The sequence below is a fragment of the Microbacterium lacus genome (assembly GCF_002812805.1).
GTDB lineage: Bacteria > Actinomycetota > Actinomycetes > Actinomycetales > Microbacteriaceae > Microbacterium > Microbacterium lacus_A.
This window is the reverse complement of record NZ_NMUM01000005.1, coordinates 280,733-396,075: the sequence shown is the minus strand read 5'-3', so window position 1 is coordinate 396,075 and position 115,343 is coordinate 280,733. Positions and strand designations below refer to the sequence as shown.

The following is a 115,343-nucleotide window of genomic DNA, read 5'->3' as shown; positions in this document are numbered from 1 at the left end:
GGGCTTACCAGCGGCCGAGGGCCGCGCTCGCGACCGCCAGCGCGGCGGGGCCCGCAGTCGACGTGCGCAGCACCGTGTCGCCGAGACGCACCAGCACGGCACCGGCCTGGACGAGCGCGTCGAGCTCGTCCGGGGCGATCCCGCCCTCCGGACCCACGACCAGCACGATGTCGCGCTCGACGCCGCGCTCATCCATGGGATTCAGCAACTGCCCGGTGAGCGTCGCCTCGGCGGTCGGTTCGAGAACCAGTACGGACGCTGAAGCCGCAAGAGCTCCGAGCTGCTTCGTCGTGACCGGGGCCGAAACATCCGGAATCCAGGCGCGATGCGCCTGCTTGGCCGCTTCGCGCGTGATCGCCTCCCACCGCGCAACGCCCTTATCGACCTTCGGGCCGGACCACCGCGAAACACTGCGCGACGCCTGCCACGGCACGATTCCGTCGACGCCCAGCTCGGTCGCGGCCTGCACGGCAAGCTCATCACGGTCGCCCTTCGCGAGCGCCTGCACGAGCACGAGCCGCGGTGTCGGCTGTGGCTCGACCCGGTGCGCCGTGACGCGAACGGCCACCTCTTTCGGCGTGACCTCTTCGCAGACGCCCTCGAGCCAGACGCCCCGGCCATCGCCGACCGTCACGGGCTCACCCGAACGCACCCGGCGAACGACCGCCGCGTGATGGGCCTCGGCGCCGGTCAGGACGAGCAGCCCTCCGACCGCAGCATCCGTCGCCTCAGCAGCGACGAAGTGCAGAGCCATCAACCGTTCCGGAAGCGGTCGCGGAGCTTCGAGAAGATGCCCTGCTGGAAGTGCGCGAGCTTGGGTGCGGGTGCCTTGGTGCGCTTACGGAGCTCTTCGATGAGGGCCCGCTCCTTCGCGTCGAGGCGCGTCGGGGTGAGCACCTGCACACCGACCCGCAGGTCGCCGCGCTGGGATCCGCGAAGCGCGGTGATGCCGCGACCCTTGATCGTCAGGACGTCACCGGCCTGGATGCCCGGGCGGATCTCAAGCTCGACGGGACCATCCAGCGCCTCGATCGTGGTCGTGGTGCCGAGCACGGCGTCGGGCATCGAGACCTCGAGGGTTGCGAGCAGATCGTCGCCCTCGCGGCTGTATACCTCGTGGTGCGCCACCGTGACCTCGATGTACAGGTCGCCGTGGGGACCACCGGCGGGTCCGACCTCGCCCGAGCCGGGCAGTTGCAGACGCAGACCGGTTTCGACACCCGAGGGGATGTCGAGCGAAACGGTCCGGCGCGAGCGCACGCGCCCCTGACCCTGACATGTCGCGCAGGGGTAGGGAATCGTCGTGCCGTAGCCCTGGCAGGTCTGGCACGGCTGGCTGGTGACGACGTTTCCGAGCAGGCTCCGGACGGTCCGCTGTACGTGGCCGGACCCTCCGCAGATGTCGCACGTGACGGGCTGAGATCCGGGCTGGCAGCACGAGCCCTGGCAGGTCTCGCAGATGACGGCGGTGTCGACCTCGAGGTCACGATGAACGCCGAACACGACGTCCGACAGCTCGAGGGTGACGCGCACCAAGGCATCCTGACCACGCTCACGGCGCGACCGGGGACGCTGTCCACGCCCGCCGCCCTGGCCTCCGAAGAACGTCTCGAAGATGTCGCCGAAGCCGCCGAAGCCCTGACCGCCGCCGCCGAACGGCGAGTCGCCGCCACGGTCGTACTTGCTGCGCTCCTCGCTGTTACTCAGCACGTCGTACGCGTGCGTGACGAGCTTGAAGCGCTCGGCGGCATCCGCTCCCGAGTTCACGTCGGGGTGGAGCTCGCGCGCGAGTCGGCGATACGCCTTCTTGATGTCGTCGGTGCTCGCGTCCCGGGGAACGCCCAGCACCTCGTAGTGGTCTGCCATGTTGCCTTTCACAGATGTCCGCCGGCTGCAGCCTGCGGGTCGCGTCCGTCAGCGGGACGTCTCGTCTTCGTCGAGCAAGCGCGAGAGGTAACGCGCGACGGCTCGGGCGGCCGCCAGGTTGCTCGGGTAATCCATGCGGGTCGGTCCCATGACGCCCACGCGGGCCATGGTTCCGGATGTCTCGTAGTCGCTCGTGACGATGGATGCCTCGGCGAGGCCCCAGGGTTCGTTCTCGCGTCCGATGCTCGCCGCGAGTCCCTGACTGTCGGCCACCATCTCGCTCATCAGGCGGATGAGGGTGACCTGCTCTTCGATCGCCTCGAGCAGCGGATAGATGCTGCCGCGGAAGTCGGTCTCACGACGGGCGAGGTTCGCGGCTCCGGCCATCACGAGGCGGTCCTGGCGGAACTCCTCGAGCTCCTCAGACAGCACGTGCGCGACCTGGACGAGCGCCGTGTCGACGACCGGCGCGGCGGGGTCGGCGGCGATCCGCAGAGCATCCACACGCTCGGAAGCCACTCCCACGGCGAGTCCCGTGAGGAGGGCGGCGAGTCGACCGCGCAGCACCGGGAGGTCTTCGTCGTCCAGCGGCACCGTAAGCGGCGCGATCCGCTGCGAGACGCGACCGGTGTCGGTGACCAGGATGACGAGCAGGCGCTGCGGAGCGAGCGAAACGAGTTCGACGTGCGTGACGTGCGCGTTCGCGAACGACGGGTACTGCACGACGGCGACCTGACCGGTCAGCTGCGACAGGACGCGGACCGTGCGGGCGAGTACATCGTCGAGGTCGCCCGTGCCCCCGAGAAAACTCGAGATGGCGCTCCGCTGAGCGGGCGAGAGGGGCCGCACTTCGGCCAGGTGATCGACGAAAACCCGGTAGCCCTTGTCGGTCGGGACACGACCCGACGACGTGTGCGGGGCGACGATGAGTTCTTCGTCTTCGAGCAGCGCCATATCGTTGCGGATCGTCGCCGCCGACACTCCGAAAGCGTGGCGCTCGACGATCGATCGGCTGCCGACCGGTTCGTGGGTGGAGACGTAGTCCTGGACGATCGCCCGGAGGACCCGCAGGCCTCGTTCGCTGACCATGATCCCCCTTCCGCTGGCACTCGAGAAGTCTGAGTGCCAATTCTAACGCGTCGTGGCGGCTGGGCGGTGATCCGGCGCGCTCGGTGGCATCTGTCTGCACCGTCCGCACGACGCCAGGACCGACACTCCGGGCCGGGGATGGCTGTATCGGCGTGTCGTCTGCCCGGTCGTGCGGACGGTACGCGGCGGGCGCTACGGCAGCAGTGCTCGCACGACGGCATCGGCGAGCAGCCGGCCGCGCAGGGTCAGCACGATCCGACCGCGCAGGGCATCGGATGCCTCGACCAGGCCGTCCGCGATGAGCCCCGCGACCGCGACCCGTGACGCCGAGGGCACCCGGTCGAGCGCGAGCCCCTCACGAATGCGCGACTCGAGCAGCACACGTTCGAGGGTGGATGCCGAAGCATCCGGTCTCTCGCGTCCCGCCGCCGGCGAATCCCCCGCCGCGAGCCGCTGCGCATACGCCGCCGGATGCTTGACGTTCCACCAGCGCAGCCCACCCACGTGGCTGTGGGCACCGGGACCGAAGCCCCACCAGTCTTGGCTCCGCCAGTAGTTGAGGTTGTGCTGCGACCGGTTCGCGGGGGTGCGCGCCCAGTTGCTGACCTCGTACCAGTCGTACCCCGCGGCGTCGAGCCGCGCATCGGCGGCCTCGTACATGTCGGCCTGCAGGTCGTCGTCGGGGGCGATGAGCTCACCGCGACGGATGCGTCGGTGCAGCGGCGTGCCCTCCTCAACGATCAGCGCATAGGCCGAGACATGGTCGGGGTCCTGCGCGAGCGCCGACTCGAGCGACTGGATCCAGTCATCGAGCGACTCCCCCGGTGCCCCGTAAATCAGGTCCAGGCTCACGGCGAGCCCCGCGTCGCGCGCGGTCGCGACGGCGGTCGCGACATTCTCGGGATTGTGGGTGCGATCGAGCGCCGCGAGCACGTGCGGCACGCTGGACTGCATCCCGATCGACAGGCGCGTCACCCCGGCCGCCGCGAGCGTGTCGGCCACGTCCACGGTCATCGTGTCGGGATTTGCCTCGACGGTGATCTCCACCCCGGGCATCAGGCCAAAGGAATCGCGAACATCGCCGAGCATCCGCGCGAGGTCACCCGCGGGCAGCAGCGTCGGTGTACCCCCGCCGATAAAGACCGTGGAGGCCGGACGAAGAGCCCCGACATCCGTCAGCACGCGGCGTGCGAGCGTGATCTCGCCCGACAGCGTCTCGGCGTACGAGTCCTGCCGGACTCCGCGCAACTCGGTGGCCGTGTAGGTGTTGAAGTCGCAGTATCCGCATCGCACGCGGCAGAACGGCACGTGCAGATACACGCCGAAATCCGCGGTGGGGTCGATGGCGAGATCCCGCGGCAGCGCGCCGTCGGCGGGTGCGGGGTCGCCGACGGGAAGAGGGCCGGCCACGTCAGGACGGGGTCGTGTAGAGCGGCGAAATCGCCTGCAGGTATCGCGTGAACAGCAGCCGGCGGCGGCGGCGCACCAGGCCCTTCAGCATGCGGTAGGTCGTCGCGGCCGGAGCATCGAACGCCCGCACGGTGAACCAGACCTCGTCATTGGGAAGCCAATCGACCATGAAGGACTCTTCACCGCGCACGACCGAGCCACTGACAGTGCCGAGCGCGAACCCGACCCGTCGCGTCTCTTCGACCACGAAGATCACGCGCAGTTCGGCATCCGCGCGAAGACCACCAACTCGACCTCGCACGTGCACGTTGGTGCCTGCGCCGACGAACGGGGTGCCGTCGACGTCGAAGCGCTGATCGGCCTCGGTGCGTGAGGGAGCGAGCGCGTTGCCCTCTTCGTCGAAGCTCACGCCGGAATACATGGGACCGGATGCGGGGCGCACATCAGAGAGGCGAAGACCCGCGCCGCGCACGGCACCCCACGACAGCAGCGACTCGCTCGCCGCCTGGAAGCGGGCCTCACCCGAACCGATCCGCAGCGTCTCTTCTGCCGGAATGCTCCGCTCGGGCGGAAAGTGCATGAGGTCGGCGGCCTGAGTAGCCCCGACCGCCGCGTAGTTCACCGTGTCGTCCTTGAACGTCCCGCGCCGCATCATTCGACCCTACTTGGCCTTCGTCTCGGTATCCCCTGAGAGGGCCGCGATGAACGCCTCCTGCGGAACCTCGACGCGACCGACCATCTTCATGCGCTTCTTGCCCTCTTTCTGCTTCTCGAGCAGCTTGCGCTTACGGCTGATGTCGCCGCCGTAGCACTTGGCGAGAACGTCCTTGCGCATGGCGCGGATCGACTCGCGGGCGATGATGCGGGCGCCGATCGCGGCCTGGATGGGCACCTCGAACTGCTGGCGCGGAATGAGCTTCTTCAGGCGTTCGGTCATGAGAACGCCGTACGCGTAGGCCTTGTCGCGGTGCACGATCGCGCTGAACGCATCGACCGCCTCGCCCTGCAGCAGGATGTCGACCTTGACCAGGTCGGCCTCTTGATCGCCGCTCGGCTCGTAGTCGAGCGAGGCGTAGCCGGCCGTTTTGGACTTGAGGTGGTCGAAGAAGTCGAAGACGATCTCGCCGAGCGGAATCGTGTAACGGATCTCGACCCGGTCCTCGCCGAGGTACTCCATGCCGAGGAGCGTTCCGCGACGCTGTTGGCAGAGTTCCATGATCGTTCCGACGTAGTCCTTGGGTGCGAGGATCGCGGCCTTGACCATCGGCTCGGTGACGCTCGAAATCTTGGTGCCCGAGGGGAACTCGCTCGGGTTCGTGACGGTGAAGGTCTTCTTGTCGTCCGTCATGACCTCGTAGGTCACCGACGGCGCCGTCGAGATCAGGTCGAGCCCGAACTCGCGCTCGAGACGCTCGGTCACGATCTCGAGGTGCAACAGACCGAGGAAGCCGCAGCGAAACCCGAAGCCGAGGGCGACGGATGTCTCGGGTTCGTAGTTGAGCGAAGCATCCGACAGCTTGAGCTTGTCGAGTGCCTCACGCAGCACCGGGTAGTCGCTGCCGTCGATCGGGTAGAGCCCCGAAAAAACCATGGGCTTGGGGTCGGTGTAGCCCGGCAGCGCCTCTTTCGAGGGCTTGGCCGCGTTCGTGACGGTGTCGCCGACCTTGGATTGACGCACGTCCTTCACGCCCGTGATCAGGTACCCGACCTCGCCGACGCCGAGCCCCTTGGTCGGGGTCGGTTCGGGCGACGAGACGCCGATCTCGAGGAGTTCATGGATGGCCCGGGTCGACATCATCTGGATGCGCTCGCGCGGAGACAGGTGGCCGTCGATCACACGGACGTACGTGATGACGCCTCGGTACGAGTCGTAGACGGAGTCGAAGATCATGGCCCGGGACGGGGCATCCGGGTCGCCCTTCGGCGCGGGGATCTGCGCCACGACCTGATCGAGCAGCTCCTCGACACCCATGCCGGTCTTACCGCTGACGCGCAGGACGTCCTCGGGCTTGCCGCCGATCAGGCTCGCGAGCTCTTTCGCGTACTTCTCGGGGTCGGCCGCGGGCAGGTCGATCTTGTTCAGCACCGGGATGATCGTCAGGTCGTTCTCGAGTGCCAGGTAGAGGTTCGCGAGGGTCTGCGCCTCGATGCCCTGTGCCGCGTCGACGAGCAGAATCGCGCCCTCGCACGCGGCGAGGGAACGGCTGACCTCATACGTGAAGTCGACGTGGCCCGGGGTGTCGATCATGTTCAGCGCGAAGGTCTCGCCCGTGTCAGGGGCAGACCACGGCATGCGCACGGCTTGGCTCTTGATCGTGATGCCACGCTCACGCTCGATGTCCATGCGGTCGAGGTACTGGGCCCGCATGTCGCGGTCCGAGACGACGCCGGTGATCTGCAGCATCCGGTCGGCCAACGTCGACTTGCCATGGTCGATGTGGGCGATGATGCAGAAGTTTCGGATGTTCTCGGGCGGCGTTGCGGCGGGCTCGAGAGGCTTCAGGGCGCGGGGAGACATGTCCGGTCGATTCTACGGGGCCCGGTACACGCAGCTGAGAACCCACTCGCTGCCGCCTGACGGCGCATCGTAACCCGGGCCTCTCGAAACACGCCAGGGAATCATTTGTAAACAAACGATGAGAGTTTGTTCACCACATCGATGCTTGCGCGATCGCTGTGTTGCAACGAATGCTCAATGGTGCGGCTGGTTCCCCCGCGATCTCCCCAGGATCGTGACCGAGCCGCATGGAGACGACACGTGACGAGTAATCGGCGACCCCAGCCGCCTCATCTGCAGGCACAGCAATCCCCCATCGCATCCGCACCCAGCCCGCACCGGTCGCACGGTCGCCGAGTCGCCGCGATCATCGCGGTCTCCGCGACGGCGCTCGCGGGTATCGGCGCGGCTCCCCTCGCGGCCTCGGCCGCGGTGAGCCCCGACGCCGCGATCGTGATCAGCGAGGTCTACGGCGGGGGTGGCAACAGCGGCGCCGCACTGACCCACGACTTTGTGGAGCTCTACAACGCCAGCGAAGCCCCGGTCAGCATCGACGGCTGGAGCGTGCAGTACGCGTCCTCAACCGGAAGCACCTGGAACGGTCGCACGAACCTCAGTGGAACGATCGCGCCGGGTAGCTACTACCTGATCCAGCAGGCGACGAACAACGCCACCGTCGGAGCACCGCTGCCGACACCCGACCTCAGCGGCACAACCAACCTGAGCGGATCGACCGGCAAGGTCGCCCTTGTCTCGTCGACCACCGCGCTCACCGGCGCGACGGGCAATGCAGCCGGCGCACCGAGCGTGGTCGACTTCGTCGGTTGGGGATCCGCCAGCGACTTCGCCGGTGCGGGGGCAGCTCCGGCGACGACAAGCGCGACGAGCGTCTCGCGCGACTCTGTGAACACCAACACGGCGAACAACGCCGCGGACTTCACGGCTGGCGCCCCGACCCCCACGGCCTCTTCGGCCGGCGAGCCGGAGGAGCCGCCCGTGGATCCCGAAGAGCCGATCGACCCCGAAGAACCGGAAGAGCCTGTCGAACCCACGGTCGTCGCGATCGACGCCATCCAGGGCACCGGTGACGCCTCACCCCTCGCCGGCCAGACCGTCACGACCGAGGGCGTCGTCACGGCGCACTACCCCACGGGCGGCTTCAACGGCTACGTCATCCAGACCGCGGGGACCGGGGGCGCTCTCGACCTCGCGACCCACACTGCCTCTGACGCCGTCTTCGTATACGCACCCGGCGCCGTCGGCGAGGTCGCTCTCGGCCAGACCGTCCGCGTCACGGGCGTCGTGAGCGAATTCAACGGACTCACCGAGTTGACGGTCGCGCCCGGCGCGGCCACCGTCCTCGAGGCGGGAATCGCCCCGGTGCCGGCAACTGTGGGCTGGCCGACGACCGACCCGGAGCGCGAAGTGCTCGAGTCGATGCTCGTGCAGCCGCAGGGCGATTTCACGGTGTCGAACACCTACAGCACCAACCAGTACGGCGAGGTCGGCCTCGCCGCCGGCACCACGCCGCTCCAGCAGCCGACGGATGTCGCAGCCCCGGGTTCACCCGAAGCTACAGCGGTCACCGCCGACAACGCCGCGCGCGCCGTGACACTCGATGACGGAACCTCGATCAACTTCCTGAGCACCGCGAACGCGGGCCTGACCCCCGCGTGGGTCTCGCTCGTCGAGCCGCTCGTGGTCGGAGCATCCGCCACCTTCTCGGCACCCGTGGTGGTCGACTACCGCAACAACGCGTGGAAGCTGAACCCCACCGCCCCCATGACGGCGGATGGCTCGGGCACCGATGGCGTGCAGTTCTCGAACCCGCGCACGGCGGCCCCCGAGGCCGTGGGTGGCGACGTGTCGGTCGCATCCTTCAACGTCCTCAACTACTTCACGACCCTCGGTGACGAGAACGCGAGCTGCGAGGCCTACTCGACCGCAGACGGCGAGCCCGTCACGGTGCGCCAGGGCTGCGATCAGCGCGGCGCCTGGGACGACGCGGACTTCGAGCGTCAGGAGTCGAAGATCGTCGACGCGATTGAAGCATTGGATGCCTCGGTCGTCGGTCTGATGGAGATCGAGAACTCCGCCGCCCTCGGCGAGACCGTCGATGAGGCGACCGCGACGCTCGTCGCTGCGCTCAATGAGGCCGCCGGGACCGAGAAGTGGGCGTTCGTTCCCTCCTCAGAGGAGCTGCCCGCCGCTTCCGGACAGGATGTCATCACCAACGCGATCATCTACCAGCCGGCACTCGTCGAGCGGGTCGGCGAGTCGCGCGCACTCGGCGACCAGAGCGAGAGCGGCGAGGCGTTCCAGAACGCACGCGAGCCGATCGGTCAGATCTTCGAGCCCGCGGATGGTGGTGCCGAATTCCTCTTCGTGGTCAACCACTTCAAGTCGAAGGGTTCGGCCGGACCCTGGCCGGGCGACGCCGACACCGGCGACGGACAGGGCTCATCGAACGAGTCACGCGTCCGCCAGGCCACGGCGCTGCGCGACTGGGTCGCCGAGATCCAGGGCGACACCGACGCGGTGCTGCTGGCGGGGGACTTCAACTCGTACAGCCAGGAAGACCCGCTGCAGGTGCTCTACGACGCGGGCTACGCCAACGCCGAGGACGCGCTCGAGATCGACTCGTCGAGCTACTCGTTCTCGGGGCTGTCGGGTTCGCTCGATCACATCCTGATGAACGACGCGGCGCTTGACCGTGCCACGGGCGGCGACATCTGGAACATCAACTCGGGTGAATCCGTCGCGCTGGAGTACAGCCGCTACGGCTACCACGGCACTCCGTTCTCAGAGGATGGGTTCTACGAGGAGGGCCCGTACCGGTCGTCCGACCACGACCCGGTGATCGTCGGCCTGACCGCCGAAGAAGCGCCGGTGGAGTTGACGCTTCTCGGCATCAACGACTTCCACGGTCGCATCGACGGAAACACGGTGAACTTCGCCGGAACCATCGAGCAGCTGCGGGATGCTGCATCCGGGCCCACCCTGTTCCTCTCGGCGGGCGACAACATCGGGGCATCGCTGTTCGCCTCGGCCGTCGCGCAGGACCAGCCGACCATCGACGTGCTGAACGCCCTCGAGCTCGAGACATCCGCCGTCGGAAACCACGAGTTCGACCGCGGGTTCGATGACCTTGCGGGCCGCGTGACGACCGAGTCGGACTTCTCGTACCTCGGAGCGAACGTCTACGAGGCAGGCACCGAGACCCCGGCGCTGGACGCATACGCACTGATCGAGGTCGACGGTCTGACCGTCGGCATCATCGGCGCGGTCACGGAAGAGACGCCGGCATTGGTCTCGCCCGCGGGCATCACCGAGCTGTCATTCGGTGACCCCGTCGAAGCCGTCAACCGCGTCGCTGCCGCACTCTCGGACGGCGACGAGGCGAACGGCGAGGCCGACGTGCTCGTGGCGATGTACCACGAGGGCGCGGGCGCCGGGACACCGGATGGCGCGACCCTCGACGAGGAGATCGCCGGTGGCGGTGCCTTCGCGGCCATCGTGGAAGACACGGCGGCCGAGGTGGACGCGATCTTCACCGGACACACGCACAAGGAGTACGCGTGGTCGGCGACGATCCCCGGCACCGACCAGACGCGCCCGATCGTCCAGACGGGTTCGTACGGCGCCAAGATCGGCAAGATCACGCTGACGCTCGACCCCGAAACGGGTGACGTGCTGGATCACACCGAAGAGAACGTCGCACGCACGACGACGCCGGCTGCCGAGCTGATTGCGGCGTACCCCCGGGTCTCCGCGGTGAACGACATCGTCACGCAGGCGCTTGCCAACGCGGCCGAGATCGGCAACACGGCGGTCGCCGAGGTATCCGGCGACATCACGACGGCGTACGTCGGCGGCTCGTTCGTCAACGGCGTGTGGACCGGCGGCACGCGGGATGACCGTGCGTCCGAGTCGGCGCTCGGCAACCTCGTCGCCGGGTCGATCCTCGACTCGCTGTCGGCGCTGCCGAACGGTGCACAGATCGGTGTGACGAACCCGGGCGGTCTTCGCGCCGACCTGTTCGACACGCAGGCCGAGTTCGGCGCAAGCGCGGTGGCCGGGATTCCGGATGGCACGATCTCGTTCTCGCAGGCGAACGCGGTCCAGCCGTTCAACAACACCCTGGCCCTCGTCACCCTCACCGGTGCGCAGTTCACGACGCTTCTCGAACAGCAGTGGCAGCGGGATGCGAGCGGCAACGTGCCGAGCCGTCCCTACCTGCAGCTGGGTCTGTCGGACAACGTGACGTACACGTTCGACTCGACGCTGCCCGAGGGCTCGCGCATCACCTCCGTGACGATCGACGGCGCGCCGCTCGATCCCGCGGCGGAGTACCGGATCGGTACGGCGTCGTTCCTGGCGACGGGTGGCGACAACTTCCGGATCTTCACCGAAGGAACGGACTACGTCGACACCGGTCTGCTCGACTACGAGGCGTGGATCGACTTCCTCGCCGAGGGCTCGCCGGTCGCGCCGTCGTACGCCAAGCAGGGTGTCGCCGTGCAGGGTGCTCCGGAGTCGGCTGAGGCAGGCGCCGAGGTCTCGTTCGCGGTGTCGGGGCTCAACATGACGAGCCGCGGCACGCCCGAGACGACGTCGCTCGACGTCTCGCTCGGTGGCCAGGTGCTGACGACGGTGCCGGTGACCGCGGGTGCGGCCACGGTCACCGTCACGATTCCCGCGGGGACGGCGGCCGGGTCATCCGCTCTCGTGCTGACGGCCGCCACGGGAACGACGGTCACGGTGCCGCTCACGATCGAGCAGCCGGTGCCGCTCGTGACGAGCAAGGCGACGCTGGTCGCCCTGCCCCCGGTGCAGATCAACGGCCTGCTGCACGCGACCCTCATCGCGTACGTGTCGATGTCTGAGGGGCGCGCCGCCGGCACGGTCGTGTTCCGCGAGGGCTCAAAGGTTGTTGCCGAGGTCAAGGTCAGCCGCCTGGGTATCGCGTCGAAGACGCTCCCCCGCCTGAGCCGCGGGACGCACCAGTACACCGCTGAGTTCGTCCCCGCGGACACCGGCGCCGTCGAAGGTTCGACGAGCAAGAAGGCGAGCGTGCGGGTGCTCTTCTAGGCCCGAGCCGCTCGTTCCTGAACGGCCCTCGCACACACGGGTGCGGGGGCCGTTCCGCGTTCTCTGCGCCCGCGCCCCGTGCCCCGACCCTCGAGATCGCTGGTTGTGCCCGAGGCCGCCGGATAGCAACGGTGAATAACCGGCCGACTCGGCGACAACCGGCATTCTCGGCGAGCGACGGGGTTCGCGAAGTTAGGCTGGAGGCATGACGGTGCAGGTGGTCTTCGTCCACGGGATCCGCACCTCGGCCACCATGTGGCGAGCACAGGTTGCGCACCTCGAGGCGCGCGGTATCGGCGCTCACGCCCTCGACCTGCCCGCGCACGGCACGCGCATGGGCGAGACGTTCGACATCGACGAAGCCTTCGCAACCATCGACCGCACGGTGCGTCGTGCTGCCCAGGACGGTCCCGTGCTGCTCGTCGGGCACTCCATGGGCGGGCTGCTCTGCACCGAGTACGTGGGCGGGCCCGAGCATCCGCCCGTCGCCGCTTTCATCGGAGCCGGATGCACCGCCCTGCCCCGCACCGCGGGACTATCGGCGTACCGGGCACTCGCCGGGAGCTTCAACCGTCTGCCCGACCGGGGAATGTGGCTGACGAACAAGGTGCTCGACCGCACCCTGCCCGCGGACACACGCCTGGATTTCGGTGCCGGCGGCTACGCCCTCGACGCACAGGACGCCACCCTGCGCTCGCTCTCGGTCCTGGATCTGCTGACGGCGCTCCGGCGCATCGACGTGCCGGTGTGGTTCATCAACGGGCAGTACGACCAGATGCGACTCAATGAGCGCCTCTTCCTACGGCTGAAGCCCGAGGCCGAGTTGGTCGTCGTACCGAGGACGAGCCACCTGGTCACCGCGATGCGTCCCCGCGTCTTCAATGCACTGCTCGATGTAGCCATCGCCACGATCGAGGCGGGCGGCGACGCACCAGCGGCACGCAGGGTTGGCACCCGTTGACCTGCTAGACTCTTTGATTGGCTTGCGTGTGGGTATCCCACCCTCACGATCGCTGCCTGGCAGCCCTCTTCTGCCGGCCGGCAAACACATCCAAACTCTCCTCGAACGAAAGACTCGACACAGTGGCAAACATCAAGTCGCAGATCAAGCGCAACAAGACCAACATCAAGGCGAACGAGCGCAACAAGGCGGTCAAGACGCAGCTCAAGAACGCCATCCGTCGCACCCGCGAGGCCGCTTCGGCCGGCGACAAGGCCGCTGCCGAGGCAGCCCTCGTCAACGCGACGAAGAAGCTCGACAAGGCCGTCAGCAAGGGCGTCATCCACCAGAACCAGGCCGCGAACCGCAAGTCGGCTATCGCCAAGCAGGTTGCTGCGCTCTGATCTGAACGCATTCACGAAGGCCCGTCCCCCAGGGGGCGGGCCTTCGTCGTTGGCGGGCCTCCGCTCCCTGAGCTTGTCGAAGGGAGCAGCCAGGCGAACGGAGGGCACAGCTGGTCACTTCGACAAGCTCAGTGACCGATCCGGACCAGCGTGCGGTCAGCGGCGGGGCGCGGGACCGCCGGGGAACGGCGTGCGGGTCGCCACAACCGTCAGCAGTCGTTCGAGCGCGAACACCGGGTCGCGCGAGGCACCCTTGACCTCGGCATCCGCGCGGGCCGCCGCCTGGATCGCCATCCCGAGCTGGTCGTCGCTCCACCCGACCAGGTCGCGCCGGGCCCGATCGACCTGCCAGTCCTTCATCCCGAGGCGCGCCGCCAGCTGAGCGGATGACTCGCGCGTTCCGGCGACCCGCGCCATCGACCGCAGCTTCGACGCGAGCGCGGCGACCATCGGCACGGGGTCGGCGCCCGAGGCGAGCGCGTGACGCAGCGCGACGAGTGCCTCACCGTAGCGTCCGGCGATCGCGGTGTCGGCGACGGCGAACGCGGATGTCTCGACCCGGCCGCCGTAGTAACGCTGCACGATCTCGGGTGTGATGTCGCCATCCACGTCAGCGATGAGCTGCTGGCAGGCGGCCGCGAGCTCGGTGAGGTCGTCGGCAAAGGCCGATGTGAGCGCCCGGAGAGCGGGCGGCGCGATCCGGCGCTGCGCGGCCTGGAACTCGCCCGCGGCGAAGTCGTAGCGGTCGGAGTCACGCTTGACCGCCGCACACGCGATCTCGACTCCCCCGCCCTGCCCACTGCGGATCGCGTCGAGCAGTTTCTTGCCGCGGACGCTCGCGCCGGTGTGGCGGAGCACGACGGTGGCGCCCTCCTGCGGCTGAGCGAGGTATGAGATCGCCTCGGCGAGGAACTCGTCGGTGCACTTCTCGACACCGCCGACCCGTACGAGCCGCGGCTCGCCGAACAGCGACGGCGAGGTGACGCCGAGCAGGGTCCCGGGAGCGTAGGCATCGGCGCGAACGTCCGAGACTTCGAGAGAAGGATCCTCGGCGCGGAGGTAGTCGCGCAGGCCCGCGATCGCTCGCTCGGCGCACACCTCTTCGGGTCCCGAAACGAGAACGATCGGCGCCGGCTCGGGGCGACGCCACGACAGCTGCGGGATGCGGCTTGCTGCCGGCTTCGCCGGGGTTCGAGCCGATCGTGTCGCCATCCCCCCAGCCTACTGACGGCGACCGACAGCAACGGTCGTGGCGAGAACAACGCTGTGCCAAACGAGGGAACAGCACGTCGGCTCACCCGCCTTCCTCGCGCCAGACCTCGAGCCCCTCATCCACGCGCCGGACCAGACCCAAACCGTCGACATCCGTCCGCACGATCGTCGTTCCCGTACTGGTGAGCAGATCCAGGATCTCGGCGCGCGGATGCCCATAGTCATTGTCCGCGCCGACCCCGATGAGGGCGAGGGATGCGTCGACGACCCGGTAGAGATCCGGGTCCTGATCTGCGCTGCCGTGATGCGCGACCTTCACGACGTCAAACGTTCCGCGCACCCGACCCGTAGCCCGGAGAGCACGCTGAGCAGTTGCCGAAATGTCCCCGAGATACAGGCCGCGCGGCATCCCGTCGTCCCCGCGCGCGACGTCGAGCACGAGGCTCAGGTCATTTCCCGGCTCGAACGGCGACCGCCCGGAGCTCGGCCAGAGGATCTGCCAGCGCGCCGACCCGAGCGTGCCCGACATTCCCGCGATGCCCGCCACAGCCCGAGCCCCAGCGCTGACGAGGTCCCGGATCATCCGCTCGTCCGCCGCTTCACCCGGCGGTCCGTGGATCACCGTGCCGACGCGCCCGCGCACCGCATCGACCGCTCCGACGTGGTCCAGGTCGAAGTGCGTCAGAACCAGCAGATCGATGTGCGCTACCCCCACTCGGGCCAGGCAGTCCTCGAGCAACGCCACGTCGGCACCCGTGTCGATCAACGCGACCTGACCACCCGACCGCAAGAGCACGGCGTCACCCTGCCCGATGTCGCACTGGGCGATGCTCCACTCCGCGGGCACCGTCAGCGGCGCAAGCGGTCGATCGAGCAGCACTCCCCCGACGGCAACACCGGATGCCGCAACCACGACGAACGCGATGCCCACCCGCGCGCGTCGGGCCAGCGCTGTGCGCGGGCGGACCACGAGCGCGAACACCACTGCCGCGCTGGCGATGGCGAGTGCGACCGCCCCCACCACACCACCGGGCCACGGCAGATCCGCTCCCGGGAACTCGGCGAGCACCGCCGCAACGCCCGCGATCCAGGATGCCGGAACCCACGCGATCCACGTCAGAAGATCCGCAACCGGCGACAAGAAGCCGAACAGGCACGCCGCGAGTCCGACGAGCGTCGCAACGGGCGCGGCCGGCCCCGCGAGCAGGTTCGCAACGACGCCGTATGCCGGAATCCTCGGATCGATCAGCACGAGCAGAGGCCCGCACGCCAACTGCGCGGCGGCCGGAACCGACAGAGCAATCGCGAGGGGTACGGGCAGGACGCGTGCGAAAGCCGCGGCGAGGGGACGGCTCAGCACGAGCAGTCCCGCCGTCGCCGCAGCCGAGAGCGCGAAGCCGAGCGAGTGCGACAACCACGGATCGCTGATGAGCAGAACCCCGACGGCCAGGGCGAGCACAGCGAGCCCCGCACCCGCCCGGTCCGCTGCGAGGGCGAGCAGCGCGATCGTTGTCATCGCGGCCGCCCGCAACACGCTCGGCTCGGGTGTCACGAGCAGGACGAAGCATCCGAGCGCTGCCAACGACAGCCATATCCGGCCCATCCGGGGCAGCCTGAGAAGACCCGCGACGGCGAAAGTCAACGCAACCACGACAGCGCAGTTCGCTCCCGAGACCGCCGTCAGGTGGCTAAGCGAACTCGTGCGCATCTGCTCGCTGAGCTCATCCGAAACGGCGGAGGTGTCACCGACCGCGAGACCCGGAACGAGCCCGCCGCCCGCCCCGGGCAACGCCGAGGCTCGGTCGACAAAACCCGAACGCAAGTCTGCGGTCACGGCAAGCACGCCCGTCGGTGCCGCGTCGACCTCGAGGACGGTCGCGAAGACGATGAGCACGGCCCGATCGCCCGCATCCGTCTGACGAGCCGAGCCTCGCACGGTCACGGTGCTCCCGAGATCCAGCGCATCCCGCGTCTGCATGTCGGCCAGCACACCGGCGTCGGCCCAGATCGTCAGAGGGACGGATGCCGCAAGCTGCCGTCCGCCAGCCCGTACGACTCGCGTGTCGACCTCGAAGCGCACCGCACCCGCTGTGGCCGGCTCGATCTTGGTGCTCACGGTCGCTTCGACAAGGATGGCGCGACCGCCATCCCCCACGAAGGCGGCCACCTCCGCCCGTACTCCGTCGGCGATCGCGACGTGAGCCGCGACGCATCCGGAGAGAACGATCGAGAGGGACGCGATCAGCAACGCCCAGGACGGGCGGCGCACAATCCCGACCAGGACGAGCGCGAGCAGGGCGCCCGCACCGAGTGCCGCCCATGCGGCTGCGGAAGGAAACACAACCACAACGAGCGCAGCAACCCACGCGGCAACCGCCGGGACGGCGAGCAGGGGCTGACTGCGGGATCTGCGCCCGGCCACGTTCACAGCACGACGAGCGGCCGGAGGGACTCGAGCATCTTCTCGCCGATGCCCGGAACCGACAGCAGGTCATCGACCGCCGAGAACCGACCGTTGCTCGTCCGCCAGTCGATGATCCGCTGCGCGATCGCCGGACCCACCCGGGGCAGGGTGTCGAGTTCGGCAACGGTGGCCGTGTTGAGGTTCACGCGCGCGTCGGCGGTCGTGCCGCCGCCGGCGGAGGCCGCGGGTGGCGCCTGGCCCACCACCGGCACGACGATCTGCTCGCCATCGGAAAGGGGCCGCGCCAGGTTCACTCCGGCCTCGTCGGCGTCCTCCGCGAATCCGCCCGCCGCGGCGACGGCGTCGACTAGGCGCGCGCCACCCTCAAGCCGATACAGTCCGGGACGAGCTACGGCGCCCGACACATGAACGTAGAGGACACCCGCCGAAACGTCCTCGCCCGCGACACCCGAGGCCTCCTCGAGTGGCACCACCTCGGGTGAGCTCGTCCCCGACTGCACGATCCCGACCACCACCGTGATGCCCAGCGCAACGAGCAGAACGACGACGACGGCACCCACCATGGCCCGGGCGCGTGGCGAGGCACGCGCGTACGCGTCACCGGGCCCGTCCGGGGAACTGTCGTCGGCGGCCGAGTTCGGAGGGTTGTCGCGCGCCACTCCGTCACGCTACGGATGCCTCGGCCCCCGCCATCCGCTCGCCGCCCACATCGGTGGCACGTCACGCGCCACCCTACGATGGGGAGGACGAGCACCCGCTCACGCTCGTGTCCCACTTTTCGTGCTTCGTGTCCCACTTTCGCTCGCTCTGATCGCCGCTTACCGACAAAAAGTGGGACACATCCCAAGGGCATGTCCCACTTTTCGGCAGCGGTAGCGGTAGCAGCGGGAGCGGCGGCAGCTACACGGGGCGGCAGCTATACGGGGCGGGTCGCGATCGAGACGACCTTCGGCGCACGGACGATGACCTTGACGATCTCGCGGTCGCCGATCGAACGGATGACCTTCTCGTCGGCGCGGGCGAGCTTCTCGAGCTCTTCGGCGCCGATCCGCGCGGGCACCTCGAGGGTGCCGCGCACCTTGCCGTCGACCTGCACGACCGCGGTCACGTTCTCTTCGACGAGCAGCATCGGGTCCGCCTGACGCCACGGCACGAGGCCGACGAAGGGCTCGTAGCCGAGCATCTCCCACATCTCTTCGGCCGTGTGCGGCGCAAAAAGGTCGAGGATCATCGCGATGACCTCGGCGGCCTCGCGCACGGCCGGGTCGGTGGGACCGGCACCCGTGTCGATGACCTTGCGAGTCGCATTGACGAGCTCCATCAGGCGCGCGATGACGACGTTGAACTTCGTCTGTTCGACAAGTCCGGGCGCATCGGCCAGCAGGCGGTGCGTCACGCGACGCAGGGCGCTGTCGCCCTCGGCCCAGATGACGCTCGGGTCGCTGTCCACGTCGTTCGCGACACGCCAGGCACGGGCGAGGAACTTCTGCGCACCGCCGGTCGAGACATCCTCCCACTCGATGTCGTCCTCGACGGGTCCGGCGAACGCGATCGCGACGCGCACGGCGTCGGCGCCCGGGGACTCCATGCTCGCGGCGAATTCGACCAGGTTGCCCTTGCTCTTCGACATCTTCGTGCCGCCGAGCGTGACCATGCCCTGGTTGATGAGCGACGAGAACGGCTCGGTGAAGTCCACGAGGCCCATGTCGAACAGCACCTTGGTGATGAAGCGCGCGTACAGAAGGTGCAGAATCGCGTGCTCGACGCCGCCGATGTACGAATCGACCGGCGCCCAACGCTGAGCCTCGCGCGGGGCGAACGCCTTCTCGTCATTTCCGGGCGACAGGAACCGCAGGAAGTACCACGAGCTGTCGACGAACGTGTCCATCGTGTCGGGGTCGCGTCGAGCGGATGCCCCGGTGGCGGGGTCGACCGTGTTGACCCAGTTCTCGGCGGCACCGAGCGGCGAAGCGCCCTTGGGCGTGAGGTCCAGCCCCTGCACGTCGGGCAACCGGATCGGCAGCTGGTCTTCGGGGACGGGCACGATCGAGCCGTCGTCCATGTGCAGCATCGGGATCGGCGTTCCCCAGAATCGCTGGCGCGAGATCAGCCAGTCGCGCAGGCGATACGACTTCGCCGCGCGTCCCTTGCCGGATGCCTCGAGCTGCTCGATGCTTCGCGTGATCGCCGTCCGCTTCGACAGGCCGTCGAGGGGGCCGGAGTTGATCATCCGTCCCTCGCCCGTCAGGGCGACGCCGGTGCGCGCGGGGTCGATGTCGTCGAGACCGGATGCGTCGGCACCGGGATCGATCGGCACCCCCTCGTCGTCGAGCTCGATCACCGGGATCGCACCCGTGATCGGGGCCGTCGTGTCGACGACAACCGTGATGGGCAGGTCGAACGCGCGGGCGAAGTCGAGGTCGCGCTGGTCGTGTGCCGGGACGGCCATGACGGCACCGTGACCGTAGTCGGCCAGGACGTAGTCTGCGGCCCAGATCGGCAGGCGGGCGCCGTTTACGGGGTTGATGGCGTAGCGGCCGAGGAACACGCCCGTCTTCGGGCGGTCCGTGCTCTGACGCTCGATGTCGGTTGCGCGGCGCACACCGTCGAGGTACGTCGTGAAGCGCTCACGAATCTCGGGCTCGGCGTCGGCGACGAGCTGCTGGGCCAGGTCGGAGTCGGGCGCGACGACGAAGAACGTCGCGCCGTAGAGAGTGTCGGGGCGCGTCGAGAACACCGTCACGGTGTCGGGGTGCCCCTCGATCTCGAAGTCGATATCGGCACCGATCGAGCGGCCGATCCAGTTCCGCTGCATCTGGATGACCTTCTGCGGCCAGAATCCCTCGAGCTGGTTCAGGTCATCGAGCAGGCGGTCTGCGTAGTCGGTGATCTTGAAGAACCACTGCGTGAGCTTCTTCTTCTCGACCATCGCGCCGCTGCGATCGGACGTGCCATCCGGCAGTACCTGCTCGTTCGCGAGCACGGTCTGATCCACGGGGTCCCAGTTGACCAGCGCATCCTTTCGGTAAGCCAGCCCGCGCTCATAGAGCTTCAGGAACAGCCACTGGTTCCAGCGGTAGTAGTCGTCGTCGCTCGTGTGGAGCACGCGGCTCCAGTCGTACGACGTGCCGAACGCGCGCAGGCTCGTCTTCTGCTGGCCGATGTTCGCGTAGGTCCACTCGCGCGGGTCGACGCCGCGCTGAATCGCCGCGTTCTCGGCGGGCAGACCGAACGAGTCCCAGCCGATGGGGTTGAGCACGTTGTAGCCGCGGTGGCGCCAGAAACGGGCCACCGTGTCGACGTAGGCGTAGTTCTCGGCGTGGCCCATGTGCATGTCGCCCGACGGGTACGGGAACATGCCGAGCACGTACTTGCGCGGCCGCGTGTCGGCATCGCCGCCGGCCCGGAACGGGTCTTTCGCCTCCCACGCAGCCTGCCACTTCGCCTGGATCGCGGCGGCGTCGTAATGCGCGCCATCGGCGGGAGCGTTGTCGGTGGGAACGGTCTGGGACACAGAAAACCAATCGAGCGGGGGGTTCGGGATGCGCGCAGGCGCTCTTTCCAGGTTACCGGACCCGTCTGCGCCGCTCGCCGGGCGGTGGATGAGCGCGCTCGCCCTACCAACCGGCGGGCAGAGTGGCGCCCAGCGCGGCGAGCGGTGCGCGCGCCTTGATGCCCACCTCGCGGACTTCCTCGACGGGCACGGACGACCAGGTGATGCCGCCGCCCGCCCCGACGACGGCGTGGCCGTCACGCATGACGATCGAGCGGATGACCATGGCGAGATCGAGAGTGCCATCGAGGCCGATCCACCCGAAGCATCCGGCGTAGATCCCCCGCTCCCCCACCTCGAGCTTCTGCAGGATCGTCATGGCCGAGAGCTTCGGCGCCCCCGTCATCGAGCCGGCAGGGAAGGCGCGATCGAGGAGCTCACCCACCGTGCTGCCCGGTCGCAGTTGCCCCGAAACCGTGCTGACGAGCTGATGCACGTGCGGGTAACTCTCCACCGCAAGCAACGCGTCGACCCGCACCGTACCCACCTCGCACACTCGTGACAGGTCGTTGCGCATCAGATCGACGATCATGACGTTCTCGGCACGCTCCTTCTCGCTCGCGAGCAGGTCGCGGGCCAGGGCGGCATCCGTCTCCGGGTCGGCGCCCCGCGGCCGGGTGCCCTTGATCGGCCGCGTGCGTACGATCCCGTCGCGGACGCCGAGGAACTCCTCGGGGCTCGCGCTCAGCAGGCTGACTCCACCGATGCGGACGAACCCGCCGTGATGTGCGGGGCTCGACGCGCGCAGCCGGGCGTAGACGGCGACGGGAGAGTCGGATGTCTCGACCTCGAACCGCGTCGTCAGGCACAGCTGATACGCATCACCCGCGCGGATCGCGTCATGGCACTGCGCGATCAATACCTCGTACTCGTCGGGGGTGTGTCGCGAGGTGGCAGTCCTCGGTGAGGGGGACTCCGGCGCGGACTCTGGCACGGTGGGCGCGGGCGGCGCGGGCAGGGGCATCGCGCTCGCGGCTGCTCCGATCCCCTCCGCCCACGACGCAAGCTCCCGGGCGGAGGCAACGGCCCACGCCCGGCGGCTGGCGTGATCGAAGGCGAACCAGGCGCGGGCGCGCATCCACGCATCCTGATCGACTCCGCCCCGGTGCGCGTCGTCCGAGGTCTTCCGGGCCGGAGCACCGGCGCGCTCGGCCGCCGTGTCGTACGCGAACCAGCCGACCCAACCGCCCCGGAACGGGCCCGCGGGCCACTCGCGGTCTGCGGTCTCGGCGTCGCCGAAGGCCCCGGCCAGGCGAACATCTCGCACCTCGTCGGCGGTCGCGGGCACGCCGTGACCGACGAAGCTCCACCCCGAGTCCGCGTCGGTGCCGGCGTCCAACCAGAAGACGTTCGGATGCGCCGATTCCAGCGTTGCGAAAACCACGGCTGGCTCGATCCAGTCGGTGAGCGACTCGACGTCGAGATCCTGGGGCACGCACCCAGGGTACGGGGACCTGGGCGTCGTAGGCTCGACGCGTGAACGAGTTCCTCTCGTGGCTGCTGGACGCGGTCCAGAGCGTCGACCCGGTGTTGCGCACATTGCTGGCGGGCGTCGCGATCATGCTCGAGACGAGCATCCTGATCGGCCTGATCGTTCCCGGCGACACCATCGTGATCGTCGCTGCGACTGCGGTGTCGTCGCCGCTCGAGGGCGTCTTGCTCGGGATCGCCGTCGTCGTTGGGGCGCTCATCGGCGAGAGCATCGGGTTCTGGATCGGTCGATGGCTGGGCCCACGCATCCGCGCCTCTCGTCTCGGCGCGCGCATCGGTGCGAAGAACTGGGAACGGTCGGAGCGCTACCTGCGCCGCCGGGGTGGGCCCGCGATCTTCCTGTCGCGTTTCCTCCCCGTACTGCACTCGCTCGTACCGTTGACGGTCGGCATGACCGCCTACCCCTTTCGGCGCTTCCTCGCGTGGACAGCGCCCGCCTGCATCCTCTGGGCAACGCTCTACGTCTCCGTCGCCGCGGCCGCCGCCGGCACGTATCGCGAGCTCGCTGACACGGTGCACTTCGCCGGGTACATCTTCGTGGGCGTGATCGTGTTGTTCATCGTGCTCGTGTTCGTTGGCAAGAAGGTCATCGAACGTATCGAACGCCGTCACCTTCACGACGAGGATGCTCCGGAGGGCATGAAAGACTGAGGGCGATGCCCACTACGACGCAGGCCCCCGCTTTTCCCGCCAAGATCCTCTGGCTGGCAAGACTCGAGCACCGATTCCACGCCTGGCGAGAGAAGCGCGCCCGTCGGCGCGGGTTGAGCGCCAGCATCGTCCCCTTCCCGGGCTACGGCGGCGAGGGTTGGGTGCGCGTCGTCGGACGGGTCTTGATCGTTCGCCCGCCCCGCGATACGAAGTCGGGCGAGATCAGCAGCCTGCGCGGCTGGCGCAGCTTCGTCAGCATCCCCGTCGGCTACTCCGAGGTGAAGATCACGGTCGCCGGGCGCACCCACACGGTGGTGTCTGACCGCGGCGGCGTGGTCGACACGGTCATCCAGGCCGAGCTCGAGTCCGGATGGCAGACCCTCGAACTGTCCGTCGAGAACAGCGACCCCGTCGAGGCGCGGGTGTTCATCGTCGGCTCGGACGTGAAGTTCGGTGTGGTCTCGGATGTCGATGACACCGTCATGGTCACGGCGCTGCCCCGTCCGCTCATCGCCGCCTGGAACTCGTTTGTCGTCGACGAGCACGCTCGCCTGCCCGTGCCCGGTATGGCGGTGCTGCTCGAGCGCCTGGTACGCAGCCATCCCGGCGCCCCGATGATCTACCTGTCGACCGGCGCATGGAACATCGCCCCGACGCTCACCCGCTTCCTCTCCCGCCACCTCTTCCCGCCCGGCGGAATTCTGCTGACCGACTGGGGCCCAACCCATGACCGGTGGTTCCGGAGCGGCCGTGAGCACAAGCTCGACAACCTGCGTCGGCTCGCGACGGAGTTTCCGCAGGTCCAGTGGCTGCTGATCGGCGACGACGGTCAGCACGACGAGTCGATCTACACCGAGTTCGCGAAGGACCACCCGGGGCAGGTCTCGGCGGTCGCTATCCGTCGCCTTTCCACGACCGAGGCCGTGCTGGCCGGTGGACGTCAGACGGTCGACGATCACTCGGATGCTCAGGCCCCGTGGGTCACGGCGTCCGACGGCGCGGGCATCCTGGACAAGTTGGAGCGCGCGGGCCTCGTCTGAGCCGCGCCATCGCCATGTCGGCGCCCGCGCGTAGGGTTTGAGGTATGTGCGGACGCTTCGTGGTGACCAGACCCCCGGCCGATCTGACGGCCCTGCTCGATGTCGACACGGTGGCCGAAGACCTGCCCGCGCCCTCGTTCAACATCGCGCCCACCGACCGGGCGGTTATCGTCCTCGACTCGGCAAAGACTGACCCCCCGACCCGACGCCTCGAGGCTGCGCGCTGGGGCCTCGTGCCGAGTTGGGCGAAGGATGTCTCGATCGGGTCGCGCGCGTTCAACGCGCGTTCCGAGGAGATCGAGGACAAGCCGATGTTCCGTGGTGCGCTTGAGAAGCGCCGCGCGATCGTGCCGACCTCCGGCTACTACGAGTGGAAGGTGACGGACGACGGCAAAGAGCCGCACTATATCCACCCGGCGGACGATTCTCCCCTCCTCATGGCGGGGCTCTACGAGTGGTGGAAGAACCCCGCCGCTGCGGACGACGACCCGGCGCGCTGGGTGCTCAGCTTCACGATCCTGACGCGCGATTCGATCGGCAACCTCGGCTCGATCCACGACCGCATGCCACTGTTCGTCGACATGGACCACGCCGAGGCCTGGCTCGATACCGACACCGACAACATCGGCGACGTCCTCGACGCCGCGATCGACGCCGCACCCTCCGTCGCCGCGACGCTCGACAATCACGTCGTGGGGCGCGCCGTGGGCAACGTCCGCAACAACGGGCCCGAACTCATCGAGCCGCTCGCGTCGTAGATCGCCTCTCGGTCGTTGAGCGAGCGTAGCGAGTCGAAACGCCCTCCCCGCTCTCGATCGAGCTGTCACAGACTGCTGCATATTGTGCCCAGATCGAGCGTTTCGTGACAGTTCGGCGAATACCGCCGGCCGTTGAGCGAGCGCAGCGAGACGAAACGCACGCACGCAGGCGTGGTCAATTTCTCATGTTCTTCTCATCTGCGAAGGCCTGATCCGGGAGCTTTTCGGGGGTTCAATGTCGGTGGTTGGTCGGATGATGAAGTCATGACCGAATCCGCACTGACCGCCCGCCTTCGGGCTGATGCGCGGATGAACGTGGTGCTGCCGAAGCTGATCGAGATCCGTGCGGCGAAAGCCCGGTTGGATGCCGAGGAAGCCCGTGCGCTGGCGGAGGCGCAGGCGATCGCGGCGGACTGGACCGAAGAAGCCGACAACAGTCGCGTCGGCTCAGACGCCGGGTTCCCGTATCGATCGATCGCGGCCGAGATCGGCGCCGCGCTGCGGGTCAGCGACCGCACGGTGCAACGTCAGATGGGTGAAGCCGCAACCCTCGTGAACGACTACGTCGGGACGCTGGAAGCGTTGGATGCCGGGGTCATCTCCGCGGCGCACGTCCGGGCGATCGTGACGGCCGGGGCCATCATCGAGACCCCGGAAATGCGGGCAGAGTTCGAACAGGACGTGCTGCAGATCGCGGCGGCGGAGTCCGCGACCCGGCTCACACCGTTGGCGAAGCGGCGCGCGGAGTGGTACGCGGACACCACGTTCGAACAGCGGCACCGCCGCGCCGTGGAAGACCGGGCCGTGTGGGTGACCGATGTCGAGGACGGCATGGCAGAACTGAGGGCTCTGCTGCCGGCCGTTGTTGCGCATGGTGTGCACGATCGGCTCAGCGAAATGGCACGTTCTGTCATCGACGCCCGCGAGGGTGAAGCCAAAACCGAAACCGAAACCGACGACATTCGCACGACGGACCAGATCCGTGCCGACATCCTCGGCGACCTGCTCCTCACGGCCGCCCCGACCGCCCACGATGGCGGACCCACCGACCTCGGAGCCATCCGCGCCACCGTGCAGATCACCGTCCCCGTCATGTCGCTGATCGAGAAGCGGATCACCGACCCCTACGAGACCGCGTTCCTCGTCGGACACTCCCCCATCGACCCGCAAACGGCATGCATGCTCACCGAGGGGGCGGCCGGGTGGGACCGGATCCTGACGCATCCGATCTCCGGTCAGGTCCTCGCCGTCGACAGGTACCGGCCCAGTGAACAGCAACGCAGGCACCTCACCGTCAGGGATCAGCACTGCCGGTTCCCCGGCTGCCGCATGCCCGCCAAACGCTGCGACGTTGACCACACCCTCGACCACGCCCACGGCGGGGTGACCTGCGAATACAACCTCGCACTGCTCTGCGAGAGACATCACATGCTCAAACACCACACCGCCTGGACCGTCCGACAACTCCCCGGCGGCATCCTCGAATGGACCAGCCCCACCGGCCGGATCTATATCGACACACCCATCAGCACCATCGAATTCGCCCCCGACCCCGAACACGAAATACCCGAACCATGGGCACCCGACACAATCACGCGAGTGCCCGAAGAGCTCGACCCCGACGACATCGAATACGACAACCTCGAATTCGACCCCCTCGAACTCATCCCCTTCTGACCGCACCCGCGAACAACTCCCGCCCGTTGAGCGAGCGCAGCGAGCCGAAACGCACGCACGCATGCACCCACGCACCCACGTTTCGACTCGTCGCTACGCTCCTCGCTCAACGAACGAGACCCCGCGCGTTGGACCAGCGCGTCAGCAGACACTGCAGGGCAGGGCGCCCGCTATCGCCGAGCTCAGGCGCAGCGCGACTACGCGGGTCGCGGCCTCGTCCAAACGCTCGGCAGACAGCGCCCCCGATGCGACCGCACCCGCGATCCCGTCGATCACCGCATTTGCCCGATCCACCGACGAGTACGCGACACCCAAAACCATGTCGTTTCCGGCGACGAGAGCCGCGACCGCATTCGCGACCGGGTCCTGATACGCGGCGACTCCGGATGCCTCGAGCATCGCCATGTCGTCCGTGATCGCGACGCCGGTGAACCCCAGCTCGTCACGCAGAATGTCGTGCCAGGCAACCGACAGCGAAGCCGGGGCAGCATCCACCGAGGTGTATGCGAGATGCCCGAACATCACCAGCTGCGCCCCGGCGTCGATGCCCGCCTGAAACGGCAGCGCCTCACCGGCGCGCCACGCCTCAATTGACATGTCGGTCGACGGAATCGTGCGGTGCGAGTCGCCGGGAGCCGCGCCGTGACCCGGAAAGTGTTTGAGCGTCGAATCGACGAACGACGCCTCACCCGACACGGCCGCCGCGACGCGGAGTGTGGCGGCGGAGGCATCCGTCCCCAACGAGCGGCGATAGATGAACGAGCCGGGATCGTCGGTGTAGTCCGCGACAATTCCGAAATTGACGTCGATACCGGCGCGTTCGACGAGCGCCCCGCGCCCCGAGAAAGCCGTGGCCGTCGCCTCGGGCGGCGCCGATTTCAGCGTCAGCGACGACGGAAAGTCGTCCCACTTCAAACGCCGAACGTCTCCCCCCTCCTGGTCGACGGCCAACAGGGCGGGCAGCGTCGGATCGAGCGTGGCGGACTGGGCGAGCGCACGGAGCGCCGACTCGGAACCCGAGACGTTCGCGCCCATCACGATGAAGCCGCCCGCGCCCGTCTGCTCCATGTAGGCGCGCACCGCTTCGGGATCGGTCGAGGGCAGATGGCCCATCACGAGTGCGCCCGCCTTCTGGCGTGGGCTCATTCCCGCGACGATGGCGGACGCACGCTCGGCCAGCGCCGCATCGTCGCCCGCAACAACTCGAACCGAGGCGGACGAATCCGTGGCGGTCGGCGCCGCGGACGGTGAATCGGAGGCCACCGCGGCGGAGGATGGCACCGGTGAGGCAGAGGCGGACGCGGATGCGGAGGCCCTCGCAGTCACCTTCGGTGAGGTGGCGCCCACGGCAGCCGCGGACGGAGCGACGCACAGCAGCGCGACAGCCGCCACCACAGCGGTGAGAGTTCCGCGCCGGTGCATCACCCGTCCAGCTTAGGCGTGGTGATTCGGCGCCACGCAGTGCTGTTGTATGGTGCATACATCTCCACCGATTCGGAGCACCATGGCCGTTTCACCCCCGCCGCCCGCAGGTTGGTACCCCGACCCGTCCGACGCCCGTCAGCGACGCTGGTGGGACGGACTCTCCTGGTCGAACCAGACGTCGCCCGTACCGTCGGCGCCCGGGGCACAACCGCGAGCACTGCTCCACGCCGAGTCCCCGACTCCCCCGACACAGACAAGCATCCCGCCGTACGCGACGCCGCAGTACGCGCTCGTCCCGACCGGATCGGGCCCGTCCGCACAGGCGACGACGCCCACACCGGCGTCCCCCGCATCCGTCTATCGCCCCCTCGTTCCCGGCACCGGGGGTCAGCTGGGTTCGGGATACACCCCACCACCGGTCGGGGTCTGGCGCTCCCCCGCAGACACCCGGCCGCTCGTACGCGGCATGGGTGACGCGATCCGCGTCGTCTTCTCTCGTTACGCGACGTTCGATGGCCGCGCCACGCGCGCCGAGTTCTGGTACTTCACGCTCTTCTCCACGCTCGTCACCGTCGGACTCGTGTTTCTGAGCATCGTGCCGATCTTGGGCTACCTCGCAGGCCTCGGGTTCTTCGTCTGGGGCCTCGGCATCCTCATCCCGACCGTCGCGCTCTCGGTGCGGCGCCTGCGCGACGCCGGTTTGCACTGGGCCTGGATCCTCTTGTCCTTCGTGCCCTTCGGCGGCGTCGCGCTCATCGTGCTGTGGTGCCAGCCTTCGAAGTACCCCTGATCAAACCGCGACGCCCGACGAGCCGCCGAACAATCCGCCCAGCCGACCTCAGGTCCGCTCGGTATCCCGAGGCAGCGCCAACGCGATCTGCTCGGGCAACGTGAGCGGCGCCTTCGTGACGATGTCGTGCACGAACGCGAGCTTGTGACGCACGGGGCCGACCAGTTCGAAGGGGTACAGGTCCGCCGAACCCATGGAGCGGTTGATGCGGTTGAACGCCTGACTCATCCAGTCCCAGTCCGTCAGCAGGCGCTGGATCGGCTCGTCCCGATAGCTTTCCAACGGTTCGACGTCGGTGTCGCGGTTCGTCACACCAGCGTCCAGATGGATGCCGATCGCGGCGGCCGTCTGGAGCGTGCCGGTGATGTGGAGATAGTGGGCGAACGTCTCGGCGAAGTCCTCCCACGGATGCATCGTGGCGTACTCCGAGATGAACGACGCGCTCCACCCCTCGGGCGCTCCACGCGAATAGTGGCGAGCGATCGCGTCCTGGTAACTGGCGCGCTCATCGCCGAACAGCGCCCGGCATCGATCCCAGGCCGCGTCATCCGGCAATAGGACGTTCTGGAAGTAGTGGCCGACCTCGTGCCGCAGGTGACCGAGCATCGTCCGGTAGGGCTCACCGAGCCGCACGCGCAGAGCCTCGCGCCGATCGTCGAGGCTCTCGGCCAGGTCGATCGTGATGATGCCGTTGGCGTGTCCGATCACGACCCGCTCGCCGGACGACAGGCTCGACACGAGATCGAACCCGAGCCCGCCCTTTTTCACATCCCAGGGCACGATCGGCAGCCCGAGCTCACCGAGCTGCAGAATCAAGCGGCGCTTGGCTTCCTCGGTTTTGCCGAGCTTTTCGAGGGCGATGGTGTCGTTGCTGTCCGGCTGGCGGCGCGTGAGGCGGCATGCGAAGCACTTGCCGGCTGCGGCATCCTCACGCACCAACCAGTTGCAGCCCCATCCGCGATTCGAGCAGGTGTACCAGGTCACGCCCTCGATGACGGCGTGACCCTGACGTGCGCCGTAGAAGGCACGGTCGAGAAGATTGAAACCGAGCTCGCCCTCGCAGTTGGGGCACGTCAGCGTGCCCAGGAAGACGAAGTGGCGACAGTGCGGACAACGCGGGGCAGAGCTCACGTGTTCACCGTAGTGCCCCCGCCGCGCCTCGGAGGGCCACGATCGGGAACGCCGCGATCAGGGTGCGTATCGAACAATCCCGCCAGGGATCTGTCCGTCGAAGATCTTCGACAGGGTCACCAGGCTGAACCCGCGATCGAGCAGGCCGTCCAACACCTGAGGCATGACGCGGCCGGTCGCACCCTGAATGTCGTGCATCAACATGATCGAGCCGACGCGGGGGGCGCTCACGGAATACGACAGCAGGTCGGCATCGGAGCGCCCGGCCCAGTCGCGCGTGTCGACGCTCCACAGGATCGCCGGCATTCCCGCTACGCCCAGCACTCGATCGCTCAGCGCACCGTAGGGCGGACGGAACGTCGAAACGGCCTGACCCGAAAGCGAGCGCAGCAGGTCGCCCGTGGACTGCAGCTCAGCGGCGATTTGTCCGTCCGGCAGTTTCGTCAGATCCGGATGATTCCAGGTGTGGTTGCCAATCTCGTGCCCCTCGGCCGAAACCCGCCGCACGGTGTCGGGTCTATTCTGGGCGTTGCGACCGAGCATGAAGAACGTCGCCGACGAGTGCCGATCACGGAGGGCGTCGAGGATGCCGTCTGTCAGCCCGCTCGGCCCGTCATCCAAGGTGAGGGCCATACACGGGACGAGATCGCACGGCGTTCGATCGAACGCGGCACCCGCCGTCCCGGGGCCGGCGAACGGACCCTGCGCATCCGCGATCAGGCGTCCGAAATCCGTGAGGGCCGGATCGTAGGATTCCCGCGGCAGCGACACCCAGACCGGATGCGCCGCGTCAGGCGTCTGCCAACCCGCAAGCCCCTCGAGTTCGGGCGCTGTGAAGCCCACCGGCAACGGCACGACGAGTTCGCCACCCACGAAAGAGGCATCCTGCAGCGCATTCCCGAGCGAAGCGCGTTGCTCGTCCGACGGCGGACCGACCGCGATCAGGCTCAGTCCCCCGGCGGCGCGACGAGCGATCGAAACCACGTCTTCCCACAGCACATCGGTCTCACCGATCAGCGCCGCACCGTCGCCCACGGCGCCGGTCGCGACATCCGTGTAGAGCGTCGTGATCTGGTCCATCTCGACAGCCGTGGCGGAGCCGCGCACGACTCGGAGGCGTTCGCCGAACGTAGATCCCGCGGCGTGCACGATCTCGCACACCACCACCGTGTGCGAGTCGGTCGCGGTCCCCAGCAAGTCGGCCGCCGGGAGCGCCGTGACGCCGGCGACACACCCGCGCTCACCGAGCGCAGCCTCGACGCCGAACACCTGCGGCTCGTACACGACCCCGACCGCCGCGGACTGCTCGCCGATAGCGGCCCGCACCGTCGCCTCGATCTTCTCGTTCAGCGGCTGCGCGCCGGGCAGGTACGCCCAACGCGCCTCGACACGCACCGCATCGTTGCGGATCCGCTGCGACGCGAGCGCGATGCCCGCGGGGTCCACCGGTGGCGGCGGCGCCGTCAGCATCCTTCCGACGACCGGCCACTGAACGGGCGTCCACGACGGATCAGTGTCGGGTGCACAGGCCGACAGACCGACGACTCCCGCGGCGACGAGCACCGTCGCGAGAACCTTCCGGCGGATCACCCGGTCACCCCGATCTGACTCACGTCGATCTCGGCGAGGAGTTCGGCGAGTTCGGCGTCGTACCCCTGACGCGGACCCGACACGAAAGTCAGCAGGGCGTCGCCCGACACGACGACGCCGACGATGAGTTCGCCGTCCGCGGTGTTGGCGTGCAGCAGTTCTTGGCCCGCGACCGTTCGCTCGCGGCTGAGGGCATCGAGCGGTCGCGGGGCGATGTCCCCGAGGGTCACGACGGGGTCACCCGCATCGCGGACGGCCAGATCGACCTGCATCCGACCGTCAGGGCTCGTGAGTGTCACCCGGGACTCATCGGCGAACGTGGGCCGCATCGCCCACCCGGCAGGCACGGGCACGGATGCCTCGACACGCTCCCCACGAATCGTGGTCGTCATGTCTTCTTCCGCGACGAGCGTCGTGGCCGCGACCCAGATCGGGGGCAGCAGAGCGACGACGGCCACGCCCAGCATCGCCGTGACGACCGCCGTCAACACAACGACGCCGAGCGCGCGTTGTACGGAGCCTGTCGCCACGTCGAAATCTTCTCGAACCGCCGCGCGGTTGCTCGGTAAGCGCGCCGGACAAACGTTGCGAGTTCGAGTCTCGTGGCGAGCCGCCGCGCCTCCCCGATTCCCGCCATTGTCCGACCTAGAATCCGGATCGGGGAGCATCGACCGGCGAAATCCGGTGGATCAGGGGCAAGAAGAGGTCACGAGGAGGGGAATCGTGTTCCAGCAGACGAAGGACAGGCGCCCAGCGCAGACGTCCCCGTCCACTCGCCCGGACGACCGCGAACCCCGGCGTGAACGGGCCGGCGCACGGCGTCGTCGACTTGTCGCGCTGCTCACGAGTGTCGCCGTCGTGTGCACACTCGCGGCGTTCGGGATCGGGGTTACGGCTCAGACGCGGGCGGAAGCACGTCTGGTCGAGCTCGATGAGCGCATCACCCTGCTGCAGTTGCGCCTCCAGGATCACCTCGAACAGGTCGACGAACTCACCGCTCGCGCAGCCGAACGGCGGGCGCAGAACGACGACGCGCGGGCCGCACTGGGTTCGACGGAGGGGTTTCTCGAGTGAGGGCCTCGTCCTGGACGCTGATCGTGGTGTCGGGCATCGCGGTCTTCACGATCACGCTCGGAACGATCAAAGTCGCCGAGCTGAATGCCGTGGCCGACGTCCGCGAGTCACGGATGCTCGCTCTCGAAACGCAGATCACGGATGCCGAGGCATCATTGACTGCGCTGCGCACAACGATCGACGAAGAGAACACCGAAGCATCCGCTCTGTCCGAAGCGGCGGCCGCGCGGGTCACCTTCGTCGAGGCGATCGCTGCCCTCCGGACCGCCCTCGACACGGCCGCGAACAAGGTGGATGTGGACTCGCAACGCCAGGCCGCCCTGGACGCGCAGGCCACCGTGACGGCGGCGCCCGCCGACGCCGGGACTTATGCCGAACCGACCGCAGCCGTCCAGCGCGCGACGAGCGAGGTCGACGCGAAGGTCAAGGCCTACGAGGCTGAGTTACGCCGGAAGGCCGCCGAGGCAGCAGCGCGGTCATACTCCGCTCCCGTGACTCGCGGAACGAGTTCGTCGCCCTCGACAGGGGGTGGCAGCGCCGGATGGTTCGCCGAGATGCGCGCGATCCTGAACAACGTCGGCGGCGGAGGCTATGCGCTCGTCGAATACGACGGCAATTGCGGCGGGGTGACGGCTCCCGCGTGTGCGAGCAGCAACGGGACGATCATGGTGTCGTCCGCGGTCGCCAACTGGCCCTACGTGACGAAGGTCTGGGGCATGACGCACGAACTCGCGCATCAGTATCAGTTCCGCGTGTGGAAGCAGATGACCGCGTCGCCCTCGTACCAAACCTTGTTCAACAAGAACCCCGAGCTGCTCGCCAACTGCATGGCCGCCACTCGCGGCGCAACGCAGGCATCGGGTGGATGCGGACCCGCACAGCTCGGCTGGGCGGCGGGTATCTGGCAGGGAATCGTCGCCGGCTGACCCCGGGTTAGTCGCAGCCGACAAGGTGGCGGTCGCGAGGATCAGGCGAAGGAATCACGCAATAGCCGTGCCCAGCGATTCCGCGGCAGCTCTGGACGGAGCGCCGCCAGACCCGTCGCGTACTTGCTGACCGAGGTCGGGCGGTGCCCCAGCCGCCAGAGCAGTCGGTCGACATCCGATGCCGCGGACCCGGATTTGGTCTCGACGATCGCGAGGTGAGGCAGTCGAAGGGCGCGGCCGTCGGCCTCGATCCATTCGAGGTCGGTGTCGACCGTCGCCCGGGCGACCGCATCGGCGGCAAGTAGCGTCGCGCGGCGATACCGCGTGGCGAGGATCGGGCCGAGCTCCGTGACCCGGCCGGGTTCCACACCCACGGCCGCGAGGGCCGACGCGACATCCGTCCGCGCACCTCTGGTCAACAGATCGGCGGCCGAGGGCGGGTACTCGGTGCGCTCCTTGACCGTCGCGCCGCGCGCGCCCCGGGTCTTGATCTCGAGAAACGCGGTCCCGACATCGGTGTACCGGCGCGTCCGGACCTTGAACCGACGCCGCCGCGGATGCGCGGCCATCCGAAAGCTCAGCAGATCGGGGGTGTCGAAGTAGACCGAGTGATAGCCGAAGCGCCGCTCGCCATCGATCTCGAGAACACGTGTCTGCTCGTTCAGGTGCCCGAGCACGGCCGGCAGTTCTGCCCGCGGCACGACGTACTTGCGATCCACGCGGGTCATGAGGGAGGCCTCGGCCACCAGATCATCCAGTCCGATCGCCTCGAAACGGGCCAGGGCGTCGGCGCCGGGCATCAGCGCACCGCCAGGGACTCTGCGGCCGGCGCGTCGGCGAACGTCCGCCCTGGGGAACGTCGCGGTGCCCTGCGGACGGCGTCGCGACGAAACCGCACATCGACGGTGGTCGTGTCGTTCACGAGGTCGAGTCGCTGCACGGTCAGCGATGTCACGGTGCATTCCAAACGCTGCTCGAGCTCGGCGCGCAGCGCATCTTCGTCGGTGATGGCGCGGTCGACGTCGACGATCTGATGCCTGCTTCGAGCGAACAAGGCCGGGTGGTCCGCACCCCACATCACGACGAGGATCAGCACGACGAGGGTCCCGGCGAACCACGGAGTGCTCTGCGGCAGACCACAGATCAGCCCGATCGCCAGGGCCGCGAAATAGTAAGCGACCTCGCGCTGCGAGATCTCGGACGAGCGCAGGCGGATGATCGACAGCACGCCGAACAGTCCGAGCCCGAGACCCAGGGCCACCTCGGCTGTGCCGAGCACGGAGGCGACGGCCAGCACACCGACGTTGACGCCGAGGAACGCGACGACGAGGTCGCGGCGGCGGTGCCGGCGATAGTAGATGCCGAGGCTCAAGAGGAGCGCGGCGATGAGGTCGATGCCGATGAGGACGATCGTCGAGGTGGTCATGAGGTTCTCCCTGCCAGGTGTGGGTCTTCTTCCATCCGAACAATGGGTGCTATGCGTTTGTTATGCGGCGCCTCTGCTCCGTTGTTGTCTTCGTCGTCGGGTGCTGCCTTCTCGCCGGAGCGAGCACGACCCGCCGCGAAGACGAATGTTCGCTGTGCCTGGTAGGCGGTCACGAAGAGGATCCCCTCGGTGATGACCTTGGCGAGGAGAAGCGGCAGACCTGCGTCAGTCAGGAAGGACATCCACACAACGTTCGACGCCAGCAGAGCTGTCGCGAGCAGCCCATAGCGGACCCCTTGGCGCCAGAGGGCGCGTCGTCCGCTCTGGGCACGGAAGACGACCCTGCGGTTCATCGCGAAGTTCACCGTCGCGCTCAGTAGCCGCGCGGCGATCACGGACGGGATCAGCAGCCCCGTGATCGAGACGAACACCACGAGCGCGACGGTGTCGAGCAGGAACGCCAGGAAAGAGGACCCGGCGAACCACACGAGCGGGACGAAGACTCGCAGCGAGTCGACCACGGGACGGAAGTGACTCGTCGGATTGTGCGGTTCGTAGACGGTCGCGATCGATAGCTCGCGGACACGCCATCCGGCCTCGTGCAGCCGGAGAAGGACGTTCTGCTCGTACTCGAACCTCTCCCCCACCTGATCGAGGATCCACGGCAACATGGCATCCGGGATGCCCCTCAGTCCGGTCTGCGTGTCGCTCAACGACCAGCCGGCACCGAGACGAAAGAGCACACGCGATGCCGCATTGCCCAGACGGCTGCGCAGGGGTACCGGGCCGGTGAAGCCGCGGCATCCGAGCACCATCGTGCGATCGTCGCCCGCGGTGACCGCGTCGGCGACACGCAGAATGTCATCGACCCGGTGCTGGCCGTCGGCGTCCGCCGTGACGATCGGTCCCGATGCCCCGATGTTCAGCAGATGACGGAACACGCTCTTCAGGGCCACGCCCTTCCCTCGGTTGCGGGGATGCGACAGGACCACACCGCCCGCGGCTCGAACGGCATCGAAGATAGGCGCATAGCGCGGCCCGCTGCCGTCGTCGACGACGAACAGCTCGAGACACGGACGCTCGAGGAGCAGCCCTTGCACGACGCGGACGAGAGCGTGGCCTGGTTCATAGGCGGGGATGACCACGATCATGTCGTCACTCGGTCCCGTCGGAGCCGGCCACGTACAGGATGTCGCTGGTGCCGCGCTCGCCACCGTTGGATGGCTGATTGAGGACCTCGCCGTTGAAGTACATCGTCGATGAGCCCCCACCGTCGAGGTTGTACGCGGTCGTCGCGCCGAGCGAGAGCATGATGTCGGCGAGCTCTGTCAGCGTGACGCCACGGCTGTAACCCGCGTCGCGTCCGTCAACGACGACGAACACGAGGTGGTTGTCATCGATGACGCCGACCGCCGTGCGGGGCTGCTCTCCTTGAATGGAGTGATTGCCGAAGTTCGTGTCGATCTCGACGTCTTCGATGCCCTCGATGACCGCCCCGTCGGACACGATCGCCGGACCGAAGCTCAGGGTGTTCCAGGCGCCGTCGGCGAGGAGCTCATCGGCCGTGGTCGTGGTCTCGTCGTACACCGAAATGGTGCCGTCCGTGTAGAACACGAGGCCCTCTCGGGCAGGCTCGTCACGGTAGACGACGCCATTGCGGATCACGATGCCCGTGTTACGGAACCCGTAGTAGTCACCGTTGATCGCGAAGACCGCGTCATTGTCTTCCGCGATCCCGCTGGTCGTTTCGGTGATGTTCTCCCCGAACTGGTTGTTGGCGAACGCGGATCGCAGGTCGGTCGCGTCGCCGAGCACCACATCCGCGACGTAGTACGTCACCGTGTCGTCGCCGGTGCCCGTGACGACCGTCGAGATCGTCACGCTCGTCTCGCCGTCGCTGTACGCCGTGTCCGTGAGTGTGACCGTTCCGGCATCCGTCGTGTCGGTCTCGGTCGCGTCCGTCGAGGTCTGGGCCGCCTCGTATGCCGATACGTCGGAGATCTCGACATGCGCGATCAAGAATCGATCGGCGGCCCAGGCCGCGCCGCCACCGAGGACGAGCACGACCGCCAAGGCCGACGAGATGATGATGGTCCGCGTCTTCCGGCTGAGTCGCCGGCGGCGGTTTTCGGATCGTGAAGGTTTCATGAGCCCAGAAGTATCCGGGGACTCTTGGCCAGCTCTATTCGCTCCCTATGCGTCGATGATGTACGGCGCCCTGATACCGGGACCCATAACTCGTTCATCACCTTCGCTGACGGAAGCCACATCAACAGCCGCTGTCATATCTGCATGGACGCCACCTCTCGCCTGCCCCGCCGCACCGCACTGATCGCCGCGGCCGTCGTGCTCTCCGGAAGTCTCGCGCTCGCCTCATGCAGCGCCGCGACGACAACCTCGTCTTCGACGACGACCTCGTCGACGTCAACGGAAGCCTCGGTGGACACCGATGTGTCGACAGCTGCCCTCTGGGATGCCTCGAGCCTCCACGACGTGTCGCTCGAGGTCGACGAAACGACGATCAGCGACGCCATCCAGGAGTATCTCGACACGGGAGAGAAGGTCTGGATCGAAGCGTCCGTCACGATCGATGGAGTCACCTACGAAAGCGTGGGTCTGAAGCTGAAAGGCAACTCAACCCTTCGGGGTGTTTCGACCGACGCCGATCCGGCGACGCTCCCGTGGATCATCCGTCTTGACAAATTCGTCGACGGGCAGACGCTCAACGGAGAGACCGACATCGTGATCCGCGGCAATGTGTCGGCGTCCTCACTCAACGAGGCCGTCGCGTTGACGCTGCTGGATGAGACCGGACTCGCGACCGAGAACGCCACGGCCACGCGCTTCACCGTCAACGGCGGTACCGCGCAGCTGCGCCTGGCGGTGCAGAAACCGTCGGACGGCTGGCTCGAGCAGGAGTACGGAACCACGTCGGGCGGGCTGTACAAGGCCGAGACCGGCGGCGACTACAGCTACCGCGGCGAAGACCCCGACGCCTACACGGATGTCTTCGACCAGGAGGCGGGCGAGAGCGACCTGACACCGCTCATCGACTTCCTGCAATTCATCAACGAGGCCGACGACGCGACATTCGCGGCCGAGCTGTCACAGCATCTCGATGTCGAAGCGTTCGCGACATACCTGGCCTTCCAAGAGCTCGTCGACAACTACGACGACATCGATGGCCCGGGCAACAACTCGTACCTGTACTACGACGCCGACACGGGCCTGATGAGCGTCGTGACCTGGGACCTCAACCTGACCTTCGGTGTGCGCAATTCGGGCTTCAGGGGCGGGGGTGATCAGGGCGCAGACCGCCCTGTTGCCCAGGGCGCGCGCGGTGCCGCCGGCGGCGGCGGCGCTGGTGGCGGTGCTGGCGGTGCTGGCGGCAACATCCTGTCGGAGCGGTTCCTCGAGAACGAGACCTTCGCGGCGCTCGTCGAAGACGCCAAGACCGAACTCACCGAGACGCTTGTCGACTCCGGGAAGGCGACGGCGGTCTTGGATGTCTGGACGGCGCTGCTGCAGTCCGAGGCATCCGACCTGATTTCGGAAGAGACGCTCACCGAGGAGGCCGACGCGATCCGCACGTACTTCGAGTGACCCGCGGGTTCTCTAGGGCGCGAGCCACACCGTCGAAGCCGGAGCGACGACGTCGGGCGTCGCGTTCGGATCGCTCGCGAGCACAACCGACAACCCCGCGGCATCGAGCACGTACGGCTCGTCTCCGAAGTTCGTCACGACCTGCCAGCCGTTCGGCCGGGCGAAGCGCAGCACATCGGCGCGCCCGGTCTCGATCCAGTCGAGGCTCTCGCTCGCCTGAATGTCCGTGCGCACGGCAAGAGCACGACGGTAGAGGGTGAGGGTCGACTCGCGGTCATCGATCTGGCGATCGACCGCATATTCCCCCATCCATTCCGGCTGTGGCAGGTGTGCTTCGCCCGACCCGAATCCGAAGGACGGACCGCATGCCTCCCACGGCAGTGGCACGCGGCATCCGTCCCGTCCGAGGTCGAACCCGGGGCTGCGGAAGAACGTCGGGTCCTGGCGCTGACCGTCCTCGATCTCGGCGACCTCGTGCAGACCGAGTTCTTCGCCCTGATACAGGTAGGCCGAGCCGGGCAACCCCAGCACGAACAGCGTCGCCGCGCGAGCGCGTCGTTCGCCGCGTTCGCGGTCGAGTTCGGGCTCTCGCCCGCCCGAAAGGAGCCATTCCTGCCCGTGCTTGCGGCTCGGGCGCCCGTCGGCACCCCGCTCGGCATCCGGCAGTCCGTATCGGGTCGCGTGGCGAACGACGTCGTGATTCGACAGCACCCAGGTGCTCGACGATCCCGAAGCCCCGGCCAGCTCGAGGTTCGCGGTCACGATCTCGCGAAACTGCGACGCATCGAAGTCAGCCTCGAGCAGGTCGAAGTTGAAAGCCTGGCCCAGGCTCTCCGAACGGGCATACAGCGGAACCCTCACCCGATCGACCCACGCCTCGGCGACAGCGGTTCGCGGGGGGTCATACGAGTCGAAGACCGTGCGCCATTCGGCGTATACCTCGTGCACGTCGTCCCGGTCGATCGTGGGGTGCTGTCCGTCCCGAGGCATCGCGTCCAGTTCGGCCTGAGACGGCAGCACCTCGGCGAGGTCCTTCGTGAGCATGTGGGCAACATCGATCCGGAATCCATCGACCCCGCGATCGGACCAAAACCGCAGTGTCTGCACGAAGTCGGCGCGCACCTCCGGGTTCGACCAGTTGAGGTCCGGCTGCTCGACCGCGAAGTGATGCAGGTACCACTGACCGTCGGGCACACGCTCCCAGGCCGGCCCCCCGAAGGCTGAAACCCAGTCGCTCGGGGGAAGCGAGCCATCCGGTCCCGTCCCCTCGCGGAAGATGTAGCGCTCTCGCGCGGGCGAACCGGGCTCGGCGAGCAGCGCCTCCTGGAACCACTCGTGCAGGTCGGACGTGTGGTTCGGCACGATGTCCACGACGACGCGAATGCCCCGTGCGTGCAGCGTGGCCACCATCTCGTCGAAGTCGGCGAGGGTGCCGAGCTTCGGATCGACGTCCCGATAGTCCGCGACGTCGTACCCACCGTCTGCCAGCGCCGACGGATAGAACGGGCTCAGCCACACGGCATCCACCCCGAGTTCGTCGAGATAGTCGGCGCGGGATGTGATTCCCGCGATATCGCCGAGGCCGTTCCCATCCGTGTCCGCGAAACTGCGCGGATAGACCTGGTAGACCACGGCCTGGCGCCACCACGGCGCGGCATCGGGCGACGCGTGGGCGCGAAGGTCGGGGATCGGGGAGACTGCCTGGCTCATCAGAGAACGGGTCCTTTCATCGAGGTTGTGCGGTGCGGTGCGGGTTTCTGTCCCGCGTCGCCGGGGCGTCAGCCCTTGACGGCGCCCTGGGTCACGCCCTCCATCACCCAGCGCTGGGTGAAGAGATAGACGACGATCGCCGGCGCCATCGCCATCAGGTACGACGCGAACGAGACGTTGTAGTTGTTGCTGAACTGCGTCTGGAAGATGCTCTGGACGACCGGGAGGGTCTGCAGCCCGGGGTCCGAGATGATCAGCGACGGCATCATGAAGTCGTTCCACGAGGCGAGGAAGGCGAAGATGCCGACCGTGGCACTCATCGGAGCGAGCAACGGGAAGATCAGCCGCCAGAACGTCTGCCAGGTGGACGCGCCGTCGATCCGAGCGCTCTCCTCCAGCTCCGCCGGGATCGACCGCAAGAAGGCCGTGAAGAGCAGGATGCTGAAGCTCAGCTGGAACATGATGTGCAACAGCGCGACCCCGGCGGGGTTGTCGAGGCCCAGCAGTCCGGTCAGCTGGATCTGCGGCAGCGCGACGACGGGGAACGGCAGGAACATCGCCGCCAGCAGGTAGTAGAACGAATACCGGAAGAGCTTGCGGTCCCAGTTTCGAGAGATCGCGAAGGACGCCCATGCGGCCAGCACGATCGTGCCGACCACGGTCCCCGCCGTGATGAGCACCGACACCGTGAAAGCCAGCGGGAAGTTCGTGAGGTTCCAGGCGGTGACGAAACCCTCGACGCTGAACGGGTTCGGCAGCGAGAACGCATTGCCGTCGACCGCCTGCGACTGCGTCTTGAACGCCATCGAGAGGGTCACGTAGAGCGGAATGAGAACCGTGATGGTGCACAGCGCGAGCACGATTGTGTTCGACCAGTTGACCCGCTCCATGGCGGATCGACCACGGCTGGCCTTGCGCGGCGAGTCGCCCGCGAGTGTTCGTTCGGCGTCGATGTCCTCGACCGCCAGGGCTGGTTGAACAGTCATCAGAACACGTTCCTTCCGCGCGTCAGCCGCAGCTGAATGAGCGAGATCGCGACGACGATGACGAAGAAGATCGTCGCGTTCGCCATCTGGTAGGCGTAGTCGCCACCGGTGAAGCCCGTCACGATCGTCATCGCGATGCTTCGGGTGGAGGTACCCGGACCGCCGTTGGTCAGACCGACGATGATGTCGTAGGCGTTCAGGAAGTTCTTGAAGCCGAGGATGACGTTGATCACCACGTATCCGGCGACGAGCGGCAGGGTGATGCGCCACAACTGCTGGCGCTTGCCGGCACCGTCGAGTTCGGCCGCCTCGTAGACGTCGCCGGGGATGGACAGCAGCCCGGCGATGTAGATCAGCAGCGTGCCCGGGATCGCCTGCCACGCGGTCACGATCACGACGGCGACCCAGGCGAGGTCGGGGTTGGCGAGGATGCTCTCGCTCAGCCATCCGACTCCCACGGCCTGCCCGAGGGCCGGCACCGAGTTCGAGAACAGGAAGTTGAAGACGAACGCGATGACGATTCCCGAGATCACCATCGGGATCACGAAGATCGTCCGGAGCGCGGTCTTGAAGCGGATGCGCGAGGTCAGTCCCACCGCCAGCAGGAACGCGAGCACGTTAACCGCCAGCACCGTCACGGTCGCGAATCCGAAGGTGAACAGGTAGCTCTGCAGGATCGCGGGGTCGGAGAAGAGCGCGATGTAATTGATGAGCCCGATGAACTCCCAGTCGCCGAACCCGATCGAGTTGGTGAAACTGAAGAAGATCCCGACGATCGCCGGCAGGGTGATCGCGAGGCTGAAGAGGATGAGGCTCGGCAGGAGGAAGAAGTAGTAGACCCCCTCGACCTTGCGCCGCTTTCGAGGCACCTTCGTATCCGCGGGTGCGGCGGTGCGCCCGCGGGTTTTTGGCGTGATCAGAGTCGCCGTTGTCGTGGCCATGTTGTGTGTCGCTTCCCTTCGTTGGGTATCGCGTGAGCGTTGTTACTGGCGCAGCGCGAGTCGCGCCCAGTCGGCATCCATGACGCGCAACGTGCGCTCGGCATCGGCGCCCGTCACGATGCCCTGCATGTAGTTCTCGGTGGGGATGGTCAGCGGAATGGCCTTCGACGCGCCCTGGTAGAAGCGGGCCTCGTCGTAGAACTCCTTCATGCCGATGATCCGCGGATCGGTGACGGGTGCCGCATCCGTCGTCGTGCCGTAACCGAGCTGCGCCGCGTTGTAGGCATCCATGACGTCCTTCTGGAACAGGTACGACAGGAATTCGCGCGCTTCTGCCTGATGACGCGAGGCCTCAGGGATCCACGCGGCCAGGTCGATGTTGACGCGCACCTCGAGGTCGTCCGGGTCATCCGTCATGGGCAGCGGGAACGTGCCGAGGTTCATGTCGGGCGACGTCTTCGCGATCTCGCCGAACGCCCACGGCCCCTGCAGGTACATGGCCGCCTGCCCCTGCGCGAAGGCGAGGTTGCCGTCCCCGTATCCGCGGCTCGCCGCATCGGGGTTGGTGTACGTTTCGGCGAGCATGGTCATCCGGTCGACCGGCTCGAGCAGGGTCCGCTCGAACGAGACGGGGGAATCGGGACCGACCTCGGTGCCGAGTTCGTTCATCTCGTCGTAGAACGCCGCGACGTCGACGCTGCCGCCGACGGTGTAGTCGAACCATCCCTGAGCAACCGTCCAGGGGTCCTTGAAGGTGCCGTAGAACGGGGTGATACCGGCGGCCTGCAGCTGGTCGCACACCGCGATCAGCTCGTCCCACGTCTGCGGAACCTCGAGACCCTGCTGCTCGAAGATGTCGACGTTGTAGATGACGGATGCCGCCATGACCGAGTACGGCAGCACGCTCGTGCGCCCGGGGTAGGTCGCGTACTGGTCGACGAGTTCTTGCACCTCCGGCAGGATCCGGTCGGCCTCGGGCATGTCGCTCAGGTCGCTGAGGGCGCCGCGCTCCATGAAGCGCGACATCTCCATGTTGTAGTTCAACAGGCCGAGATCGGGCGGGTTGCCGCGCAGAAAGCCCGCCTGCAGGTTCGAGGAGGTGTCGAAGACGACGCGCACGTCGTCCTGCGACGAGTTGTACTCCGCGATCAGCTCGCGAAAATACGGGATCGCCTCGGGCTTGCTCAGGTGGAACCGAATCTCGGTGGGCCCGCCCGATGAGCATCCTGCGAGCGTCCCGCCCGCCAGAGCGATTCCCAGCGCGGCTACCGTCAGACGTAGCGCATGTGACCGTATTCTCGGCACGTCATCGTCCCTTCTACCGCCTCGTGGGCGGTCGTACGTCTTTGTACACCGATTAGATTTATCTACCGAATCAAGTCGATGTGGACAATAATGCAGGGAAGCACCCGAAAGGTCAAGACCCTTGTCACAGCCCTCCGAGCGGGTTTCGGCCCCGCGCCGCGCCAGCCTCGACGCACTGCTCCACTACGCGTGGGACGCCGAATCCTTCACCGCGGGCGAGGCGATGCCAGCGGTCGGCCTGACCCGTTCCACCACGATCGACGCGCTCGACGAATTGGTCGAACGTGCTCTGATCAGGGAACTCCCCAATGCCCGCGAGGTGGGCGACTACAGCAAGGGCCGACCGGCACGCCGCTTCGAATTCTGTGCGGACGCCGGCGTGGTCGTCGGACTCGATGCGGGTCGCGCGCACGTGACGACGACCATCGCGGACTTGCGCGGCGCAGTCCTCGCACGTGAACATCTCATGCTCGACGACGACTCCATCTCCCGACGTCGCGCCGTGATGGCGACCGCGGTGGACGATGCGCTCGGGGTAGCGGGCCTCGAGCGTGGCGACGTCATCGCCCTCTGCGCCGGCGTTCCGGCCCCCGTGGATTCGGAGGGCGTCTCCCCCACGCATCACGACGGTTTCTGGCAGCGGATGAATCCGGACCTGATCGACATGTTCCGCGCCTGGGTTCCGCTCGTACGCGTCGAGAACGACGCCTCGCTCGCGGCCGTCGCCGAGGGCAGCCTGGGCGTTGCCCGAGGATGCCGCGACTACGTCACGCTTCTCGCCGGCGAACGCCTCGGAGCGGGGGTCGTCGTGGATGGGCGCCTCTTGCGAGGCGCTCACGGCGGCGTCGGCGAGATGATCGCCTTCGACCAGGTCTCGGGCGTCGAGGGAGCGTGGGGACTCGGGTACCGGGCAGCGGAGTGGGCGCGCGAGGCCATCGCCGCGGGTGAGGTACCGCTGGAGCATCCGCTGGTCGGTATTCCACCGAGCGAAGTGACGGGACGTGTCGTCTTCGAGCTCGCGGCTTCCGGCGACGAGTTCGCCCTGACCATCGTGGACCGCGTCGGCCAGATGCTCGCGCGCGTCACCGGCGTCTTCGCGAGTCTGCTCGACCCGCGGATGATCGTCATCTCTGGCGCCGTGTCCGCCGGCATCGCGGACGTGCTCGTTGCCGCCCGGGCCGGACTCTCCGGCGCGCTCCACGTGCCGCCGCCTGAGCTCGTCGCATCCAACCTCGGAGGCGATGTCGTCTCGACGGGCGCCGTCTCGGCAGCCATCGAGCTGGCGCGTTCGGGCATCCTGGCCCTCACACCGCTGGAACGCTCTCTCGCCGTCTGACCCCGCGAGCACCGCTCGTTGAGCGAGCGCAGCGAGTCGAAACGCACTGAGCGGCGGGCACCTCAGCCCGCGGCGCCACCCTCGACCGCCACGATGCGGTGGTCGGCGTCGTGGGTCAGCTCGGTCCGTAAGAACAGCTCATCGACGCGCAGGTGCAGGTCGAGCCGAGCGAACGCGGCGATGCGCAGCTCCCCCGCGCCGACCGTAACGTCCAGCACGTGTCCGCCGTCGAGCCGGTCCTCGGCCAAGAAGTGCAGGTGCAGTCCAGCAACCGCGATGCCCTGATAGATCCGCGGCGCCCAGAACCCCACCAGCGTTCCGGTCCGTTCGGTCAGCACGGTCTCGACCTGCTCACGAGTCACCTCGGTCAGAGGCGGAAGCGGGTGGTGCTGTCTCGGCGTCACCCGCACGCGCACCGAGGCCATCATCCCGTCGATCCGCACGGTATGGAACAGGTTCCGACTCAGCAGCACTCCTTCGACCTGCGCGGTCAACCCCGCGAGATCGAGCATCTCGACCCGCGTCGAGATGACGTCCGGGAGGGGCGCGACATCCACGAACGGCAGGATGTCCGTCTCTGCCATCTGCGTCGGCGGACCGTCGACGGTGCACTCGTACGCCCGCCCGTCGACGATCACCACTTCGCCGCCGAGGCGGTCGCAGCATCCGATCCCGAAGTCACCGGCGCGGAGCGCGTCGGCCACAGGCATCCCCGTTTCATAGGCGCCCGCCAAGAGCGCATCCAACACGGCGAACTGCGTCACGGCATCGTTCGAGAGCAAGGTCACACGAGCGACGTTATCGCGGGCGCCCGATAACCGAGGAGACCCGCGCGAGCCCGAGCCCGACCTCAGAACGCGTCAGCTCTTCAGCTTGCGCAGAGCCGAGCGTTTGTGCGCGGCCTGTTTCCCGCTTTTCTCGGACTCCACGATGTACGCCGGCTCGTCGGACGTCGCGGTGAAGTGCTGACCGGCGAACGCGAAGTCGCTCGTTTTTCGCTCCACCACCGTTCCGCGGGTGCGTCCCTGCGGAGTGCCCCAGCTCACGCGGTCACCGGTCGAAAGTTCCTCGGCCACATTCGTTCCTCGCTCCCACTCACCGTCGCCTCATCGTTTCAGAGCGGGGCGAAAAAGGTCAGGTATTGACGGGATAACGACCCGTGTGCCGATGAAATGACAAACGCCCCGCGAGGAGGCGCTTGTCGAAATGTTGTGGACCTGAGGGGACTCGAACCCCTGACCCCCTGCATGCCATGCAGGTGCGCTACCAGCTGCGCCACAGGCCCAAACACTACCCCGGACGAGCCAGGGCAACCCCGCTAGATTACTACATCCGAAGCGTCCACTCGAATCGGGACGGATGCCGCAACCGCGCGGAACGCGCGAGGCCTACTCGGCTGCCGCGGCGGCCGGGGTCGGGAGCTCGATCGGAATGACCGGGCAGTCCTTCCACAGACGCTCGAGCCCGTAGTACACGCGCTCCTGCTCGTGGAAGACGTGCACGACGAGGTCACCGAAGTCGAGCAGGACCCAGCGGCCCTCCTGACGTCCCTCACGGCGCAGACGCTTGACGCCAGCCTCGTGCAGTCGGTCCTCGATCGCGTCGGCGATCGCACCGACGTTGCGCTCGTTGCGCCCCGTGACGAGCAGGAAGGCGTCGACGAGCGGGAGCGGGCCCGAGACATCCAGTGCGACCAGATCCTCGCCGCCCTTGGCATCGGCGACGGCCGAAGCGATCTGCACGAGTTCACGTGCTTGTTCAGTTGCGGGCATTAAAGAGCACCATTCACGAAAGCGAGGATGAGGACGCCCACGAGCGCGAGCGCCAGAACGCCCGCCGTGATCGCCAGGGAGAAAAGGAGTCGGCCGCCCTTTTCGGGCGCCGGCGGGCGGATGATTTCGCCCGTGCCGCGCACCGTGCTGATCGCGGCACTCGCGGCGATGGGCGTCGGCGAGGACGAAGCGGGCAGTTCACCGTCGATGAGAACCGAATCGACGTCTTTGCCGTCCGTCGAACGCGGGTCGCCACCGGCGGATCCGAGACCGTCGGGCAGATGGAACGTGCCCGTGATGAGCACCTCACCCGTCGCATTCACGGGGCCGGACAGCGGGGGCATGTTGGGCGTCTGCGACAGGATCAACGCGCTCGACGCACCGATCGCCCCCTTCGACGACGAGTTCCGGACGATGAGCTCATCGAACGAAGCAGGCAGCTTCGTCGAGATCTCTTCGTCCTTCAGCAGGTGTGCACCGAACTGCGGGTCGACCGTCGCGACGGGCGCCGCGTCGATGCCGCGTGCGTTGTCGTCGTCGTGCGAGCTGTCGTCACGGGAAGAATCGGATGCCTCGGCATCAGGGTCCTTCGTCGCATCCGCCTTCTTGGCATCCGCTTTCTTGCCATCGGACTTCTTGTCATCCGACTTCTTGTCATCCGACTTCTTGTCATCCGACTTCTTGTCATCGGACTTCTTGTCCTTCACCGCGGGTTCGGCAACTGCAGCGCCGGAGGCGGCGGGTGCCGAGAACGGCGTGTACCGCGCCGGGGCGGGCTCGCCGAGAGCCGAGACAGGCATCTGGGCGGCGATGACATCGGGCGTGATGACGGGGACGGACGCCGTGCGGATGCGCTCCTGCTCGCGCGCCTGCCGACGGGTCAGGGGCGAGACGCCCAGATCGACGTGGGCGTCGGGCATGGGCGCCGGCGGGGTGAAGGCAGGAGTGGCTGCGCGCGCGAGCGGGGCAGCAGGCGGCGGAGTGGCCGCGACGTAGGTGTCTTCGTCGATCTCATCGTCCGCGTTCGACGCCTCGTTCTGAACGGGAAGTGACCCGGTCGCGTGCAGTTCGCGGAGCTTCTTCCGCGTCAGCGGCTGCTCGGGTGTGCTCATGCGTTGCTCCGATAGAGATGATGCTTGCTGATGTATTGAACGACCCCGTCAGGAACGAGATACCACACCGGGTCACCCCGGTGGACTCGCTCGCGACAGTCCGTCGACGAAATCGCGAGTGCGGGAATCTCGAGTTGACTCACGACCTCACTCGGAAGTCCCCCGGTGTCCAGGACATGTCCGGGGCGACTCACGGCGACGAAGTGCGCGAGGTTCCACAGCTCATCATGGTCCCTCCAACTGAGAATCTGCGCTACCGCGTCCGCGCCCGAGATGAAAAAAAGGTCTGCATCGGGCCGTAGCGTCCGAAGATCGCGCAACGTGTCGATCGTGTAGGTCGGGCCACCACGATCGATATCGACGCGGCTGACCGTAAATCCCGGGTTGGAAGCGGTCGCGATGACCGTCATCAGGTAACGATGTTCGCTATCGCTGACTTTCTGCTTCTGCCAGGGCGTTCCCGTCGGAACGAAGATGACCTCGTCGAGGCCGAGGTGGCTTGCGACCTCGCTGGCGGCGACCAGGTGACCGTGGTGGATGGGATCGAACGTGCCGCCCATCACCCCGATCCGGGGCCGCTCCCCTGCGTCCGTCGTCATGCCCGACCTAGTGGCCGCTCGCCGTCCCGTGATCGATTGCCCCGTGATCAGCTGCCGTGCCGTGGCTCTGGGCGAACGCCTGAGCCTTGCCCGCGTGGCGGTTCGCCACGTCGCGGTAGGAGAAGACCACAAGACCGAGAGCTGCGAAGACCGCGATGGCGATGAAGAAGAAAACCACCGTCTCCAGCGCGACGTTGCCGTGGTGACCCTCTTCGGCCGCGGCCAGGATCGTCGTGACAAGCGTCATTCTCATGCTCCGTTCGGGTGTGGGCGTGTCGTGCCAGTCTAGAGAACTATCGGCGGGTCTGCCCGGCACCGCGCGCGAGCCACTTGGTGCTCGTCAATTCGGGAAGCCCCATGGGTCCCCGCGCGTGCAACTTCTGAGTCGAGATTCCCACCTCGGCACCGAAGCCGAATTCGCCACCGTCGGTGAATCGCGTGGATGCGTTGGCCATCACAACCGCGGCGTCCACCTCGGCCAGAAACCGCTCGGCGTGAGCGTCGTCATCCGTGATGATCGACTCGGTGTGACCGGTCGAGTATTCACGGATGTGCGCGAGCGCGTCGTCGAGGTCCTCGACGACGCGGATCGAGATATCCAGAGTGCCGTACTCGGTAGACCAGTCCTCGTCGGTCGCGGGGACGACATCCGAAACCAGAGCGGCAGTTCGCGCGTCGCCGTGCACCGTCACCCCCTGCTCCCGAAGTGCCGCGGCCACGGTCGGCAAGACGCGCTCGGCGGCAGACCCCACGACCAGCACGGTCTCGACGGCGTTGCACACGCTCGGGCGCTGCACCTTCGCGTTGACGACGATGTCGCGGGCCCACTCGAGCGGCGCCGACTCGTCGAGCACGATGTGCACCACACCAGCACCGGTCTCGATGACGGGAACGGATGACTCGGTCACAACCGTCTCGATCAGCTGAGCGCTGCCCCGGGGAACGAGGACGTCCACGAGCCCGCGCGCCTGCATGAGCTCGCGGGCACCCTCACGGCCGAAGTCGTCGACGGTCTGGATGGCTTCTGCGTCGATGCCCCGGTCGGCCAACGCGGTGCGCATGATGTCGACCAGAGCGGCGTTGGACTTCTCAGCAGCCGACCCGCCGCGGAGTACGACCGCGTTGCCGGAACGCAGCGCGAGGGCCGCGATGTCGACCGTCACGTTCGGCCGAGCCTCATAGATCGAACCCACGACACCGAACGGCACGCTGACCTTCTGCAGCACGACGCCATTCGGCAGCACCCGCTCATCCAGCAGCCGGCCGACAGGATCCGGAAGATCGGCGACGGCGCGCACGGCCTCAGCGAGGGCGGCTACGCGCGAAGCATCCAATCGCAGACGATCCTGCAACGACTCCGACAGCCCCGTCGCGCGACCGCGCGCCAGATCCTCGTCGTTCGCGGCGATGATCCGATCGGATGCCTCGTCGATCGCGTTTGCGATGGCCCGGAGCATGCCGGCCTTGTCGCCGTCACCGAGCAGACCGATGCTGCGGGAGGCAGACTTCGCCAGGCGCATCCGATCGCGGGCCGTCGTTTCACCCCAGGTGTCCGAAGAAGACTCGTCGCCAGGGATGCTCGACGTAGCGCTGGAGGCGGTGCTGGTCATCAGCCCAGTGTATCGACGGGCTCGGCGCTGCCGGCGGGGGCGTCGGCAGCCGCAACGGGCAGGTTCGCGCTCGTCGGCGCTGTGCGAACGGGACCGGTCGGTGTCGCGGGGGTCGCCCGCGGGTCGGGCTCGAACCAGGTTCCGATGGGGGCACCACTCAGTGCATCCGCGACGCGGGCGGCACTCGTGACCAGCACGCCGACGCCGGCCGCCGTGGCGAGACGTGCCGCCGAGACCTTGGTGGCCGCTCCCCCGGTGCCGACGCTATTGACGACGACGGATCCGAACTCGTACCCGCTCAGATCGTCGCCGAACGTCACACGCTCGATCGCTCGTGCGCCGGGCTGGCCGGGGGGCCGCGTGTAGAGGTTCTCGATGTCGCTGAGCAGCACAAGCGCATCGGCGCCGATCAGTTCGGCGACCAGCGCCGCAAGGCGGTCGTTGTCGCCGAATCGGATCTCGTGCGTCGCGACGGTGTCGTTCTCGTTGACGATCGGCAGGATGCGCAGGCCCAGGAGCCGCTCCATCGCCCGGCGTGCGTTCGAGCGGGGCGTGGCGTTCTCGAGGTCGCCGGCCGTGAGCAGCACCTGCCCGGCAAGCACTCCGAAGCGGTCGAGACTCGTCTGGTAGCGCCACATGAGAACGTTCTGCCCGACGGCGGCAGCGGCCTGCTGCGTCGCGAGATCCGTAGGTCGACCCTCGAGGCTCAGGAGCGGCAGCGCGGTCGCGATGGCACCCGACGACACGAGCACCACTTCGGTGCCTCGTGCGTGAACGTCGGCGAGGGCCGAAACGATGGCATCGATCGTTGCTGCCTGATCCCCGCTGATCGACGACGAGCCGACCTTGACGACGATGCGCTTTGCCGAGGCGATATCGGCGCGGTGCAGGGTACTCACGCGTCCCCCTCGACCTCGCCACGTTCCACGGCGGCGAGCCGCTGCACCTCGAACTCGGCGCGGGCGTCTGCCTTGGCATCCATCCGCTCGTGATAGCGCTCGCGGCGCTGCGACGTGGTGCGTCGCGTGTTCATGTCAAGGCGGGGGTCCATACCGCGGGGTGCGGTCATGAGTTCGGCCGCGGAGCTCAGCGTCGGCTGCCAGTCGAAGACGACGCCGTCGCCCTCGCCGATGACGACGGTCGAACCCGGCTCGGCGCCGGCACGGACAAGGCCGTCTTCGACTCCGAGCTTCGCGAGACGATCGGCCAGGTAGCCCACGGCCTCTTCGTTCTGGAAGTCGGTCTGCTGCACCCAGCGCACGGGCTTGTCGCCCAGCACGCGATAGATGTTGCCGTACGTGCCGCCCTCGACGCGGATCGTGTAGTCCTTCTCTTTTTCGCCCCGCGGACGCAGAACGATGCGTTCGGGTGCGGGCTTCGCGGCCAGCTCGGCGCGGTGCTGGGCAACGACCTCACCCAAAGCGAAGGTCAGCTCACGCAGGCCCTCGCGGGCGACGGTGGAGATCTCGAACACGCGATAACCGCGCGACTCGAGCTCGGGCCGCACGAAGTCGGCGAGCTCGCGCCCCTCGGGCACATCGATCTTGTTCAGGGCGATGAGCTGCGGGCGCTCGAGCAGTGGCAGCTGATCTTCGGGCACGGGGTACGCACCCAGCTCGGCAAGGATCACGTCGAGGTCGGTGAGCGGGTCGCGACCGGGCTCGAGGGTCGCGCAGTCGAGCACGTGCACGAGTGCGGTGCAGCGCTCGACGTGACGGAGGAATTCGAGACCGAGACCGCGGCCTTCACTGGCGCCTTCGATCAGACCGGGCACGTCGGCGACGGTGAAGCGCACCTCGCCGGCCTGGACAACACCCAGGTTCGGATGCAGCGTCGTGAAGGGGTAGTCGGCGATCTTGGGGCGCGCGGCCGAGATCGCGGCGATCAGGCTGGACTTGCCGGCCGACGGGAAGCCGACGAGCGCCACATCGGCGACGACCTTCAGTTCGAGGAGGACATCGCCCTCCCACCCGGGCGTGCCGAGCAGCGCGAAACCGGGAGCCTTGCGCTTGGGCGAAGAGAGGGCCGCGTTTCCGAGCCCTCCGATTCCTCCGGGCGCCACGACGAACCGCGTTCCCGGCTCGACCATGTCGATGAGAAGCTCGCCCGAGGCATCCTTGACGACCGTTCCGACGGGAACGGGCAGCTCGACATCTTCGCCCGCGGCACCCTGGCGGAGATCTCCGGCACCGAAGGCACCGTTGTTCGATGTGCGGTGCGGCGAGTGGTGGTACGACAGCAGCGTCGTGACCTGGGGGTCTGCAACGAGGACGATGTCGCCGCCGTTGCCGCCGCTCGCGCCATCCGGTCCCGCCAACGGCTTGAACTTTTCGCGACGAACCGAGACGCAGCCGTTGCCGCCCTTGCCCGCGCGCAGGTGGAGCGTCACCCGGTCGACGAATGAGACCATCGTGCACTCCTTTCGAAAATGGTCAGGGGGCGAGCCGAAGCCCGCCCCCTGACCGAAAAATGAATCGCGACGCTCGCGCTGTTACTCCGCGCCGACGACGATGTTGACGACCTTGCGGCCGCCCTTCTTGCCGAACTCGACCGAACCGGCCTGCAGCGCGAACAGCGTGTCGTCGCCACCGCGACCCACGCCGGCGCCCGGGTGGAAGTGGGTGCCACGCTGGCGGACGATGATCTCGCCGGCGCTGACGACCTGGCCACCGAAGCGCTTGACGCCCAACCGCTGGGAGTTGGAGTCGCGACCGTTACGGGTGGAGCTTGCGCCCTTTTTGTGTGCCATCTCGAATCTCCCGCGCTTACTTGATGCCGGTTACCTTGACGCGCGTGAGGTCCTGACGGTGCCCCTGGCGCTTCTTGTAACCGGTCTTGTTCTTGAACTTCTGGATGATGATCTTGGGGCCGCGCAGCTCGCCGAGAACCTCGGCGGTGACGGTCACCTGAGCCAGCTTGTCGGCGTCGGTGGTGACGTTGTCTCCGTCGACCAGGAGCACCGCGGGCAGCTCGATCTTGTCGCCGAGCTTGGCCTTCTGACGATCGAGGACGACGATCGTGCCGACCTCGACCTTCTCCTGGCGGCCACCGGCGCGCACTACTGCGTAAACCACTTCACACCTGTTTCTCTGGGGAACCTTGTGGTTCCTAATCTCACGGAAGACTCTGCTCCACGGGGCGCGGCATCCCGTGAGATTCCGAACTACCCGTGGTGCGGTGCGGAAGCTTCGCTCTCGTCGCGCCGCACGCAGAGCGGCAGCACGTGACGCACCAAGGGTCGAGTCTACCCGACGGAACCGGATGCGGCAAAAGCATCCGCCCCGCGCGTCGGGCATAGGATCTGCGGATGTCCATCCTGATCGACACGGCACGGTGGCCGGCCCACGGAAGACTCTGGGCGCACCTCATCAGCGACGCCAATCTCGACGAGCTGCATGCCTTTGCCTCGGCACAGAATATCCCCCGCCGCGGCTTCGATCTCGACCATTACGACGTTCCCGAAGACGCCGTCGATCGGCTCATCGCGGCCGGTGCGCGTCATGTCACGGCGCGGGAGCTCGTCCACGCACTCCGAGACTCCGGACTCCGGATCACGGCCCGCGAACGACGGTACGGACGCTCCCCCGGTCATTGAGCGAGCGAAGCGAGACGAAATGACACACGGGGTGCGTTTCGTCTCGCTGACGCTCGCTCAACGAACGATGTCGGTCATTGAGCGAGCGGAGCGAGACGAAATGACCTACTCGTCGGCGCTCGGCATGGTGACGGGCGTACCCGTCACGATCCCGGTCGACACGCGACGACGCTGACGTCCCTGACCAGGCGCCTTCGGCTCGGGTAGAGCCTGCAGCACGGAGTCGAGCAGCTGGTCTTTCTCGGACTTAGGCGCGACCGACCGCTGTTCGGAACGCTGGTCACCCCGCTCGCCCCCGCGCTCAGCGCGGTCGCCGCGCTGTTCCGGACGCTTGCGACGCTTCTTCCGTTCGCCATCCCCGGCCGGAGCGACAGGACCCTCGGGCAGGACGATCTCGAGCGACTCGAGAGTCTCGATGGTCTCGCGCACTTCCTCGACCGTCGCGACGGCGGTCGCCGGCGCATCCGTCGACTCGGCTTCGGGTGCAGCACCGAGGGTCGACGCAGCGATCTGGGCAAGAGCCGACTTGACGCCCTCGGTGATGACGTGGGTTCCACCGTTGCCGCCGTTGCCGTTGCCACCGCTGTTCGATCCGTTGTTGCCGCCACGCGGGCGACGGTTGGAGCCGCCGTTGTCCCGAGACGGGGCAGACGACGATGAGCGGTGCTTGACCACGGGGTCGTGGTGCACGATCACGCCGCGACCCGCGCAGACCTCGCAGTTCTCGCTGAACGTCTCGAGCAGGCCGAGTCCGAGCTTCTTGCGCGTCATCTGCACGAGGCCAAGCGAGGTGACCTCGGCGACCTGGTGCTTGGTGCGGTCGCGGCTCAGGCACTCCACGAGCCGACGCAGCACGAGGTCGCGGTTCGACTCCAGCACCATGTCGATGAAGTCGACGACGATGATCCCGCCGATGTCGCGCAGCCGCAGCTGCCGGACGATCTCTTCGGCCGCCTCGAGGTTGTTCTTCGTGACGGTCTCTTCGAGGTTTCCACCCGACCCGACGAACTTGCCGGTGTTGACGTCGACGACGGTCATCGCCTCGGTGCGGTCGATCACGAGCGAGCCACCCGAGGGCAGCCAGACCTTGCGGTCGAGGGCCTTCTCGATCTGCTCGGTCACGCGGAACTCGTCGAACGGGTCGCGGTCACCCTCATAGGGCTGAACACGCTCGAGCAGGTCGGGCGCGACGGACTCGAGGTACGCCTCGATCGTCCGCTGCGCCTCTTCGCCCTGGATGAGCATCTTCGTGAAGTCTTCGTTGAAGACATCCCGCACGATCTTGACCAGCAGGTCCGGCTCGGAATGCAGCAGAGCGGGGGCTTGCACGGTCTCGAGCTGCGAAGAGATGTGCTCCCACTGGCTCGTGAGTCGCTGCACGTCGCGCGTCAGCTGGTCTTCCGTTGCGCCCTCGGCCGCCGTGCGGACGATGACACCGGATGACTCGGGCAGAACTTCCTTGAGGATGCGCTTCAGGCGCGCCCGCTCGGTGTCGGGGAGCTTGCGCGAGATGCCGTTCATCGAGCCTGCGGGGACGTACACGAGGTAGCGGCCCGGAAGCGAGATCTGGCTGGTCAGGCGGGCGCCCTTGTGACCGACCGGATCCTTCGTGACCTGCACGAGAACGCGGTCGCCGGACTTGAGCGCGAGCTCGATGCGACGCGGCTGGTTGCCGGTCTCGACGGCATCCCAGTCGACCTCGCCGGAGTACAGCACGGCGTTGCGTCCGCGCCCGATGTCGACGAACGCCGCCTCCATGCTGGGCAGAACGTTCTGCACACGACCGAGGTACACGTTGCCGATGAGCGAGGCGTCCTGGTTACGGGCGACGTAGTGCTCGACGAGGACGTTGTCCTCGAGCACGGCGATCTGGATGCGCCCGTTCTTGGAGCGAACGATCATGTCGCGGTCGACCGCTTCACGACGGGCGAGGAATTCGGCCTCGGTGACCACGGCGCGGCGGCGGCCCGCCTCGCGACCGTCACGACGCCGCTGCTTCTTGGCCTCGAGTCGCGTCGAACCCTTGATGCGCTGGGGCTCGGTAATGACCTCGACGGCACGGGGCTGACGCACCCGCACGACCGTGGAAGCATCCTGCGGCTCGTTGGTCTCTTCTCCGGCTCGACGGCGGTTGCGTCGGCGCGACGTGCCCTGCGACTCGCGGGGGTTGCGCTCTTCCGGCTCGTCCCGCTCGGAACGATCGTCGCGATCGGACGCGGCCGCGGGAAGCGGCACGATCTCGGGCGCATAGAACATGAGCTGAGTTGAGACCTGCGAGACGAAGACCTCGGGCAGCAGCCCCAGCGCCACGGCGGTGGGGATCTTCGGCTCGGGGTCCGGCTCGGGCTCGGCCTGCGGCTCGGATGCTTCCGGGGCGGGAGCCTCGGGCTCAGCAGTGGGAGCCTCGGGCTCAGCCGCTCCAGCCGCCGGGCCAGCGGGCTCAGCCGCGGGAGCTTCGGGCTCAGCCGCGGGAGCTTCGGACTCAGTCGCGGGAGCCTCGGGCTCGGCGGGTGACTCCTCGGGCTGCGAGGCAGCGTCTTCGGCCGCGGGCGTTGCTTCGTCGAACGACGGAGCACCCTCGGGTTCAGCCGGTGCACCCTCGTCGACAGACGGGGCACCCTCGTTTAGCGGCGCGTCCTCCACGTGCGTCACCGGCGGTTCAGCCGGTGGCACTTCCTGAAGGTCGTTGCGGTCATTGTCATTGTTGTCATCAGCCATCGCTGGCGCACTCCCTGGCGGGCGACATCCGCGCGTCACCCGGCGAACTCTCGTGCAACACCGCACCGGCGGTGCCGCGAACTCACTCGGTCTGCAGCAGGCCCGCGGCTCGTGCTGCGAAGGGCGATCATCGCCCGAAGTCTTCGTCGATGCCCGTCCGGCGCGGCCGGCGAGGCATCTAGATCTCATTATCGCATCATCCGAGGGGTAATGTCGGCCCCGCGCCGTGCACGATGGCCTCGTGTCACGATTCCCGCGGCGATATCTCCGGCCGCACCCACGTTGATCCCGCAGATTCCGGTGTCATAATCCGAGGCATGGCAACGCCCTCCCAGACGCACACCCGACCCGTCGCCCTTGCGGTCTGGCTCATCATTGCGGGCGCGATCGGCTGGTGGGCTGCGTTCCAACTCACGCTCGAACGCATCCATCTGCTCGCCGACCCGAACGCGTCACTGTCGTGCGACTTCAGCGTCTTGGTCCAATGCCGCGCCAACCTCGAGTCGTGGCAGGGGATGGTATTCGGATTCCCGAACCCCCTGATCGGCCTCGGTGCGTGGGTCGCCCCGATCGTCGTCGGCGTCGCCATCCTCGCCCGCGCGCGCTTCGCGCGTTGGTTCTGGTGGTTGTTCGAGGTCGGAATGATCTTCGCGATGGGCTTCGTCATCTGGCTGATCGGCCAGAGCATCTACATCCTGGGCACGCTCTGCCCGTGGTGCATGGTGACGTGGGTCGTGACGATCCCGACGTTCTTCGCCGTGACGCTGCACATCTTCCGGTCAGGGATCGTGCCCGTGCCGTCCGGGATCCGCAAAGCTGCCGACACGCTCATGGGCTGGGTGCCACTGATGGCGGTCGTCAGCTACGCGATCGTTGCGATCCTGGCGCAGCTGCGCCTCGACGTGCTGAACAACCTGTTCTGAGCGCGGCATCCGCGTTTCGACTCGCTGGCGCTCAACGCCCGAACCCAGCCATCCGCGTTTCGTCTCGCTGGCGCTCGCTCAACGAGCGACAGGACGCAACATGCCGTACTCACTCGCGTGGGCACGGCATGTTGCGTCCTGTCGGCGCGGTTGAGACCTGCGAGGTCAGGTCAGGCGAACCAGATGCCGAGCTCGCGCGCGGCCGACTCGGGGCTGTCCGACCCGTGCACGAGGTTCTGCTGCACGGCCAGGCCCCAGTCACGACCGAAGTCACCGCGGATGGTTCCGGGTGCGGCGCCCGTCGGGTCGGTCGTGCCGGCAAGCGAGCGGAAGCCCTCGATGACGCGGTTGCCCGCGAGGCGGATCGCGACCGAAGGCCCCGACATCATGAATTCGACCAGGGGCTCGTAGAAGTGCTTGCCGGCGTGCTCGGCATAGTGCTGCTCGAGCAGGTCGCGGTCGGGCTCGACGAGCTTGATGTCGACGAGCGCATAGCCCTTGCGTTCGATGCGGGCCAGGATGTCTCCGGTCAGGCCTCGTGCGACTCCGTCGGGCTTGACGAGAACGAGCGTCTCTTCCGTGGTCATTGTGCTTCTCCTTCCGGCGCCGCAGCGCGCGTTCGTGCTTCGATTCTCGGTCCTTGAATGGTCGCGTACGCCCACATGCCGCCGAAGATGAGGGCGATCAGCAGCATGGCGGGCACGAGGAACGCCGACAGGGCGACGATGGCCTGCAGCACCCACCCTGTGGCGATACCGGCCGGTTTGTGGACGAATCCGGCGGTCGCGACCATCACGACCGCAACCACAGTGCCCGCGACGATTCCGACCCAGTCGGGAATGCCCGCCGGGAGCACCTTCAGCCCGAAAATCACGAGGCCGCCGAGAAAGACGATGATCGCCTCGAACCCGAGGACGACCGACGCGAGCTGAGCGGTCAGACTGCGCTTCTGCCGCGGGCGACGCTGCCGCGGTTGTCGCGCGGCACTCACGACGCTCCCCCGCTCTTCCACCCCTCGCTGGCCGCGAGCGACACGGCCTCACCGGCGAGCACGACCGATCCGGCGACGATCACGGCGCGACGAGCGGATTCTCCTGCCCAAGCCCGCGCAGACTCCGCGGCGTCGTCGAGGTTCGGGTGCACGCTCGCGTGCAGCCCCGCCGCCTCGACGATGTCGGCGAGTGCGTCGGGGCTGTCGGCCCGGTCGGAATCGGGTGCCGTCACGAAAACCTCCGTCGCGATGGGCGCGAGGGCCGCGACGATGCCCGCGGCATCCTTGTCCCCGAGAACTCCGAGGACGACGCCCCACTCGTCGAAGTCGAACGAGGCGCGCAGGGCTTCGGCCAGGGCACGCGCGCCGTGCGGGTTGTGCGCCGCGTCAACGAGCACGGTGGGGTTGGTGCCCACGAGCTGCAGGCGGCCGGGCGACGTGACCGCCCCGAGGCCATCGGCCAGGATGTCCCCCGCGATCGCCTGCGTCGCGCCACCGATGAGCGACTCGACGGCCGCGATCGCCAGGGCCGCGTTGGCGCCCTGATGAGCGCCATACAGAGGCAGGTACTCGTCGTCGTACGTGCCGACGAGTCCGCGTACCGAGATCAGTTGGCCGCCGACGGCCAGGCGATCCGACGTGAGGGCGAAGTCCTCGCCCTCGAACGCGATGGTCGCGCCGCGAGCGGCCGCAGCGGCACGCAGCACGGCGACGGCTTCGGCGGGCTGCCGGGCCGAGACGACCGCCGCGCCATCCTTGATGATTCCGGCCTTGACCTCGGCAATCTTCGCGATCGTGTCGCCCAGTCGATCGGCGTGGTCGAGGTCGATCGGTGCGAAAACCGCGACATCCCCGTCCGCGGTGTTCGTGGAGTCCCACGACCCGCCCATTCCGACCTCGAGCACCAGTACGTCGATCGGTGCGTCGGCGAATGCGACGAAGGCCAGCGCCGTCAGCAGCTCGAAGAATGTCAGGGGCTCTTCGCCCGCCTCGACGAGCTCGGCATCGACCAGGGCGACGAACGGAGTCATCTCGTCCCACGCGTCGGCGACGGCCGCGTCGAGCACCGGGAATCCGTCGATCATGATCCGCTCGGTGAACCGCTCGAGGTGCGGGCTCGTGAACAGTCCCGTGCGCAAGCCGTGCGCGCGCAGCAGGCTCTCGATGATTCGGCTCGTGCTCGTCTTGCCGTTCGTGCCGGTGACATGCACGACGCGATAGGTGCGCTGCGGGTCGCCCAGGTAATCGAGCAGGCGCGCGGTGCGCTCCTTGCGAGGCTGCACCCACCGCTCCCCCGCACGCGCGAGCAGCGCCGAGTAAACCGCATCCGCTCGCGCGCTGTCCTCGGGCGTGTTTTCTTGGGTCTGGATCTCGCTCATGCGCGTCCCTCCGCTCGGGTCACGGCAACGGTGAATGCTCCGACGTTCGCGAAGGCGCCGGCGTCGAAGGATGCCTTGTGCTCAGCCTTGGCCTTGTCTCCCGCGAAGCTGCGTGACGAGCCGCGGAGGGTGTCGCCCTTTGTGCCGAGAAGATACTCGACCGCGAGGGTCTCGCCCGCGACATCGGCGGTCTCGAAACCATCCGACACGGCCCGCGCGTCCGCCTCGTCGTCGAAGGTGACGACGAGATGGATGCGGTCGCTCACGTCGAACCCCGCGGCCTTGCGAGTGTCTTGCACGGCACGGATCACGTCGCGCGCGAGCCCCTCGGCCTCGAGCTCGGGTGTCGTCGTGGTGTCGAGCAACACGAACCCACCGCCGGGCAGCAGCGCGAGCGCCTCACCCTCGGGGCGACCCGTGGTCTCGAGCGCCAGCTCGTACTCGCCGGGCTCGAGGGCGATGCCCCCCGCGACCACCGCGCCATCAGACTCCGACCAGTCACCCGAACGCGCGGCCTGGATGGCTCGCTGGACATCCTTTCCGATGCGGGGGCCCGCCGCACGGGCGTTGACGGTCAGCCGGTGCGTGATGCCGTAGTTCGCCGCCGTGTCGGCCTCGAGCTCGATCAGCTCGACGCTCTTGACGTTCAGCTCGTCGCGCAGGATCTCGTCGAATTGGGCCAGCGCCGAAGCATCCGTCACCACGACCGACAACCGCGCGAGCGGCAGACGAACGCGCTTACCCTCGCGCTTGCGCAGGGCGTTCGCGACGCTCGAGACCTCTCGGACCGCGTCCATCGCGGATCGGATGTCGGGCGCCGCGGGGAACGCGGCCGCGTCGGGCCAGTCCTCGAGGTGGACGCTGCGCCCACCCGTCAATCCCTGCCACACCCGCTCGCTGACGAGCGGGATGAGCGGCGCCGCGACGCGCGTGAGCGTCTCGAGCACGGTGTAGAGCGTGTCGAACGCCTCGGTCGTGGTCGGGTCGGACGGGTCGACGCCCACCCAGAAGCGGTCGCGCGAGCGCCGGATGTACCAGTTGGTCAGCACCATTGCGAAGTCGCGCAAGCGCGCGGCCGCTGTCGTCGAGTCGAGACCCTCCAGGTCCGTCGCGACGTCGCGGACCAGCTCGCCGAGCAGCGCCAGGATGTATCGGTCCAGGACGTCGGTCGAGTCGGTGCGCCACGAGGCCGTGTAGCCCCCGGCATCCGTTTCGCCGTCCGTTCCCGAACCACCCGCGAACGCGGCATTCGCATACGTCGAGAAGAAGTACCACGAGCTCCACAGCGGCAGGAGGAACTCCCGCACGCCCGAGCGGATGCCCTCCTCGGTCACCACCAGGTTGCCGCCGCGCAGCACCGAGCTCGACATCAGGAACCAGCGCATGGCGTCGGATCCGTCGCGGTCGAGCACTTCCGAGACATCCGGATAGTTGCGCAGCGACTTCGACATCTTTTGCCCGTCGCTACCGAGCACGATGCCGTGCGCCGAGACGGCCTTGAAGGCCGGGCGATCGAACAGAGCGCCCGAGAGCACGTGCATGACGTAGAACCAGCCGCGCGTCTGCCCGATGTACTCGACGATGAAGTCGGCCGGGGCGTGCGAGTCGAACCAGTCGCGGTTCTCGAACGGGTAGTGCACCTGGGCGAACGGCATCGAGCCCGAGTCGAACCACACGTCGAGGACGTCCTCGATACGGCGCATCGTCGACTGCCCGGTCGGGTCGTCGGGGTTCGGGCGCGTCAGCTCGTCGATGTAGGGGCGGTGCAAGTCGACCTCGCCCGCCTCGTTCCGCGGCAGACGACCGAAGTCGCGCTCGATGTCTTCGAGCGAGCCGTACGCGTCGACGCGCGGGTGCTCGGGGTCGTCGCTCTTCCAGATCGGGATCGGCGAACCCCAGTACCGGTTGCGGCTGATCGACCAGTCGCGCGCACCCTCGACCCACTTGCCGAACTGTCCGTGCTTGACGTTGTCGGGCACCCACGTGATGTCTTCGTTCAGCTCGACAAGGCGATCGCGGAAGTCCGTGACCCGCACGAACCAGCTCGAGACGGCCTTGTAGATCAGGGGGTTCCGGCAGCGCCAGCAGTGCGGGTACGAGTGCTCGTAGCTCGCCTCGCGGACGAGGCGCCCGGCCTGGCGCAGCAGGCGGATGAGCGGCGTGTTCGCGTCCATCCACAGGTCGCCCGCGACATCCGTCACGGCGGGCAGGAACCGTCCGCCGTCGTCGAGACTCAGGATCGTTGGGATGCCGGCGGCCTCGCTGACCCGCTGGTCGTCCTCACCGTAGGCCGGGGCCTGGTGGACGATGCCGGTTCCGTCGGTCGTCGTGACGTAGTCGTCGACGAGGATGCGCCAGGCGTTCTGCGTACCCCAGATCTCGGCGTCGGCGTAGTAGTCGAACAGCCGGTCGTAAGACACATCCTCGAGCTCGGCGCCCGTGATCACGCGCTCCACGGCCTCGGCAGCGGCGGCAGCGTTCTCGTAGCCGAGGTCCTTCGCGTAGTTACCGAGCAGGTCGGCCGCCAGCAGGTAGCGGTGCGCTGCTGCCTCGATCGGGTCGTCCGCCGCGCCATCCGGCGTGCGGTGTACATCGGCCGCACCCGCAGGGCCCGCGGGCAGGACGACGTACCGGATGTCGGGGCCCACGGCGAGCGCCATGTTGGTCGGCAGCGTCCACGGCGTCGTCGTCCACGCGAGCGCGCGCACGCCGGTCAGACCGAGCGCCTCGGCCTTCAGCCCGACGAGCGGGAACGTGACGGTGACGGACGGGTCTTGACGCATCCGGTAAACGTCGTCGTCCATGCGCAGCTCGTGCGTCGAGAGCGGCGTCTCGTCGCGCCAGCAATACGGCAGCACGCGGTAGCCCTCGTAGGCCAAACCCTTGTCGTAGAGGGTCTTGAAGGCCCACAGCACGCTCTCCATGTAGGAGGTGTCGAGGGTCTTGTAGCCGTTGTCGAAGTCGACCCAACGTGCCTGGCGGGTGACGTAGTCCTGCCACTCATGGGTGTACGCCAGCACCGACTCACGCGCCTTGGCGTTGAAGGTGTCGATGCCCATGGCCTCGATCTGCGCCTTCTCGGTGATGCCGAGCTGCTTCATCGCCTCGAGCTCGGCGGGCAGACCGTGCGTGTCCCAGCCGAAGACGCGGTCAACCTTCTTGCCGCGCATGGTCTGGAAGCGCGGGAACAGGTCCTTCGCGTAGCCGGTCAGAAGGTGGCCATAGTGCGGCAGGCCGTTGGCGAACGGCGGGCCGTCATAGAACACCCACTCCTCGGAGCCGTCGCGCTGGGCGATGCTCGCACGGAACGTGTCGTCGTCGCGCCAGAAGTCGAGGACATCGCGCTCGATCTCGGGAAAGCGGGGGCTCGCGGGAACCGCATCGGCGGCGGGTCCGAACGCTGAGGGCTGGGGGTAGGTCATGGCTTCTCGCAGGTGCTGTCGTGTGCTTCCTGCCGGGACGACCCGCTGCAACCTCTCCCCTGCGGGAATGTGATCCAGTCGAGCCGCGGTACCACCCTGCTTGCCGCTATGCGCAGCCACTTTCACAGCGGCTGTGACGGGCCTGCCCCGCTCGGTTCTACTGAGGACCCCGTGTTACAGCTGGGAGCCTGTTCTTCCGAGAGCTCCCCGGTGATGGCCGGATCGATGCTCGTGCGTCCAGTCTAACCGGCGTCGGCCCCGGGTGTTCCGGCGTAGGGGTGAACATCCGGGAGGAACCGTGGGACGGATGTGACCGGATGAGGCACCTGAGTCGGTCTCGGCGCCACACGAACCTCTCGGATGCACGGGTTGCGCGATATCCGACCCGGCTCTCGCGCTACTGTCGACGGATGGCCCGCCGCGAAGAGCACCCGTTCGCCCCGAGGGTCTCGGCCCCCGATCTGCCGAGCGAACTCACGGCCGGGCGCGGGTGGGATCGCGACGGCGAATACTTCCAGCAGCAGTTCACCGGCTTGGACGAGACGACGGATGCCTCGCACTCCGAGATCTCCGAGTGCCGCCTGACCGGCGCATCCCTCGACGCCCTCACCCTGACCGGTGCAAGCCTGGTCGACGTCGACATCGACCAACTGCGCGCGACGACCGTGTCCGCCCGCGGGGCGCGGCTCCGGCGCGTGCGCTTCACGGGCGGCCGGATCGGCACCCTTGACCTCGGTACGGCCGACATCGACGAGGTCGAGCTGCGGGGCATCCGCATCGACTACCTGACGCTCGGTGGCGCCCGCATCGAGGACCTGCTGATCGCCGACTGCGTCATCGGCAGCCTCGATCTGCCTCAGGCCACGGCAAAGCGCGTGCGTTTCGTCGACACCCGAGCGGACGAGGTCGACGCCCGCGGACTGCGCGCCGAGGATGTCGACCTGCGGGGACTCGAGATGCTGTCGCTGACCGATGCGGCCGCGCTCCGCGGCACGACGCTCAGTGCGACGCAGGTCGAGCGCCTCGCGCCGGCGCTCGCCGCGGCACTCGGAATCCAGGTCAGAGACTGAGGTGCTGCTCGAAACACCGCGCCTGACCCTGCGGGAACTCACCGACGAGGATGTAGCCGCACTCCACCGGGCACTCGGCGATCCTGTCGTGATGTCGGCGTACGAGCACGGCTTTGAACTCGACGAGACGCGCGCGTGGGTGCGACGCCAGCGCGAGCGCTACTCAACGGATGGGTTCGGTTTGTGGGGTGTCGTGCTGCGCGAGACGGGCGAGCTGATCGGCGACTGCGGCATCACGACGCAGCAGATCGAGGACGACTCGGTGATCGAGGTCGGCTACCACCTCGCCCGCGATCACTGGCATCAGGGCTATGCGGTGGAAGCCGCCCGGAACTGCGTCAACTGGGCGTTCGCAACGCTCGATGTCGACGCTGTGTACGCGAAGGTGCGGGACACCAACCTCCCGTCCATGAACGTTGCTATCCGCCTCGGGATGACGGTCCGCCGCCGCTTCATCACGCGCTACCGCGACATAGACATGCCGCACCTCGCGTTCGCTGTATCGCGGTCGACGTGGATGGCGGACGAGCCGCGCCTACAGGTCTAGGGCCACGGCCGCCAGGGCCGCGTTCTGGTTGCTTCACGCCAGGTGCAGTCGCTGGGCCACCGCCCGCATGATCAGATCCTGCACCTCGTGCCACCGCTCAATCACCTGCGTGTAGCCCACCCGGATCACGTGGTATCCGAGCAGCCGCAACGCCGCGTCATGAGCGATGTCCACCTCCCGCTGAGCCCCGACGTGGTGCCCGCCGTCTATCTGCAAGACGAGCCGGTCTCCGATCAGCAGGTCGACGCGGTGTCCCGCGATCCAGACCTGCCGCCGCAACGGCTGACGCAACCACAGCAGGCGCGGGACGACAAATGTCTCGAGCCCCGAATCCGACCAGGGGCTCGCCAGCTCCAGCATTTCGCGAGCGGCGGCGGGTAGAGGCATCCGTCTGAGTGCTTCGGGTTCGACCAATTGCAGACGCAGCGCCGATTCCCAGACCGCGAGTGCGGCTTCGCGCGGCTGACACAGAGAGACGATCACGAGCACGTTCTCGATCGGGTCTTCGAGCGCATCCGGATGCCTCGGCACCACAGGCTTGTGCCAGTGCACGGTGGCACCCGGGATGTCGATCCGCCCGGCATGCTGAGGCGCGGCGACATGAGGCTGCTTCTCCTCCAGAACCCACAACCCGAGTCTTCGGGCAGCGGTCACGCAGGTGAGAACGACTCCCCGACGCGCCGCGGCAACCAGCATCGGATCCGCCCCGGGGGACGCGACCCAGCCCCGGCGCACCCGCTCGATGTGCCCTAACCCCAGCGCGCGACGCAGGACATGATCGCTGACGCCGAGCTCACGCAGCGCGCGCACCCGCATCACGCCTCCACTCGCTCGAACCTGGTCCGCCACACCCACCCGCTGAGTCTGGAGCCGCCGCAGGACCCCACAGGGAGGTCGCGGCGCTTTCGAGCAGGATGCCCCCGCGCCCTCGCGCTGTGGAGGAGACATTGCTCGTACCACCGGTCTCCGTTTCGGAGGAGATCTCGCGTTCGGAGGATGGAATCAGCGGAAAGCATCCTCCGCAACCGGGATCTCCTCCGATACGGGGCGGGCGCGGCAGGGCAGCGCGGGATCGAGGCTGATCAGGGACCGACCGGATGCCGGGGCCACGCCCCGCGCGATAAACTCGACCGACCCACACTCAGGCACGCACACACCGTGCCGCACATATCGAGGAGACACCCATGGCCGAAGTACCCGACAAGCCGGCGCTCGAGGGCCTCGAGAACAAGTGGGACGCGAAGTGGGGTGACGCCGGCACCTACCTCTTCGATCGTGCAGCGGCCGGGGCATCCGGTCGCGCAGGCGTCTACAGCGTCGACACTCCCCCGCCGACCGCGAGCGGAAGCCTGCACATCGGGCACGTCTTCAGCTACACGCACACCGACGTCAAGGTGCGGTTCGAGCGGATGCGCGGCAAAACCGTGTTCTACCCCATGGGTTGGGACGACAACGGCCTGCCGACCGAGCGCCGCGTGCAGAACTACTACGGTGTGCGCTGCGACCCCACGCTCCCCTACGACGCCGAATTCACGCCCCCGTTCGAGGGTGGAGACAACAAGTCGAGCAAGGCAGCAGATCAGATCCCGGTCAGCCGCCGCAACTTCATCGAGCTGTGCGAGCGCCTCACCGTCGAGGACGAGAAGACGTTCGAAGACCTGTGGCGGAGCCTCGGGCTGAGCGTCGACTGGACCCAGACCTACCGCACGATCTCGGACGACACGATTCGCACGAGCCAACTCGCGTTCCTGAAGAACCTCGAGCGCGGCGAGGCGTACCGCGCCCTTGCGCCGACCCTGTGGGACGTCGACTTCCGCTCGGCGATCGCGCAGGCCGAGCTCGAAGACCGCGACCAGCCGGCCGCGTACCACCGCCTCGCGTTCCACAAAACAGACCGCACGGGCGACGTCTTCATCGAGACCACGCGCCCCGAGCTGCTCGCCGCCTGCGTCGCGCTCGTGGCGCATCCGGATGACGAGCGGTACCAGCCCTTGTTCGGCACGACGGTCACCAGCCCGCTGTTCGGCGTCGAGGTGCCGGTGCTCGCGCATCCGCTCGCCCAGCAGGACAAGGGCTCGGGCATCGCCATGATCTGTACGTTCGGCGACGTGACCGACATCATCTGGTGGCGGGAGCTCGATCTGCCGAACCGCACGATCATCGGCCGCGACGGCCGGATCATCGCCGAGGCTCCCGACGCGTTGACGACGGATGCTGCCAAGGGCGCGTATGCGGAGATCGCGGGCAAGACCGTGTTCAGCGCCAAGAAGCGCATCGTCGAGCTGCTCGCCGAGTCGGGCGAGATGGAGGGCGAACCCAAGCCCTTCACGCACGCCGTGAAGTTCTTCGAGAAGGGCGACCGGCCGCTCGAGATCGTGTCGACCCGCCAGTGGTACCTGCGCAATGGTGCCCGCGACGCAGAACTGCGCGACAAGCTCCTCACCCTCGGCAACGAGATCGCTTGGCACCCGGACTTCATGCGCGTGCGGTACGAGAACTGGGTGAACGGCCTCACCGGCGACTGGCTGGTCTCGCGTCAGCGCTTTTTCGGTGTGCCGATCCCCGTCTGGTATCCGCTGGACGAGAACGGTGAGCGTGACCACGACCGCGTGCTCACCCCGGATGCCTCGCAGCTCCCCGTTGATCCCTCAACGGATGTTCCCCCGGGCTACAACGCCGAACAGCGCGACGTGCCGGGCGGGTTCACCCCCGAGCTCGACATCTTCGACACCTGGGCGACCTCGTCGCTCACCCCGCAGCTCGCGGGTGGCTGGGAACGCGACCCCGAGCTGTGGAACCTCGTCGCGCCGTTCGACCTGCGACCCCAGGGCCAGGACATCATCCGCACCTGGCTGTTCTCGACCCTCCTCCGCAGCGCCCTGCAGGACGGTCGCACGCCGTGGACGGATGCCGCGATCTCGGGCTTCATCGTCGATCCCGACCGCAAGAAGATGTCGAAATCGAAGGGCAACGTCGTCACGCCCGCCGACATCCTCGTGCAGCACGGGTCCGACGCGGTGCGGTACTGGGCGGCGTCGAGCCGCCTCGGAACGGATGCTGCGTTCGATCCGCAGAACCCAACGCAGATCAAGATCGGCCGCCGGCTCGCGATCAAGGTCCTGAACGCGGCCAAGTTCGTGCTGTCGTTCCCGGTTCCGGAGGATGCCGAGGTCACGCACGCGCTGGATGCCTCGATGCTCGCGACCCTCGACGGAGTCGTCCGCGACGCAACGAAGGCGCTCGAGTCGTACGACCACGCACGTGCCCTCGAGTTCACCGAGTCTTTCTTCTGGACGTTCTGCGACGACTACCTCGAGCTCGTCAAGGAGCGCGCGTACGACCGCACGAACGAGGGTCAGGCATCCGCGGCCCTCGCGCTGCGCATCGCGCTCGAGACCGTGCTTGCTCTTCTCGCGCCCGTGCTCGTGTTCGCGGCCGAAGAAGCGTGGTCGTGGTTCCACGACGAGTCCGTGCACACCAGCCCCTGGCCGACCGTCGCGGATCGCCCCGGTGACCCCGCGGTGTTGGTCGCCGCGAGCGAGGCGCTGACGGGCATCCGTCGCGCCAAAACCGAGGCAAAGGCTTCGCAGAAGACCCCGGTCGCCCACGCGACGATCGAGGGAACGGATGCGACCATCGCCGCCCTGCGTCTGGCCGAGGGCGATCTGCGCGCCGTGGGCCGCATCGAAAACATCGAATTCATCCCGGGCGAGACCACTCGGGTCTCGGCCATCGAACTGGCACCGGAGGCCTGACATGCAACTCGGAACACGATGGACGGCGGGCCAAGAGCCCCCCGCAGCCGTGCCCGCGGCACTTCGCCCGGCGATCGCCCAGGTCGAAGAGGCCACCGGCCCCGCTCAGGCAGGCGCTCCCCAGTCGCGCTGGACGCTGACGTGGCTCGAGGGACGCCCGATCGCCGAGATGGACTCGGGGGTCATCGTCGAGCTGAACGCCGACGGTGAGGCCGTCGTGCGTCACGACCCGGACGACGAATTCGGCTGAGCCCCCGCCGTTTCGGTTCGTCAGTGCAGGCGTAGCCCCACCGAGTGCGCGCGAACGATACAGTCCTCGCGCGCGGTTGTGACCGCGCCACCGCCAGACCGGACGCTCCGGACAGCCTCGGCCCGACGCTCAACACGTCGAGCGACATAAGACTCGAGAGCCGCGGCGACCCAGAGCATCCGTCGTTCGAGAACAGTGGGGCGGATGCTTCGCACCGGAATCCGCGCGGTCGTGACCGCGCTCATCGACTGACACCCGGTTCGATGAGGGGGAAGACATCCGCCCGGATCGTGTACAGCCGTACGCCCTCGCCCCGCTGATCGCGGTACGCCTGCACCGTTTCGCCGATGAGTGCCTCGATGCGAGAGGAGAGGTCGTCGAACTGCTCCCGCGTCAGACGCGCCGACGCCGTGGTCAGCAGGCCCGGCTCTTCATCTTCGTCGGAATGCATCGACGCCGAGATGAACTGCATGAGCTGCTCGTGGCGCTTGCGGTAGAACTCCGAGGTGACGATCTCGGTGGCCGCCCGGCCCGCGGGGGTTTTCGCGGCATCCGGGTTGGACATCGATACGGTGCCACGCGGGCGCTCCCACCATCGCTCCCGCGCCGTCCCTCTCTCGGGGACCTCCCGGATCAGGTCGTGCTTGGCGAGTGCACGCAGGTGGTAGCTCGTGACCCCCGAGGACTCCCCGAGCTGCTCACCGAGCGAACTCGCGGTTTGCGGACCGAACTGGCTCAGGATGTCGTAGATCTCGATGCGCAACGGATGCGCCAGCGCGCGCAGTTCTCCGACGCTCAGAACCCGGACTTCGCGGGTGGGCGCCCCGGCATCCGCGGATGCGGCGGGAATTTCGGGCTCTGGTCTCTTCGGCATGATGCAAAGATACCTTTGCAACTGTTTCTTTGCAAACGTATCTTTGCGATTGACCGAGAGCCCCAGCGCGGCGAACCCCCGAGGCACCGCGACACCCGGGATACGCTGGCTGGATGGTCTTTGATGTCTCGAATCCCCTGCTCTCCCCCAGCACCCTCCCGTACGAATTGCCCGACTATGCGGCCATCCGTCCCGAGCACTATCTGCCCGCCTTCGAGCAGGCTTTCGCCGCTCAGCGCGCCGAGATCAACGCCATCACGTCCACCGCCGAAGAACCCACCTTCGAGAACACGCTGATCGCGCTGGAACAGAGCGGTGACCTGCTCGGCCGCGTCGCCCACACGTTCTACACGGTGTCTTCCGCCGACGCGACGCCGGAAATCCAGGAGATCGAAGAGACCCTCGCCCCCTTGATGGCAGCTCACCAGGATGCGATCCAGCTGGATGGTCGGCTCTTCGATCGAATCTCGGCGATCCTGGAGCAGATCGATGACCTCGATCTGAACGCCGAGCAGAAGTTTCTCGTCGAACGTCACCACCGGGAGATGAATCACGCGGGCGCCGGCCTCGACGCCGAGGCGAAGGACCGGTTGACGACGCTCAACCAGCGGCTCTCGGTGCTCACCACGACATTTGAGAAGAACCTCCTCGCCGACACGAACGATCTCGCTGTGGTCTTCGAGAACGCAGCCGAGCTCGACGGCCTGAGCGCGGGCGAGATCTCGGCTGCGGCACAGGCGGCCGCCGACCGCGGGCGAGACGGCGCATATGCGATTACGTTGACGCTGTTCACGGGGCATCCGTACCTCTCGGTGCTGACGAACCGTGACAGCCGCCGCCGCATCATGGAGGCGTCGCGCGCTCGTGGAAACCGCGGGAACGCGAACGACAACGGCGCGGTCCTCACCGAGATCGTCCGGCTGCGAGCCGAGCGCGCTGCCCTGCTCGGCTACGAATCCCACGCGGCGTACATCACGGCCGACGAGACCGCCGGGTCGCCCGAGGCCGTGCACGAGCTGCTGCGTCGCCTCGCGGTTCCGGCCGCGCGCAACGCCGAGCGCGAGCGCGGCGAGCTACAGATTCTCGCGGATGCGGAAGCCGAGCCGTTCGCGATCGAAGCCCATGACTGGGCGTTCTACACCGAAAAAGTGCGGACCGCGAACTTCGACATCGACACGGCCGCCCTTCGCCCGTGGTTCGAGGCAGAGCGCGTGCTGCAGGACGGTGTCTTCTACGCCGCCGAACAGCTCTACGGCGTGCGCTTCACCGAGCGCCCCGACTTGCACGCGTACCACCCCGAGGCTCGCGTCTTCGAGGTGCACAACGCCGACGACTCCCCCGTGGGCCTCTTCGTGCTCGATCTCTACACGCGCGACTCCAAGCGCGGCGGGGCATGGATGAACTCGATCGTCTCGCAGTCAGCGCTGCGCGGCACGCGGGCGGTCGTCGTCAACAACCTCAACGTATCGAAGCCCGGAGCGGGCCTGCCAACCCTCCTCACGCTCGACGAGGTCACGACGCTCTTCCACGAGTTCGGGCATGCACTTCACGGCCTGTTTGCGACCGTGACCTATCCCCACTTCGCGGGAACCAACGTGCACCGCGACTTCGTGGAATTCCCAAGCCAGGTCAACGAGATGTGGATTCTGTGGCCCGAGGTTCTGCGCAACTACGCCCGGCACGTCGAGACGGGCGAGCCGCTACCGGAAGACATCGTCGATCGCCTCCGCTCAACCGAGACCTTCAACCAGGGCTTCGCGACAAGCGAATACCTCGCGGCGACCTGGCTCGATCAGGCCTGGCACTCCCTCTCCGAAAGCGCCGCTGAATCCGTCACCTCTGTGGCCGACTTCGAGAGCGAGGCGCTGGCCAACATCGGGCTCGACCTCCCGGCGGTGCCGCCGCGCTACGCCTCGACCTACTTCGCGCACGTCTTCTCGGGCGGTTACAGCGCCGGGTATTACTCGTATATCTGGAGCGAGGTGCTCGACGCCGACACTGTGCAGTGGTTCCGCACGCACGGCGGCCTGCGCCGCGACAACGGCGACCGGTTCCGCCAGCGCCTGCTGGGCGTGGGTGGCTCGAAGGATCCGCTCGAGGCCTATCGAGACTTCCGGGGGCGGGATGCCGACATCCAACCGCTCCTGTCGCGCCGGGGCCTGGACGCCTGAGCGCCCGCCGATCAGGTCAGGTCAGGCGCTCTTCTTCGCCCGGTTCATGACGAGTGTCGGCGCAGCACCATCATCGACCGCGGCACGGGTCACGATGACCTTCGCGACATTCTCGGTCGATGGGATGTCGAACATGATCGGCCCGAGCACATCCTCCAGAATCGCGCGCAGACCACGGGCACCGGTCTTACGACCGACCGCCAACTCGGCAATCGCCTCGAGCGCGTCCTTTTCGAAGTCGAGCTCCACGCCGTCGAGCTCGAACATGCGCTGATACTGCTTCACGAGCGCGTTGCGCGGTCCCGTGAGAATCTCGATGAGCGCCTCGCGGTCGAGCTGGGACACGGATGCCACGACGGGCAGACGTCCGATGAACTCGGGGATGAGGCCGAACTTGTGCAGGTCTTCGGGCAGGACCTCGCTGAAGAGGTTCTGGTCATCGTCCTTCTCGTGCAGGCGAGCCCCGAAGCCCACGCCGTGACGGCCGACGCGCGACGAGATGATCTCTTCCAGCCCCGAGAAGGCACCGGCGACGATGAACAACACATTCGTCGTGTCGATCTGGATGAACTCCTGGTGCGGGTGCTTGCGACCGCCCTGCGGCGGAACCGACGCGACCGTGCCCTCGAGGATCTTCAGTAGCGCCTGCTGCACACCCTCGCCCGAGACATCCCGAGTGATCGAGGGGTTCTCGGCCTTGCGGGCGATCTTGTCGACCTCGTCGATGTAGATGATGCCCGTCTCGGCGCGCTTCGTGTCGAAGTCGGCGGCCTGGAGGAGCTTGAGGAGGATGTTCTCGACGTCTTCGCCGACGTATCCGGCCTCCGTCAAGGCAGTTGCGTCCGCGACCGCGAACGGCACGTTCAGGCGCTTCGCGAGAGTCTGCGCGAGATAGGTCTTGCCACAACCGGTCGGCCCGAGGAGCAGGATGTTGCTCTTCGCGATCTCGACCTCTTCGGCGCGCTGCTCGGCCGACTGAATCGTGCCGTGGGCGCGCACGCGCTTGTAGTGGTTGTAGACGGCGACGGACAGGGCGCGCTTGGCATCCTGCTGCCCGACGACGTACTCCTCGAGGAACGAGAAGATCTCACGCGGCTTCGGAAGATCGAAGTCGGAGACGACGCCGGTGCCGGCCTCGGCCATCCGCTCTTCGATGATCTCGTTGCAGAGTTCGACGCATTCGTCGCAGATGTAGACGCCGGGACCGGCGATCAACTGCACGACCTGCTTCTGGCTCTTGCCACAGAAGGAGCACTTGAACAGGTCTGCGCTTTCGCCGATGCGGGCCATCGGGCTCCTCCTCATGCATGCCCGGACAACCGGGCGGGACAATAGTGCGAGCCTAACAACTCGCCCCGACATCCGGTCGTATTGACAGGGTGCCGGGGCGAGCCGGTAACGGACTACTTTGTGAGTGCCGCGGGAACGCGCTTGCGTGTCGTCAGAACCTGGTCGACGAGGCCGTACGCGACAGCGTCGACACCGCTCAGGATCTTGTCACGATCGATGTCGCGGTTGACCTCTTCGCGGCTCTTGTTGCTGTGCTTGGCCAGCGTGTCCTCGAGCCAGGTGCGCATGCGCAGGATCTCGGCAGCCTGGATCTCGATGTCGGACGCCTGCCCGTGACCCGCCTCGCCCATAGCGGGCTGGTGGATCAGGATGCGGGCGTTCGGCAGAGCGAGACGCTTGCCGGGAGCGCCGGCCGCGAGCAGCACGGCCGCGGCGGAGGCCGCCTGGCCGAGCACGACGGTCTGGATCTGCGGCGACACGTACTGCATGGTGTCGTAGATCGCCGTCATCGCGGTGAACGAGCCACCGGGTGAGTTGATGTACATGATGATGTCGCGGTCGGGGTCCTGGCTCTCAAGAACCAGAAGCTGGGCCATGACGTCATCCGCCGAGGCGTCGTCAACCTGGACACCCAGGAAGATGACGCGGTCCTCGAACAGCTTGTTGTACGGGTCCTGGCGCTTGTAGCCGTAGGCCGTGCGCTCCTCGAACTGGGGCAGGATGTAGCGCGATCCGGGGGCCTGGATTCCGCGGTGCGCGAGACCCTGTGCCGCGGCCGAGCCGAAGGTGGGGATGTCCATATTCATGCTTCCTTGTCTGTCCTTCGGATGGCTCAGATAGCCGTTCCGCCGCCACCAGTGACGTCGGAAAGGTGCGCGCGGATGTGGTCGACGAAGCCGTACTCGAGGGCCTCATCGGCGGTGAACCAGCGGTCGCGGTCACCGTCTTCGTTGATCTGCTCGACGGACTTGCCCGTCTGCGCTGCCGTGATCTCGGCCAGGCGGTTCTTCATCGAGACGATGAGCTGAGCCTGCGTCTGAATGTCGCTCGAGGTGCCGCCGAAGCCACCGTGGGGCTGGTGCAGCAGCACACGCGCGTTGGGCGTGATGTAGCGCTTGCCCTTGGTACCGCTCGTGAGCAGCAGCTGGCCCATCGAGGCCGCCATACCGATGCCGACCGTGACGATGTCGTTCGGCACGAACTGCATCGTGTCGTAGATCGCCATGCCGGCGGTGATCGATCCACCGGGTGAGTTCACATAGAGAAAGATGTCCTTGTCGGGGTCTTCCGCGGCGAGCAGCAGGATCTTGGCGCAGATCTCGTTGGCGTTCTCGTCACGCACCTCGGATCCCAGCCAGATGATGCGGTCCTTCAGCAGCCTGTCGAAGACACTCGTTGCCATCAATGGTTCGGCCATCGTTGCTCCCATTCGTTGTACGTCTGCGACGAATCTACCGGCGCGGATCGGCGGCTTCGCCCGTGTTCGCCCTGGGCAGAGCGGGTATCGCGGCGCGCTCCCCCGCGGGTTCCCGATTGGTTCGATCTGGGGGCCCGACAGAAGCCATTCCGCGCCGAGACACCCCGATTGCGGCGAGACACCCCACGCCACAGGGTGTTTCGTCCCAAATGGGGTGTTTCGTCAACGGCGGGGCGCGCAGCCGGTGAAACAGAAGAGGACGGATGCCTCGGGGCATCCGTCCTCTTCGTGTTTCGCTGTGGCGATCAGGCCTTGTCGGCGGCAGCCTTCTCGGCCGCGGCCTTCTTGGCCGGAGCCTTCTTCGCGGGGGCCTTCTTGGCGGGCTTCTTCTCGGCCTCTTCGGCCTCGATCACGGCGTCCGCCTCGGCGGCGGCATCCGCGATCTCTTCGGCCTCTTCGACGACCTCTTCTTCGGCCTCGAGCTCGTCCTCATCCAGTTCCTCATCGTCCACGGCGATGAAGCCAGACAGGTCGACGGGCTTGCCGTTGGTGTCAACGACGGTGACCTTGCCGAGCGCGACCGCGAGGGCCTTGTTGCGGGCTACCTCACCGACGAGCGCGGGCAGCTGGTTGCCCTGCTGGAGCGCCTGCATGAACTCCTGCGGAGCCATGCCGTACTGCGCGGCGGACTGGATGATGTACTGGCTCAGCTCTTCCTGCGAGACCTGCACATCGGCGTCCTCGGCGAGCTTGTCGAGCACGACCTGCGTGCGGAACTGCTTCTCGCTCGCTTCGGTCACCTCGGCGCGGTGCGCGTCGTCTTCGAGGCGACCTTCGCCCTCGAGGTGCGTGTGCACCTCGTCCTCGACGAGCTGCGCGGGGACCGGGATGTCGAGCTGCTCCAGAAGCGTCTCGATCAGCTTGTCGCGGGCGGCCGAACCCTGCGTGAAGGCCGACTGCTGGCCCACGCGCTCGCTCAGGCTCTCGCGAAGCTCGGCGATGGTGTCGAACTCGCTCGCAATCTGCGCGAAGTCGTCGTCTGCCTCGGGCAGCTCGCGCTCCTTGACGGCGGTGACCGAAACGACGACCTCGGCCTCTTCGCCGGCGTGGTCGCCACCGACGAGCTTCGACCGGAACGTGGTCTCTTCGCCCGCGGTGAGCGAGTCGATGGCCTCGTCGATGCCCTCGAGCAGTTCGCCCGAGCCGACCTCGTACGACACGCCACCGGCGCGGTCGATCTCGGCGCCGTCGATCGTGGCGACCATGTCGAGCTCGACGAAGTCACCGGTCTTGGCGGGGCGATCAACCGTGATGAGCGTGCCGAAGCGGCCGCGCAGGCGGTCGAGCTCCTCGTCGATCGCGGACTCGTCGACCTCGACGGCGTCGACCGTCAGGGTGATGCCCTCGAGTGGCGGCAGCGTGACCTCGGGGCGAACGTCGACCTCGACCTCGACCTTGAGGTCTCCCGAGAAGTCCTTGTCGCTCGGCCACTCGACGATGTCGGCGGAGGGGCGACCCACAACGCGGACGTTGTTCTCGCTCACTGCCTCGCGGAAGAAGCGATCGAGCGCCTCGTTGACGGCGTGCTCGATGACCGCACCGCGGCCGACACGCTGGTCGATGATCGGGGCGGGTACCTTGCCCTTGCGGAAGCCGGGGACCTGGATGTCCTCGGCGATGTGCTCGTAGGCGTGCGAGATGCTGGGCTTCAGCTCCTCGGGCGTGACCGTGATGTGCAGCTTCACGCGCGTGGGGCTGAGCTGCTCGACGGTGCTATTCACCATGCTGGTTGTTCTCCTCGTGATTGATCGCACGCGCGATTGCGCTGCGGGTCAGGGTCTGTGTGGATCGTCCGTCGGGGCGACAGGATTTGAACCTGCGGCCTCCCGCTCCCAAAGCGGGCGCTCTACCAAGCTGAGCTACGCCCCGGGGTGGCCCCGCGCGTCAACGCGGGTACGAAACGACCCCCAAGAGTCTAGCCGAGTCACTCACCGCGCCGTCGCGGCCAAGCTACCCGCGGTCTCACGTCTGCTGATCGGGCACCCTCGGCGATCAACCGGGCACCCTCGGTTGCTGAATCGGGCACCCTCGGTCACTGAGCCTGTCGAAGTGACCCGTCCGACCCGACGACCCTGACAGCACCGCCTCCGCGTTCCGGTAGACTTTCGGATGCCGCGCCTCACCGCGGTGGATGGACCAACAACTGAATACACCATTTTTCGGCATAATTCCGCCGAAATTCGGGGCTGTAGCTTAGTGGTAAAGCCTCTGTCTTCCAAACAGATGATGCGAGTTCGATTCTCGTCAGCCCCTCCATCGCCCCGATGTTCGGCCGCAGGCCGAGCGGCGGGGCAATCGTGTTGTGGGGAAGCGAACGGTGGTGGGCCCACGCCGCCAGAGGCTCCGCGCGTCGCGCAGCGACGGGTGGAGGGGCGGTGGGGACGATTCTCGTCAGCCCCTCCATCGCTCCGACGTTCGCCCGTGGGAGGCCTCAGGCCGGCGCAGCGTCCGCGTGTTCGGCGGAGAGCATCACGTACACCTCGGCGTTCCGCAGCAGACCGGCACGCTCCTCGTCGGTCAGAGCCCGCCGAACCTTTGCCGGCACGCCCGCGACGAGCGAGCCATCCGGAACGACCGTGCCTTCGAGCACCACGGCACCGCCCGCGATGAGACATCCGGCACCGATCACGGCACCCGACAACACGACGCTGCCCATACCGATCAGTGACCCGTCCCCGATCGTGCAGCCGTGCACCACGGCATTGTGACCGACCGAAACGTCGCGGCCGATCGTCACCGGATGACCGCTGTCGACGTGCACCGAGACGTTGTCCTGGATGTTGCTGCCCGCGCCGATCGTGATCGTGTCGCGGTCTGCACGCAGGATCGCGTTGTACCAAACGCTCGCGCCCTCATCGAGCCTCACGGCTCCCACGACACGCGCTCCGGCCGCAACGAACGCGGACTCATCGAGCGACGGGGTACGTCCGGCGACGGACAAGACGGATGCCTCGGGTGAAACGGTCATGAATCCGACCCTACGACCTCGGGCCCGATGCCCGTGGCACCCATGATCGGTCCGCTATCCCGGCACCCCGGCCTCGATCGCGTCCCGCAGCGCAGAGGTGTAATGCGGAGCGAGCGAGTCGAGGAACGACACGGTCAGGTGATCCTCGTCGCGGTAGACATTGGCCCCGCCGACGACCGGGAAGCACGTCGTGTCGTCGCAGAACACGTCGGTGAAGTCGAGCGGGGTGACCCCCGCTGTGCCTTCCGCGGCATCCTTCAGCGGATCCTGGTCGGTCAGCAGTTCGTCACGGGCACCGTCGCAATTGCCGACACCCTGGGTGCGCAGGCACTTGTTCGGGTCGTTTTCCCACACCGGGTTGTCGACGACGGTGACGACGGGAATGCCCCGGTCGAGCATCCCGCTCCATGCCTCGCGGTACCCGGCAACGGCGGCATCGTGGACACTGTCGTACCCCGCAGAGGAGTAGGGCGTGGTCGAAAGTCCCGCGGTGAAGACGACATCGAAGTCGCCGTTGTCGAGCACCTCAACCGCGTTCTCCCGCCAATCGGCGCACGCAGCGCCGAACGCACCGGGCGTCGACAGAGGCGTGGTGCTCCAGGGGCAAGCGCCCTTGAAGAGCGTGGTGAGGTGCCATCCGTTCTCGTCGGCGATGCGCTCGAACGTCGACAGCAACTGGAACGCGTGGCTGTCGCCGATGAGCGCAACACGGGGCGCATCCGCCGCATCCGATCCGAATTCGCAGGTGACGGCTCGCGAATCGTTCAGCTGCACGAAGCACTGTTCGTCCGCGGGCAAGTCCGCGGCCGCGAAACCGGGCGCGGGTAGCACCTGGTCACCGAAGTCCACGTCGGCACAGGCTGGATCGAGCACGCTCGCCGCGCCGAAGCACTCGGGCGGGTCGGAACGGAGTTGCTCGATCGCCGCAACACCCTCGCGGTATGCGGGCGCGTTGATCGCCCATGCGCCGGCCGCCGTCGCGCCCACCAGGATCATCGCGACGAGCGACGCCCAGAGCGTCACGCGCGGCGGGCGCTTCGTGAGAACCTTCCAGGCCCGCGCCGGATCCTCGACGAACTTCTTGGTGAGCCAGGCGAGCACGAAGCACAGCGCGAGCAACGCGACACGGTGGTAGATCGTCAAGCCCCAGAACGGGACGGATGGCGCGATCACGATCAGCGGCCAATGCCACAGGTAGAGGCTGTATGAGATGTCCCCGACGAACTGCGCGGGACGGATCGACAGGACGCGGGTCGGGTACCACCACCGCGTGGTGTTCGACGCGGCGATCACGGCAGCGGCACCGAGCGTCGGCACGAGGGCCATGTACCCGGGGTACGGCGTCTGTCCGTCGAACTGGAATGCGGCGTACAGCAGCGCGACGATTCCGGCCCACCCGAGCACGAAGCTGCCGATCGCGTTGCGGATTCGCAGCATCGGGACCAGGGCGATGAGCGCTCCTACCCCGAACTGCCACATGCGGGTGAAGGTGATGAAGTAGGCCGGCGCCGGGTTCGTGATCGTGAAGATCACGCAGAAGACGAAGGATGCGAGGGTCACGACTCCGAGCGTCGTGATGATCGCGCGCCGCCGAGCGCCCTGGAAGAACTTCACACCGAGCCATGCCGCGAGCAGCATGATCAACGGCCACAGGACGTAGAACTGCTCCTCGAGCGACAGCGACCAGTAGTGCTGGACCGTAGTCGGCTCCCCCGTGAGCGCCAGATAGTCCGTGGAAGCGAAGGCCAGATACCAGTTCTCGACATAGAAGGTCGACGCGATGATCTCGCGAATCTCGTTCGGCAGCGCCGACAGGGGGAACAGGTAAGGCGAGGCCACGACGATGGCGCAGAACAGCAGAACCAACAACGACGCGGGCAGGAGACGCCGCGCCCGGCGGGCCCAGAACTGCGCGAGTCGCACGCCGCCCGTCGCCTCGAGCTCGCGCATGAGGTGACCGGTGATCAAGAACCCGGAGATGACGAAGAACACGTCGACGCCGACGTATCCGCCCGAGAGACGACCCGGCCAGAAGTGGTAGAGCACCACGAACAGCACGGCGATCGCCCGCAATCCCTGGACGTGCGGGATGAAACGCGAGGGCTCTGCGTGTTCGGGCGAACGATCCCGCCGTTCGCGTCGGAGCATCTGCGACGGAGCGCCCAGATTCTGCGGGCCGAGTTCATGGTCTGCGGAGGGCACCAGACGACGCTACCTGCTCGCGCGTCGGATGCCCGCCATTGCCGCGTGATTCCGCCACTAAGCCGAGCCTCAGCTTGCTTGCGGAATGTCTGAGGCTGAGTAGCGTTTACCCCAGAGTCGCCGCGAACATCGCGGCCGGAGGGACCAAAATGACGAAGATTCAGACCGTTTCCACAACCGTCAGCGACCCCGATGTGTCGGCTGCCGCCGCCCAGTTCCTCTCCCCCGTCGTCCTCGGCCTGCAGGCCCTGACGATCAACGGCAAGCAGGCGCACTGGCACGTGCGTGGCAGCAACTTCATCGGTGTCCACGAACTGCTCGACACCGTGGTCGCGAACGCGGGCGGCTGGGCAGACCTGGCCGCCGAGCGGATCGTCGCGCTCGGCCTGCCGATCGACGCACGCGTCGCCGCCGTCGCCACCAAGGCGGGCGCGACCGGCGTTCCCGCAGGATTCGCCAAGTCGGATGTCGTGATCCCCGCGATCATCGCCGACATGGACGCCATCCTGCTCGACGTGCAGGCGGCGATCGACGGCCTCGACGAGGTCGACCTGACCAGCCAGGACGTCGCGATCGAGATCAAGCGTGGCCTCGAGAAGGACCGCTGGTTCCTGTTCGCTCACGTCAGCGAGTAAGACCCCCGCGCCTCAGGCGCAGATGCGAGGGCCTCCGGGAAACCGGGGGCCCTTTCTCGTGCGGCCCGCGCGGATCAGAAACCCCAGAACCTGCGCCGAGAGGACGCAACATGCCGTGCCCCCGAGCTTACGCACGGCATGTTGCGTCCTCTCAGTGGGTGAGGCGGGCGAGCGAGACGGCGCAGCGCGCGAACAGGCGAGCGGATGCCTCAGGCCCGGTGCGTGAGCCGGCCCGCGATCATCGTCGCGGCGACGCGCATGCCGCGCAGTCCCGCGCCGTCAGCGACTCGGGGATCCGCCTCGCACAGGGCGAGGTCAGCGACCGCGCCGGGTTCGATGCCCACGGCATCCGGTCCCGATCCGCGCTCGGTCGACGCCGCGCGCGCCAACTCGAATGGCACCGACTGCTCGGGGTGCCAGGCCGGCCGGTCGTCGTTCGTCCGGTAAACGGCCGCCGCGATCGCGGTCCAGGGGTCGAGCGCCGAGACCGGGGCATCCGATCCGAACCGCAGCTCGGCGCCCGCGTCGGCCAACGCACGCAGGGGGTACGCCAGCGCGGTCTGCGCCGCCCATTCGTGCTCGGCGATGTCGCGGTCATCGACCGCGTGGGCGGGCTGCACGCTGGCCGCCACCCCAAGTCGCGCGAAGCGGTGCAGGTCGGCGTGGGCGAGTAGCTGCGCGTGCTCGATCGTGCCGACCGCGCCCGTCCGGGCAAACGCATCCAGGGCGTGCGAGTTGGCGACATCGCCGATCGCATGCACCGCGGACTCCAGCCCCCCTGCCGTTGCGACGTTCATCAGCTCCAGTAGTTCCTCGGGCGGGACGGTCATCACACCATGGTCGCCGTGCGTGCCGGGGTACGGGTGCGAGCAAGCCGCGGTCCGGGTGCCGAGTGAGCCATCGGTGATCACCTTGAAGGGCCCGACGCGCACCAGATCGGATGCCGAGCCGCGAACGGCATCGCCGGTGCGCAGTCCCTCGGCCACGGCGCGCGGGAGATCTGCCGGGTAGATCCCGAACCGGATGCGGAGCGCATCGAAACCAGCCGCCAGACGGCGGGCCCAGGCATCCTCGTTCCACGCCATGTCCAGGTCGACCAGACCGACGATCCCCCGTGTCGCCGCCCCGCGCGCCGCTGCATCGACGAGGGCATCGCCGCGGTCGGGGTCGACCAGGTTGAGGCGTCGCGAAATCTCGAAGGCCGGGAGCTCCCTCAGGACACCCGAGCCGAACGGGTCGTGTCCCTCGCGACGCAGAGCCGCCGTGTTGAGCCACACGGAATGCACATCAGCGTTGATGAGGTACGTCGGGACATCGCCCGTCGCGGCATCGAGCAGCAGGCGTTCGGGCTCATCCGCCCAGAGCGCGTCTCGGTATCCCGTGCCGACGCGGCGTCCATCGGCAAGGATCGGTGCCGCCGCCATGATCCGCGCCGCCTCCGCCGCCGAGCGCGCGTGGTCGAGCGGTTCGCGGGCGGCCCGAAGCGCCCACTGAGTGAGATGCACGTGGTGATCCCACAACCCGGGCATGAGCCACCCGCCATCCGCGTCGAGCACGGCCACGGATGCCGGATGCTTCAACGCTCCGGCAGGCGCGATGTCGACGATCTGCCCGCCCGCCAGTACGACATCGTGCGGATCGTCGCCCAGGGGTAGAGGCATCGCGGCGCCGACGATGCGCGCGTTCGCTATCACCCCGACGGTTTCACCCACGTTCACGACGGATCGCCCCCGCTTCGCTGATCGGCTGTGGCCGATGTCCCGACGGATTTCGCGGCCGCTGCCTGCGCGTCGCGCGCCCGACGCATCTCGGCGGCGAGCGGCGGGTTCGGATGCGCCCCACCCTCCGAAAGTTCGGCGATGATCGTCTCGACGACGTCACCCGGCCGGTTCTGGCTGAGCTTGCGCTTCGCGACGACCCGCGTCGGTGTCAGACGGAACCCGACGGTGCCCCGTTCGAGACGCTCGATGAAGGCGGGATCGTTCGGCGGCTGCCACATGCCCCGGGGCTCCGGCATCCGCGACTCGAACCGGTCGACGAGCGCGTCGAGAACGCGCAGATTCTCGTCGGTATCGAGGATTTCGGGGACTCCGGTCAGGTGCGCCGAGACGAAGTTCCAGGTCGGGACGCTCGCGACAGGTCCTGATGAAACGCTGCCATACCAAGACGGCGAGATGTAGCCGTGCGGTCCCTGTACGACGACGAGCAGCTCACGCTCACCCAGTCCATGGATCAGGTCGTCAGGCTTGCCGACGTGCCCCACGATGGTCAGGTCGTCGCGCGACGGATCGAGCATCACGGCGTAGTGCGATGCGACCAGCCCGTCGGCGGTGTCGCTGACCAGCGTGACCCACGGGTTCTGATCCACGAGCCGTCGCAGCTCGCCGACGTCGGTCATCGCGAAGGAGGGGTTCTGGCGCACCCGCCCAGCCTAGATCGGCGGGCGTGCCTTGCGTTCCGCTGTCACAGAACGACGTCGGGACCACGCGCGAGGGTCGATCTGTGACAGCGGAGCCGGACCGATACGCGTCAGCGCTGGTCTTGCGGGCACCAGTAGAGCTTCCGTCCGCCGACCTCTTCGAGCACGATCTCAGTGCCGCAGAGGCGGCACGGCAGGCCCGCCCGGTGGTACACCCAGTGCCGATCGTCGCGGTGCGCCATGGCGCGGCGGTACGAGTCGGGGTCGAGGTCGTCCATCGTCATCATCTGGCCGGTTTCGACACCGATCGCGAGCAGATGCGTCCAGTCGCGCCACAGCTCGCGCACGATTTCTTCCGGCACGTCACGTCCCGGCGTGTGCGGATTCAGGCGCGCGCGAAAGAGCATCTCGGCGCGGTACACGTTGCCGATACCGCTGACGATCGACTGGTCCATCAGCAGTAGCCCGATCGGGGTCGGCTTCTTGCGTACCGCGGCGACGAAGCGCTCCTCGCCCTCGGCGAGGTCATCCACGAGGGGGTCGGGGCCGAGCTTGGCGATCGTCGCCGCGACTTCCTCGGGCGTCTGCAGGGCGCACGCGGTCGGGCCGCGGAGGTCCGCGCACGTCACCTGGGTCATCAGGCGAAGGCGCACCTGTCCCACCACGGGCGGTGGCCACTCGGAGCCCTCGTCCGCGAGCCCCGTGGTCTGCTCCGACATGCGAACGTGCACCCGAGCACGACGCGGCGCGCCGATCGAGGTCAACGAGTTCTCGCCGGCTGCATCGAACACGGGGTCGTCGAAGACCGGGGCATCCAACTCCGTCCCTCGCTGATTCGTCTGCCCCATGCGTCCGTTCGCCGCGGCGATCGTCGGGTCCACGACGATCTCACCCGCGAAGTCCCATGCCCCGTACATCCCCAGGTGCACGCGCAGCCACAGGTCTTCCTCGAACTCGAGGAACATCTGCTTACCCACGGCCCGCACATCCGTCGCCGTCCGGCCGTCCAAGACCGCGGCACCCTCGACAAATCGCCCCTGCGGGCTCGACGCGAAGACGCGCTGACCGACGAAGTTCCGCTCGAACTGGCGCGCGATGCGGTGGACGGAGTGTCCTTCGGGCATCAGCCAGCCTCGGGATCGAAGGCGTCGATGTCTTCGCCCCCGCGGTTCTCTCCCGCCCGGCCGTTCTCGGGCGAGGTGGCGCGCGGATCGGGCAGGAGCGAACCGTCCGCCTCGTAGGCGGCGATCTGGCCGATGCGGCGCACGTGCCGTTCTCCGAACGTGAAAGGGGTCGCGATGAAGATGTCGATGAACTTCGCGGCCTCTTCGAACGTGTGTTGGCGCGCACCGATCGCGATCACGTTGGCGTCGTTGTGCTCGCGCGCGAGTTCCGCGGTCGCGACGTTCCAGACCAGTGCGGCACGGACGCCCTGCACCTTGTTCGCCGCGATCTGCTCTCCGTTGCCGGAACCGCCGAAGACGATGCCGAGCGTGTCGACGCCATCGGCCTGGTCGCGGACGACCGCCTGGGCGGCTCGGATGCAGAACGCCGGATAGTCGTCGAGGGCGTCGTACTCGAGGGGGCCGTGGTCCACGACGTCGTGGCCCTGATCGCTCAGGTGGTGCTGCAGGCGGGTGGAGAACTCCAGTCCCGCGTGATCGGTGGCGATATGGATGCGCATGGGCTCAATCCTAGGGACGGGCCGCAAGGCGAGCGGTCAGGGCGCGATCCCGGATGCTGCGGGCTTGAATCCCGCACGGATGTTCTCGCAGCACCCGGGGCGACACACATCGAACCAGGGCCCCAGTTTGGTGACGTGCGGGCGCTCGGACGTCGGAGTTCCCTTCAGGCGCTCCTCGATGAGGTCGACCAGGCCGGCAACGTACGCCGGATCGACACCGGGGGTCGGGGTGCGAACGGCAGCGAGACCCGCTTCCGCCGCGGCATCCATCGCCTCGGTGTCGAGATCCCAGAGCACCTCCATGTGGTCGCTCACGAAGCCGAGGGGCACGATCGCGACGGCGCGCGCGCCCTCTGCGGGAAGTCCCTCGATGACGTCGCACACATCGGGCTCGAGCCACGGCTGCGAGGGCGGGCCGGAACGGGACTGGTAGACCAGCTGCCACGGAACATCGGCAGCATCCGGGATCTCTTCCGCGATCTGCGCCATCACGTATGCGGCGACCGCGAGGTGCTGGGTCTCATAGGCGCCGCCCTCACCCCACTCCCCGTCGCGCGGGCCGGATCGCCGCGCGTCGTCCATCGGCACGCTGTGCGTGGAGAACAGCACCCGGATCTCGCCCGGCGCGATTCCATCCGCGAGGAACCCGGCGACCGCGTCGCGCACGCCGGCGACGAACGGGGCCACGAAACCGGGGTGGTCGAAGAACTGGCGGATCTTGTCGATCGTCACCGTTCCCCCGAGGCCCGTCTCGTCGAGCACGCGAGCGAAGTCCTCGCGGTACTGACGGCAGCTCGAGAACGAGCTGTAGGCGCTCGTGGCGAGGGCGAGCAGTGTGCGGTGCCCCGCGGCCTCCGCGGCGATGACGGCCTCATCGAGGTAGGGCGCCCAGTTGCGGTTGCCCCAGTAGACCGGCAGATCGATGCCGCGCCGGGCGAGCTCGGCCTCGAGCTTCACCTTCAGCTCACGATTCTGCGCATTGATCGGGCTGATCCCGCCGAAGTGCCGGTAGTGATGCGCGACCTCTTCGAGTCGCTCGTCGGGGATGCCTCGTCCGCGCGTCACGTTCCGCAGGAACGGGATCACATCGTCCTGCCCCTCGGGCCCGCCGAAGCTGGCCAGCAGGAGCGCGTCGTAGGCGACGGGCACTTCGACGTGTTCCGGCCCGCCGGATGCAGCGGGCGATGCGTAGAGGACGACGAGGTTCACATCTGCGGGAGTTGCGCTCACGACATCCATCCTCGCACCGCGTCGGACCGAGGGAGCCCGTTCGCACGACCCGCTCTCCGTAACCTGCCGGAAAACCTCGACGCCTACACTTACGGCGAGGAGGCACGATGACGTCTGTCTCGGAGTTGGATTCCGCGACGACCGCGCTGGTAGACCGCGTGGTCGCCACGCTGAGCGGACGCAGGGTCGCCGTACTCACGGGCGCCGGAGTCTCCACGGATTCCGGAATCCCGGACTACCGCGGCAACGGCGCCCCCGTCCGCTCGCCCATGACGGCCCAGCAGTTCATGGCCGATGAGTCGGCGCGGCGCCGCTACTGGCTCGGCGGACACCTCGGCTGGCATGCGTTTTCGAGCGCTCAACCCAACGCGGGTCACGAAGCGATCGCCCGGCTCGAGGCAGACGAGTTCGCCACGGGCGTGGTGACACAGAACGTCGACGGTCTGCACGTGCGCGCGGGCAGCGGCCGGGTCGTCGAACTGCACGGCACGATGCGTCGTGTGTTCTGCACACACTGCGGGCAGGTCTTCGACCGGCGAGATATCTCCGAACGCATCGAGATCGACAATCCCTGGGTCACGATGCCCGAGAACATCCCGCTCGGGCCCGACGGCGATGTCCTTCCCTCGTCCACCGATGGGTTCATCGTTCCGGACTGCTCGGTCTGCGACGGGCTCCTCAAACCCGACGTGGTGTTCTTCGGCGAGTTCATCCCGGCGGAGAAGTTCCGCGAGGCCGAGCAATTGCTGAAGACCAGCCAGGCCCTGCTCATCGCGGGTTCATCGCTGGTCGTGAACTCGGGCATCCGCCTGGTGGAACGGGCGCGCAGGCGAAGGCTTCCGGTGATCATCGTGAACCGCGGCGCTACCCGCGCCGACAACCGCGCGACCCTCAAGATCGACGCCGGAACCAGCGAAGTACTCGGCGCACTCGCGGCTGGACTCGCGGCTACCCGCTGACTCCTGGCCGTAGGCTCGGAGTCGTGACCGATCTGATCCTCCTCCGCCATGGTGAGACGGACTGGAACCGCGAGCGCCGTATCCAGGGTCTGAGCGATATTCCCCTGAACGAGACCGGCCGCGTGCAGGCACGCGCCGCGGGAGAGTTGCTCCGCATCGAACTCGCGGACGCCTGCCCGGTGGTGATGGTCTCGAGCGACCTGTCCCGGGCGGTCGAGACGGCCCAGATCATCGCCGACGCCCTCGGGGTGCCCGGTCCGCGGAAGTATCCGGGCCTGCGTGAGCGGGGCTACGGTGAGGCCGAGGGGGCACTGGTCGCCGAGGTTCCGACACTCTTCGGCTCCGCCGAGCGCGACCTGATCCCGGGCGCCGAGTCCTCGGCCGATCTGCGGGCACGGGCATTGCGAGCCCTGGACGAGATCGCGACGGATGTCGAACGCGACATGCCCGGGGCATCCATCATCGCCGTCGCGCATGGCGCACTCATCTTCGAGGTCGTGCGTGTGGCGAGCGACGGCGCGCTCCCTCGACCGGGCGAGCGAATCGCCAACGGCTACCCGTTCCGATTCCAGCTCGACCCCGGCGGCACTCCCGACGGCCGCGCCATCCGCCTCGCGACGGATGACGCAGGCGCCTCACGCGACGGTTTCCCCCGGGAGACCCGCGTTTGAGCCCGGACTCGGGAACCGCCGCTAGCCTGAACGCGGAGGATGCCGTGAATGATTCTGCTGACCCGCCCGAGAGCGCTGACGAGCCGACACCCGCTCGTGATGCACAGACGGAGCGTGGCCGCAGTCGCCGCGAGTTTCTTCGTGCGGGTGGAATCGCTGCGGCCGGCTTCCTCGTGGGCGGCGCGGCCGGCGGTGCCGCGGGGGCAGCTATCGGGAGCTCTCTGGCCAACCAGAACTCATTCGGCGCTCTGGACCCACGCGAGGTCCCCGGCTTCGATCATGTGGTCGTTCTGATGGGCGAGAACCGCTCCTTCGACAATCTGCTGGGCTGGCTGTACACCCCCGAAAACCTTCCCCCGGGCGAAACCTTCGAGGGCCTCGCCTTCGGCGATTATTCGAACCCCGATCCGGCCGGGAACCGGGTCGCCGCGCACGTCTACTCCGGCCCGACCGACGTGATCATGGGCCAGCCGAACCCCGATCCGGGCGAGGCGTTCCCCCACGTCAACACCCAGCTCTTCGGCACCGTCGATCCCGCATCCAACGCGGAGCTCTGGCAGAACCCGATGAGTTCACCCTTCAACGCCCCGAAGCCGGGCGCGAAGCCCACCATGGAGGGCTTCCTGAAGGACTACCACGTCAACTACGAAGAGCTCCATAAGGGCAAGAAGCCGACGGCGGACGAGGCGAATCAGATCATGGGCGGCTTCTCGCCCGAGATGCTGCCCGTCCTGTCGACTCTTGCGCGCGAGTTCGCCGTCTTCGACCACTGGTTCGCGGCCGTGCCCAGCCAGACCTACTGCAACCGCTCGTTCTTCCACGCGTCGACATCCCATGGCTTCGTCACGAACCGCGGCGGGGGCGGCTACGAGAAGTGGCTGGATGCGGCGCCCCGTGACACGATCTTCAATCACCTCGATCGCGCGGGGATCAGCTGGAAGATCTACTTCGACGAGATGCAGCTCGTTTCGCTGACGGGCGTCATGCATGCGCCGGTACTCCAGACGCACTGGCGCACCGAGCACTTTGCGCACATGTCGGATTTTTACCAGGATGCCGAGAACGGCACCCTGCCCGCCTACGCGTTCATCGAGCCGCGCATGATCTACAACCACAACGACTTCCACCCGCCCTTCGGCGCGCTTCGCAGCGGCGAGGTCGACGGCACCGAGGTGGTGGACTCCGCGATCTCGGACGTCCGCGCGGGCGAGGCGCTCGTCGCCAACGTCTACGACGCGATCAAGAAGAGCGCGACGCCTCAGGGTTCGAACGCGCTCAACACCCTTCTGCTGATCACTTTCGACGAGCACGGCGGGACCTACGATCACGTTCCGCCGCCAGCCGCGACGCCCCCGGACGCCGATGCACCCGAAGGCGAGATGGGTTTTCGGTTTGATCGTCTCGGGGCACGCGTGCCCGCGATCGCCGTGTCGGCCTACACCCGCTCCGGAACGATCGTCCATGACGAGATGCATCACGGATCGGTGATCGCCACCCTCTGCCGGCTGCACGGTCTCGAGCCGTTGACACGGCGCGACGCGGGCGCCAACACCCTGTTCCCCGTCGTGAATCTCGAGGTACCGCGCGATCCGAAGTCGTGGCCGACCGTGCACCCCATGTACTTGCCTCGACAGATCGACGAAGAAGAGATCGAAGACCTCGCACACGGGTCGCAGAAGGACAAACCGCTGAGCCCGCCCGGAAAGGGGCTCCTCGGACTCCTCCTCGCCAAGTACGGCGACGGGTCCGAGCCAGAGCCGCAGACGTATGCCGACGCCTACCGGGTGGGCACCACGCACGGCCTCGGACTCTTCTACCCGAAGATCACGTAGGGCGTTTAAGTCCGCGCCGACGCAGTCTCATCAGCTCGCTCAGCACCACTCGGAGCCGCTGAGCAGGATGCGTAAAGCGGAGCGTCGAATTCGGGTAAAGTCACCGACTATGGGCAAGCTCGATCACGCCGACCTCGCGCTTCTCAGCGCCCTCGCCGACGACCCCCGGGCGACCGTCGTCGCTTTGGCCGAGCGCCTGAGCCTGTCGCGCAATACCGTTCAGGCGCGGATGGCGAAGCTCGAGAAAGCCGGCGTGTTCCTCTCCTACGAGCGGACCATAGCGGCGCACACCATCGGGTACCCGCTGCAGGCTGCGATCTCGGTCATGCTGCGACAGAAAGAGCTGCCCGAGATCGCGCCCCAGCTCGTCGAAATCCCCGAGATCATCCAGGCCTACGGCCTGAGCGGACAGGTCGACCTGCTCGTCCATGTCGCCTGCCGCGACGCCAGGCACTTGTTCGAGGTGGACGCACGCATCCTCGCCATCCCCGGCGTCGAACGCACCGAGACATCCCTCGTCATGGGTGAGGTCATCCCCTACCGGCTGCGCCCTCTCATGGACTTGGCACGACAGGAACGTTAGGCACGGGTACGACCGTCGACGGCGTACCCAGCCGGACGAACACAACACCCGCGACGATCAGCGCACCGCCGATCACCTGAACGGATGACGGTTGCTCGCCGAGCACGAGCCAGGCGATCACGATCGCGAACAGCACCTCGGAGAGGCCGACGAACGATGCCACCCGCGAGCCGATCTGCGTCACCGCCAGCACACCCAGTCCGTAAGCGAGCGCCGTCGCGATCAGCACGACCCAAATCAGCGGCACGTACCAGGGGACGGTCAGCCCGCCCAGGATGACGTCGACGGGTGGCGCGGCGAAGGGCAATACGCCCACGAGCGAAAGGCCGCCCGAGAAGAGCGCACCGACCGCGAGGCCGGCGGCCGCGAGCACGAGCGGGGGGAGCCCGTCGCCGGCTCGCTCGCTCAACAGGAAGTAGCCGCCGAGCGACACGGCCGCACCGAGGGCGAAGAGCACGCCGAGTGCGTCGAACGTCGCGCCGCCGATGTCGATCACGAAGACGAGTCCGACGATGCTCACGGCCGAGCCGAGCAGTACAAGGCGGCCGGGCGCACGACGCGTGCGAATCCACGCGAGTGCCACCAGCAGAACCGGCGCCAGGTATTGCACGAGCAGCGCGACACCGACGGGCATCCGTTGGATTGCAGCGAGATAGAACAGCTGGCATCCGGCGACACCCGTCGCACCGAATCCCACAATGATCAGAGCGTTGCGACGCAGGATGCCGGGGTCACGGCGGAGAGCAAGAATCAGGACCGGCAACAAGACGATCGCCGCTCCGCCCATCCGAACCGACGCCGCGGCTCCGGTGGACCAGCCCGCCTCGATGAGCGGCTTGAGCAACGGCCCGCTCGACGCGAACGCGAGCGCGGAGGCGAGCCCGGTCAGGATGCCGATCGCGCGGTGGTCCGGGCTCGTCGTAGGCAGGGGGGCCGTCAGGCTCTGGACCATGTGCGTCCGTTTCACACGAGAGGGATGTCAGGAGTAAACCTGCCATACACTGATGACGAGGTTGACTGATGTTCTCAGACAATACCGTCAGGAGTCAACATGGTTTTTATCCATGACACCCGATCCGCCCTGCTCGCCACGGTAGACCTGGTGAATACGCACCCGAGCACGTCGAGCGAGGGCGAAGACGCCCTCACCACCGTCGCCGATCTCGACGAATTCTTGAGGGTGCACCCGTACACCGGAGGCATCCGTCACGACGAGGCCGAGCTCGCCGAGATGCGCGACATCCGCGGTCGGCTGCGTGCCCTCTGGGACGTCGACCGCGACGGCGCCGTACCCCTCGTCAACGCGATGTTGGACGATGGCGGTGCGCTCCCCCGCCTGGTCATCCACGACGACTACGACTGGCACGTCCACGCCACCTCCGACGAGGCGCCGCTCGCAACACGGATCCTGGTGGAAGCCGCGATGGCATTCGTCGATGTCATCCGCTCGGACGAGTACGCGCGCGTTCGACTGTGCGACGCGGATGACTGCCGGTCGGTCTACATCGATATGTCGCGCAACGGCTCGAAGCGCTACTGCGACACGGGCAATTGCGGCAATCGCATGAACGTCATCGCGTACCGGAAGCGTCAGGCCGATCGAGAAAGCGCCTGATCGCTTCGGCCGCCACGGCCGGGGTCTCGTAGTGGATCAGGTGCCCGACATTCGGGATCTCAACGAGCTCGGCATCCGCGAAGAGCTGCGCGAGGCGACGCTCGGCCTCGATCGGCGTGATGTCGTCGCGCTCGGCCGCGATCAGCAGCGTCGGCTGCACGATGCGCGCGGCGAACTCCGACACATCGTGTGACACCGAGGTCACGAACGCGTCGCGCAGCATGTCTCGGTCGGCGAACCGCGAGAAGTACGTGTCGTGCTGGTCGTGGATGAACGCGCGCAGCTCGGGATCTTTCGTCTTCGCCATCGACACACTCATGACGCGGACGATGACCTTGTTGCGCAGGAGGGCGTCACCCAGGCGCGCAGGAAGGCGCGCCCCGGCCCAGTAGTAGAAGATCGCGAGCCGCGTCAGAATGCCGCGCGGGCCCTCGAGCGCCGGGGCGCCGATCGGGTTCACGAGGATGACGCATGGCGCCGGCATCCCCTCGGCGACAGCCGCCGACACGACGATCGATCCGAACGAGTGCCCGAGGATGATCGCACCCGGTGCGACCGCATCGACGAACCCACGCAGCCACTTAACGTAGGCGGCGAGATCGTGCTCGATGCCGGGTAGTGGCGGCGTCTCGCCGAAACCCGGGAGGTCGGGCGAGATGACGCGGATACCGGGCAGGTGTGCGACGACCGGCTCGAGCCCGTGGTGTTCACCACGGAAGCCGTGCACCGCGATCACGGTGGTCTCGGCATCCGACGGACCGTACTCCCAGTAGGCCGTGACCGCACCGCCCACCGGAACCTCGCGTCGCACGACGGGTGTCGCCGCCAAGAGGTCGGCATACGGCTGGGGGGCGCTCACTCTGCGAGTCTACGGATGGCTCGGGCCACGACCGCGCGGCGCCCCGCGTTGCGGTACCCGGCATCGCGGTGAGCCTGGCGGTCGATGTCGGTGCGGGGCCATAGCGTGTTGGCATGTCGCAGGTCCTTCCCGAGCCGCTCTTCGGCGACGATTTCTTCGCCCCCGCTGCGCCGCGCTGGTCGACCACGTTGGGTGTGTTCGACCTCGAGACGACGGGCGTAGACGTTACGACCGATCGCATCGTGACAGCCCACGTCGGGGTTCTTGACGCCAGTGGCACCGTGACGAGACAGCGGTCGTGGATGGCCGACCCGGGCATCGACATTCCCGAGGGCGCGACCGCCGTGCACGGCATCACGACCGCGTTCGCCCGGGCGAACGGGCTTCCCGCAGCGCAGGTCGTGGCCGAAATCGTGACCGAGTTACGGGCGATCTTCGACGCTGGCATCCCCGTCGTGGCCTACAACGCGCCTTACGATTTTTCGCTGCTGAAGTACGAGGCCCTGCGGCATGGCATCGAGCCGATCCTCGCGCCCTCACCCGTGATCGATCCGCTCGTCGTCGACAAGACGTTCGACCGGTACCGACGGGGAAAGCGCACGCTCGACGCGGTCGCGGCCCACTACGACGTGCTGCTCGAGGCGGCACACACGGCGGCGGACGACGCGATCGCGGCGGGCCGCGTGGCGCAAGCCATCGCCGCCCGCTACGCCGACCGACTGCCCCTGAGCGAGCACGAACTGCACACGCGCCAGATCTCGTGGGCACGGGCGCAGGCCGAGAGCCTGACCGAGTACTTCATCAAGGTCGGTCGCCTCGAGCCGAGCGAGACGCTCGACGGCGCCTGGCCCATCCGCTGAGGCTCTGATCTCGCCCTGACCCGCGGGCAACGCGAAAGGCCCCGCCGAAGCGAGGCCTTTCGGAACGTCGTTGCGACGTCGAAGTTACTTGCCGAAGCCCTTGAAGCGCTGGTTGAACTTCTCGACGCGGCCGGCCGAGTCCATGATGCGCTGCTTGCCCGTGTAGAACGGGTGCGAGGCCGACGAGATCTCGACGTCGATGACCGGGTACTCGACACCGTCGAGCTCGATCTTCTTGTCGCTCGACACGGTCGAGCGGGTCAGGAAGGTCTCGCCCGAGGCGAGGTCGCGGAAGACGACGGCCTGGTAGTCGGGGTGAATTGCAGTCTTCATGGGGTGTTCCTTGCGGCGATGTGCGGAAGAAGAAGTCTCTGGTGCGCCGATCCAGCGTTGGCACCAAGGACCGATCTTATCAGACGAGACCTGTGACGGTTGCCTCAGCCCGCGGCGCGGGCCGTGTAGCGGCCCTCGTCGAAGCGCAGGTTGATGGGCAGACCGAACGTCTCGGTCAGATTTTCGGCGGTGAGTGCTTCCTCGAGCGGTCCCGACGCTACAGCCGAGCCATCCCTCATCAACAGCACGTGGGTGAAACCGACCGGGATCTCTTCGACGTGGTGCGTGACCATGACCATCGCGGGCGTCGTCGGCGCCTGGGCGTAGCCGCCGAGGAGCGTCAGAAGCTCCTCTCGGGCGCCGAGGTCGAGGCTCGCGGTAGGTTCATCCAGCAGCAGCAGCTCGGGGTCGGTCATGACGGCACGCGCGATCTGGACGCGCTTCTGCTCCCCGTCCGAGAGCGTCCCGAAGGTGCGATCCGCGAGGTGGTCGAGGTTCCATTCCGCGAGGACGCGCAGCGCGCGGCGCTCGTCGATGTCTTCGTAGTCCTCGCGCCACCGGCCGAGAACGGCGAAAGCCGCGGTCATGACGGCATCGATCACGCGCTCATCCGCGGGCATCCGGCGAGCCATGGCCGACGAGGCGAAGCCGATACGCGGGCGAAGCTCGAAGACATCCGTTCGCCCGAGGCGCTCCCCCAGCACGTGGACCTCGCCACTCGTGGGATACATCACCGTGTCGGCGAGCTGGAGCAGAGTCGTCTTGCCCGCACCGTTGGGACCGAGGATCACCCAACGCTGGTCGTCGTCGACGCTCCAGTCCAAATGATCGACAATGTCGCGACCGTCTCGGCGTACGACCACATCATGGAACTGCAGGACCCCGGCCATTGCCCCAGCCTATCGGGCCATCCGCCCGCTATCGGGCAGCGACAACCTACCCGCCGACAACGCGCGTATAGAGGTCGTGGGTCTCGGCGGCGATGCGATCCCAGCTGAAGGATGCGGCGGCTCGTTCGCGTCCCGCTCGCCCATACTCCGCGGCTCGGGCCGGATCGCTGACGACCTCCGTGAGGACATCCGCGAGATCGCGCACGTACCGTTCGGGGTCAACGGGTGTACCCGAACCATCCTGCAGTTGTTCGATCGGGACGAGTCGACCCGTGACGCCGTCGTCGACGACCTCGGGGATGCCGCCCGTCGCCGTTCCTACCACGGACGCACCGCAGGCCATGGCTTCCAGGTTCACGATCCCGAGGGGTTCGTACACGGACGGGCATACAAATGTCGTCGCGGCGCTCAACAGCGCCCGCAATTCGCGTCGCGGCAGCACGCGGTCGATCCAGACCACGCCGCCGCGTTCTTGCTGCAGACCCCGGACGAGCGATTCGACCTCGGCGAGAATTTCCGGAGTGTCGGGCGCACCGGCGCACAGCACCAGCTGAACGTCGGGCGGCAGCAGGGCGGCAGCGCGGAGCAGGTACGGCAACCCCTTCTGCCGGGTAATGCGCCCGACGAAGACGACCGACGGGCGGTCGGGGTCAAGGCCCAGACTGCGCGCGAGATCGGGATCATCGAGCGGCGCCCACTCGTCCACGTCGATGCCGTTGTAGATGACGTGCACCTTTTCGGGATCGAGCGACGGGTAGCTGCGCAGGATGTCCGCACGCATACCGCCGCTCACAGCGATCACCGCGGCGGCGGACTCGTACGCCGTCTTCTCGATCCAGCTGGAGACGGCATACCCGCCGCCGAGCTGCTCCGCCTTCCAGGGGCGCAGCGGCTCCAGGCTGTGCGCCGAGACGATGTGCGGGATGCCGTGCAACAGCGACGCCGTGTGGCCCGCGAAATTGGCGTACCAGGTGTGGGAGTGCACGACATCCGCGCCCGCGACATCCCCGACGATCTCGAGATCCACGCCCATCGTCTGCACGGCGGGGTTCGCCGAGGCGAGTTCACCCGGAACGGCATATGACGTCGTACCCGCTTCGTCACGCGGAGCACCGAAGGCTCGAACGCGCACGTCCATGCGGGTTCGGAGCGCGCGCACGAGCTCCGTGACATGAACGCCGGCACCCCCGTATACCTCAGGCGGATACTCCTTGGTGACGATGTCGACGCGCATGCTTGCAACGCTAGTCGCCGCAGGAAGTGGGGCATAGTCTGTCGGCATGGCTACACCGCCGAAGGTATTCGGAATCATCCTCGCCGGCGGCGAGGGTAAGCGCTTGATGCCACTGACGGCAGATCGAGCCAAGCCCGCGGTGCCCTTCGGGGGGCAGTATCGCTTGATCGACTTCGCGATCTCGAACCTCATAAATTCGGGGTTGCGACAGCTCGTGGTGCTGACCCAGTACAAGTCGCACAGCCTCGACCGGCATATCTCGCAAACGTGGCGGATGTCGACGATGCTCGACTCGTATGTGACCTCGGTGCCGGCGCAGCAGCGCCTCGGCAAGCGATGGTTCTCGGGTTCGGCCGACGCCATCCTGCAGAGCCTCAACCTGATCAACGACGAAAAGCCCGACATCGTCTTCGTGATCGGCGCCGACCACGTCTACCGGATGGACTTCCGGCAAATGCTCGACGCACACATCGAATCCGGTGCCCGGGCGACCGTCGCCGGTATCCGTCAGCCGATCTCGCTCGCCAACCAGTTCGGCGTCATCGACGTCGACAAGGCCGACCCGACCCGCATCCGGGACTTCCTCGAGAAGCCCCAGAACCCGGAGGGCCTCGCGGATGCGCCCCACGAGGTACTCGCCTCGATGGGCAATTACATCTTCGACGCGGACGCTCTCATCGAGGCCGTCGAGGCGGATGGCGAACTGACCACGTCGAACCACGACATGGGTGGCGACATCGTGCCGTACTTCGTCGGACGCGGCGAGGCGGGCGTCTACGACATGAAGCGCAACGACGTACCCGGGTCGACCGATCGCGACCGCGCGTACTGGCGCGATGTGGGCACGATCGATTCGTTCTTCGACGCGCACATGGACCTGATCTCAACGCTCCCGATCTTCAACCTGTACAACACGGATTGGCCCATCCACTCGCAGACGGTGAACTCCCCGCCGGCGAAGTTCGTGCGCGACTCGGTCGGGCGCATCGGCAACGCGATCGACTCGATCGTTTCGCTCGGATCCGTGCTCTCGGGTACCCATCTGGAGCGCAGCGTCGTCGGCCCGTGGGCGCTCGCAGGGGGCGGCTCGACGATCACCGATTCTGTGCTCTTCGACTACGTCCGGGTCGGTTCGGGCGCTCGCATCCATCGCGCGATCCTCGACAAGAACGTCGAACTCGCGCCGGGAGCCACCGTCGGGGTCGATCGCGAGCGTGACCTCGCCCGCGGATTCACGGTGACGGATTCCGGGATCACGGTCGTCGGCAAGAACGTGCGCGTCGACGCCTGACCCGGCGCGGCACGGCGGTACCGGTGCGCCGCGCTAGCCTCGTGGGGTGAGTTCAGACGCCACCCGCCTGCTCGTCGTCCTGGACGCCGATTCCACGCTGATCCGCAACGAGGTCATCGAGTTGCTCGCCGACGAGGCGGGACGCGGACCCGAGGTCGCCGCTGCGACGGAGGCCGCGATGCGCGGCGAGGTCGACTTCGCCGAGAGTCTGCGCACGCGTGTTGCCGCCCTGGCCGGGGTTCCGGTCTCGGCCTTCGGTCGCGTGATCGCCCGCATCGAACCGACTCCTGGCGTTCGTGAGCTGATCGCCGCCGTCCACGAGCGCGGCGGCCTGGTCGGGGTCGTATCCGGAGGGTTCCACGAGATCCTCGACACGGTCGCGCCGGCGCTCGGCGTGGACATGTGGCAGGCGAACCGTCTGGTGCAGACGGACGGGATACTCGCGGGCACCGTGGACGGTGCCATCGTCGACAGCGCAGCGAAGGCCGACAGACTGCGCGCATGGGCGACGCAGCACGGCGTGCCACGCGGACGCACGATCGCGATCGGTGATGGCGCGAACGACCTGACGATGCTCGCCGTCGCCGGGCTGGGACTCGCGTTCAACGCCAAGCCGGCCGTTCGTGCCGCCGCACCGCTCGTGGTCGGTCGCGTGGACCTTCGCGAGGTCATCCCGCTGCTCCCCCGCTAGCGACCCACCCCTCGCGCGATGTCCGTGGTGCGGCGTAGCTTCTCGGCATGGACATCATCCTCGTACCGGGTCTCTGGCTCGATGCCTCCTCATGGAACGACGTCGTTCCGACCCTGACCGACGCCGGTCATCGCACCTATCCGCTGACGCTCCCGGGAACCGGTGCCCCTGCTGCCGAATCTGCAGACATCGGCATCGCCGACTGGGTCGCGGCGGTCGTCTCTCAGATCGACGCATTGCCCGGTGACGTCGTGGTGGTCGGTCACAGCGGGGGTGGCAACGTGGCCTACGGAGCACTCGACGCCCGCCCGGATCGCGTCGCGCATCTCGTCCTCGTGGACACCGTGCCGCCCCCCGACGGCTCGATCATCTCGGAGTTCGAGGTGGTGGACGGCGTCATCCCGTTCCCCGGGTGGGACAGCTTCGACGAACCGGATGTCGCGGATATCGACGAGCCCACGCGCCAGGCCTGGGCGGCTCGTGCCCTGCCGGTGCCGGCGGGCGTGCCGATGGATCCGATTCACCTCCACGATCTTCGCCGCCGGACACGCCCCGTGACCGTGCTGAGTGGGCCGTACGACGAGGTGGCGCTGCGCGCGATGCTCGAGCAGTGGCCGGCATGGGGAAGTGAGTTCACCGAGCTCGACGATGTGCGCGTCGTGCACCTGGGCGGCGGGCACTGGCCCCAGTTCACGCAGCCGACCGCGGTAGGGAATGCCATCCTCGGCGCCATCGGGCGCTGAGGGTTATGCCCCAACTGAGGTCAGTGGCCCATTCCCAGACCGCCGTCGACGGGAATGACCGCTCCGGAGATGTAGGCGGCGTCGTCCGATGCGAGCCACGTGACGACACCGGCGACCTCGTCGGGGGTCGCAAACCGACCGGCCGGAATGCTGCGCTTGTACTCGGCCTTCGTCTCGTCGGGCAGGGCCGCGGTCATGTCGGTCTCGATGAAGCCCGGGGCGACGACGTTCGCCGTGATGCCGCGACCACCGAGTTCGCGCGTGAGCGAGCGCGCGAAACCGACGAGACCGCTCTTCGACGAGGCGTAGTTGACCTGCCCGGCAGATCCATAGAGTCCGACGACGCTCGAGATCAGGATGACCCGACCCCATCGCGCGCGCAGCATGCCCTTCGATGCCCGCTTGACGACACGGAACGCGCCGCCGAGATTCGTGGAAACCACAGAGTCGAAGTCGTCCTCCGACATCCGCATGAGCAGCGTGTCTTTTGTGATGCCCGCATTCGCCACGACAACCTCTACAGGCCCGAGCTGCGCCTCGACCTCGGTGAACGCGGCATCCAGCGAGGCGGAATCGATAACGTCGGCGCGGACCGTCAGCGTCCCCTCCGGCCCCTCGCCCGACCGGGCCGTCACGGCCACGCGGTGCCCTTCGGCAACGAAGCGCTCGGCGATCGCGCGACCGATGCCGCGGTTTCCGCCGGTGACGAGGACGACGCGTTCGGTGGTCATGGCACTCCTGTGGGTCGGGATGAGACCGCTCCACCCTACCCAGGCACCGCCTCTCCTGAGACACCGTCCCCGCCCGGACACCGTCCCTGCCCACACCGTCCCTACAGATACACCGCCGCGTTGACATCCGGGCGCGGGCGCTGCGAGTCTGAGGTGTACCGACGAGAGGCTTTCCATGACTTCCACCCCGCCCTCAGGCGATCCCGGCAACTATCCCCCCGCACCGCCCGTGTCACAGGGATACCCCGCCGCTCCCCCGACCAACGGATACCCCGCGGCGCCGGGCTACGGCGCGTACGCTCCCGCCGCGAAGACGAACACCCTCGCGATCGTGTCCCTCATCAGCGCCATCGTCGGGTTTGTGCTGATCCCCTTCGTGCCGTCGATCGTTGCCGTCATCACGGGTCACATGTCCCTCGGTCAGATCAAGCGCACAGGCGAGCAGGGGCGCGGCCTCGGGCTCGCGGGCACCATCATCGGGTGGGTCGGCGTCGGGCTGTGGGTGCTCGCGCTGATCGCCCTCCTGGCATTCCTCCCGTTCTTCATCACCATGGTCGAGAACTCGCCCTCGTCCTACTCCTGATCGGGACTCGTTCACGAGCCCGGTGTCGTCCCAGCGGCGTACGCTGGTCAGTACCGTGAAAACACCCGCCGAATCACTGTCATCGACCTCTCTGCCGCGCGCTCCGCGCGACGAGGCCGCGGCACGCATGCGGCGGTACATGTGGACCATGGTGATCCGCGTCTCGTGCTTCGTTTTGATGGCTGTTGTCACGCCCTATGGCTGGTACACCTGGGTGTTCGCGGCGGGCGCGATCTTCCTCCCGTACATCGCCGTGATCGTCGCGAACGTCGGGTACGACTCGAGCGCGCGGGCGGAGCCCGTCCAGCGGATGCTTCCCGCGCCGGTTGCCCCCGCATCCTCAGCGGATGCGCCCCGGTCCGAAACGACGCCGGGTGTGATCCTTCTCACCGAGACACCGCGGTCCGAGGACACGCGCTGATGTCGATGCTCGGCGGCGGGCAGGAGCCCGGCGGAACACCCTGCTCTCGCGCGGGCTGTCGAACGGATGCATCGTGGCAGGTCATCTGGCGGAACCCCCGGATCCATACGGCCGACCGGCGAAAGGTCTGGCTCGCGTGCGACGAACACGCCGAGTACCTCCGCGACTACCTGGCCGCGCGTGACTTTCCCGTCGAGCTTGCCCCGTTCACTCCGCAGTCGGACGCGTCGCAAACGGACGCGCCGCAGGATTCACCTCGCCCTGTGGCTGCCGAGGGCGGCTGATGACCCAGAAACGCAGCATGCAGAATCTGCCGACGGCGGGCCGCTGGGCGATCTACGTCTCGCTCGCGGTCGTGTTCGCGATCGCGTGCGCCTTCTTGTCGAACTGGCAGTTCACGCGCAACCAGGAGCGTTCGGCAGACCTCGCGCTGATCGAGGCCAACTACGACGCGGAGCCGGTACCCGTGTCATCCGTTCTCTCGGGCACCTCCGACTTCGACCCCGAGACCGAGTGGTTGCCGGTCTTGCTGGAGGGGCGGTACCTTCCCGACGAGCAACTGCTCGCTCGGAACCGGCCTCACGGCGGTACGAGCGCCTTCGAAGTGCTGACGCCGTTCCAGCTCGAAGACGGACGCATCATCATCGTGAACAGGGGCTGGGTTCCGCCCGCATCCGATAGCTCGGACCCGGCCACCGTGCCCGCTCCGCCGTCCGGCGAGGTCACCGTCACTGCTCGGTTGCGCCCGAGCGAGGCGGCGCCCGCCTCCGGGCGTGGCGCTCCCGAGGGCCAGGTGCCGGTCATCGACCTGACCGCTGTTGCCGAGCTCACCGGCACCGAAACCGTCACGGCCGCGTACGGCCTCATGGTTTCCGAAGATCCCGAACCCGCCGAGCGTCCGACGGCGCTCACCTCGCCGACGGAAGATCCCGGACCTTACCTGTCGTACGCGATCCAGTGGATCCTGTTCGCCATCATGGGCTTCATCTTCATCGGATACGTCATCAAGACAGAGATCGCTCAGCGGCGCGAAGACCGCGCAGAGGCCGGTGAGGACGATCCGGAACGGGATGCCTCCGCCCCTCGCGCGCCGCGGCCTCCTCGTGTTCCCGCGCGGCGACGCGACGCGGACACCGACGCCGAGGATGCCATCCTCGACGCGGCCACCCGCTGACTGGCCGCGAGGTAATTGCTCAGGCGAGCGAGACGAGGTCCGCGTACTCGCGGTTCCAGATGTCTTCCACGCCGTCCGGCAGGATCAGCACCCGCTCGGGGTTCAGCGCCTCGACCGCTCCCTCATCATGCGACACGAGCACGACCGCACCCTCGTAGTGCGAGAGGGCGCCGAGGATCTCTTCACGCGACGCCGGGTCGAGGTTGTTCGTGGGCTCGTCGAGCAACAGCATGTTCGCGGACGACACGACGAGGGTCGCGAGCGACAGACGCGTCTTCTCCCCACCCGACAAGACCCCGGCGGGCTTCAGCACATCGTCACCCGTGAAAAGGAACGATCCGAGCACCTTCCGCGCTTCGGTCGCCGTGATGTCGGGTGCGGCGGACATCATGTTCTCCAGCACCGACCGGTTCACGTCGAGGTTCTCGTGCTCCTGGGCGTAATAGCCGACCTTCAGACCATGACCGGGCTCGAGCTGTCCGGTATCGGGCTTGTCGACACCCGCAAGGATGCGGAGCAGAGTCGTCTTTCCCGCGCCGTTGAAGCCGAGGATGACGACCTTGGACCCGCGGTCTATGGCGAGATCGACATCCGTGAAGATCTCGAGCGATCCATAGGACTTCGACAAACCAGTGGCCATCAAAGGCGTCTTGCCGCACGGGGCGGGCTTGGGGAATCGCAGCTTGGCGACCCGCTCGACCTGGCGAACCTCGTCAAGGCCCGACAACATCTTCTCGGCGCGCGCGACCATCTGGTGCGCAGCGGCGGCCTTTGATGCCTTCGCACCGAAGCGCGCGGCCTGCATCTGCAGTTGCGTCGCCTTCTTCTCGACACCGGCGCGCTCCTTCTTGCGGCGCTCCTCGTCTGCCACCCGTTGACGCAGGTAGTTCTTCCAGTTCATGTTGTAGATGTCGATGACCTGGCGATTGGCGTCCAGGTAGAACACGCGGTTGACGGTTTCGCCCACGAGCTCGACATCGTGGCTGATCACGATCAGTCCGCCCTTGTAGTTCTTCAGGAACTCGCGCAGCCAGACGACGCTGTCGGCATCGAGGTGGTTGGTCGGCTCGTCGAGGATCATCGAGTCGGCATCCGAGAACAGGATGCGAGCCAACTCGATGCGGCGACGCTGTCCACCCGAGAGCGTGCTGAGCGGTTGGTCGAGCAGCCTGTCGGGGAGCGACAGATTGTGCGAGATCGTCGCCGCCTCAGCCTCGGCCGTATACCCGCCGAGAGCTTCGAATCGCTCCGTCAGGGCGCTGTAGCGGTTCATCGCCTTCGCCGCGACGGCCGAATCGTCGTCGCCCATCGCGAGGGCGGCTTCGTGCATGTCGATGGCCAAGGTACCGAGTCCGCGTGCGTCGAGGATGCGTGTGCGCGCGAGCATCGTCGGGTCGCCCGTGCGGGGATCCTGCGGGAGGTAGCCGAGCTCACCGGTGCGTTCGACCCGCCCGTCCGCGGCGGGCAGATCCCCCGCCAGGACTTTTGTGAGGGTCGTCTTTCCGGCACCGTTGCGGCCCACGAGCCCGATCTTGTCGCCGGGAGAGACGCGGAAAGAGACGCCCGACATGAGGATGCGGGCGCCCACGCGGATCTCGAGATCGTGCACGGCGAGCACAGCGGATGTCCGTTCCGTCGGTGGGGTGGGTACAAAAGAGGCAGAGGTGCCAAACCCCTAGTATAAGTCGGGAGCGCGCACCCCATCGCGATAGAGCGTCCGCTGCTCCGCTGCCTGCTGTCCCGACGCCTAGGAGTCTTCATGACCGCCCTCGCCCCCGCCGCCGGCTCACGCCGAGTCCTCGCCGACATCATCGCGCGACCCTCCACTCGCGCCCGGGCTTTCGCCATGGATGCGACGCTCGTGCTTGCCGGTGTCGCCGTCGTCGCACTCCTCGCAAAGGTCTCGTTCTACATCGGCCCCGTGCCCATCACGGGCCAGACGCTCGGCGTCATCCTCGTCGGCGCGGCGCTCGGCGCCCGCCGCGGTGCCGCGAGCCTCACGTCCTACATGCTGCTCGGCTTGGCCGGCCTTCCGATCTTCGCCGGACCTGTCGCCGGACCCGCGTATGTCCTCTCACCGTCCTTCGGGTTCATCGTGGGCTTCATCCCCGCGGCGTTCGTCGCGGGATGGTTCGCGCAGCGCGCCTGGGACCGCCGCCCGGTTCTGGCCTTCGTAGGATTCGTCGCCGCGAGCATCATCCCGTTCCTCGTGGGCGTGCCCTACGTGGCGCTGATCCTCGCCAACGTCGTCGGGTCGGATGTGTCTTTCGCCTCGATCATGGGCGCGGGCGTGCTGCCCTTCATCGTTCCCGGACTGATCAAGGCCGCCTTCGCCGCCCTGCTGGTCCCCGCGGCATGGCTTCTCGTGCGCTCGCTCGATCGTCGCGCGCGCGACTGATCCCTGGCCCGCAAGCTCCGGTGCTCCCTTCGACCGGCTCAGGGAGCGTGAGCCGGACCGGCCACTGAGCCCGTCGAAGTGACCAGCCAGGCCCCCACCACGTTGCGTCCCGAGTGTCAGTGCCTCTCCGTAGCATTCCGCCATGAATACGAACAGTGCGGACACCCGCATGCGAGACATATTGGCCCGGTTGGACGAGGCCTCGCGGGCTGCCGCGCAGGCGGAGGCAGCGCAAGCGGACGTGTTGGCGGATATCGCAGAGGCGGGGATACGTCAGGCCGAAGAAAGCGGCGCGACCTCGTGGCGTGAGGCCGAGGAGCCCCTCCGGGCGTTGGCCGAGCGGGTGGGCGCGGCGGTGAATATGGACGCTCGAGAGGTGCGACGGCTCATGAACGACGCCTTGCTCGCGAGGCGGGCCGCCGAAAAGACCCGGCACTCGGCCTTCTTTCGTCAACCGGTCGGAGCCTCTACCGGTCACTGAGCCTGTCGAAGTGAACCGCTGCGTCCGCGACCATCAGTCGCTTCGACTCGCTGAGCTCGCTCGACGATCGACACGGACTCGGTCCATCCGCAGGCCGGGCACCAGAGCGAATATGGCGATGCCGGCCGCCAGCACGAAAACCGCGGGAAACTCCCACCCCGTGCCCGACAGGCCCGTGAATACGAGTCCCATCACGGCGATCGTCACGGCGGCGCCCGTGGAATCCGAGATCGACAACGCCGAAGAGTTGAATCCCTGGTTCCGCGGCGTCGAATAGGCCAGCGTCAGTACGGTCAACCGTGAATAGATCAAGCCGACGCCCGCGCCCGAGAACGTCCACCCGGCGATCAGGATCGCGGGATGCGCGACCGTCACGGCGCAGACCGCGGCCGTCAGCGTTGCGACCGTCAGCAGGGTGCAGCCGATGATCACGATCCGCCGATTGCCGATCCGATCGCCGTAACGACCCTGGATGTCCGCGCTGACCGCCCACGCGAGTGCAGCGGTCGTGAGCCCGAGACCCGCCCACGTCGGCGAGAACCCGTACCGGTCGATCATCAAGTACGGGACATAGACCTCCGCCCCGAACAGCGCGCCCGCGATCAAACCACGAAGCAGGATCACGCTCGGCAGACCGCGACCCACGCGAAGCGTCCGGGCGGGAAGAAGCGGTCGCGCCGCAAACCCGATCAGCACGACAGCCGCGACCGCGACAACGGGGGCGGCGACGCCGAATCCCCCGGACATCCCGAGCAGAAGAACCGCCGCGGCAACCAGCACCGCGAGCCCCAGGCGCCCCCAGAACCCGCTCCCGGCGGGCTGCGACGTCCGCATGTCCAAGCCGTTCAGCCGCACAGCCACCGCGGTGAACGCCGCAACCGTCAGCACGGCCACTCCGAAGAAGACCCACCGCCAGTGCAGGTACTCCGTCACGGCGCCCGCGGCGAGTGGTCCGATCAGAGACGGCACGACCCACGCCGCCGCGAACGCCGCAAAGACCCGGCCGTGGATGGCGGCCGGATAGATTCGCGCGACGACGACGTAGAGCGCCACCGTCTGGCCGCCGGTACCGAGGCCCTGCAGCAGCCGGCCCACGACGAGCGTCTCCATGTTCGGCGCGATCCCCGCCACGATCAGCCCCAGCAGGAACAGCGCGATGGACGCATACAGGGCGACCTTCGGCCCGGATCGATCCGACCAGGCTCCCGTCACCACCATCCCGATGACACCCGTCGCGAGGGTTCCCGCGAACGCCAGCGCGTAGAGGGACTCACCGTTCAGCTCGTCGCTGATGATCGGCATGACGGTCGTCATCGCCAGGGACTGGGTCGCCGCCAGGAAGATGAGCGCGACAGCGCCGAGGGTGACCCAGATGAGACGGGGATCCCAGACGGACGTGGGCTCGCTGGCGTGGGGCGACGCGTTGACGGTGCCGCTCACTTCTCGATCAGAGCCCCGATCCTCTGAACGGCTTCCGTGAGCACCTCGGGTGAGCAGCCGATGTTGAGGCGCACGTGTCCCCTGCCCTCGACCCCGAAGGCCGGTCCGTAGTGCAACGCAACCTTCCCGTCGCGCAGGATCTTGACGCCGGGGTTGTCGCCCCATCCGACATCCGACAGATCGACCCACGCCAGGTACCCCGCATCGGGCGCGACGTAGCGGGCACCGTGCACGTGCTCGTTCAAGAGCTCCCCCAGCAACCGTCGGTTTCGATCGATCGCGGCGAGCATACTGTCCAGCCACCCATCACTTTCGGGCGAGAACGCGGCGACTCCCGCAAGAGCCCCGAACAGACCCGTCCGCCACTCGACCTCGGCCGGCAGACTCCGCACGACCTCGAAGCGCTCCGGATCGGTCGCGATCATGAGCGCGCACTTCAGCCCGGCGAGATTGAACGCTTTGCTGGCGCTCGTGACGATGTACCCGACGCGAGCGGCGGCGTCGGATGCGTCCAGAAACGGCGTGAACGTCACCTCCGGTTGCGCGAGCGGAGCGTGAATCTCGTCGCTCACCACCACGGCACCGAACTCCTCGGCGATCTCGGCGAGACGGGCGAGGGTCGCTCGGGAGTGAACCGTCCCGGTCGGGTTGTGCGGGTTGCAGAGCAGAACCGCACGTGCACCGTCGCGCAGCGCCGTTTCGATGCCGGCAAGGTCCAGCTCGAATCCGCCGTCTCGTCGCAGCAACGGAACACGCTCGACGACGCCACCCGCCTCGGGAATCGCCTCATAGAACGGCGGGTATACCGGCGGCGTCACGACCACGCGGTCGCCGGGAGCGATCGATCGTCGAAGAATCTCGACCACGCCCATGATCACGTCACCGGTCGAACGGATAGCGCCGGCTGCGACATCCCATCCGAATCGTCGCGCGGCGAATGCCGCGTACGACTCGCGAATACCCGAAGCAGGCGAGGTATAGCCGGTGTCACCAAGCTCTACAGCACGTGAAAGCGCGGCCGTGATCGCGGGCGCAAGCGGAAAGTCCGTCTCGGCGACGAACATCGGCAGAACATCCGCAGGGTACCGACGCCACTTGACGCTCGACCGCTCGCGCAGCATCTCGAGGGTCAGCGCTTCCAGGGGGACGACAGTCACCCTGCGAGCTTATCGACGCCGCGAGAACGGAACGTCGATCGTCACGATCAGATCGAGAAGCCGAGTGCCCGCATCATGTCGCGGCCGTCGTCGGTGATCTTCTCGGGACCCCACGGCGGCATCCACACCCAGTTGATGCGGAACCGCTCGACGACATCGTCCAGTGCCTGCGCCGTCTGCTCTTCGAGCACATCGGTCAGCGGGCACCCGGCGCTCGTCAGCGTCATGTGGATCACCAGGGCGTCGTTCTCGTCGTCCCAGCCGAGGTCGTAGATCAGTCCGAGGTCGACGACATTGATCCCCAGTTCGGGATCCATGACGTCTTTGAGCGCCTCGGAAACCTCGTCGTACTTCTCAGGAGCGAGGGTCGCGGTCATGGATATATCCTAAGCGCCCGCGGGCGCGGCGGACTCGGGTGCGGCGTCGAGGAAGCGGTCGTAGCCCTCGTTCTCGAGTCGGTCGGCCAGCTCGGGTCCGCCCTCCTCCACGATCCGGCCTGCGACCATCACGTGCACGAAGTCCGGCGCGATGTAACGCAGAATGCGGGTGTAGTGCGTGATGAGCAGCACACCCAGGTCGGTCTCGGCCTTGGCGCGGTTGACGCCCTCGGAGACGATCTTGAGCGCGTCGACGTCGAGGCCCGAGTCGGTCTCGTCCAGCACGGCGATGCGGGGCTTGAGGAGTTCGAGCTGCAGAATCTCGTGGCGCTTCTTCTCGCCACCCGAGAAGCCCTCGTTCACGTTGCGCTCGGCGAACTTGGGGTCCATGCGCAGATTCTTCATCGAGGAACGGATGTCCTTGAGCCAGGTGCGGATCGCGGGCGCTTCGCCGTCGATCGCGGTCTTCGCCGTCCGGAGGAAGTTGGTGACCGTGACGCCCGGGATCTCGACCGGGTACTGCATCGCCAGGAACAGCCCCGCGCGGGCACGCTCGTCGACGCTCATCGCGAGGACGTCCTCGCCGTCGAGCGTGATCGAGCCGGACGTGACGGTGTACTTCGGGTGACCGGCGATCGTGTAGGCCAGGGTCGACTTTCCGGAGCCGTTGGGGCCCATGATCGCGTGGGTCTCGCCGGTGCGGATCGTGAGGGTGACGCCATTCAGGATGGGCGTGACGCCGGCATCCGTTTCGACGGTGACGTGCAGGTCGCGAACTTCAAGGACAGACATGTATGTGGGTTCCTAACGAACTCGGCCGGTCAGACGGCCACGGTGGAAGCGGGATCGATGAGTACGTCGTCGCCGTCGATCTGGACGACGAAGACGGGGACCGGCTCGTAAGCCGGGAGGTTCAGGGGGCGACCCGTGCGGAGCGAGAATGCCGAGCCATGCGCCCAACATTCGAGCGTCTCGCCCTCCACGAAGCCGTCCGAGAGCGAGATATCGCCGTGGGTGCACACGTCCCCGATCGCGTGAACGTCACCGTTGCCGTCGAGGACGACGGCGATGGCAACACCATCGAGTTCCACGCGCTTGGCCGTGTCCTGCTCGAGCTCGCTCAGGCCACAGGCACGCTGCAGGGTCACGCGAGGCCCTCGGCGAGCTCCGCCTCGATCGCAGCGGTGAGCTCTGCCTCGAGGTCCGGCACACGAAGTTTCTGGACGATCTCGGCGAGGAATCCGATGACGACCAGGCGCCGTGCCTCGTCTTCGCTGATGCCCCGCGCCTGGAGGTAGAAGAGCTGCTCGTCGTCGAACCGTCCGGTCGCGCTCGCGTGCCCAGCGCCCTGGATGTCGCCGGTCTCGATCTCGAGGTTGGGGATCGAGTCGGCACGCGCACCCTCGGTGAGCACCAGGTTGCGGTTGGCCTCGTAAGAATCGGTGCCCGTGGCATCCGGTCCGATCAGTACATCGCCGATCCAGACGGAACGCGCGCCGACTCCCTGGAGCGCGCCCTTGTAGAGCACGTCCGCTCGCGTCTGGGGACCGCGGTGGTGGACGTAGACCTGGCTCTCGAGATGCTGGCCGGCGTCGGCAAAGGACAGGCCGTAGACCTCGCCCTCGGAACCGGCGCCCGCGAGATCGACCGACGGGTTGACCCGCACGACGCCGCCGCCGAAGCTGACGACCGAGTGACGCAGGCTCCCGTCGCGCTCGACGCGCGCCTGGTGCGCCGCGGCGTGCACGGCATCGTCGTCCCAACGGTGCACGGAGACGACGTTCAGGCGGGCACCCGGACGAACGATGATCTCGACGTTCTGAGCGAACGCAGCGGATCCCTCGTGGCGCAGGATGACTGTGGCGCTGGAGTTCTCGCGCGCTTCGATCACGACATGGGCGTGGGCGCGGAGGGATGCGGCCGCGCCGATGAACTCCACAACGACGGGCTCGTCGAGCTCCTCGTTCGCAGGAACCGCGAGGTAGAGCGCCTCGGCCGATCGTGACCACGCGATGGCGCTCGGAAGGTCCTCGGGTTCGAAAACCTCACCACGGGGCGCCTGTCCCACGGTCAGGCCTGCCGCCGCGAGAGGGCCCGTCACCGAGATGCCAACGGCACCCGCGTCGCCCGCGACATCGTCGAAGAGCGGGGCGAGGCGCCCGACGGGCGTCTGCTTCCAGTTGACCTCGCGGCCGGTGGGCCGAGCGAAGTCCGCGGGGGCGAACGAACGGGGACGCGCGGAGCGCGTCTGAACGGGGATGGTGCGCGCAGTCGTCTGCCCCCATCCTCCGTCGGTGTGGGGCACGTTTCCGGGCACCTGGCGGGGGGTGGTCGTTGTCGTCGTCACTCGCCGACTCGTCCTTTCATCGTCGGTCGAAGAATCATCCGACGCTTCCTTCCATGCCCATCTCGATCAGCTTGTTCAGCTCGAGGGCATACTCCATGGGCAGTTCGCGGGCAATCGGCTCGATGAATCCGCGCACGATCATCGCCATCGCCTCGTCCTCGGCCATGCCGCGCGACTGCAGGTAGAACAGCTGCTCTTCGCTGACCTTCGAGACGGTCGCCTCGTGTCCGAGTTGGACGTCGTCCACGCGGATGTCGATGGCCGGGTAGGTGTCGCTCCGCGAGATCGTGTCGATCAGGAGGGCGTCGCAGCGGACCGTGTTGGCGGAGTGATGCGCATTCGCGTCCACCCGAACCTCACCGCGGTACCCCGCGCGTCCGCCGCCACGGGCGATCGACTTCGAGACGATCGAGGACTGCGTGTAGGGCGCCATGTGGATCATCTTGGCGCCGGCGTCCTGGTGCTGGCCCGGACCGGCGAAGGCGACCGACAGCGTCTCGCCCTTCGCGTGCTCGCCCATCAGATAGACAGCCGGGTACTTCATCGTCACCTTGGAGCCGATGTTGCCGTCGATCCACTCCATCGTCGCCCCCTCGTGCGCGACCGCACGCTTGGTGACGAGGTTGTAGACGTTGTTCGACCAGTTCTGGATCGTCGTGTAGCGAACGCGGGCGTTCTTCTTCACGATGATCTCGACGACGGCCGAGTGCAGCGAATCGCTCTTGTAGATCGGGGCGGTGCAGCCTTCGATGTAGTGGATGTAGCTGTCTTCGTCGGCGATGATCAGGGTCCGCTCGAACTGACCCATGTTCTCGGTGTTGATGCGGAAGTACGCCTGCAGCGGGATCTCGACATGCACGCCCTTGGGAACGTACACGAACGACCCGCCCGACCATACGGCGGTGTTCAGGGCTGCGAACTTGTTGTCACCCGAGGGGATGACGGTGCCGAAGTACTCCTCGAAGATCTCGGGGTGCTCGCGGAGCGCGGTGTCGGTGTCCATGAAGATGACACCCTGCTGCTCGAGGTCCTCGCGGATCTGGTGATACACGACCTCGGACTCGTACTGGGCGGCGACACCGGAGACGAGGCGCTGGCGCTCCGCCTCGGGGATCCCGAGCCGCTCGTACGTGTTCCGGATGTCTTCGGGAAGGTCTTCCCAGGACTGCGCCTGCTTCTCGGTGGACCGCACGAAGTACTTGATGTTGTCGAAGTCGATGTCGCTGAGGTCAGCGCCGAACGTCGGCATGGGTTTGCGACCGAAGAGCTCGAGCGCCTTCAGACGGCGCTGCAGCATCCATTCGGGCTCAGCCTTCAAAGCCGAGATGTCACGAACCGTCGCTTCGCTGAGGCCGCGCTTGGCGGCAGCCCCCGCAGCGTCCTTGTCGTGCCAGCCGAATTCGTAGACTCCGAGCCCCGCTAGTTCGGGGCGATCGATCAGGACATCAGACATGGTCACACTCTCCTCTTGGCCGCAACGGTTTCATCCGCCCCGGCGATCCATCCGTTCTCTGTGTGCGAGAAAGGAGTCCGCCGCTTCCGGGCCAGGCTCAGGGGCACACGGTTCGCGCGCCTAAACTGTTGACAGTGCGTCGAGTGCTTTCGCACGCGCGCCGCAACCCCTCGATTCTACAGGGTCGCCCCGTCCAGCGGGCCGACCATTGCCCGCGCCCGACCCGACGCGGGACCGCTCAGGAGGCGATCCGCTTGTCGCAGGAACCCGGACCCGCGCAGAAGTTCTGGCGGATGCTCCCGTCGAGCATCGATCGTCGCGTCATCTTCGCGGCTTGGGCCACGTTCGTCGTCCAGGTCGCGATCGTCGGTACCGGCGGACTCGTCCGGCTCACCGCTTCGGGACTCGGATGCCCGACGTGGCCACGATGCACGCCCGAATCCTTCATCAATACGCCGGAGATGGGCATTCACGGGGTCATCGAGTTCGGCAATCGCCTGCTCACGTTCGTGCTCGTCGCCGTCGCCGTCATCACGTTCCTCTTCGTCGTGCGTATGCGGCGCACTCGCCCCGATCTATTCTGGCTCGCACTGATCATCGGCCTGTATGTGCCGATCCAGGCGGTCATCGGTGGAATCACCGTGTTGACGAACCTCAACCCGTACGTCGTCGGTCTGCACTACTTCGCGTCGGTCGTGCTCGTGGCGTTCGCCACGGTGTTCGTCGTCCGGGTCTACTCCACGCCCGGACCGCGCGTACCTGCGGCGCCTCGCGGACTCGCCATCCTCGCGCATCTCACGTCGGTCGCCGTGGTGATCACCGTCGTCGTCGGGATCCTCGTGACCGGCGCGGGCCCCCACGCCGGAGATGCGGGTGCTGCGCGGAACGGGCTCAACCCCGAACTCATGCAGCACCTCCACTCGTGGCCCGCCTACGCGACACTCGCCCTGACGCTCGCTCTGCTCGTCGGTGGCTGGCGCCTTCCCCTCCGACGCTGGGTGCTGCTGCTGCTGGCCGTCGAGGCGGTGCAGATCGCCGTCGGGCTCTGGCAGGCACGCACGGGGCTCCCCATCGTGCTGGTCAACATCCACATGGTGCTCGCGGTCTTGCTCGTCGCGGCGATGACGGCAGTCGTCATGCATCTGAAGGTGCCGACGACCGCAATACGCGCGGAGCGGGACGAGTCCGCGGCACCGGCATCCGTAGCCACTTCGTAGACACGTTCGGGCGCCGGATCGGTTCCCCCCACAGCGAACCCATAGGGTTCGGATAGGCCGCGCACTAACGGGACAGGAAGAGTCTCTGCGTCGGCGGTGTACGCCGTCCCACGAACAAGGAGAACTTATGACCGCCCGTCCCCGCCTCGTCCGCAGCGTTCCCTACTGGGTCCTCGTCGTCGGCTCCGTAGCAGCCGGTGGTGTCGGCCTGTGGCTCACGCTCGACAAGCTCGGCGTGATGACAGACACGATCCTGGACGGAAGCGCCACCGGTGTCGAGGTCTATGTGGGTCAGTCGTGGGCCGTCCTCGGCTCCATCCTGATCGGCGCCGGTCTGATCGGACTGGCGTTCGCCCTCACCCTCGCGGCTGGCGCGTCCCTCGTGAAGCGTGCCGAGCCCGTCGTAGTGGTGGCCGACTCGTTCGATGACGTGGACGACATCGATGACGACCCCCAGGACGACTTCGAACCCGCCACCGCGGAAGGCGTGACCGCCGATGAGGCCGCCCTGGACGCCGATGTCGCCACAGCAGCCGACGAAGAGGTCCCGCCCGCCAAGAGCTGAGCGTTCCACGCCACCCCTCGTTGGGCGTCGGTAATTCGGCCAGCGTCGGAGCGGAGGAGCTTCCCTGCCCCGACCTCGGCCGAATCTCCGACGCCCGCGACAACCTACGCGGCGAGATGGAGCCCGGCCGCGACGGCCCGCGCGATCATGTCCTGGACTGTCGGCCAATCGTCGATGATCTGTTCGTAGGACAGACGAATGACGTGGTACCCCGCAGCCATGAGGGCCGCATCGTGGGCAATGTCGCTCGTCCGCTGCGATCCCACATGGTGTCCCCCGTCGATCTGCACGACGAGCCGCTCGCCGATGAGAAAGTCGACGCGGTGGCCCAGTATCCAGATCTGCGGCAAGATCCTGACCCGCAACCATCGCAGCCGTATCGAGAACAGCGTCTCGAGGCCAGAACCCGCGAAGGGAACGGCGCGCTCGAGAATCCGCCGCGCACGTCGAGGGAGCGGCAGCCTCATCAGTGCGGCCCGCTCAACGAGGCCCTGACGCAGCGCTGACTCCCAGATCGTCATCGCTGCCTCGTGCGGCTGGCACGCCGCGACGAGCGCGAGGACATTCTCGACCGGATCGACGAGTGCGTCAGGATGCCTGGGCACAACCGCATCCGCCCAATGCACCACGATTCCATCCGGCGTGCCCCCTCGGCCATGCGGTGAAACCGCAACGTGATACTCGGGCTCACGCAGAACCCAGAGCCCGAGTCGGCGAGCTTGGGTGATGCACGACAGGACGACTCCATCCCGGGCCGCAGAAACGAGCTCACGATCGGCTCCTGGGAGGGCGACCCACACCCTGCGGACCCGCACGAGGAGCCCCTGCGCGACGGCTTGCGCAATCACATACGGCGAGAAGCCGTCGTGTTGCAAAGTCATCGAGCGCGCCACTCCCCCGCACTTTCGGACCGCGTCGAGAAGGTCGACCGTCGCTGCCGAAGCCCGGGAATTCTGCGCCGTCATGCCTGAAAGCATGCGACGCACGAGATCACTGCAGTGCTGCATCCGCCCAAATTGTGAACTGAGCGTCTTTTGGCAGCCTGTGGACGACGAACCGACCTCGTCCAGCTTCGGAGATCCGGCGACAGTCGGAGGAATGCGATCGAGACGGTCCGACGCCGACCGGATATCCGACGCTATGGCGTTTCAGGCTAGAACGGCAGCAGCGGGTCGACCGCAATCGCCACGAACAGCAACGTCAGGTACGTGATGGATGCGTGGAAGACACGCATCGGCGCCGGCTCGGTACCGCGCACGGCCCGGTTGTAGAGCCGGTGCGATTCGTAGATGAACCAACCGCCGAAAACGAGAGCGGATGCCGTGTAGACGATCCCCATCTCGGCGACCGGGATGAGCAGCAGCGAGCATGCGACGGTCGCCCACGCGTACAGGATGACCTGCAGCCCGACCTGCGCACCGCTTCGGGTCGCCCCGAGCATCGGAACGTCGACCTCTTCGTATTGCGTCTTGTACTTCATCGACAGCGGCCAGTAATGCGGAGGCGTCCAGAGGAAGACGAGCGCGAACAGGATGAGCGGGGTCCATGTCAGCGAACCCGTGACAGCCGACCAGCCGATCACGACCGGGAAGCACCCCGCGATGCCGCCCCAGACGATGTTCTGCTCGGTGCGGCGCTTGAGGATCATCGTGTAGATCACGACGTAGAAGAAGATGGCCGTCGCCGACAGGATCGCCGCCAGGGCGTTCGTCGTCAGCCAGAGCCAGAGCGTCGAGAACACCCCGAGCGACCACGCGAAGATCAGCGCACCGCGCGGCGAGACCTCGCCGGTCACGAGAGGTCGGTTCACCGTCCGCTGCATGTGCGCGTCGATGTCGCGATCGAGGTACATGTTGAAAGCCGCAGCAGACCCCGCACTGAGCGAGCCGCCGATGACGGTGGCGAGCACCAGCCACAGGTTGGGGAGCCCGTTCTGGGCCAGGATCATGACCGGCACGGTCGTAACGAGCAACAGCTCGAGAACACGGGGCTTCGTCAGGGCGACATAGGCACGCAGCGTGCGTCCGAAAGACCGCGGAACAGCGGACACCGGGGATGATTCGGATGCCGGGGCGTCAGGCGTCCTCGTAGTGTCCATCGCTCCCCGCTCGGCGCTCGCAAATACACCTCAAGTCTATGGCATTGCTTCGCACCCCCTCCCCGCCGACTGGCACCGGTAACACACCGGGTCATACGAACAGCCGCGCGAGGATGCCCCTTCGCTATGCTGGAAAGACATGAAATGCGCCCTCGCGCCCTCCCCCGTGAACACCACCGAAAAACGATTCGGCGTGTGCCCGAGAGGCGGCAGAGGCGCTCTCTACGACGAAGGGCGGTCCGGTGTCGGAACTGCGTTGGGACGAGATCGACAAGCAGGCCGTGGACACCGTCCGCGTGCTTGCGGCAGATGCGGTCGAGAAGGTGGGCAACGGTCATCCGGGAACCGCGATGAGCCTCGCCCCCGCGGCGTATCTCCTCTACCAGCACGTGATGCGACACGACCCCGCCGACCCGCACTGGCTCGGACGCGACCGCTTCATCCTCTCGGCGGGTCACTCCTCGCTGACGCAGTACGTCCAGCTCTACCTCGGTGGGTTCGGCCTCGAACTCGATGACCTGAAGAGCCTGCGGACGTGGGGATCCCTGACCCCCGGTCACCCCGAGTACGGCCACACAGATGGTGTCGAGATGACCACGGGTCCCCTCGGTCAGGGCCTCGCATCCTCGGTGGGCTTCGCCTACGCAGCGCGTTACGAGCGTGGCCTGTTCGACCCCGAGGCACCCGCCGGCGAGAGCCCCTTCGACCACTTCGTCTACGTCATCGCTTCCGACGGAGACATCCAGGAGGGCGTCACGAGCGAGGCATCCTCGCTCGCTGGTCACCAGGAACTCGGCAACCTCGTCGTCATCTACGACGCCAACCAGATCTCCATCGAGGACGACACCAACGTCGCCTTCACCGAAGACGTCGCCGCGCGCTACGAGGCCTACGGCTGGCACGTCCAGACGGTGGACTGGAAGAAGACCGGCGAGTACGTCGAGGACGTCGCCGAGCTCTACTCCGCGATCGAAGCCGCCAAGGGCGAGACATCGCGTCCGTCGCTGATCGTGCTGAATACGATCATCGGCTGGCCGTCGCCCGGCAAGCAGAACACCGGCAAGATCCACGGATCCGCGCTCGGCTCGGACGAACTCGCTGCGACGAAGCGCGTCCTCGGGTGGGACCCGGAGCAGAGCTTCGTCGTTCCCGACGAGGTCATCGAGCGCAACCGCGCCCTCGCCGACCGCACCGCTCCCGAGAAGGCGCGCTGGCAGGAGGCGTTCGACGCATGGGCCGCGGCTCACCCCGACCGCAAAGCGCTGCTCGAGCGCATGTTGGCCCGCGAGCTGCCGGCCGA

Annotated in this window: 106 protein-coding genes and 3 tRNA genes (1 of these 109 cut by a window edge); 39 read left to right on the top strand and 70 right to left on the bottom strand. The window is 67.4% G+C overall.

Annotation, left to right across the window (positions count from 1 at the left end; genetic code table 11):
- Positions 1–4: 4 nt before the first annotated feature.
- The 6 genes from CGU34_RS02500 to lepA form a co-directional block, all read right to left on the bottom strand.
- Complete coding sequence (locus CGU34_RS02500; protein ID WP_100813144.1) at positions 5–754, bottom strand: 16S rRNA (uracil(1498)-N(3))-methyltransferase; 750 nt, start codon at positions 752–754, stop codon at positions 5–7.
- Positions 754–1,866, bottom strand: a complete 1,113-nt coding sequence (gene dnaJ / locus CGU34_RS02495) for a molecular chaperone DnaJ (protein ID WP_100813143.1) — start codon at positions 1,864–1,866, stop codon at positions 754–756. The genes CGU34_RS02500 and dnaJ overlap by 1 nt, the downstream gene beginning before the upstream one ends.
- 48 nt (positions 1,867–1,914) lie before the next feature.
- A complete protein-coding gene (hrcA, locus tag CGU34_RS02490) occupies positions 1,915–2,955 on the bottom strand; it encodes a heat-inducible transcriptional repressor HrcA (RefSeq protein WP_100813142.1) in 1,041 nt (346 codons plus the stop codon).
- Between the two features lie 192 nt (positions 2,956–3,147).
- Positions 3,148–4,365 (bottom strand): radical SAM family heme chaperone HemW, encoded by a 1,218-nt coding sequence (hemW, locus tag CGU34_RS02485; RefSeq protein WP_036294167.1) that lies wholly within the window; start codon positions 4,363–4,365, stop codon positions 3,148–3,150.
- A 1-nt stretch (position 4,366) separates the two neighbouring features.
- The gene (locus CGU34_RS02480) at positions 4,367–5,017 is read right to left on the bottom strand and encodes a DUF1990 family protein (protein WP_036294195.1); all 651 of its coding nucleotides are present in this window, start codon (positions 5,015–5,017) and stop codon (positions 4,367–4,369) included.
- Between the two features lie 9 nt (positions 5,018–5,026).
- Positions 5,027–6,883: a translation elongation factor 4 gene (gene lepA, locus CGU34_RS02475; protein WP_036294170.1), complete on the bottom strand. Its 1,857-nt coding sequence runs from the start codon at positions 6,881–6,883 to the stop codon at positions 5,027–5,029.
- 294 nt (positions 6,884–7,177) lie between these two features.
- Here lepA and CGU34_RS02470 point away from each other — a divergent pair, with 294 nt between their 5' ends.
- From CGU34_RS02470 to rpsT, 3 genes are all read left to right on the top strand, one after another.
- The gene (locus CGU34_RS02470) at positions 7,178–11,953 is read left to right on the top strand and encodes an ExeM/NucH family extracellular endonuclease (RefSeq protein ID WP_440344727.1); all 4,776 of its coding nucleotides are present in this window, start codon (positions 7,178–7,180) and stop codon (positions 11,951–11,953) included.
- Between the two features lie 205 nt (positions 11,954–12,158).
- Positions 12,159–12,914 (top strand): alpha/beta fold hydrolase, encoded by a 756-nt coding sequence (locus tag CGU34_RS02465; RefSeq protein ID WP_100813140.1) that lies wholly within the window; start codon positions 12,159–12,161, stop codon positions 12,912–12,914.
- 122 nt (positions 12,915–13,036) lie between these two features.
- On the top strand, positions 13,037–13,297 hold the full coding sequence (gene rpsT / locus CGU34_RS02460; RefSeq protein WP_036294173.1) for a 30S ribosomal protein S20: 261 nt from the start codon (positions 13,037–13,039) through the stop codon (positions 13,295–13,297).
- A gap of 156 nt (positions 13,298–13,453) precedes the next feature.
- Here the strand turns inward: rpsT and holA are convergent, their stop codons facing one another.
- The 5 genes from holA to pabB form a co-directional block, all read right to left on the bottom strand.
- On the bottom strand, positions 13,454–14,509 hold the full coding sequence (gene holA, locus CGU34_RS02455; RefSeq protein WP_100813139.1) for a DNA polymerase III subunit delta: 1,056 nt from the start codon (positions 14,507–14,509) through the stop codon (positions 13,454–13,456).
- An 82-nt stretch (positions 14,510–14,591) separates the two neighbouring features.
- Entirely contained in the window at positions 14,592–16,931 is a 2,340-nt protein-coding gene (locus CGU34_RS02450; protein ID WP_157811193.1) for a ComEC/Rec2 family competence protein, read from the bottom strand.
- 2 nt (positions 16,932–16,933) lie between these two features.
- Positions 16,934–17,593: a ComEA family DNA-binding protein gene (locus CGU34_RS02445; RefSeq protein WP_332870606.1), complete on the bottom strand. Its 660-nt coding sequence runs from the start codon at positions 17,591–17,593 to the stop codon at positions 16,934–16,936.
- 257 nt (positions 17,594–17,850) lie between these two features.
- A complete protein-coding gene (leuS, locus tag CGU34_RS02440; protein WP_036294182.1) occupies positions 17,851–20,448 on the bottom strand; it encodes a leucine--tRNA ligase in 2,598 nt (865 codons plus the stop codon).
- A 103-nt stretch (positions 20,449–20,551) separates the two neighbouring features.
- Positions 20,552–21,922, bottom strand: coding sequence for an aminodeoxychorismate synthase component I (gene pabB, locus CGU34_RS02435; protein ID WP_036294184.1), 1,371 nt, complete (start codon positions 21,920–21,922; stop codon positions 20,552–20,554).
- Between the two features lie 41 nt (positions 21,923–21,963).
- Here pabB and CGU34_RS02430 point away from each other — a divergent pair, with 41 nt between their 5' ends.
- From CGU34_RS02430 to CGU34_RS02415, 4 genes are all read left to right on the top strand, one after another.
- Positions 21,964–22,629 carry a DedA family protein gene (locus tag CGU34_RS02430; protein WP_036294187.1) on the top strand — a complete coding sequence of 222 codons (666 nt, stop codon included), beginning with the start codon at positions 21,964–21,966 and terminating at the stop codon, positions 22,627–22,629.
- Between the two features lie 5 nt (positions 22,630–22,634).
- Positions 22,635–23,669, top strand: coding sequence for an App1 family protein (locus CGU34_RS02425; RefSeq protein WP_036294189.1), 1,035 nt, complete (start codon positions 22,635–22,637; stop codon positions 23,667–23,669).
- A 44-nt stretch (positions 23,670–23,713) separates the two neighbouring features.
- On the top strand, positions 23,714–24,427 hold the full coding sequence (locus CGU34_RS02420; RefSeq protein WP_100813137.1) for an SOS response-associated peptidase: 714 nt from the start codon (positions 23,714–23,716) through the stop codon (positions 24,425–24,427).
- Between the two features lie 264 nt (positions 24,428–24,691).
- Positions 24,692–26,104 carry an HNH endonuclease signature motif containing protein gene (locus CGU34_RS02415; RefSeq protein ID WP_100813136.1) on the top strand — a complete coding sequence of 471 codons (1,413 nt, stop codon included), beginning with the start codon at positions 24,692–24,694 and terminating at the stop codon, positions 26,102–26,104.
- A gap of 141 nt (positions 26,105–26,245) precedes the next feature.
- Here CGU34_RS02415 and CGU34_RS02410 read toward each other — a convergent pair whose 3' ends face one another.
- On the bottom strand, positions 26,246–27,367 hold the full coding sequence (locus CGU34_RS02410) for a glycoside hydrolase family 3 N-terminal domain-containing protein (protein WP_232711492.1): 1,122 nt from the start codon (positions 27,365–27,367) through the stop codon (positions 26,246–26,248).
- 241 nt (positions 27,368–27,608) lie between these two features.
- Here CGU34_RS02410 and CGU34_RS02405 point away from each other — a divergent pair, with 241 nt between their 5' ends.
- Complete coding sequence (locus CGU34_RS02405) at positions 27,609–28,319, top strand: DUF805 domain-containing protein (RefSeq protein WP_051512967.1); 711 nt, start codon at positions 27,609–27,611, stop codon at positions 28,317–28,319.
- Between the two features lie 48 nt (positions 28,320–28,367).
- Here the strand turns inward: CGU34_RS02405 and CGU34_RS02400 are convergent, their stop codons facing one another.
- The 3 genes from CGU34_RS02400 to CGU34_RS02390 are packed head-to-tail and all read right to left on the bottom strand — an operon-like array spanning position 28,368 to position 31,570.
- Positions 28,368–29,450, bottom strand: coding sequence for a zinc-binding metallopeptidase family protein (locus CGU34_RS02400; RefSeq protein WP_051512970.1), 1,083 nt, complete (start codon positions 29,448–29,450; stop codon positions 28,368–28,370).
- A gap of 57 nt (positions 29,451–29,507) precedes the next feature.
- On the bottom strand, positions 29,508–31,040 hold the full coding sequence (locus CGU34_RS02395) for a polysaccharide deacetylase family protein (RefSeq protein ID WP_051512972.1): 1,533 nt from the start codon (positions 31,038–31,040) through the stop codon (positions 29,508–29,510).
- Positions 31,037–31,570 (bottom strand): hypothetical protein, encoded by a 534-nt coding sequence (locus tag CGU34_RS02390; RefSeq protein ID WP_036295474.1) that lies wholly within the window; start codon positions 31,568–31,570, stop codon positions 31,037–31,039. Before CGU34_RS02390 ends, CGU34_RS02395 begins: the two co-directional genes overlap by 4 nt.
- A gap of 193 nt (positions 31,571–31,763) precedes the next feature.
- On the opposite strand from CGU34_RS02390, the gene CGU34_RS02385 reads away from it, so the two are divergent.
- Both CGU34_RS02385 and CGU34_RS02380 read left to right on the top strand, forming a co-directional pair.
- The gene (locus CGU34_RS02385) at positions 31,764–32,114 is read left to right on the top strand and encodes a hypothetical protein (RefSeq protein WP_036295477.1); all 351 of its coding nucleotides are present in this window, start codon (positions 31,764–31,766) and stop codon (positions 32,112–32,114) included.
- Positions 32,111–33,040 (top strand): hypothetical protein, encoded by a 930-nt coding sequence (locus tag CGU34_RS02380; RefSeq protein ID WP_100813134.1) that lies wholly within the window; start codon positions 32,111–32,113, stop codon positions 33,038–33,040. Before CGU34_RS02385 ends, CGU34_RS02380 begins: the two co-directional genes overlap by 4 nt.
- Positions 33,041–33,081: 41 nt before the next feature.
- On the opposite strand, the gene CGU34_RS02375 is transcribed toward CGU34_RS02380, so the two are convergent.
- The 4 genes from CGU34_RS02375 to CGU34_RS02360 are packed head-to-tail and all read right to left on the bottom strand — an operon-like array spanning position 33,082 to position 36,614.
- Complete coding sequence (locus tag CGU34_RS02375; RefSeq protein WP_198517650.1) at positions 33,082–33,840, bottom strand: polyphosphate polymerase domain-containing protein; 759 nt, start codon at positions 33,838–33,840, stop codon at positions 33,082–33,084.
- A complete protein-coding gene (locus CGU34_RS02370) occupies positions 33,840–34,466 on the bottom strand; it encodes a DUF4956 domain-containing protein (protein ID WP_100813133.1) in 627 nt (208 codons plus the stop codon). The genes CGU34_RS02375 and CGU34_RS02370 overlap by 1 nt, the downstream gene beginning before the upstream one ends.
- The gene (locus tag CGU34_RS02365) at positions 34,463–35,617 is read right to left on the bottom strand and encodes a bifunctional glycosyltransferase family 2/GtrA family protein (RefSeq protein WP_100813132.1); all 1,155 of its coding nucleotides are present in this window, start codon (positions 35,615–35,617) and stop codon (positions 34,463–34,465) included. Before CGU34_RS02365 ends, CGU34_RS02370 begins: the two co-directional genes overlap by 4 nt.
- 4 nt (positions 35,618–35,621) lie before the next feature.
- Positions 35,622–36,614, bottom strand: coding sequence for a phosphodiester glycosidase family protein (locus CGU34_RS02360; protein ID WP_100813131.1), 993 nt, complete (start codon positions 36,612–36,614; stop codon positions 35,622–35,624).
- Positions 36,615–36,758: 144 nt separating this feature from the next.
- On the opposite strand from CGU34_RS02360, the gene CGU34_RS02355 reads away from it, so the two are divergent.
- Entirely contained in the window at positions 36,759–38,069 is a 1,311-nt protein-coding gene (locus CGU34_RS02355) for a CotH kinase family protein (RefSeq protein WP_100813130.1), read from the top strand.
- A gap of 12 nt (positions 38,070–38,081) precedes the next feature.
- On the opposite strand, the gene CGU34_RS02350 is transcribed toward CGU34_RS02355, so the two are convergent.
- The 4 genes from CGU34_RS02350 to CGU34_RS02335 form a co-directional block, all read right to left on the bottom strand.
- A complete protein-coding gene (locus CGU34_RS02350) occupies positions 38,082–39,779 on the bottom strand; it encodes a glycoside hydrolase family 13 protein (RefSeq protein ID WP_100813129.1) in 1,698 nt (565 codons plus the stop codon).
- Between the two features lie 68 nt (positions 39,780–39,847).
- The gene (locus CGU34_RS02345; RefSeq protein WP_100813128.1) at positions 39,848–40,765 is read right to left on the bottom strand and encodes a carbohydrate ABC transporter permease; all 918 of its coding nucleotides are present in this window, start codon (positions 40,763–40,765) and stop codon (positions 39,848–39,850) included.
- Complete coding sequence (locus CGU34_RS02340) at positions 40,765–41,706, bottom strand: carbohydrate ABC transporter permease (protein ID WP_100813127.1); 942 nt, start codon at positions 41,704–41,706, stop codon at positions 40,765–40,767. The genes CGU34_RS02345 and CGU34_RS02340 overlap by 1 nt, the downstream gene beginning before the upstream one ends.
- Positions 41,707–41,748: 42 nt before the next feature.
- Positions 41,749–43,011, bottom strand: a complete 1,263-nt coding sequence (locus tag CGU34_RS02335; RefSeq protein WP_100813126.1) for an ABC transporter substrate-binding protein — start codon at positions 43,009–43,011, stop codon at positions 41,749–41,751.
- A 121-nt stretch (positions 43,012–43,132) separates the two neighbouring features.
- Between CGU34_RS02335 and CGU34_RS02330 the strand changes: the two genes are divergently transcribed.
- Complete coding sequence (locus CGU34_RS02330; protein ID WP_232711490.1) at positions 43,133–44,347, top strand: ROK family protein; 1,215 nt, start codon at positions 43,133–43,135, stop codon at positions 44,345–44,347.
- Between the two features lie 62 nt (positions 44,348–44,409).
- Here the strand turns inward: CGU34_RS02330 and CGU34_RS02325 are convergent, their stop codons facing one another.
- The 12 genes from CGU34_RS02325 to rplU form a co-directional block, all read right to left on the bottom strand.
- Positions 44,410–45,135, bottom strand: a complete 726-nt coding sequence (locus tag CGU34_RS02325) for an acetolactate decarboxylase (protein WP_198517649.1) — start codon at positions 45,133–45,135, stop codon at positions 44,410–44,412.
- Between the two features lie 72 nt (positions 45,136–45,207).
- Positions 45,208–45,423: a DUF2945 domain-containing protein gene (locus tag CGU34_RS02320; RefSeq protein ID WP_100813124.1), complete on the bottom strand. Its 216-nt coding sequence runs from the start codon at positions 45,421–45,423 to the stop codon at positions 45,208–45,210.
- 136 nt (positions 45,424–45,559) lie between these two features.
- A tRNA-Ala gene (locus CGU34_RS02315) sits at positions 45,560–45,632 on the bottom strand.
- Between the two features lie 103 nt (positions 45,633–45,735).
- Positions 45,736–46,119 (bottom strand): ribosome silencing factor, encoded by a 384-nt coding sequence (gene rsfS, locus CGU34_RS02310; protein ID WP_100813123.1) that lies wholly within the window; start codon positions 46,117–46,119, stop codon positions 45,736–45,738.
- A complete protein-coding gene (locus CGU34_RS02305; protein WP_100813122.1) occupies positions 46,119–47,231 on the bottom strand; it encodes a hypothetical protein in 1,113 nt (370 codons plus the stop codon). Before CGU34_RS02305 ends, rsfS begins: the two co-directional genes overlap by 1 nt.
- Positions 47,228–47,830 (bottom strand): nicotinate-nucleotide adenylyltransferase, encoded by a 603-nt coding sequence (gene nadD, locus CGU34_RS02300; RefSeq protein WP_100813121.1) that lies wholly within the window; start codon positions 47,828–47,830, stop codon positions 47,228–47,230. The genes CGU34_RS02305 and nadD overlap by 4 nt, the downstream gene beginning before the upstream one ends.
- Positions 47,831–47,837: 7 nt before the next feature.
- Positions 47,838–48,077 (bottom strand): hypothetical protein, encoded by a 240-nt coding sequence (locus tag CGU34_RS02295; protein WP_036295511.1) that lies wholly within the window; start codon positions 48,075–48,077, stop codon positions 47,838–47,840.
- Positions 48,078–48,123: 46 nt separating this feature from the next.
- Positions 48,124–49,350, bottom strand: a complete 1,227-nt coding sequence (locus tag CGU34_RS02290; RefSeq protein ID WP_232711504.1) for a glutamate-5-semialdehyde dehydrogenase — start codon at positions 49,348–49,350, stop codon at positions 48,124–48,126.
- Positions 49,351–49,439: 89 nt separating this feature from the next.
- Positions 49,440–50,339, bottom strand: a complete 900-nt coding sequence (gene proB, locus CGU34_RS02285; RefSeq protein ID WP_100813119.1) for a glutamate 5-kinase — start codon at positions 50,337–50,339, stop codon at positions 49,440–49,442.
- Positions 50,336–51,850: a GTPase ObgE gene (gene obgE / locus CGU34_RS02280; RefSeq protein WP_036295017.1), complete on the bottom strand. Its 1,515-nt coding sequence runs from the start codon at positions 51,848–51,850 to the stop codon at positions 50,336–50,338. Before obgE ends, proB begins: the two co-directional genes overlap by 4 nt.
- Positions 51,851–51,931: 81 nt before the next feature.
- Positions 51,932–52,189, bottom strand: coding sequence for a 50S ribosomal protein L27 (rpmA, locus tag CGU34_RS02275; protein ID WP_036295020.1), 258 nt, complete (start codon positions 52,187–52,189; stop codon positions 51,932–51,934).
- Positions 52,190–52,205: 16 nt separating this feature from the next.
- Entirely contained in the window at positions 52,206–52,514 is a 309-nt protein-coding gene (gene rplU / locus CGU34_RS02270; protein ID WP_198517648.1) for a 50S ribosomal protein L21, read from the bottom strand.
- Between the two features lie 233 nt (positions 52,515–52,747).
- On the opposite strand from rplU, the gene CGU34_RS02265 reads away from it, so the two are divergent.
- Complete coding sequence (locus CGU34_RS02265) at positions 52,748–53,035, top strand: DUF4031 domain-containing protein (protein WP_036295028.1); 288 nt, start codon at positions 52,748–52,750, stop codon at positions 53,033–53,035.
- 105 nt (positions 53,036–53,140) lie between these two features.
- On the opposite strand, the gene CGU34_RS02260 is transcribed toward CGU34_RS02265, so the two are convergent.
- Positions 53,141–55,753: an Rne/Rng family ribonuclease gene (locus CGU34_RS02260; protein ID WP_036295031.1), complete on the bottom strand. Its 2,613-nt coding sequence runs from the start codon at positions 55,751–55,753 to the stop codon at positions 53,141–53,143.
- 317 nt (positions 55,754–56,070) lie between these two features.
- On the opposite strand from CGU34_RS02260, the gene CGU34_RS02255 reads away from it, so the two are divergent.
- Positions 56,071–56,676, top strand: a complete 606-nt coding sequence (locus tag CGU34_RS02255) for a vitamin K epoxide reductase family protein (protein ID WP_036295034.1) — start codon at positions 56,071–56,073, stop codon at positions 56,674–56,676.
- Between the two features lie 170 nt (positions 56,677–56,846).
- On the opposite strand, the gene ndk is transcribed toward CGU34_RS02255, so the two are convergent.
- From ndk to ileS, 4 genes are read right to left on the bottom strand one after another with little or no spacing between them, the layout of a single operon-like run.
- A complete protein-coding gene (gene ndk, locus CGU34_RS02250; RefSeq protein WP_036295037.1) occupies positions 56,847–57,263 on the bottom strand; it encodes a nucleoside-diphosphate kinase in 417 nt (138 codons plus the stop codon).
- Positions 57,260–57,667: a DUF4233 domain-containing protein gene (locus CGU34_RS02245; RefSeq protein ID WP_036295040.1), complete on the bottom strand. Its 408-nt coding sequence runs from the start codon at positions 57,665–57,667 to the stop codon at positions 57,260–57,262. The genes ndk and CGU34_RS02245 overlap by 4 nt, the downstream gene beginning before the upstream one ends.
- Positions 57,664–59,046, bottom strand: coding sequence for a bifunctional folylpolyglutamate synthase/dihydrofolate synthase (locus CGU34_RS02240; RefSeq protein ID WP_051512898.1), 1,383 nt, complete (start codon positions 59,044–59,046; stop codon positions 57,664–57,666). The genes CGU34_RS02245 and CGU34_RS02240 overlap by 4 nt, the downstream gene beginning before the upstream one ends.
- Positions 59,043–62,468, bottom strand: a complete 3,426-nt coding sequence (gene ileS, locus CGU34_RS02235; RefSeq protein WP_036295044.1) for an isoleucine--tRNA ligase — start codon at positions 62,466–62,468, stop codon at positions 59,043–59,045. The genes CGU34_RS02240 and ileS overlap by 4 nt, the downstream gene beginning before the upstream one ends.
- 410 nt (positions 62,469–62,878) lie before the next feature.
- Here ileS and CGU34_RS02230 point away from each other — a divergent pair, with 410 nt between their 5' ends.
- On the top strand, positions 62,879–63,538 hold the full coding sequence (locus CGU34_RS02230; RefSeq protein ID WP_036295048.1) for a pentapeptide repeat-containing protein: 660 nt from the start codon (positions 62,879–62,881) through the stop codon (positions 63,536–63,538).
- Between the two features lies 1 nt (position 63,539).
- Positions 63,540–64,085 (top strand): GNAT family N-acetyltransferase, encoded by a 546-nt coding sequence (locus CGU34_RS02225; protein ID WP_100813118.1) that lies wholly within the window; start codon positions 63,540–63,542, stop codon positions 64,083–64,085.
- Between the two features lie 33 nt (positions 64,086–64,118).
- On the opposite strand, the gene CGU34_RS02220 is transcribed toward CGU34_RS02225, so the two are convergent.
- Complete coding sequence (locus tag CGU34_RS02220) at positions 64,119–64,940, bottom strand: DUF559 domain-containing protein (protein WP_036295054.1); 822 nt, start codon at positions 64,938–64,940, stop codon at positions 64,119–64,121.
- A gap of 329 nt (positions 64,941–65,269) precedes the next feature.
- Between CGU34_RS02220 and valS the strand changes: the two genes are divergently transcribed.
- Positions 65,270–67,840 carry a valine--tRNA ligase gene (gene valS / locus CGU34_RS02215; protein WP_100813117.1) on the top strand — a complete coding sequence of 857 codons (2,571 nt, stop codon included), beginning with the start codon at positions 65,270–65,272 and terminating at the stop codon, positions 67,838–67,840.
- Position 67,841: 1 nt separating this feature from the next.
- A complete protein-coding gene (locus tag CGU34_RS02210; RefSeq protein ID WP_100813116.1) occupies positions 67,842–68,090 on the top strand; it encodes a hypothetical protein in 249 nt (82 codons plus the stop codon).
- Positions 68,091–68,331: 241 nt separating this feature from the next.
- Here CGU34_RS02210 and CGU34_RS02200 read toward each other — a convergent pair whose 3' ends face one another.
- Positions 68,332–68,964 (bottom strand): winged helix-turn-helix domain-containing protein, encoded by a 633-nt coding sequence (locus CGU34_RS02200; protein WP_100813114.1) that lies wholly within the window; start codon positions 68,962–68,964, stop codon positions 68,332–68,334.
- 113 nt (positions 68,965–69,077) lie between these two features.
- Between CGU34_RS02200 and CGU34_RS02195 the strand changes: the two genes are divergently transcribed.
- Positions 69,078–71,135, top strand: a complete 2,058-nt coding sequence (locus CGU34_RS02195; protein ID WP_100813113.1) for a M3 family metallopeptidase — start codon at positions 69,078–69,080, stop codon at positions 71,133–71,135.
- 21 nt (positions 71,136–71,156) lie between these two features.
- On the opposite strand, the gene clpX is transcribed toward CGU34_RS02195, so the two are convergent.
- From clpX to CGU34_RS02170, 5 genes are all read right to left on the bottom strand, one after another.
- A complete protein-coding gene (clpX, locus tag CGU34_RS02190) occupies positions 71,157–72,425 on the bottom strand; it encodes an ATP-dependent Clp protease ATP-binding subunit ClpX (RefSeq protein WP_100813112.1) in 1,269 nt (422 codons plus the stop codon).
- A gap of 113 nt (positions 72,426–72,538) precedes the next feature.
- Positions 72,539–73,225, bottom strand: coding sequence for an ATP-dependent Clp protease proteolytic subunit (locus CGU34_RS02185; RefSeq protein ID WP_100813111.1), 687 nt, complete (start codon positions 73,223–73,225; stop codon positions 72,539–72,541).
- A 32-nt stretch (positions 73,226–73,257) separates the two neighbouring features.
- Entirely contained in the window at positions 73,258–73,842 is a 585-nt protein-coding gene (locus CGU34_RS02180) for an ATP-dependent Clp protease proteolytic subunit (RefSeq protein WP_100813110.1), read from the bottom strand.
- 305 nt (positions 73,843–74,147) lie between these two features.
- Positions 74,148–75,626 carry a trigger factor gene (tig, locus tag CGU34_RS02175; protein ID WP_100813109.1) on the bottom strand — a complete coding sequence of 493 codons (1,479 nt, stop codon included), beginning with the start codon at positions 75,624–75,626 and terminating at the stop codon, positions 74,148–74,150.
- A 71-nt stretch (positions 75,627–75,697) separates the two neighbouring features.
- A tRNA-Pro gene (locus tag CGU34_RS02170) sits at positions 75,698–75,771 on the bottom strand.
- 313 nt (positions 75,772–76,084) lie between these two features.
- Here CGU34_RS02170 and CGU34_RS02165 point away from each other — a divergent pair.
- Positions 76,085–76,158 (top strand) — tRNA-Gly (locus CGU34_RS02165).
- A gap of 175 nt (positions 76,159–76,333) precedes the next feature.
- Here CGU34_RS02165 and CGU34_RS02160 read toward each other — a convergent pair.
- Positions 76,334–76,870, bottom strand: coding sequence for a gamma carbonic anhydrase family protein (locus CGU34_RS02160; RefSeq protein ID WP_036296005.1), 537 nt, complete (start codon positions 76,868–76,870; stop codon positions 76,334–76,336).
- Between the two features lie 54 nt (positions 76,871–76,924).
- Complete coding sequence (locus tag CGU34_RS02155) at positions 76,925–79,072, bottom strand: acyltransferase family protein (RefSeq protein ID WP_100813108.1); 2,148 nt, start codon at positions 79,070–79,072, stop codon at positions 76,925–76,927.
- Positions 79,073–79,221: 149 nt separating this feature from the next.
- Between CGU34_RS02155 and CGU34_RS02150 the strand changes: the two genes are divergently transcribed.
- Positions 79,222–79,707 (top strand): Dps family protein, encoded by a 486-nt coding sequence (locus CGU34_RS02150; RefSeq protein ID WP_036295999.1) that lies wholly within the window; start codon positions 79,222–79,224, stop codon positions 79,705–79,707.
- A 209-nt stretch (positions 79,708–79,916) separates the two neighbouring features.
- On the opposite strand, the gene CGU34_RS02145 is transcribed toward CGU34_RS02150, so the two are convergent.
- From CGU34_RS02145 to CGU34_RS02125, 5 genes are all read right to left on the bottom strand, one after another.
- A complete protein-coding gene (locus tag CGU34_RS02145; RefSeq protein ID WP_100813211.1) occupies positions 79,917–81,368 on the bottom strand; it encodes an amidohydrolase in 1,452 nt (483 codons plus the stop codon).
- A 53-nt stretch (positions 81,369–81,421) separates the two neighbouring features.
- Complete coding sequence (locus CGU34_RS02140; protein WP_036295993.1) at positions 81,422–82,129, bottom strand: FMN-binding negative transcriptional regulator; 708 nt, start codon at positions 82,127–82,129, stop codon at positions 81,422–81,424.
- Between the two features lie 107 nt (positions 82,130–82,236).
- Entirely contained in the window at positions 82,237–83,250 is a 1,014-nt protein-coding gene (locus CGU34_RS02135) for an Fpg/Nei family DNA glycosylase (protein WP_036295990.1), read from the bottom strand.
- Positions 83,250–83,810 carry a ribose-5-phosphate isomerase gene (locus tag CGU34_RS02130; protein ID WP_036295987.1) on the bottom strand — a complete coding sequence of 187 codons (561 nt, stop codon included), beginning with the start codon at positions 83,808–83,810 and terminating at the stop codon, positions 83,250–83,252. Before CGU34_RS02130 ends, CGU34_RS02135 begins: the two co-directional genes overlap by 1 nt.
- Positions 83,811–83,846: 36 nt before the next feature.
- Positions 83,847–85,049, bottom strand: coding sequence for a ferrochelatase (locus CGU34_RS02125; protein WP_051513041.1), 1,203 nt, complete (start codon positions 85,047–85,049; stop codon positions 83,847–83,849).
- A 98-nt stretch (positions 85,050–85,147) separates the two neighbouring features.
- On the opposite strand from CGU34_RS02125, the gene CGU34_RS02120 reads away from it, so the two are divergent.
- The 4 genes from CGU34_RS02120 to CGU34_RS02105 all read left to right on the top strand — a co-directional run bounded on the left by CGU34_RS02120 (position 85,148) and on the right by CGU34_RS02105 (position 89,085).
- Positions 85,148–85,999: a Sir2 family NAD-dependent protein deacetylase gene (locus CGU34_RS02120; protein WP_036295984.1), complete on the top strand. Its 852-nt coding sequence runs from the start codon at positions 85,148–85,150 to the stop codon at positions 85,997–85,999.
- A gap of 23 nt (positions 86,000–86,022) precedes the next feature.
- Entirely contained in the window at positions 86,023–86,670 is a 648-nt protein-coding gene (locus CGU34_RS02115; protein WP_100813107.1) for a histidine phosphatase family protein, read from the top strand.
- 44 nt (positions 86,671–86,714) lie between these two features.
- Positions 86,715–88,502: an alkaline phosphatase family protein gene (locus tag CGU34_RS02110; RefSeq protein WP_100813106.1), complete on the top strand. Its 1,788-nt coding sequence runs from the start codon at positions 86,715–86,717 to the stop codon at positions 88,500–88,502.
- Between the two features lie 109 nt (positions 88,503–88,611).
- Positions 88,612–89,085 (top strand): Lrp/AsnC family transcriptional regulator, encoded by a 474-nt coding sequence (locus tag CGU34_RS02105; RefSeq protein ID WP_036295980.1) that lies wholly within the window; start codon positions 88,612–88,614, stop codon positions 89,083–89,085.
- Here CGU34_RS02105 and CGU34_RS02100 read toward each other — a convergent pair.
- Positions 89,057–90,037, bottom strand: coding sequence for an EamA family transporter (locus tag CGU34_RS02100; RefSeq protein ID WP_051513039.1), 981 nt, complete (start codon positions 90,035–90,037; stop codon positions 89,057–89,059). The two genes, CGU34_RS02105 and CGU34_RS02100, sit on opposite strands and share 29 nt — an antisense overlap.
- A gap of 99 nt (positions 90,038–90,136) precedes the next feature.
- Here CGU34_RS02100 and CGU34_RS02095 point away from each other — a divergent pair, with 99 nt between their 5' ends.
- A complete protein-coding gene (locus CGU34_RS02095) occupies positions 90,137–90,700 on the top strand; it encodes a CGNR zinc finger domain-containing protein (RefSeq protein ID WP_036295977.1) in 564 nt (187 codons plus the stop codon).
- Here CGU34_RS02095 and CGU34_RS02090 read toward each other — a convergent pair.
- On the bottom strand, positions 90,657–91,559 hold the full coding sequence (locus CGU34_RS02090; protein WP_100813105.1) for an alpha/beta fold hydrolase: 903 nt from the start codon (positions 91,557–91,559) through the stop codon (positions 90,657–90,659). The genes CGU34_RS02095 and CGU34_RS02090 overlap by 44 nt on opposite strands.
- Before the next feature lie 113 nt (positions 91,560–91,672).
- Here CGU34_RS02090 and CGU34_RS02085 point away from each other — a divergent pair, with 113 nt between their 5' ends.
- Positions 91,673–92,419 carry a 3'-5' exonuclease gene (locus CGU34_RS02085; protein WP_081766156.1) on the top strand — a complete coding sequence of 249 codons (747 nt, stop codon included), beginning with the start codon at positions 91,673–91,675 and terminating at the stop codon, positions 92,417–92,419.
- 84 nt (positions 92,420–92,503) lie between these two features.
- Here CGU34_RS02085 and CGU34_RS02080 read toward each other — a convergent pair whose 3' ends face one another.
- The 3 genes from CGU34_RS02080 to glgA form a co-directional block, all read right to left on the bottom strand.
- Entirely contained in the window at positions 92,504–92,752 is a 249-nt protein-coding gene (locus CGU34_RS02080; RefSeq protein WP_036295971.1) for a type B 50S ribosomal protein L31, read from the bottom strand.
- A gap of 104 nt (positions 92,753–92,856) precedes the next feature.
- Positions 92,857–93,642 (bottom strand): ABC transporter ATP-binding protein, encoded by a 786-nt coding sequence (locus tag CGU34_RS02075; protein WP_036295969.1) that lies wholly within the window; start codon positions 93,640–93,642, stop codon positions 92,857–92,859.
- A 46-nt stretch (positions 93,643–93,688) separates the two neighbouring features.
- Positions 93,689–94,876 carry a glycogen synthase gene (gene glgA, locus CGU34_RS02070; RefSeq protein ID WP_100813104.1) on the bottom strand — a complete coding sequence of 396 codons (1,188 nt, stop codon included), beginning with the start codon at positions 94,874–94,876 and terminating at the stop codon, positions 93,689–93,691.
- Positions 94,877–94,922: 46 nt separating this feature from the next.
- Between glgA and glgC the strand changes: the two genes are divergently transcribed.
- The 3 genes from glgC to CGU34_RS02055 are packed head-to-tail and all read left to right on the top strand — an operon-like array spanning position 94,923 to position 97,601.
- Complete coding sequence (gene glgC / locus CGU34_RS02065; RefSeq protein WP_036295964.1) at positions 94,923–96,167, top strand: glucose-1-phosphate adenylyltransferase; 1,245 nt, start codon at positions 94,923–94,925, stop codon at positions 96,165–96,167.
- Positions 96,168–96,213: 46 nt separating this feature from the next.
- Positions 96,214–96,858 carry a phosphoserine phosphatase SerB gene (gene serB / locus CGU34_RS02060; protein WP_100813103.1) on the top strand — a complete coding sequence of 215 codons (645 nt, stop codon included), beginning with the start codon at positions 96,214–96,216 and terminating at the stop codon, positions 96,856–96,858.
- Between the two features lie 47 nt (positions 96,859–96,905).
- Positions 96,906–97,601 (top strand): alpha/beta fold hydrolase, encoded by a 696-nt coding sequence (locus CGU34_RS02055; protein WP_100813102.1) that lies wholly within the window; start codon positions 96,906–96,908, stop codon positions 97,599–97,601.
- A gap of 20 nt (positions 97,602–97,621) precedes the next feature.
- Here CGU34_RS02055 and fabG read toward each other — a convergent pair whose 3' ends face one another.
- Positions 97,622–98,332, bottom strand: a complete 711-nt coding sequence (gene fabG, locus CGU34_RS02050) for a beta-ketoacyl-ACP reductase (protein ID WP_100813101.1) — start codon at positions 98,330–98,332, stop codon at positions 97,622–97,624.
- Positions 98,333–98,507: 175 nt separating this feature from the next.
- Between fabG and CGU34_RS02045 the strand changes: the two genes are divergently transcribed.
- Genes CGU34_RS02045 through CGU34_RS02030 form a run of 4 tightly spaced genes read left to right on the top strand, consistent with a single transcriptional unit; the run spans position 98,508 to position 100,510 of the window.
- On the top strand, positions 98,508–98,915 hold the full coding sequence (locus CGU34_RS02045; protein WP_051513036.1) for a DUF4190 domain-containing protein: 408 nt from the start codon (positions 98,508–98,510) through the stop codon (positions 98,913–98,915).
- Between the two features lie 55 nt (positions 98,916–98,970).
- Complete coding sequence (locus CGU34_RS02040) at positions 98,971–99,336, top strand: DUF3099 domain-containing protein (protein ID WP_100813100.1); 366 nt, start codon at positions 98,971–98,973, stop codon at positions 99,334–99,336.
- A gap of 5 nt (positions 99,337–99,341) precedes the next feature.
- A complete protein-coding gene (locus tag CGU34_RS02035; protein WP_232711503.1) occupies positions 99,342–99,620 on the top strand; it encodes a hypothetical protein in 279 nt (92 codons plus the stop codon).
- Complete coding sequence (locus tag CGU34_RS02030; protein ID WP_100813099.1) at positions 99,620–100,510, top strand: SURF1 family cytochrome oxidase biogenesis protein; 891 nt, start codon at positions 99,620–99,622, stop codon at positions 100,508–100,510. Before CGU34_RS02035 ends, CGU34_RS02030 begins: the two co-directional genes overlap by 1 nt.
- A gap of 19 nt (positions 100,511–100,529) precedes the next feature.
- Here the strand turns inward: CGU34_RS02030 and CGU34_RS02025 are convergent, their stop codons facing one another.
- On the bottom strand, positions 100,530–102,128 hold the full coding sequence (locus CGU34_RS02025) for an ABC-F family ATP-binding cassette domain-containing protein (RefSeq protein ID WP_036295946.1): 1,599 nt from the start codon (positions 102,126–102,128) through the stop codon (positions 100,530–100,532).
- 141 nt (positions 102,129–102,269) lie between these two features.
- Here CGU34_RS02025 and CGU34_RS02020 point away from each other — a divergent pair, with 141 nt between their 5' ends.
- Positions 102,270–102,908, top strand: coding sequence for a biotin transporter BioY (locus CGU34_RS02020; RefSeq protein WP_100813098.1), 639 nt, complete (start codon positions 102,270–102,272; stop codon positions 102,906–102,908).
- A 142-nt stretch (positions 102,909–103,050) separates the two neighbouring features.
- Positions 103,051–103,389, top strand: a complete 339-nt coding sequence (locus CGU34_RS02015; RefSeq protein WP_157811192.1) for a hypothetical protein — start codon at positions 103,051–103,053, stop codon at positions 103,387–103,389.
- Positions 103,390–103,422: 33 nt separating this feature from the next.
- Here CGU34_RS02015 and CGU34_RS02010 read toward each other — a convergent pair whose 3' ends face one another.
- The 7 genes from CGU34_RS02010 to sufB are packed head-to-tail and all read right to left on the bottom strand — an operon-like array spanning position 103,423 to position 110,163.
- Positions 103,423–104,829 carry an MFS transporter gene (locus CGU34_RS02010; RefSeq protein WP_100813096.1) on the bottom strand — a complete coding sequence of 469 codons (1,407 nt, stop codon included), beginning with the start codon at positions 104,827–104,829 and terminating at the stop codon, positions 103,423–103,425.
- The gene (locus tag CGU34_RS02005; protein ID WP_100813095.1) at positions 104,826–105,986 is read right to left on the bottom strand and encodes a MalY/PatB family protein; all 1,161 of its coding nucleotides are present in this window, start codon (positions 105,984–105,986) and stop codon (positions 104,826–104,828) included. Before CGU34_RS02005 ends, CGU34_RS02010 begins: the two co-directional genes overlap by 4 nt.
- Before the next feature lie 47 nt (positions 105,987–106,033).
- Positions 106,034–106,363, bottom strand: a complete 330-nt coding sequence (locus tag CGU34_RS02000; RefSeq protein ID WP_036295934.1) for a metal-sulfur cluster assembly factor — start codon at positions 106,361–106,363, stop codon at positions 106,034–106,036.
- Positions 106,364–106,372: 9 nt separating this feature from the next.
- Positions 106,373–107,155, bottom strand: a complete 783-nt coding sequence (gene sufC, locus CGU34_RS01995; protein WP_036295931.1) for a Fe-S cluster assembly ATPase SufC — start codon at positions 107,153–107,155, stop codon at positions 106,373–106,375.
- A gap of 29 nt (positions 107,156–107,184) precedes the next feature.
- Positions 107,185–107,511, bottom strand: a complete 327-nt coding sequence (locus CGU34_RS01990; protein WP_036295928.1) for a non-heme iron oxygenase ferredoxin subunit — start codon at positions 107,509–107,511, stop codon at positions 107,185–107,187.
- Positions 107,508–108,710: a Fe-S cluster assembly protein SufD gene (gene sufD / locus CGU34_RS01985; protein ID WP_036295926.1), complete on the bottom strand. Its 1,203-nt coding sequence runs from the start codon at positions 108,708–108,710 to the stop codon at positions 107,508–107,510. The genes CGU34_RS01990 and sufD overlap by 4 nt, the downstream gene beginning before the upstream one ends.
- Positions 108,711–108,744: 34 nt before the next feature.
- A complete protein-coding gene (gene sufB / locus CGU34_RS01980) occupies positions 108,745–110,163 on the bottom strand; it encodes a Fe-S cluster assembly protein SufB (RefSeq protein ID WP_036295923.1) in 1,419 nt (472 codons plus the stop codon).
- Positions 110,164–110,456: 293 nt separating this feature from the next.
- Here sufB and CGU34_RS01975 point away from each other — a divergent pair, with 293 nt between their 5' ends.
- Positions 110,457–111,380, top strand: a complete 924-nt coding sequence (locus CGU34_RS01975; protein ID WP_036296014.1) for a COX15/CtaA family protein — start codon at positions 110,457–110,459, stop codon at positions 111,378–111,380.
- Positions 111,381–111,507: 127 nt separating this feature from the next.
- Positions 111,508–111,945 (top strand): hypothetical protein, encoded by a 438-nt coding sequence (locus CGU34_RS01970; protein ID WP_036295921.1) that lies wholly within the window; start codon positions 111,508–111,510, stop codon positions 111,943–111,945.
- A 104-nt stretch (positions 111,946–112,049) separates the two neighbouring features.
- Here the strand turns inward: CGU34_RS01970 and CGU34_RS01965 are convergent, their stop codons facing one another.
- Together CGU34_RS01965 and CGU34_RS01960 are read right to left on the bottom strand one after the other, a co-directional pair.
- A complete protein-coding gene (locus CGU34_RS01965; RefSeq protein ID WP_051513044.1) occupies positions 112,050–112,910 on the bottom strand; it encodes an endonuclease domain-containing protein in 861 nt (286 codons plus the stop codon).
- A 188-nt stretch (positions 112,911–113,098) separates the two neighbouring features.
- Positions 113,099–114,043, bottom strand: coding sequence for a heme o synthase (locus tag CGU34_RS01960; RefSeq protein ID WP_081766154.1), 945 nt, complete (start codon positions 114,041–114,043; stop codon positions 113,099–113,101).
- Positions 114,044–114,285: 242 nt separating this feature from the next.
- Between CGU34_RS01960 and tkt the strand changes: the two genes are divergently transcribed.
- A protein-coding gene (tkt, locus tag CGU34_RS01955) for a transketolase (RefSeq protein WP_100813094.1) crosses the window boundary here: on the top strand, positions 114,286–115,343 show its 5' portion. It continues 1,039 nt past the right edge of the window; 1,058 of the gene's 2,097 nt are visible here — the first part of the coding sequence; it begins with the start codon at positions 114,286–114,288; its stop codon lies beyond the right edge, outside the window.

Coding starts and splice junctions, on each gene's coding strand:
- CGU34_RS02500 (WP_100813144.1), bottom strand. CDS start 754: ATGGCTCTGCACTTCGTCGCTGCTGAGGCGACGGATGCTGCGGTCGGA.
- dnaJ (WP_100813143.1), bottom strand. CDS start 1,866: ATGGCAGACCACTACGAGGTGCTGGGCGTTCCCCGGGACGCGAGCACC.
- hrcA (WP_100813142.1), bottom strand. CDS start 2,955: ATGGTCAGCGAACGAGGCCTGCGGGTCCTCCGGGCGATCGTCCAGGAC.
- CGU34_RS02480 (WP_036294195.1), bottom strand. CDS start 5,017: ATGCGGCGCGGGACGTTCAAGGACGACACGGTGAACTACGCGGCGGTC.
- lepA (WP_036294170.1), bottom strand. CDS start 6,883: ATGTCTCCCCGCGCCCTGAAGCCTCTCGAGCCCGCCGCAACGCCGCCC.
- CGU34_RS02465 (WP_100813140.1), top strand. CDS start 12,159: ATGACGGTGCAGGTGGTCTTCGTCCACGGGATCCGCACCTCGGCCACC.
- holA (WP_100813139.1), bottom strand. CDS start 14,509: ATGGCGACACGATCGGCTCGAACCCCGGCGAAGCCGGCAGCAAGCCGC.
- CGU34_RS02425 (WP_036294189.1), top strand. CDS start 22,635: ATGCCCACTACGACGCAGGCCCCCGCTTTTCCCGCCAAGATCCTCTGG.
- CGU34_RS02420 (WP_100813137.1), top strand. CDS start 23,714: ATGTGCGGACGCTTCGTGGTGACCAGACCCCCGGCCGATCTGACGGCC.
- CGU34_RS02415 (WP_100813136.1), top strand. CDS start 24,692: ATGACCGAATCCGCACTGACCGCCCGCCTTCGGGCTGATGCGCGGATG.
- CGU34_RS02405 (WP_051512967.1), top strand. CDS start 27,609: ATGGCCGTTTCACCCCCGCCGCCCGCAGGTTGGTACCCCGACCCGTCC.
- CGU34_RS02375 (WP_198517650.1), bottom strand. CDS start 33,840: ATGCCCGGCGCCGACGCCCTGGCCCGTTTCGAGGCGATCGGACTGGAT.
- CGU34_RS02370 (WP_100813133.1), bottom strand. CDS start 34,466: ATGACCACCTCGACGATCGTCCTCATCGGCATCGACCTCATCGCCGCG.
- CGU34_RS02365 (WP_100813132.1), bottom strand. CDS start 35,617: ATGATCGTGGTCATCCCCGCCTATGAACCAGGCCACGCTCTCGTCCGC.
- CGU34_RS02360 (WP_100813131.1), bottom strand. CDS start 36,614: ATGAAACCTTCACGATCCGAAAACCGCCGCCGGCGACTCAGCCGGAAG.
- CGU34_RS02355 (WP_100813130.1), top strand. CDS start 36,759: ATGGACGCCACCTCTCGCCTGCCCCGCCGCACCGCACTGATCGCCGCG.
- CGU34_RS02350 (WP_100813129.1), bottom strand. CDS start 39,779: ATGAGCCAGGCAGTCTCCCCGATCCCCGACCTTCGCGCCCACGCGTCG.
- CGU34_RS02345 (WP_100813128.1), bottom strand. CDS start 40,765: ATGACTGTTCAACCAGCCCTGGCGGTCGAGGACATCGACGCCGAACGA.
- CGU34_RS02340 (WP_100813127.1), bottom strand. CDS start 41,706: ATGGCCACGACAACGGCGACTCTGATCACGCCAAAAACCCGCGGGCGC.
- rsfS (WP_100813123.1), bottom strand. CDS start 46,119: ATGCCCGCAACTGAACAAGCACGTGAACTCGTGCAGATCGCTTCGGCC.
- CGU34_RS02305 (WP_100813122.1), bottom strand. CDS start 47,231: ATGAGCACACCCGAGCAGCCGCTGACGCGGAAGAAGCTCCGCGAACTG.
- nadD (WP_100813121.1), bottom strand. CDS start 47,830: ATGACGACGGACGCAGGGGAGCGGCCCCGGATCGGGGTGATGGGCGGC.
- CGU34_RS02295 (WP_036295511.1), bottom strand. CDS start 48,077: ATGACGCTTGTCACGACGATCCTGGCCGCGGCCGAAGAGGGTCACCAC.
- CGU34_RS02290 (WP_232711504.1), bottom strand. CDS start 49,350: ATGCGCCTGGCGAAGTCTGCCTCCCGCAGCATCGGTCTGCTCGGTGAC.
- obgE (WP_036295017.1), bottom strand. CDS start 51,850: ATGGTCTCATTCGTCGACCGGGTGACGCTCCACCTGCGCGCGGGCAAG.
- rpmA (WP_036295020.1), bottom strand. CDS start 52,189: ATGGCACACAAAAAGGGCGCAAGCTCCACCCGTAACGGTCGCGACTCC.
- CGU34_RS02265 (WP_036295028.1), top strand. CDS start 52,748: ATGTCCATCCTGATCGACACGGCACGGTGGCCGGCCCACGGAAGACTC.
- CGU34_RS02260 (WP_036295031.1), bottom strand. CDS start 55,753: ATGGCTGATGACAACAATGACAATGACCGCAACGACCTTCAGGAAGTG.
- CGU34_RS02255 (WP_036295034.1), top strand. CDS start 56,071: ATGGCAACGCCCTCCCAGACGCACACCCGACCCGTCGCCCTTGCGGTC.
- ndk (WP_036295037.1), bottom strand. CDS start 57,263: ATGACCACGGAAGAGACGCTCGTTCTCGTCAAGCCCGACGGAGTCGCA.
- CGU34_RS02240 (WP_051512898.1), bottom strand. CDS start 59,046: ATGAGCGAGATCCAGACCCAAGAAAACACGCCCGAGGACAGCGCGCGA.
- ileS (WP_036295044.1), bottom strand. CDS start 62,468: ATGACCTACCCCCAGCCCTCAGCGTTCGGACCCGCCGCCGATGCGGTT.
- CGU34_RS02230 (WP_036295048.1), top strand. CDS start 62,879: ATGGCCCGCCGCGAAGAGCACCCGTTCGCCCCGAGGGTCTCGGCCCCC.
- valS (WP_100813117.1), top strand. CDS start 65,270: ATGGCCGAAGTACCCGACAAGCCGGCGCTCGAGGGCCTCGAGAACAAG.
- CGU34_RS02210 (WP_100813116.1), top strand. CDS start 67,842: ATGCAACTCGGAACACGATGGACGGCGGGCCAAGAGCCCCCCGCAGCC.
- CGU34_RS02200 (WP_100813114.1), bottom strand. CDS start 68,964: ATGCCGAAGAGACCAGAGCCCGAAATTCCCGCCGCATCCGCGGATGCC.
- CGU34_RS02195 (WP_100813113.1), top strand. CDS start 69,078: ATGGTCTTTGATGTCTCGAATCCCCTGCTCTCCCCCAGCACCCTCCCG.
- clpX (WP_100813112.1), bottom strand. CDS start 72,425: ATGGCCCGCATCGGCGAAAGCGCAGACCTGTTCAAGTGCTCCTTCTGT.
- CGU34_RS02185 (WP_100813111.1), bottom strand. CDS start 73,225: ATGGACATCCCCACCTTCGGCTCGGCCGCGGCACAGGGTCTCGCGCAC.
- CGU34_RS02180 (WP_100813110.1), bottom strand. CDS start 73,842: ATGGCCGAACCATTGATGGCAACGAGTGTCTTCGACAGGCTGCTGAAG.
- tig (WP_100813109.1), bottom strand. CDS start 75,626: ATGGTGAATAGCACCGTCGAGCAGCTCAGCCCCACGCGCGTGAAGCTG.
- CGU34_RS02160 (WP_036296005.1), bottom strand. CDS start 76,870: ATGACCGTTTCACCCGAGGCATCCGTCTTGTCCGTCGCCGGACGTACC.
- CGU34_RS02150 (WP_036295999.1), top strand. CDS start 79,222: ATGACGAAGATTCAGACCGTTTCCACAACCGTCAGCGACCCCGATGTG.
- CGU34_RS02145 (WP_100813211.1), bottom strand. CDS start 81,368: ATGCCTCTACCCCTGGGCGACGATCCGCACGATGTCGTACTGGCGGGC.
- CGU34_RS02135 (WP_036295990.1), bottom strand. CDS start 83,250: ATGCCCGAAGGACACTCCGTCCACCGCATCGCGCGCCAGTTCGAGCGG.
- CGU34_RS02130 (WP_036295987.1), bottom strand. CDS start 83,810: ATGCGCATCCATATCGCCACCGATCACGCGGGACTGGAGTTCTCCACC.
- CGU34_RS02125 (WP_051513041.1), bottom strand. CDS start 85,049: ATGGATGTCGTGAGCGCAACTCCCGCAGATGTGAACCTCGTCGTCCTC.
- CGU34_RS02120 (WP_036295984.1), top strand. CDS start 85,148: ATGACGTCTGTCTCGGAGTTGGATTCCGCGACGACCGCGCTGGTAGAC.
- CGU34_RS02105 (WP_036295980.1), top strand. CDS start 88,612: ATGGGCAAGCTCGATCACGCCGACCTCGCGCTTCTCAGCGCCCTCGCC.
- CGU34_RS02100 (WP_051513039.1), bottom strand. CDS start 90,037: ATGGTCCAGAGCCTGACGGCCCCCCTGCCTACGACGAGCCCGGACCAC.
- CGU34_RS02095 (WP_036295977.1), top strand. CDS start 90,137: ATGGTTTTTATCCATGACACCCGATCCGCCCTGCTCGCCACGGTAGAC.
- CGU34_RS02085 (WP_081766156.1), top strand. CDS start 91,673: ATGTCGCAGGTCCTTCCCGAGCCGCTCTTCGGCGACGATTTCTTCGCC.
- CGU34_RS02080 (WP_036295971.1), bottom strand. CDS start 92,752: ATGAAGACTGCAATTCACCCCGACTACCAGGCCGTCGTCTTCCGCGAC.
- CGU34_RS02075 (WP_036295969.1), bottom strand. CDS start 93,642: ATGGCCGGGGTCCTGCAGTTCCATGATGTGGTCGTACGCCGAGACGGT.
- glgA (WP_100813104.1), bottom strand. CDS start 94,876: ATGCGCGTCGACATCGTCACCAAGGAGTATCCGCCTGAGGTATACGGG.
- glgC (WP_036295964.1), top strand. CDS start 94,923: ATGGCTACACCGCCGAAGGTATTCGGAATCATCCTCGCCGGCGGCGAG.
- CGU34_RS02055 (WP_100813102.1), top strand. CDS start 96,906: ATGGACATCATCCTCGTACCGGGTCTCTGGCTCGATGCCTCCTCATGG.
- fabG (WP_100813101.1), bottom strand. CDS start 98,332: ATGACCACCGAACGCGTCGTCCTCGTCACCGGCGGAAACCGCGGCATC.
- CGU34_RS02045 (WP_051513036.1), top strand. CDS start 98,508: ATGACTTCCACCCCGCCCTCAGGCGATCCCGGCAACTATCCCCCCGCA.
- CGU34_RS02035 (WP_232711503.1), top strand. CDS start 99,342: ATGCTCGGCGGCGGGCAGGAGCCCGGCGGAACACCCTGCTCTCGCGCG.
- CGU34_RS02030 (WP_100813099.1), top strand. CDS start 99,620: ATGACCCAGAAACGCAGCATGCAGAATCTGCCGACGGCGGGCCGCTGG.
- CGU34_RS02020 (WP_100813098.1), top strand. CDS start 102,270: ATGACCGCCCTCGCCCCCGCCGCCGGCTCACGCCGAGTCCTCGCCGAC.
- CGU34_RS02015 (WP_157811192.1), top strand. CDS start 103,051: ATGAATACGAACAGTGCGGACACCCGCATGCGAGACATATTGGCCCGG.
- CGU34_RS02000 (WP_036295934.1), bottom strand. CDS start 106,363: ATGACCGCGACCCTCGCTCCTGAGAAGTACGACGAGGTTTCCGAGGCG.
- sufC (WP_036295931.1), bottom strand. CDS start 107,155: ATGTCTGTCCTTGAAGTTCGCGACCTGCACGTCACCGTCGAAACGGAT.
- sufB (WP_036295923.1), bottom strand. CDS start 110,163: ATGTCTGATGTCCTGATCGATCGCCCCGAACTAGCGGGGCTCGGAGTC.
- CGU34_RS01975 (WP_036296014.1), top strand. CDS start 110,457: ATGCTCCCGTCGAGCATCGATCGTCGCGTCATCTTCGCGGCTTGGGCC.
- CGU34_RS01970 (WP_036295921.1), top strand. CDS start 111,508: ATGACCGCCCGTCCCCGCCTCGTCCGCAGCGTTCCCTACTGGGTCCTC.
- CGU34_RS01965 (WP_051513044.1), bottom strand. CDS start 112,910: ATGACGGCGCAGAATTCCCGGGCTTCGGCAGCGACGGTCGACCTTCTC.
- CGU34_RS01960 (WP_081766154.1), bottom strand. CDS start 114,043: ATGGACACTACGAGGACGCCTGACGCCCCGGCATCCGAATCATCCCCG.